Origin of the sequence: Burkholderia sp. AU39826 (genome assembly GCF_020419965.1) — a bacterium.
GTDB lineage: Bacteria > Pseudomonadota > Gammaproteobacteria > Burkholderiales > Burkholderiaceae > Burkholderia > Burkholderia semiarida.
The window spans coordinates 1-113,501 of sequence record NZ_JAIZQG010000018.1; the positions used below are offsets into that span (position 1 = coordinate 1).

The following is a 113,501-nucleotide window of genomic DNA, read 5'->3' on the forward strand; positions in this document are numbered from 1 at the left end:
GCGCGGGCGTCTTCGGCGGCTCGGCCGGCACCGGCTGCTGCACGTCGGCTTGCGGCGCGCGCGGCGCGGGCAGCGCGGCCGGCGCGACCGGGGCCTCCGATTTCGGCGCCGGAGCGGGTGCGGGCCCCTGGGCCGGTGTCTGCGGCGCGGCGGCGGCATCGTTCGCGGGCTGCATCGGCTGGGCGCCTGCCTTGCGCACGCCGCGGCGGCCTTCCATGTTGCCGGTCGCATACACGTCGATTTCGTTCGGCTTCGAGAAGCTGTCGGTCGGCAGCGCGACGTCCGCGGTCTGCAGCGGCTTCACCAGGTGCGGCGTGATCAGGAAAATCAGCTCGGTGCGGTCCTGCTGGAACGACGTGCTGCGAAACAGCGCGCCGAGCACCGGCACTTCGCCGACGCCGGGGATCGCCTTCAGCGCGCCGGTCGCGTTGTCCTTGATCAGCCCGCCGATCGCGAACGATTCGCCGTCGCTCATCTGCACCGTCGTCGATGCGCGCCGCGTCGTGATCAGCGGCAGGATCGACGTGCCGCCGATGTTGGTCGCGCTCAGCGTGACGCCCGTCTGCGACAGCTCCGACACTTCCGGCGCGACCTTCAGGCTGATCCGGCCGTTGGCCAGCACCGTCGGCGTGAACTTCAGCGCGACGCCGAATTCCTCTTCCTGCAGCGTGATCGACGACGTGCCGTTGCCGCTGCTCTGCGGAATCGGGATGAAGATCTTGCCGCCCGCGAGGAACGTCGCTTCCTGGCCGCTGATCGTCACGAGGTTCGGCTCCGCGAGGATCTTCACGAGGTTGTCGGTGTTCTGCGCGTCGGCTGCGATGCTGAACGGCTTGTTGTTCGCCTTGTTGAACACGGCGCCGCTCGCGACGCCCGCGAGCAGGTTGCTGACCAGCGCGCCGCTCCACGAACCGAACCCGCCCTGGATGTTGAACGCGCTGCCCATCTGGTTGATCAGCGTCTTCGACACCTCGGCCACCTTCACCTCGAGCATCACCTGCTGCGGCGACGTGACGTTCAGCATGTTCAGCACGCCGCCGCCCTGCTTGCCGCCGCCCGCTGCATCGCCCGCGCTGTCGCCGTATGCGTGGGCGATCTGCACCGCCTGCTGCGCGGCCTGCGAGCTCGACACGGTGCCGGCGAGCACGATCGTGCCGGCCGCCGTCGACACGTGAATGTCGCGCTCGTTCGGCATCAGTTGCAGTAGCGACGCCTGCAGGCCGCCTGCGTCCGCGCCGACCGCGACGTCGATCACGCGGCACGCACCGCTCCTGCCCTGCACGATCATGTTGGTCGTGCCGACCGCGAGCCCGAGGATGTACAGCGTCTGCGGCGACACCATCGTCGCCTGCGCGACGGCCGGATTGCCGATCGTCCGGTTGCGGACCGGCTCCGGCATCGGCACCAGCAGCGACTTGCCAAGCGGCACCGCGACGCTGGTCGATTCGCGCACGGCGCCAACGCAGTTCGGCCCGCGCAGCGGCCCCGCCGATGCGGCGGGCGCGGCGGCCGGCGCCGGCGACATGCTGATCGTCATCTGCATCGGCCCCTTGCCGACCGCGGCCGGCGCGCTGGCGCCGCCCTTGGTCAGCACCGCCGATTCGATGCCTTCCTGGGCGAGTGCGCCATATACGGTCAGCCATCCCGAACAGAGGATCGCGGCCATCATCGTGCCCCGTGCGACGCGTGTGCGCAGTGGGCCGGTACCTGTGCGTTGCGGTTTGATCTTCATTTCGTCTGATCCCCCGAGAGACCGGCGCCGTGCCGGTTATCGACTTCCAAGGCCGCCGCGCGTTGCCGGCGGCCGGTTTGTTTATCTGGCTGGTTCGATCTGCTTCAGAAACATTCGACGCTACCCTTCACGCCCGACAGCACACCGACGCAGTCGCGCCGGACTTCCGGCGCCGCATGCGACGCGACGTGCACGCGCACCGGCCGCGCATGGACGGGCGCCGGCGGCGCTTCCGGTGCGGGCGCCTTGCCGAGCAGCGTCATCTTCGTCGCGCCGCCGGTGGCCAGCGTCTTCTGGTCGACCTGGTTGCGCAGCACCAGCGACAGCGTGCCGACGCTGCGTGCGAGGTCGAGCCGTTCGGCCTGGTCGGGCGTGACTTCCAGCGTCACCGCGTTGACCACCTTCGGCGCCGTGTCGTCGCGGCTGACCTGCTGCGCGACGGCGAGCACGAGGATGTGCTCGAGCACGATCTTCGAGATGCTCTGCCCGTCGGTCTTGCCTTGCTGTTCCTGCGTGTTGACGATCACGTCGACGTAGTTGCCGGGCAGCGCGAAGCCCGCGACGCCGACCACGTCGTTCACGCGCACCGTGATCGCGCGGCTGCCGTCGGCGATCACCGCGGACAGCCCGCCCTTCGTGCCGACCGGCGCGAGCTTCGACTCGATCACCGGCTCGCCGCGCGCGAGGCTGGTGCGCACGACGCGCCCTTCGAGCGCCTTCGTATCGGTGAACGCGCCGGTGGGCACGCTGCCCGACGGCCAGCTCACCATGTGGATCTGGTTCGGCCCGAGCGGCTCGCCCAGGTTGAGGTCGGTGGTGGCCACCGCGACGGACGTGACCGAGCTCGTGGACGTCTGCATCAGCCAGTGGGAGGCGAATACGACCGCGGCAAGACCCGCGATCATCGCGACGACCAGCATCATGACCGCTCGACTGTTTTTCATGGCAATGCTCCTCGACGAATCGTGAAAGAAACCGCTCAACCGGTGACGAACGTACGGCCTCCGCGCTCGATGGGCGGCGGATGGCCTCCGTCCCGTTCGGGCGCCGCGCCGAAATAACTCGCCCACGCGTCGTACAGCGCGTCGTGCGTCACCTCGGGCGGATCGCCGCGGTAACGCGCGCCGGCGGCCACGAGGCGCAGCAGGTCCGCCGGGAAGCACGCAAGAAACGCCTTGCCGGTCGGCAGATGCAGCCGATGCAGCAGGAAATCGAAGGCATCGCTCGCCGAGACGAGCCCGAGCGTCGCGCAGGCCGCGTCGTATACCGCGCGGTAGTCGTCGATCGACATCGCGCCGACGTGGAGCTTCGAGCCGAGCCGGCGCATGAACGCGTCGTCGCAGAACTGCTCCGGCGCGAGGTTGCTCGAGAACACGGGCCACACGTCGAACGGCAGCACGAAGCGGTTGCCGGATTCGAGCGTCATGAAATCGACGCCGCGATCGAGCGGACGCAGCCAGCGGTTGAGCAGGTCGCGCGGCTCGACGCGCTGGCGGCCCAGATCGTCGACGACGTACATGCCCATGTTCGCCTTCATGTGCGGCGGCGCCTGGTAGAAGCCGGCCGCTTCGTCGCGACGCAGGTCGAGTTCGTCGAGCGTCAGCTCGCCGCCCGACATCACCACCGGCCGCCGGCACAGACGCCAGCGCCGATCGACCGACTGGCCGCCGCACGCGGCTTGCGCATCGACGTGCACGAGCGGGTCGTAGACCTGGATCACTTCGCCCGCCGCGCAGATCGCGTGCGGCACCGGCACGCGGCCGTGCATCAGCGAGCCGAGCCGCTCGGCGAGAAAGGTCTTGCCGCTGCCGGCCGGGCCGTAGATCAGCAGCGGCCGGCCCGCATTCAGCGCGGCGGCCGCCGCATCGAGCACCGCCGTGTCGATCACGACGCCCTCGAACGCGGCCCACACGTCGCTCTGGCCGATGTGCAGCTTGCGCACCGAATGCGCGGCCACACTCGCGAGATACGCGTCGAGCGTGACCGGCGCGGGACCGCTGTAGCCGCTGCGTTCCCGCTCCTCGAGCGCGAGCACGCGGCCCGCATCGGTCAGGCGGAACGTCACGTCGAGATCGGTCGCGCCGCGATGGGTCAGCTCGACGAGATGCTCGCGCACCAGGAATGCAAAGACGTCGTCGAGCACCGCGAGCGGCAGGCAGTGCCGCTCGACCAGGTCGCCGTACGACGGGCGGCCCAGCACCAGCGTCGACTTCAGCACGAGGCCGGCGACGAACGCCATGCTCAACCCGGTTTCCGCGAGCGAGCGCGGCGCCGGCGGCAGTTGCGCGCCCAGCTTCGTGTGGACCTCCCGCGACGGCAGCGGATCGGGCAGGCGTGCCACCTGCGCGTCGCGTCTCGGTTCGGTATGGTTCGTGTTCATGATCGTTGCGTCCTCGTTTCGGATCCGCCGCGCTATGCGCACGACGCGAACAGCATGCCCAGCGTGCCGGCCGCGATCGCGACGCCGTACGGCAGCGTGCCGACCGACGCGATCTCGACCGGGCCGTCGGCGGCCTCGGCGCGCGCCGCGTGCGAGCGCCGCACGATCAGCGTGCGCACGTTCGCCCACATCCGGCGCATCCGCCCGCGCAGCAGCGCGTAGGCGACGGCGCCGATCCCGCCGGCCAGGAACGTGGCCAGCACGATGTAAAACGTCATTTCCGCGCCGACCCATGCGCCGATCGCGAGCATCAGCTTCACGTCGCCCGCCGCCATGCCGCGCAGCAGGTAGAACGGCAGCAGCAGGCCGAAGCCGGTCGCGGCGCCGGCGAGCCAGCCGAGCACGCCCGCGGGCACGCCGTGCAACAGGCACTGAGCAACCAGCGCGCCGGCCAGGCCGAGCAGCACGAGACGGTTCGGAATGCGACGGGTCGCGATGTCGGTGCTGGCCGCGGCGATCGCGAGCAGCGTCACGCACAACGGAACCGGGTAAGGCGGCGCAACGGGAAACATGGCGAACCTCGCAGGTCGAATCGGTGGATCAGGAAGCCATCGCCAGCGCGGTGGTCACGGCGGTGCTCACGGCCGCGGCGATCATCTCGTACGCATCGCCGAGCGAACCCTTCAGCGTGACGACGCTGCCCAGTACCGCGATGGCGAACATCGACGCGAGCAACGCATACTCGATCGACGTCACACCTCGTTCGTCGGCGATCCAGCGACGGGCGACACGCACGATGGCTTTCATGATGGTCTCCGGTGTCCGGTTGACGGAATCGCCGGGGACGGCTCGAACGCTGCACCAGCCGAGCCGTCCACGGCACGCTCCATCAGATGCCTGCAACCGCCGAATCGAGGTCGGCCGCGATCGTGCTGAACACGGTCTTCAGATCCTTCCCGATGGTCGACAGCGCGAGGATGATGCCGACTGCGATCAGTGCGGCGATCAGGCCGTATTCGATGGCGGTCACGCCGTCTTCGTCGCGAATGAAACGGCCGGCTTGTTGAATGAACTTGGACATGATGTTCTCCTTGCGTGGTGACTTTCAAAACCCTCGCGCACCGGCTGGTCGGACGACCGTGCATCGATACGTCGAGGAATGTCGTTGATGCCGTGTGGCGCCGACGAACGATCCGGACGATTCGGGCGAACCGTTCGTCGTACCGTCCATCAGATGCCTGCTACCGCCGAGTCCAGATCCGCGGCGATCGTGCTGAACACGGTCTTCAGATCCGTACCGACCGTCGCCAGCGCGGCGACGATGCCGATCGCGATCAGCGCGGCGATCAGGCCGTATTCAATGGCCGTCACACCGTCCTGATCGTGGGCGAACCACGCGATCTTTTCGATGATTCTTGACATGAGCGTTCTCCTTTCGGACTACTATGAAATACCCTTCGTCGGTCATGACGTCGGGGGTGGGCACCACCGGCACTACTCTGGAAATCGGAAGCCGACGATCAGTCGCGGAAGCGGGGCGGACCACCGCGGTCCGTGCGAACGGGTATCGGCGAGACGGAGCATGAGAGACGCGCGTACGGTGCGACCGGCCGGATGAGCCGGGCAGGTCGATCGAACTGAACGGCACGACGGCCGTCCGACGCATGGAATCCGGTTGAACGGGAGATGAATTCCCGGCAAAGCCGCAATGTGTCTTTAACGCGGCTTGCGATCCGCGATGTGCTGTGGTCTTTCATTTTTATTCCCCATGTACTGCCATGCCGATTTCTTATTGCCCTGAAGCGACCGGGTCTCTCGGGTCGTTCGACGACCGTTCCCGCGGTGGATCGAACGGGAGCTGCGTGTTCCCCGACGCGCTCCGGCCCGACTTTTTCCGCAGGTGATTCGCGAGCCGGTTCCGCTGCCTGTTGCCCGAACCGCCCGGTCGTCACATCGTCGACTGCCGTGCCAACGCTTACGCAAAGAGCGGACCATCCCGGGCGAAATCGAGGCGCACCAAGGGTTTCGGCGATCCACCCGGCCTCCCCCCAACCGCGCGGCCGCCGAAATGTTTCAACTTTGATATATGCGGCGCCGGCGCATGTAGCCGGCATGAAACCCCGTCATCGCGCTGCACAAAGGTCCAAAAAAATTTTCTCGGGATTTTCCCGAACGCGGCGGCGCGCGCGGGCGCCGCGGGTTCCGCGGCATGCCCGGCCGGTAAAAATCGCGGAATGTTTCAGGCCAGAAACACGAATGCCGACGGTAGCGTTTTCTCATACCAGAAACGGCGGTTTTCACCCGAATCGCTGAACACATTCAATGTCGGCCGGCCGTGCGCGGTTTGCATCACGCGATTTTTTCTTCAACAATGAATTCACCGGACAACGCCATTTCAGCGCGATTCGATCCGCAGGCACGACAACATCGAACGGCTGCGACAGACCACGCGGCCAAACCACAGACGGGGCATCATGTACACAGCCAATCGTGAAACGCGCGATCGCGCCATACGCTGTGCTCAATGGCTGACGGCCGACCGGATCATTCCGTACAGCTGCATCATGCTGATGCTCTTCGTCGCGCTCCTGATCGTCTGGGGTGTCGTGACCGACGGCTTCACATCGAACGCCACCGCCCGACCGGGCACCGACTTCTCGGTCTTCTGGACCGCATCGCATCTCGTGTTGCAAGGCCATGCCGCAGCGGCCTACGACACGTCGTCATTCCTGCAGGCCGAGTTCGCGCACTTCGGTGCGTATCTGCAAAACCGGCCGCTTCCCTGGCTCTATCCGCCGACGATGCTGCTGTTCATCGCGCCGGTTGCCCTCGTGCCTTTCCTGCCCGCTTACTTCCTCTTTTTCGCGGGCAGTCTTTTATGCTATGCGTTCGCCGTCTCGCGCTTGTCGGGGCTGCGCGCGCATCTTCCCGTGCCGCGCGCCGCGGCGCTCGTCGTCGTCGCGTATTCGGCGGTGTGCATGTCCGCGCTGTTCGGCCAGAACAGCATCCTGACCGCCGGCCTCGCCGCGCTCGCGCTGCATCTGCTCGGCAAGCGGCCGGTGCTGGCCGGCGTGCTGATCGGGCTGCTTGCGATCAAGCCGCAACTCGCCGTCGTGTTCCCGTTCGTGCTGATCGCGACGCGTGCGTGGCGCACCTTCGCGGCGGCGGCGCTCAGCGCGACGCTGTTCGCGGCGGCCGGCGTCGCGCTGGCCGGCCCCGCCGCGCTGCACGGGCTGAGTCATGCGATGGCGACGGTACGCGCGCAGCATTTCATGCTCGCGTCGTACTGGCTCGCGTCGCCGACGCCGTTCGCCGCGCTGCGGCTCGCGGGCGCGCCGGTGGCGGCCGCGCTGGCCGCCCAGGCGGCGGTCGCGCTCGTCGCGCTCGCCGCGGCTGTCAACGTATGGCGCCGCACGCGCGACATGCGGTTGCGCGGCGCGGTGCTGGCCGTCGCCACGCTGCTGACGACGCCGTACCTGTGGAACTACGAGCTGACGTGGCTCGGCATCGCGCTCTTCTGCCTGATCGCGCACGGCCTCGACGAAGGCTGGCTGCCCGGCGACCAGGGCATTCTCGTGCTCGCGTGGCTGCTGCCGATCTTCGAAATGCTGAACCGGCTGATGAAGCTGCCGCAGATCGGGCCGGTCGTGCTGCTCGCGGTGCTGTTCGTCGTCGTGCGCCGTACGGCGCTCGCGTCGCGGAGCGCACGATGAAAACGCCGTCGTTCGCCCGTCACGCGCACCCGAATGCCCATCTGCACCCGGAACTCCCGATCGCCGGCCCGCGCCGCCATCCGCACTGGCTCAATCGCGATCGCGTGCGTCTCTATGCGGCCGCCGTGCTGCTGACGGAGCTGCTGTTCATCGTCATTTACCTGATCCGCGTGCACCTGTCTCACGGCGGCGCGCTGGAGCCGCTGTCGCAGGATTTCTCGCCGGTGTGGAGCGCCGCATGGCTCGCCGCGCACGGGCACGGCGCCGACGCGTGGCATTACTCGGCGCTGTTCGCGGTCCAGAAGCTCGCGGTCCCGACGATGACGCTCGCGGACGGCACGCTGCCGTGGCTCTATCCGCCGACGATGCTGCTGCTCGTGGCGCCGCTCGGCTGGCTGCCGTACACGCTGGCGCTCGTGCTGTGGCTCGGCATCGGCATCGCGCTGTTCGCCGCGGCGATGCGCGCGACCGTGCAGCGCGATGTCGCGTGGCTGTGCGCCCTTGCGTTCCCCGGCGCGTTCCTTACGGTGATCGTCGGGCAGACGAGCCTCTTCACCGCGACGCTTGCCGCCGTCGGCCTGCTCGCACTGAAACGCCGCCCCGTCTGCGCCGGGATCTGCTTCGGGTTGCTGACGATGAAGCCGCAGCTCGCGGTGCTGTTCCCGCTCGCGCTGCTGTGCGCGGGCCAATGGCGCGCGCTGGCCGCATGGGCCGCGACGATCGCCGTCAGCGCCCTGCTCGCGACGCTCGCGTTCGGCGTCGCCCCGTGGATCGCGTTCGCGCACCTGATCGCCCACGTCTACACGATCGTGGGCACCGGTCACGCGAAGCTCGCACGCATGCCGACCGCATTCGCGCTCGCGACGATGGCCGGCTGGCCCGCGCTCGTCGCGCGCGGCCTTCAACTGCTGTCGGCGGCGGTTGCCGCGGTCGCCGTCGTCTACGCGTGGCGCGGCGCGTGCTCGTATGCCCTGCGCGCCGCGACCCTCGCGTGCGCATGCCTGCTCGTCAGCCCCTATCTGTACGACTACGACCTGACGTGGTACGGCATCGTGATCGCGTGGTACGCACGCTATGCGTCGACGCGCGGCTGGCGGCGCTTCGACCGCGAATGGCTGATGCTGCTGTGGCCGATGCCGCTCGCGGGCCTCGCGATCGTGCCGCACCTGTCGTTCCAGTTCATGCCGCTCGCGACACTCGCGTCGCTCGCGCTGCTCGTCAGCCGGATCGCCCGGGAAAGACGCGACGTGCCGTCGATGCCCGACGCGCGCGACACCTCGACCGAGACCGGGTTCAGCCACCCGCTCCGGCCACACCACCGCCCGGCGCACGGCATGCGCCGCACCGGTCGCCCGACGCTCGGCGCCGGCAGGTAAAGCGACATCACAAGGGGAATCATCATGCGGGAATCCATCTACACGCCGCTCGTCTCGCTGGTCGTGCCGTTCTACAACGAAGGCGAAGCCGTCGAGCGCTTCTTCGACGTCGTGATTCCGTTGCTGAGCGCGATCGACGCGATCCGCTTCGAAATCGTCTGCGTGAACGACGGCAGCCGCGACGACACGCTGGAACGCCTGGTCCGGATCGGCGCGGCCGAGCGGCGCGTGCGCGTGATCGATCTGACCCGCAACTTCGGCAAGGAGGCCGCGCTGACGGCCGGCCTCGACGAAGCGGCCGGCGATGCGGTGATTCCGCTCGACGCCGACCTGCAGGACCCACCGAGCCTGATCCCCGTGATGATCGAACACTGGCGCGACGGCGCGGAGGTCGTCGCGGCGAAGCGCAGCAACCGCGCGTGCGATTCGTTCGCGAAGCGCACCGCCGCCGCGATCTACTATCGCGTGCACAACCTGCTGTCGGACGTGAAGCTGCCGGAGAACGTCGGCGATTTCCGGCTGATGGACCGCAAGGTCGTGAACGCGCTGCGCAACCTGCCCGAGCGGCACCGCTTCATGAAAGGGCTGTTCGCGTGGGTCGGCTACAAGACCGTGATCGTCGAATATCAGCGCGATCCGCGCAGCGCCGGGCACTCGAAATTCTCCGGCTGGAAGCTGTGGAATTTCGCGCTCGAAGGCATCACCAGCTTCAGCACCGTGCCGCTGCGCAGCTGGACCTACATCGGCATCGGCATCGCGGCGCTCGCGTTCGTGTACGGCGCGTTCATCATCCTGCGCACGCTGCTGTTCGGCAATCCGGTGCTCGGCTACGCGTCGCTGATCTCGGTCACGCTGTTCATCGGCGGCATCGAGCTGATCGGGATCGGCGTCGTCGGCGAATACGTCGGGCGCATCTACGACGAATCGAAGCAACGGCCCGTCTACCTGATCCGCCGCCGCTACCAGGCGCACGGCAAGGTGATCGAACTGCCGGTCGCGCGCGATGCACGCCGCCAGCCCGCACGCCGGCGCGTGCAGCCGGCCCGGCCGCGCATCGGCGCGCGCTGAACGCACCGGCGCCATGATTGGCCTGCTCCAGGCCGAGCGCACGCGGCTCGTGCGCTTCGGCGTGTCGGGGCTCTGCTCGACCGCGATTCACGCGCTGGTCGCGACAGCGCTGTTCGCGCTGCGCGATGCGACGCCGGTGACCGCGAATGCGGTCGCGTTCCTCTGCGCCACCGTGTTCTCGTATCTGGCGAATACGCTGTGGAGCTTCTCGTCGACGGTACGCACCCGCAATGCGACGCGCTTTCTCGCGGTCACGCTCGCCGGGTTCGTCGAAACGCTGCTGCTCGCGCGCGCCGCCGAGGCGCTGGATGCGTCGCGCACGACGAGCGTCGTCGCGATCGCGCTGCTGATCCCGCCGACGACGTTCGTGCTGCACCGGCTCTGGACGTATCGGTAAGCCTCCCTTCCCGGCCCTGCCAACGATCGGCCAATCAATTAACAGATTCAATGTCGCGATATTTGTGTCACGCATCGAATCGATTGATTCCGATTTTAAAATTAACCCGATAAATCATTTTATCGACCTGTTTACTTTTACAGCTTCCACAAGCAATCAAACGGGATAATCTGCATTCGCGGTCGCATCCGCACGTGTCGATATCGGTGAAAAGCCTTGTTGCACAAGGCGATGGTGGCCGCACGAAGCAATTCGCGCAACGATAAATCCCATTACTTCAAACGGGAGCTTCTATGTCACGCGTTACCGATGTGCTCGTTTCGTTCGATACCGAAACCATTCTCAAAAAATATCCGAATCCCAGCAAGAATCCGGCGGCGCCAACGCTGATCGACTGGCACTATGTCTATATGGTGACCAACCAGGACAACGTCATCTCCGGCCAGGCGGGCGGCGAGCTCGACCTGAAGGCGCAGGTCGGCGACCTGATCCGCTGGCGCGAAACGAGCCTGTCGCTGGGCTTCGAGAACCAGGTGGTGTTCTACAAGTTCATCGGCAACGTCGGCAACGACCTGATCTCGACGCCGACGCCGCGCGTCGCGGAGGCGTCGATTCCGGTGCCGAACACCAGCAAGCCCGAAGTGCCGACGTGCCAGAAGGTCGCGAACTACTACTGGTCGTCCGAATGCCTGAAGGTCGGCCGCGTGACCTACCATTTCCTGTTCCAGATCATCGATCGCAATTGCCAGAGCCAGGGCTGCTTCTCGTGGGATCCGTTCATCTCGATCCATAACTGATCGCGGCACGCGGGCGGCCGCACGACGGCCGCGCGTCCCGCCCCTTGTTGCGGAGGACGTGCTCATGTCTGGTGTACGTTGCGATGCGCTCGCGATCGTCGACGCCGTCACGCTGCTGGCGGCCTATCCCGATGCGAGCCGGGACGCCGACGCGCCCACCGTGATCGACGGCCGGCACATCTACGTGTTGAGCCCCGGCGACGCCGGGCAGGTCAGCCACCACGACAACCGGCTCTTTGCCGGCCTGTCGCCGGGCGACCGGCTTCATCTGCGCGAAACCGCGCTGGCGCTGCGCGCGGAGGTGACCGTGCTGTTCGTCCGGTTCGCGCTGAAGGACGCCGGCATCGTCGCGCCGATCGAAGCGGAGATCCGCGACGCCGCCACGGCGGTGCCGAACGGCGACGACCTGCTGCATCCGTCGTGCCAGCCGATGAAGGACCATTTCTGGCGCGGCGAGGTGCTGGCCCCGGGCGCCACCACGTGCACGGCCGATTTCGCGGTGCTCGATCGCGACGGCGCCGTATCGGGCTATTTCCGCTGGGAAACGACGATCGAGATCGCCGGCAGCGGGCCGGACACGAAACAGCCCGGCGCCACACCGTAGCCGGATCGCGACGGCCGTTTCACGTTGCCGGCGAATGCCGACTTCAACGCGATCGGGGCGGAGGACGGCTACGACGACGCTCACGTGCGCCCCGCCGCGTGCCGTACTCAGGTACGCGGCAACCCCGGCGGATTGGTCTGCGACCGGTCGATCGCCTCGGCATCCAGCCGCCAGTGGTCGAGCGCCTTCCGGTAGCTGCCGTTCGCGATCAGCGCATTGATCGCGAGCGTCAGCGGCTCGGCGAGGCCGCTGCCCTTGCGGGTCGTGATCGCGATATCCGCGGTGCGCGGCCAGCCGCCGCTGACGGTGCCGATCAGTTTTGCATCGCCGCGCAGCGACGCCTGGTACGCGAGCATCGAATTCACGCTGAAGATCGTGTCGACCCGGCCCGACTGCAGCGCGACCCAGCGCTCGGCCGCATCCGCGTAATACTGGATCTCGACCGGCGCGAGGCCGCGCGCGACGTTCTGCCGGTTCCATTCGAGCAGGATCTTTTCCTGGTTCGTGCCCGAATCGGTCACGACGCGCAGCCCCGCGACATCCTTCGGTTCGCGGATCGCGGCAAGCTTGCTGCCGGTCTTCACGTAAAAGCCGAGCTGATCCTTCCGGTAGGTCGAGAAGTCGAACTTCTCCTTGCGCTGCTCGGTCACCGTCACGTTCGAGATCACCGCATCGACCTTGCCGGACTGCAGCGCGAGCGGCCAGTCGGCCCACGCGAGCGGCACGATCTTCAGCTTGCGGCCGATGCTGTCCGCGATCAGTTGCGCGAGATCGGGATCGAAGCCGACCACCGTGCGCGCGTCGGTCGCATAGGTGCTGAGCGGCGGCAGGTTCGGCGCGATGCCGATCGTCAGCGTGTTCGCCTCGGCGAACCGGAAGCCGGCCGGCAGCGCCTGCTCGACCGCCGGATTCACCGCGCCGCGCTGCCGGCCCGGTTGCTCGGGGCTCAGGTCGAACGACGCGGCGTGCGACGCGACGGCGCTCGCGGCGATCAGCGCGGTGGCGAGCACGCGGGCGATGCGTGCAACGGGAAAGGCGTTTCTTCTCATATGTCATGGAATCCTGTTTTTATTCGGGGATGCGCGAAGCGGGCGCGGGCAGCGGGCCGGCAACGTCCGACGCCAGTCGCTGCCCCGCCGGCTCGGTCACGCAGGCGTCGCGTCCAGTTCGACCACGGCCGCACGCCGCGGCACCGGTTGCACGACGGGCGACGGAGGGCTCGCGTGCGCCGACTCGCCCGCATACAGCGCCTTCGGGTCGAATACGCGTGCCTGCAGCGGCGTGAACGCCCGGAAATTCCACAGGCTGCGCGCGACGAACACGCGCTGCACCCAGCGGAACGCGCGGTCGTTCTCGTCGTACTGCGGATCGAAGCGGTCGCGCGAATGCAGCGTGAAATGGTTGTTGATCAGCACCAGCTTGCCCGGTGACACCTGCACGCCGAACGACACCTCGCGCACCGCGCGATACAGGTTGGCCAGCGCTTCCTGCGCGCGCGGGTTGACGGCCAGCACCATGTCCGGATAGAACGCGACCGTCACGCGCGGCGCGTCGAGCGGCCCCGACAGCACCGCGCTCAGGTCGGTGTTGTCGCGCGGCGTGGGCGTCGCGCCGCGCCACCGGTACGGCACGCGGATGATGTAGTGCTCGCCGTAGAGTTGCGCGATATCGTCCGGCGACAGCAGTTGCAGCGCGCGGCGCGCATCGGAGAGCCGCGTGTACGGGCCGCCGCCGGCCTCGCTGCGCACACCGAGCAGCAGCAGCGCGAACGGCGACGTATCGCCTTCCGGCATGTGCGCCTGCGCGGCGTTTTCGATATGGAAGTCGAGCTCGACCTCGGAGCCGAGGCCCGTGTAATCGCGAGCGGTCGCCTTGTGCGGCGTCAGGTTGTTCACCAGCTCGCGGCCTTCGTGCGCGATCGAGTACGGCTCGCCGGCGAGCGTGCTCAACGCGACCAGCACGTTCTCGCTGAGCACGCCGGCCTTGAACGAGCGGCCGGTTTCCTCGAACCGCGGGCTGCCCGTCACGCCGTCGTCGATCGGCAGGTTGTCGATCTCGATCGAGCCGTGCGCGTCCGCCGTCGGCGCCTTCGCCCGGTCGAATGCGTCGACGATCCGGTCGGGAAACGCGTTGTAGGCCAGCTTTCGGACTGCGCTGATATAGCCTGCGCCGCCGGCCGGGTCATAATCCAGCGCGCCGAGCGTCGTGCGGATGTGAGCGGATTCCGCTGCCGTCAAAGCGATGCGTGCATCTGCGAGATAGGTCATAGGTCTCTCGTATAAAGATCTGGTTCGAAGAGCGGCATGGCATCGCCGCCGCGCGCCGCCGTCCTCGGGGCGAAGCGCTCGACAAGACTAGGAGACCGTCATTGCATTTCGAAATGATATTAATTCGATTACAAACAAAAATTATCGATATAAGTTCAGCAATGCGGACGGAACCGGTTCACCGCGTTTTGCGCCGACCCTTAACATGAATACTTGTTAAAAAATCGTTGCTTATTATTTGTATTCGCCAGTGGGTCGATGCTAGTTTTCTGTCGGATTCGACGCCGCGGCCGGCGCCCGACGGGCAGCCGGCTTCCTTGATCCGCCATACGGAAACCCGCCAGATGAATCGATACCGCCTGCCGTCCCGCACCATCCACACGTCCCGCACGCACCGGGAGCCGCGATGAGCGACCGTGCCCCGGCGCTCGACCGAGTCGACCGCGCGTTGCCCGCTACCGCCACCGCCACCACCGGTTCGCCGCGCACGTCGCTGCGCGCCATCCTCCCGACCGTCGCGGCCGCGAGCCTCGGCTTCGCGATCGTCCAGCTCGACGTGACCGTCGTCAACGTCGCGATTCCGAGCCTCGGCCACGCGTTCGGATCGAGCGTCCACGGGCTGCAGTGGATCGTCGATGCATACACGCTGTCGTTCGCCGCGCTGCTGCTGACGTCGGGCACGCTGGCCGACCGCTTCGGCAGCCGCCGGCTGTTCGCGTACGGCCTTGCGCTGTTCCTGCTCGCGTCGCTCGGCTGCGCGCTCGCGCCGTCGCTGGCGGCGCTGGTTGCCGCGCGGGTCGCGCAAGGCGTCGGCGCCGCGATGATCCTGCCCACGTCGCTCGCGCTCATCACGCATGCGTGCGCCAACGATGCCGCCGCGCGCGTGAAAGCCGTCGCGTGGTGGAGCGCGACGGGCGGCGCGATCAGCGCGGCCGGGCCGACGCTCGGCGGGCTGCTGATCGATTCGCTCGGCTGGCGCGCGATCTTCTTCATCAACCTGCCGATCTGCGCGTTCGGGCTGTGGCTCACGCTGCGCCACGTGCGGGATTCGGCCGCCGCGCGCACGCGGCTGTTCGATCCGGTCGGCCAGCTCGTCGCGGTGCTCCTGCTCGGGCTGCTGACGGGCGGCATCATCCGGGCCGGGGCGCACGGGATCGGCGACCCTTACGCGGCCGGCGCGTTGATCGCGTCGGTCGCGCTCGGCGCGTCGTTCATCGCGATCGAACGGCGCGTGGCCGCGCCGATGCTGCAACTCGCGTTCTTCCGGATCGCGCGCGTGCCGGGCGTGCTCGCGATCGGCGCGATCACGAATGCGGCGTTCTACGGGCTGATCTTCTCGCTCAGCCTCTATTTCCAGAACGCGCGCGGCTTCACGGCAACCGAATCGGGGCTCGCGCTCGCGCCGCTCACGATCATCATGCTCGCCAACATCGCGAGCGCGCGGCTCGCGGTCCGCCACGGATTCCGCGCGACCGTCATCGTCGGCCTCGCCGTGTCGCTCGCCGGCTACATGTGGCTGTGGCGGACGCTCGCCGCGCACACGCCGTACGCGCTGCTGGCGCCGGGGCTCGTGGCGATGGCGATCGGCGGCGGCATCGCGATTCCCGCGCTGACGTCGACGCTGCTCGGCAGCGTCGAGGCCGGCCGCTCGGCCACCGCGTCCGCGATCCTCAATACCGCGCGTCAGGTGGGCGCCGCGATCGGCGTCGCGGCGCTCGGCGCGCTGGTCGCCGGCCAGGGCGCGGCAATCGTGGCCGGCGCGGCGCGCGCGTTTGCCGTCGCGGCCGTGCTCGTCGCACTCTGCGTCGTGCTGGCCGTGCGCTGGCCTCGCGACGCCCGCGATACCGGCACGCGGGCCTGAGCACCTTGCCGCACGCACTCCTTCAACCGATTTTCCATCCGAGCGAGAGGAATCCATGCAGCATCGCTTCATCGATACCGTCCTGATCGTCGACGGCGCGTCGACCGCCGCCTACCTGGCCCCCGCGTTTCGCGCATACGGCATCCGTTGCGCGCACGTGATCAGCGACCCCGATCTGCCGGCCATCTACCGCGACCAGTTCGTGCCGTCCGACTACATCCGGCAGGTCCAGCATCGCGGCGACATCGACGCGACGCTCGCGCAACTGGGCGACCTGCGGATCGGCGCGGTGCTGCATGGCCTCGACGCGGCGCTCGAGCTCGCCGACACGCTGGCCGAGCGGCTCGACGTGCCGTATCGCAACCCGCTCGCCACCTCCGCCGCGCGACGCGACAAGTTCGCGATGAACGAACGCATTCGCCAGGCCGGGCTGCGCGCGCCGGCGCACTTCCACAGCACGTCGGTCGATGAAGCGCTCGATTGGGCGCGCGCGCAGCGCGCGCTGCCGCTCGTCGTGAAGCCGGCGCGCAGCGCGGGCGTGGCCGGCGTGAAGATCTGCCGGACGCTCGAGCAGGTCGAGGCCGCCGCGCGCGACGTGCTGAACACCCGTTCGCTGTACAACCAGCCGAACGACGACATCGTGATCCAAAGCTATTCCGAGGGGCAGGAATACATCGTCGATTCGGTGTCATTCGAAGGCCGCCATCGCGTGGTCAGCCTGTGGGAAGTGCATCGCGACCGCACGCACGCGCCGCGGCTCGACAAGATGCTGGTGCTGAACCATGCCGACCCGCGCTACGCACCGCTGCTCGACTACGCGGCCGACGTGCTCGATGCGCTGGACGTGCGCTTCGGGCCGACCCACCTCGAGCTGTTCGATACGGCCGACGGCCCGACCATCGTCGAGCTGAACGCGCGGCTGCACGGCAGTCTCGATCCGCGGCTGACGAGCGCGGTCAGCGGCGAGAATCACGTATCGGCCACCGTCGAAGCAGTGCTGCATCCGGAGCGGCTGTTCGGCGACGTCGCCGCGCCGACGGATTTTCGCGGGTACTGCGGTCACGTGCTGCTGCTGTCGTCGCGCAACGGCGTGCTGCGGCAGGATTTCACGTGGCAGGCGATCCAGGCGCTGCCGTCGTTCGTCGGGCTCAAGCAGTGGATCAAGGTCGGCGACACGCTGCGCGTGACCACCGACCTGCAAACGGCGCTCGGCACGGTCGGCCTGTATAGCCCGACCTTCGAACGGCTGCTCGAGGATTGCCGGCGGATTCGCGAAATCGAGGCCGATTTCTTCGCGGACGAAGGCGCGGTCGCGCCGGTCTAGGGTCGCGGCGTGCCAGTGTCAGCGCGCGAGCAGCGCACCGGCCTGCCGGCCGAGCACCGCACGCAACGCGTCGAGTTCCGGCAGCGCGGGCGTTTCGTCGGGCGTGACGAGGTAGGTTGTCACGCTGTCGAGATCGTCGAATGCATGCGCGCGCAGTTCCTTGCGCGCCACGTGCTCGGTCGTGATCCGCTTCGGCAGGATCGCGACGCCCATCCCGGCCGCCACGCAGCCGAGGATCGCGCCGAACGTGCCGAACGACGACACCGATTCGATCGCGACGCCGCGCGCCTTCAGCCAGTGCTCCGCGACCGCGCGGTACGGGCAGCCGTCGTGAAACGCGAGCAGGCGCACCGCGTTGTCGGCCAGCAGTTGCCGGCGCGTGACGGTCGCGGCGCTCACCAGCACCATGTCCTCCGCGAACGCGGGCTCGTAACGCAGCCCGGGCCGCACGACCGCGCGTGCGGTGAGCGCCGCGTCGATCCGGCCGCGCAGCAGCGCATCCGCCAGATCGGGCTCGCTGCCGATCTGCACCGCGAGGCCGAGCGCCGGGTCGCGCTCCTTCAGCGCGGCGGCCAGCGCAGGCAGCCGCGTGGCGGCCGTGCTTTCCATCGATCCGAGCCGGAAGCTACGGGCAACCGGCGTTTCGCGCACCACCTGCGTCGCTTCGTCGACGAGACGCAGGATGCGGTCGCAATACGGCATCAGCCGGCGCCCGGCATCGTTCAGCACCAGCCGCTTGCCATGGCGGTCGAACAGCGGTGCGTCGAGCGATTCCTCGAGCTGACGCAGCCGCGCCGTGACGTTCGACTGCGTGCAGCCGAGCCGTTCGGCCGCGCGCAACGCGCTGCCTTCCTGCACGACGGCCCGGAAAGTTTCGAGCAATGGGATGTTCATATCAGTTTCTCTTGTTACCGATTCAGTTTATATCATTTTACTTCGCCCACCATCCGGATTAGCCTAGCGCGTATTCCGTGCCGGCCCCTTCCGAGGAATCCGCATGCCATTCGCTGCCCGCTTCGGCTTCACTCCCGTTCGCCGCCGGCCCGAGGTTCGTCCATGCGCGCACTGATCGCCGCGCTGGTGCGGCGCGGCCCGACCGTGCTCGCGTGCGGTGTCGGCCTCGGGCTGCTGGTGCCGCCGCTCGCGGCGCTCGCGCGGCCGCTGATGCCCGTTACCGTGTTCCTGTTCGTGCTCGGCACGCTGCTGCGCGTCGAGCCGAGCGCCGTGCGCGCGGTCGCGCGGCGCCCCGCCGTGTCGCTACTGCTGCCCGCGCTGACGATGATCGCGTGCCCGATCGCGCTCGGCGTCGCCGCGCGGCTCGCGGGTTTACCGTACGACTGGGTCGTCGCGCTGGTGATCGCGTACTGCGCGCCGCCGTCGAGCGGCACGTCGACGATTGCGCGCATGCTGTCGCTCGACGCCAGTGTCGCGCTCGTCGCGACCCTCGCGTCGATGGTGTTCGTGCCGCTGACCGCGCCGCTGCTGACGGCCTGGTTCAGCCACGACGCCGCGGTGTCGATCTCGCCGTCGAGCCTCGCGCTGCGGCTCGCGCTGCTGATCGGCAGCGCCGAGGGCGTCGCGCTGCTCGTGCGGCGCCTTGCCGGCGCGCGGCTCGCGCGCCATGCGACGCCGATCGACGCGACCGTCGTCGTCGCGCTGCTGATCTTCGCGCTCGGCACGATGGCCGGCATGCAGCAGTCGATCATCGACGCACCGCACCGCGCACTGGCGGCGATCGCGCTTGCATTCGCCGTCAACGCCGGTTTCCAGATCGTCGCGTACGGGCTCACGCCCGGCGATGTCCGCACGCGCCTGAACGTCGCATTGATCGTCGCCAATCGCAACGTCGGGCTGATGTGGGCCGCGCTCGGACTGGCCGCCACGCCGACCATGGCGCTCGTGTTCGCGTGCGCGCAGTTGCCGATCTATACGTTGCCGCGCGTCGTTCAGCATCTGCTGCCCCGCCTCGAAGCGCAGCGCCTGCGCCGGCGCGCACGCTAGCTCTCCCGTCCTCGATCAAGGATTCACCATGAAGCGACTCATCGTGATCGGCGCACGCGCCACCGGCAGCAGCGTCGCGCTGGTGCGCGCCGCCCTCGCGCGCCAGGTGGCCGTGACCGTCGTCACCGCGCCCGGCCATCGTCTCGACGGCGTGTTTCCCGCGGGCGTCGAGACGGTCAACCTCGCGCCCGACGCCGACCAGCTCGCCGGTTGGCTGCGCGCACGCTTTCCGGACGAACTCGACACGCTGCGCGTGACGACCGCGCACGACACCTATGCGCGCACCGCCGCATGGGTCGCCGATGCGCTCGGGCTGCCCGGCCCCGATGCGCGGCACGTCGCGCACGCGGTGTCGAAGTCGAACCAGAAGGCGTTGCTCGCCGCGCACGGCATCCCGGCCGCGCAGTTCGTGTCGGGTACGCTGGCCGCGCCGGCGGCGCTCGCGGCGGCCGCCGCCCCGTTGCGCTTTCCGGTCGTCGTCAAACCGTCGGAAGGCTCCGCGAGCGACGGCGTGCGCCGCTGCGAGGACATCGCCGCCGTGCGCGCGCAGCTCGATGCGCTCGCCGCCGTGCAGGCCGATGCACGATCGCTTGCGACCGAACGCATCGTCATCGAGGAATTCCTGGAGGGCAGCGAATACTGCGTCGAGTATTTCGACGGCCGCTACGTCGGCGCACTGCGCAAGCTCAAGCGGCATGGCGCGGGTTTTCTCGAACGCGGGTATACGTCCGAACTCGATCTCGACGCCAACACGCTGCGCGCGCTGATCGACGTCGGCACGCGCGCGACCGCCGCCGCCGGGCTCACGTGGGGGCCCGCGCATCTCGACTGCATCGTGCACGACGGCGTGCCGCACGTGATCGAACTGAATCCGCGCATCGCGGGCAGCTTCATCTGCGACATCGTGCGCGACGGCTACGGTTTCAACGTGGTCGAAGCATTGCTCGACAGGCTCGACGGAAAAACGGTGACGATTCCCGAGTTGTTCGAGCCGCACGCGTATGCGCGCGCCGAATTCCTGCTCGACAGCGATCCCGGTGCGTGGCGCTTCGCGCAGGCCGGCGAGATCGATGACGGGGCGGTAAAGATCAGCTACGGGCCGCAAGTGCTGCCCGATCGCGAACGGCGCGCGTTTATTTATGTGCGGGTCGCGTTGCCGGCGGTACGCGGTGCTGAGGACGACGCTGGCTCGACGGCTGAGCACGGCGCCGTCGTGGAGCCGACGCTGGCGACAGCTCCCTCTCCTGATTTGAAGCCTTCAACTGGAGAAATGGCCTGACGCATGCGCCAGGCCCTCTCCAGAACGATTGTGGCCGTTCATCGCGTGCCCGGCACCAGATCGACGATTCCATCGATGCCGAGGCATCGCGGCTCGTGCGGCCGTGAATCATGCCCTCGTCCGAACCGGCCTCGACATAGAGCAAACAGCGATCGGTCCCCTCGTCGATACCCTTTCAGGATCGCGTCATGTCGAGCGGCACGACGTATCGGTCGAAATCCTCCGGTGCGACGAATCCCAGCGCATTCGCGACTTCCCTCAGCGATTTCCCTTCGCGGTGAGCCGTCTTCGCAACGATCGCTGCGTTGTCGTAGCCGATGTGACGATTGAGCGCGGTGACCAGCATCAGATTCTTTTCGAGGTTCTCGTCCATCTGCTGCAGATTGGGCTCGATGCCGACCGCGCAATGCACGTTGAACGCGCGACACGCGTCGGCGAGCAGCGTGATGCTCTCCAGCACGTTGTGGACCATAACCGGTTTGTACACGTTGAGCTGGAAATTTCCCTGGCTCCCGGCGAATGCGACGGTCGCATCGTTGCCGAATACCTGCGTGCAAACCATCGTGAGCGCTTCGCATTGCGTCGGATTGACCTTCCCCGGCATGATCGACGAGCCTGGCTCGTTCTCGGGAATATGAATCTCGCCGATCCCGCAGCGCGGCCCGCTTGCCAGCCAGCGAACATCGTTGGCGATCTTCAGCAGTGCCATCGCGAGCGTTCGGATCGCCGCGGACGTGCTGACGAGCGCGTCGTGCGCGGACAACGCAAAGAACTTGTTGGCCGACGACCGGAACGGATGCCCCGTGAGTTCACCGATGATGGCCGCGCACGTGTCACCAAACAGCGGATGCGCGTTCAGCCCCGTGCCCACGGCCGTGCCGCCGATCGCGAGATCGTACAGCCCAGTCAGGTTGGTCCGAATCGACGCGAGCGAATAGTCGATCTGCTTCACCCAGCCGCCGATCTCCTGCCCGAACGTGATCGGCGTCGCGTCCTGCAAGTGCGTGCGCCCGACCTTCACGACGTCGAAATACCGCTCGGATTTCTCCAGCAACGTATCGCGTAACGCCATCACGCTCGGAAACAACGTGTCGAACAGTTCCGTGACGACCGCGATATACATCGCAGTCGGAAACGTGTCGTTCGACGACTGGCCGCGATTGACGTGATCGTTCGGATGAATCGGCGTCTTGCTGCCGAGCACCCCGCCCTTCATTTCGATTGCGCGATTGGAGATGACCTCGTTGACATTCATGTTCGACTGCGTGCCCGAGCCCGTCTGAAACACCACCAGCGGAAAATGATCGTCGAGCGCCCCGGAGATCACTTCGTCCGCTGCCTCCGAGATCGGGATGGCGATCGCCTCCGGCAATTCGCCGAGCTTGAGATTCGCCAGCGCCGCGGCCTTCTTCAGGATGCCCATTGCATGGATGATCGATCTTCCCCACTTGAAGCGGGATTGGCCGATCGGGAAATTCATGATGGAACGCTCGGTTTGTGCACCCCAGTATTTTTCCGACGGGACCTGGATGGAACCCATCGAATCCGATTCGATACGCATGTTTGTTGACCTCGATTCAGTCGCTCGCCGCGGCGAGCGTTGGACTCATTCATTTGGCGAAGCAGGATTCGAATGCATTCGCCGGCAGGCACTGGCGGCTTCCCGCTCCGGCCTCGCCTATCGCGCCGGGATGCGGCCCGCCGGCTCGTTTCCCTGGCCCGTTACGCGCGGAGCACCGATGCCATCTTTCCAAGGTGCTCGCATGCCCGGATCACGTACTCGTCGGACAGCATGCCGATACGGCGATAGTTGATCTCCTGGTTCGACGCTTCCGCATAAAGCGTCAGCGCGTCGGCCGCGTGCCTGAAATGCCGCGCTTCGACGCTTCCGCAATGCACGCTCAGAAACGATGCGATCCGGTTGACCTCGGTCGCCGTGACCGAGAAGGACTCGCGTATCCATTTCTTCCACATCGGCGTCATCAGGTTGTATTCGCCCGTATTGAACAGCTCGGTCATCGCCATCATCTCGATGGCCTCGATCAGGTCCGGTGCGAGCGGGCGCTTCTGTCCGACCCATGCAGAGAATTCCTTCGTGACGGGATCGAGAAACCGGTCCTGCAGGCGCCAGTTGTCCGAACCGCAGATGGCGGTTGCCATCCGGTGATACAGCTTCGAATGGTGTGGATGTCCGTGCAGCTCGCCGAGGCCGATATCCTCGACGATGATCTCGCCGCAGTGTCGCGCGGCTGTCAGCATCTTCACCTTGTTCCGTTCGCCATCGAGCGACTCGGATTCCTGCAGGAGACGCACGATGATGCTCGATACGGCATGGGCGGCGCCATCCGGGCTGCGCCATCCGCAAAAAAAGGTACAAAGCGAGTCGGTGGTCCATTTTCCCGACGTGATGCCTTCATAGGTCTTCCGGTATTCGCGCAACCTGTCGCGATTATTTTCGAAGCCGGTCAGCAGCGCGTCGACGAGCCGCCTGTCCTCCACGTCGATCAGTGCGTCGTTGACGTAATCGATGAAAGCGTGCGTCGAATGCTCCATGTCTTCCTCCTCGATTGATGAATGTGTCGATCGTGATGAGGCTTGCACGATCGGCGCCCCCAATGTCGGCGCTACTCGACAAGCCGATCGGGCCGTGTGGCGGCGCCAACCGTCGGGTTCAATCGACGTCGATCTCCGCCACGAACCGGCCGAGGCGAAGCAGGCCCTCGATCAATTCTTCATGTTCGATTGCATAGGAGATCCGGATGCAGTTTGAATCGCCGCAGCCGGCACCCGGAACGACAGCGACGTGCGCTTCCGTCAATAGCAGTTCGGCGAGATGGTCGACGTCGCGGATCCGCTGCCCGCGGTAATGGCGACCCAACTTTTCCGAGACATCGACGAACAGGTAGAACGCGCCTTCCGGCGGGGCATAGGCGACGCCCGCGATCCGGTCCAGAAACGTGCGTGCCGTGGTCAGTTGCTGCTCGAGGAACCGGTTGATCTCCGCGATGAATGCGTCGGAACCGGACGTGATCGTGCTCAGCGCCGCGTACTGCGACAGGCTACTGGGATTCGACGTCGTATGCCCCTGCAGATTGTGCATCGCGGCTATCACGTGCGCCGGCGCACACGCGTAGCCGACGCGCCAGCCAGTCACGGCCTGGCTTTTCGAAAACGAGTCGACGAGGACCGTCTGTCGCCTGAGCGGCTCGAAAAGCGACAGGATGTTGTGATGCTCGTGCGGATGCCTGACGAGATGCCGATAGCACTCGTCGAACACCACCCAGATTTGGCGGTCGAACGCGAGCTTTGCGATTCCAAGCAACTGCTCGCGCTGATAGACCGTTCCCGTCGGGTTGTTGGGCGTGTTGATCACGATCATTCGGGTTCTGTCCGTCAGCGCGCCCTCGACCGAACGCCAGGTCAGTCGGTACTGATCGGCCTGCGTGTCGACGCAGACGGCCGTCGCACCGGCGAGCCGGATCTGGGTCGGAAAGGTCTCCCAATAGGGAGTCGGAACGATCACTTCGTCACCGGGGTTCAGCAGGACCATCGACGCATTGAAGAGCGCCTGCTTCGCGCCCGCCGTGACGGCGATCTCGTCTGCCGTGAACATCGCCCCGCATCGCCGGCTCACGCTTTCCGCGAGCTTTTCTCGGAGTTGGGGCAATCCGATCGGCGGCGTATAACGATTGCGCCTGCTTTCCACCGCATCGATCGCGCCCGCCTTCATGGGCGGGCATGCATCGAAAGAAAGTTCTCCGGCAGCGAAATTGATGACCTTGACGCCACGGTCCTTCAATGCGTTTGCTTTGCTGCGCATGCTCGACGTGCCCGGTGCGGTAACGCTGCGCGCACGGTCCGACAACGGCAACTCGATTTGCGGGATGTCGCGTGTATTCATGTCGTCGTAGGCGAAAACCAATGAAATGGAGCCACGGCAAGGCGAGCCGGTCGTGGGCTTCGCCTCAGTAATCAGTTGTGCGAACTGAACCCGGCAGGTCGGCACCTGGGCCGACCCCGCACTGCGTCAGACGAGCGCTTGCGCGCACTCGCGCATGACGGTCGCCTTGCGACGCAGGTAGTCCTGGAACAGCGTCGTCGCGGCCGATGCGTCGATCGTTACCTGCATTGCGTCGGCGAACGCGTTGACCGCCTGTACGGCGTGCCCGAAGTGATTGCTCTCGGTCCCGCCGGTATGCACGGTGACCCACGCGACGATGTGGCGCACGCGATCGGCCGGAATGCCGACGTGCGTGTGGAACCAGGATTTGTAAAGGTCGTGGATGAACTCGACTTCACCGTGCGTGTAAACCTCGTGAACCAGCGTGGTAAGCAGGCCGAGGAGGATATCCCGTTCCTTCAGCCGCTGACGATCCGTCCAGTCCTTGAATGCCTGCGCGGACGGAAGGCAAGCGGACTTCAGCAGCCACGTGTCGTCACCGCACGCAGCCGTCGCCATCGTATAGAAGAGATCGGCATGGAGCACGCCGCCCAGCGCGCCGAGATCCTCGTCGGTGATGCGCTGCAGGCTCGCGCATACGTCATGAAGCTGGTTCGACGCCGCCGAACCGGCGTCGGAGCGCGCCAGCAGCGTGATCCGGTTTGCAAGGCCGGAGACGCTCGCCGCGGAATTGTTGGTCTTCGACCAACTGGCGAAGAAGGTGCGAAGAGCCGGCGCCGAATAGCCACGCTCCGTCAACCGGCGGAATGCACCTTCGATGTCCCGAAGCGCCTCCTCCTCGGCCGAGAAGGCCGCAACGAGCGCATCCTTCAGGAGTCCGCCTTTCATCCCGTGAAGCACAGGCGTGACAATATCGAGCAACCCCGCTTGCGATTGAAACGTTTCCATCCTTTTCTCTCCGGTTCTAGATGTGATTTGAAGCGAACTACCGGGTCAGCCGCACTTCGGGTGAGCGCGGTCTGCCTGCGCTGGCGGGAGGCATCCCGCGCCAGAAGAAAAACACGAGCGCGCCTGCGAGCGCCTGTGCACCGACGACGAATGCGACGCAGCCCACCCAGCCCCAGCGATTCCACGCGGGAACGGGCAGGACCGAGCCGAGACTCCCGCCGAAGTAATAGAAGGAAAGGTAAATGCCGATCGCCGTCGATCTTGCACCCCGCGCCACCCGCGAGATGAACGCGTTGGCCGACGCCTGCTCGACGAACACCGCGGTGGAACTGAGCGCGAGGCCGGCCAGGATCGCGATGACGCTGCTCGACAGCGTCAGCAATGCACCGACGATCGCGAGCCCGGTCGCCGCAAGGGCGAGATCGCGCGGGCCGCGTTGCGCCGCGACGCGGCCCGCGAGCGGCGTGACGACGACCGCGACGAGGAACACCGCATAGATCGCGCCGATCTCGACCGTATCGAAGCCAAATGGCGCACGGGCCAGCCGCAGTCCGACGAAGGTGAACGTCGCGACCTGCGACGCGAGCACGCATGCGCCGACCAGGAACGACGCGAGCAGCGGGCCGCGCGTCAAGAGCGTCCAGCGAGATGCCGACGCACCTTCGTCGCCCGGACGCGCGGCGCCGGCCGCCGGCAGGCACGCATGGATCGCGAGGCCCGTTGCCAGACACAGGAACGCGATGACGTCGAGCGCGTGGCGCCAGCCGAACGCGGACGTCAGGCTATTCGTCACGAAACGCCCGGCGAATCCGCCGAGTGTCGTGCCGGCGACGAAGAGCGCACTGACCTCCGTCGCCGCGTCGTGGCTGAAGACCTCGCCGATGCACGCGATCGAGATCGCGAAGATGAACGGCATCAGCACGCCCGCGGCAAAGCGGGCGGCGAGGAACGATGAAAAGCTCGCCGCGTGCGCAGACCAGAGAACGGGAAGCGCACACGCGACGGCGGCGCACGAAATGACCGTTCGGCGATCGAAGCGGGCGGCCAGCGCGCCGACGAACGGAGCGATAATGGCGACCGCCAAGGTGGTGGCGCTGACGCCCTGGCCGGCTTGTTCCGGGCTCACGTCAAATGCCGCGGCAAGTTCGTGCAGGATGCCCTGAGTCGAATAAAGATTGAGAAAAGCCGCAAACCCGCACAGGAAAAATGCGGATCGAATGGTTCTGTTGCCCACTGGTGACGCCCTGTCTGGTTTGTGTGACAGTCTGACGAGTGGGCGACACGCGCGCCAATACTGTTTTCGTGGCCATTGATACCGAAACGACAAAAATGCTCGACCTACGCCGCCTCCGCTATTTCGTGACCGTCGCCGACGAATTGCACTTCGGACGCGCGGCGTTGCGTTTGCGTATTGCCCAGCCGCCTTTGACGCGCCATATCGCCGCGCTGGAAACCGACCTCGGTATCCGGCTGTTCGAACGATCGACGCGCGCGGTCCAGCTCACGCCGGCAGGCGCGCTGTTTCTCGAACACGCGAGGAGCGTCATTCATGCCGTCGACGAGGCGGAGGCAACGGCGCGCAAGATGGCGCAAGGCATGGTCGGTCGCGTCGTGATCGGCTATGCGAGCTCCATTCCGATGTCCGACGCGTTTTCGGACATCATCCGCCATGCGAGCCGCAGCATGCCGGAAGTCGAGTTGGCGTTTCGGGAAGTATCGACCGCGAGTCAACGCCAGCAGATCGCCGCCGGCACGCTGGACGTCGGATTCGGTTGGGCCGCGGCAAAGACGTCGGAAGCGCGCATCGGGTCCCTCGTCGTGTCGAGCGAGCCGCTCGTCGCCGCGGTTCCGGCCCAGAGTCGATACGCGGGCAAGGCGACGATCGAGTTCCGTGAACTCGTCAACGAGAACTTCGTCACGTTCCCCGCGGGCTACGGTTCCGCGCTGAATGCGGCGCTCGACGATCTGTGCGCCCGCGAGGGCGTTGCGCCGCGGATCGGGCCTACCGCGTCGCAGATCACGACGCTGGTGTCGCTGGTGGCAGCGGAACGCGGCGTCGCCATCGTGCCCAGCTTCACGTCGACGTTGCAACGCTCGGGTGTCGCTTACGTGCCGCTGGCGACGCCGCATGTTCTCGAATTGGTCGTCACGTGGTCCGAACCGTTTTCGTCAACCTGCGTCGAGCAGTTCATCGAGTTCGCGAGGTCGGTCGCAGCCGGCTAGGACAGGCGCTATGCTTCCAGGCCCTTCTGCACGTACCACGATAACGGCAGTGTCAGCAGCAGGACCGAGGCCAGCGCCAGCAGCGCGGTCGGGACGCCCGCGACGTCGCCCAGACGGCCGAACAGAACCGGCGACAGCGCGCCGCCGCCGATCGTGCCCGTATAGAACAACGCGAACGCCTGCTCGCGCTTGCCGACGCCGGCCAGCTCCGGCACGACACCGTAGAGCACGGACGATGTTCCGTTCAGCGCCAATCCAAGCAGCGGGAGCATCGCCATCATCGCGAAGAGCGGCGAGAACACGGCGAGCACGATCAACAGCGACGTGGCGGACTCCGTGAGCCACACCGTCTTCATCATCCCGATGCGCGCGCCCAGATAGCCGCAGAACAGCTTGCCGAACGCGCCGCCCACGAACAGCAACGTCAGCGCGAGACCGATACCGGCAGTGCCGGCCCCTTTGCTTTTGAGGAGGAACGGCAGGAACGTCAGAAAGCCCATCCGCACGGCACTGTCGAGGGTGCCGGTCGCGAGCAGCGCGTGCAAGCCGCCGGCCGAACCGCTGCCCGCGGGCGTTTTCGGCGTCTTGTCGCGCGCCGCCCGCGACGAGTCGCTCGACGGAATCAGCCACCACAGCAGGCCCGCTGAAACCACGCCCAGCACGCCGATCAGCGTGGCGCCGGTTCGCCACGTCACGACCGTCAACAGCAGGCCGATCAGGCCGGGTATCAGCGTCTTGCCGATGTCGCCGGAGAAGTTGTATTGAGCCAGCGCCTCCTTCACGCCTCCGCCCGCCTCGTAGGAATCGGTGACCATCGACGATGCGAGCGGATGCTGCGTGCTGGCGCCCAGTCCGCCCGCTACCAGCGCGATCAGCAGTACCGTCAGCCCGCCGGCCTGCCCCGCGATCAGGTAGGCCATGCCCGCGAGGGCCGTCCCGGCCACCAGCAAGCGCTCCCGGCCCCAGCGCCGCGCTGCCCGGCTGGCGAGCAACTGAAAACCCGCCATCACGCCGGAATAGAGCCCGCGCAACAAGCCGATCTGCGCGTAATTGATCGCGAACTGCGCCTGCCAGATCGGCAGCAGCACGTAAATGACGTCGGTCAACCCGTCGTGCACGGCGTGTGCGCCGCAAGCGGCGATCAGCGAGCGGCGACGGGAGGAATCGGGGCCATTCGGGGTCTCGAGAGAGACTGCGTGTTTCAAATCGCTCATTTCGGTGATGGTGTGCCGACTGTCGGTTGCGGTTCGCCGCCACTCCTGGTCAACGGCTTGAACAGCGACCTGATATCGAAGTACTCGCTGATCGCGCACTGTGACCGACCGCGCGTGGCAAATCGTGAATGATAGACCAGGACCACATTCTGGCATCCCCCCGAAATTTTCGCCGAACGCATGGTCGTGGTCATGGTCGAGCGATTTCTCGATGGGTAAATGCTGAATGGGCCGATGACCGATTTGGCGCACTGAAAACACGCGACATCCGGCGCGGGCGGTGCAACGCACGTTTGCGAGCGCAACGCATAAGCCTCACCGCGATGATGGGCGTGATGAAGGAAGAGGTATGAAAGGACGAATCGAAGCGGTTCCCGTTGCGGCGTTTCGTCCGGCGCGTCGCAACATGGCTTCTCGATGCCGTCTCCGCGGATATCGCTTGGCATTGCTTACCGCATCTGGCACCCACGGCGCCTTCAACGCAACGGCGACCACGCCTCCGGCAGGCCGATCGTCGACGTCGCCCTTTCGATCTGCTCCGGCCCCCCTGCCGGCGGCCACAGGCCCGCTGCATAGTGTTGCTTTCGCAACGCCATGCGTGCTTCCAGACTCGGGAATCCCCAGATGTGCGTGATGCGCGGCGGCCCATCGAGCGCATACATGTTGCAAACGAGATGCGACGTATAGGCTTTGGCCGGGCCCACCGCACGTTCCCACGCGGAAAGGGTCGGCGCAATTCCGCCGGCTTTCAGCCAGTAGCGGCGAATCTCGTAGAAGCCGCCCAATGCGCCCGGTTCGATGTCAGGTAGAAAAGGAAACAGCGCATAGCTTTCCATGTCCAATCGAACGGATGCGCTTTCAATCCCGAAAGGTCGCTCGGCATGCAATGCCCGATCGCGTTCATGCTGCAATTCATCCCTCGTCCCGAAGCCGCGCAGCACGACGATCCGCGATAGCTCGCCAATTTCCGTGCGCCATGCGCCGAGCAGCCTTCCTTGCGCGTCGGCATTCGATACCCACCGATGCGCACGGCGGGACACCGTATCCTGGTCCAGCAGCGGACACGACAACGTCGTGAGTTCGTACAGCATTTCTGCCCTCCTTTCGCTTGCATGTCGCAATGTATTTCCAAAGCGATGGCCGATAAACGCGCATCACCTTGAAACAGAATCCAGTACCATTGCGCAATGGATCTCCTCAAGGCGATGGCCGTATTCGTCCGCATCGTGGAAACGGGTAGCCTGACAGCGGCCGCGCAAGCGTCCGGTCTGTCGCCGACCATGGTCGGCAATTACCTACAGGCCTTGGAAACCCGGCTCGGCGCGGTCCTCGTTCACCGCACGACCCGCAAGCAGAAAGTCAGCGCGTTCGGCCACGCTTACTACGAGCGATGCGTCGAAATCCTCGGTCTGGTCGACGACACGGAACGGCTCGCGCTCGATCATCTCCAGCAGCCACGCGGGCGTTTGCGCGTGACCGCGCCCGTCGTGTTTGCGAACGAGTGCCTGATTCCCGCGCTCGCGGACTATTACCAGCGCTACCCGGAGATCAAGCTCGATATCGTCGCCACCGACTCGCTCGCCGATCTGTTCGACGAAGGTTTCGAGGCAGCCATTCGCATCGGCGCGATCGCCAACCCCGATGTCGTGGCGCGTCCGTTGGCGTCCTATCGGCTGGTGCTGTGCGCGTCGCCCGCTTACGTTCACGCACATGGCGCGCCCACCACGCCGAACGCGCTTGGCGAACATCACTGCCTGACGTACGCGTATCCGCCCCGATCGGCGTGGCACGCGGCACAAACTCAATGGATGCTGGAAGGTCCGGATGGGCCGATGAGCGTCGCCGTGGACGGCAGACTGAAAATCGACAATGCGGAAGCGTTGCGCCGGGCGGCATTGAGAGGGCTGGGTATCGCGATGCTTCCTTCCATGTTGATACGCGAGGACATTCGCGACGAGCGCCTCATCGAGATCATGCCGGACTTCGCCGCCCCCGAAAGGTCGATGAATCTGCTTTATCTGCAAGAGAGGCAGCAATCACCGAAGCTTCGTAGCTTTACTGAATTCGTGGTGGACCGGTTCGGCGCCGAAACGGTCCACGGAATCTGATCCGGCCGCGGCCAATCGCAAAAAGCGCCGTATTGCATCGGCACCTCGCGATTTCGATCCGAAGTGCGTTTCCGTTCTCGCCCACCGCGAGCGTTGATCCACACCGGCCCGCGAGGGAACAGCGCCGAGGCGATGGTGCTCGAATCAGATCGCGCCGCCGCTCGCGTCTGCCGGGCGTTGCCCTCAGCCGCGCGTATCGACCCAGTGGCGTGCCCACCGTGCCGAATGCGCGAGCGCCTGTGCCTCGCTCGCGAAGTAATCGAGCGAATAGAACTGGTAGCGGCCTTCGTCGTGCATGCTATCGACGCGTTCGAGCAGCAGGTTGGATGAAAAGCTCCCGTCGGGCAAGCGATGCGTCGAGGGTTGGACGGCATAGCCGTTGTATTGTTGAATTCGTTTGTCGTGCATTTTAATTTTAATGATGTTCGAGTGCGTGCGGGCCGTGCGACCGGCACACGGGTACGCCGATTCAAAAGCCATTGCGGACCGAATCTGACGCAGTCGGAAAGCGGAAATAAGGCGTTGCGGCCGGAGGGGAATGAAGTGCAACGAGACGTGTGGCGCTTGGCAAGCTGCTAACCCAATCGATGCAGCTGCAGGCAATCGCGCCAACTTGAGGAGACGAAGCTCCGTGGGGATGTCGCTGCGACCCGGCGTCCGTCGCGGAAGGCCGGGCCCTTCAAACTTTACAGCGGCTTGATGTTGGCCGCTTGCAGACCCTTCGGGCCCTGCTTCGTTTCGAAGCTCACTTTTTGGTTTTCAGCCAGCGTCTTGAAGCCGTCGGCGCGGATTTCGGAGAAGTGAGCGAACAGGTCGTCACCGCCGTTGTCCGGAGTAATGAAGCCAAAGCCTTTGCTGTCGTTGAACCACTTGACGATACCGGTATCCATGAAGATTCCTTGAGAAAAAAATACGAAAATTTGCTCTGTTGAAGAGCGCTTGAAGCGTCAAGGAGGGAGAGGACAACGAATACCGCCGGGGAGGAGCGAGCAATTGATGAACAGCAATCGGACTTCTTGGACTTCGGTGCATACACTAACGGCCAGCAACCGCCACGTCAATCGTTATCTTGTAACTGTGTACCGGATAGCCGCTTGGAGGACGAGACTGGGAGATGCACTACGTCGCCTCGCGCATGGGCCAGCGTCGAAAGAGAAGCGCTCCGACCCCGAGTCGCCACGACGAGATCCGAAGCAGTCCGTGAGATTGGACGAGGAACGTTCTCGGTCCAGAGCGTGTTTCGATCGTCGCGCGCATGCGGCTCGACTCATCGGAGCGCGACGCCCCAATCGAAGGCAGCCGGAAGCTGCCGTCAGCCCTGAACCAGCACCGCCCGCCTGCTTCACTCCTTCGCGAACGCGAGCAGGCGTTCGCCGAGTTTCTCCGGTTGCTCCTGCTGGATCCAGTGACCTGCGCCGTCGATCAGTTCGATGCCGCGCATGCTCGTCGCCGCCTTCGTTCGCATCAGATCGAGCGCGCCCGGCGCCGAATAGGTGCCCCAATCGCGCTTGCCGCCAATGAAGAGCGACGGAACGTCGATCGTTCTGCCCGAAAACAGGCGCAACTCCGCGTTCAGGTCGGGATCCGACAGCACACGATAAGCCTGAAGCGCACCCTGAAACCCGGTGCGGCCGTACTCCGCCGTGTACACGCCCAGCTCCGCGTCGGTCAGCCATTTGCAGGCAAGGGCTTCCGCGGCGGACGGCTGGAATGGCGCGACGGTTTCCGGCATCGTCTTGCCGAGATCCATCACGTAATACGTGGGCATTTGCGCAAGCTCCGCGGCGGTGAGCGCCTTGAGCGGATGCGGCTTGTTCCCCGGCCAGTCGGCGCTCTTCACATGGAAAAATGCACGAAGAAACGCGGACAAACCTTGGGGTGGATGCCACATGTCCCGGTTGGCGTTCCGTGTGCTCAGGTATTGCTGGTAATACGCTCTCGGCGGATCGAGCGCGGCAAGCGCCGCCGCCAGCTTCCCGCTTTCACTGTTCGGGCGAGCCGACGATGTCTCGTTTCGCGCCGTGTCGAACGGAAGCGCGGGCGGGCCGGGGAACGGTGCGCTCATCAGCACCACCGACGGAAAGACGTCAGGCCGCGCCAGCGCACAATACGCGGCCACGGGCGAGCCGAGGTCGTGTCCTGCCAGCATCGACGTATGCCGATACCCCAACGCCGAAACCAGTCCGAGGGCGTCGCGCGCCATGTTCAGGAAGCCGAAGGGCCCGAGCGGGGCGTCATAGTCGTTCGCCCAGCCGGTGGTGCGTCCATACCCCCGCTGGTCGGGTGCGACGACGTGGTATCCCGCGTCGGCCAGGATGGGCATCAGATGCCGCCAGCCGTAGGCCAGATCCGGAAAACCGTGCAGAAGCAGCGCGAGCGGCCGGCCGGCGCTTTCATGACCGGCTTCGAGAATATGGACATCGAGGCCGTTCACCCCGTGAATCATGCGCGAGCGCACCCCGTTGGGAAGCGTTCCTGCGACGTAGGTCGACATGGCCAAATCGCCTTCTCCTGTCGGGTTTGCGCGGGCAGGCCGAAGCCACGCGGCAACCAGGCCGGCCGCGCCCATCGCGAGGACGGCTCGTCGCGGCGCCGATGGCTTGCTGTTATCGACGGGCATCGTGGCGCTCCGGAATATGGTGATCACCATAGTATGGCGATCGCCATAGCCCGGTCAAGCGAAACGTGGTACGTTTGCCGCATGACACGCAAGACTGACGCTCGCGCTCGCGCGATTGCCACGGCGGAACGGCTGTTTCGCATCCAGGGCTACACCGCGACCGGACTGACCCAGATCCTCGAAGAAAGCGGCGCCCCCAAAGGATCGTTCTACTTCCACTTCCCACGCGGCAAGGCGCAGCTCGCGGAGGAAGCCATCGATCATTACGTCACGAATCGAATTGCCGTCTTGCGGAACATCTCGGCTGAGACGACCGGTCATGCGCTGAATTTTGTTCGCCGGATCCTCAGCACATTTGCCGCCGAAATGGTCGCCACCGATTTCCAGTACGGGTGCCTGATGCAAAACCTGGCGAACGAACTGCCCGCGCTCGACGCCGAACTCACCCAGCGGGTCGCGCGTGGGTTTGCCGATTCGACCGAGGTCATTGCGGCGCATTTCCGCGGGTGCGGTTTCGCTTCCGCACGCGCATCGTCAGCCGCCGCCGCGCTGGTCGCCGCGCTCGAAGGTGCCCGTACGATCGCCCGCCTGGAGCGCTCGCCGGCCGTATTCGACGCGCTGGCGGAGGTCAGCGGCCAAAGGTGGGGCGCTGCCGATGCGTGATCCGGCCCGATGTTCCCGTGACGAGTCGTCCGTGACTTCCGCCGATCACGGGGCATCGCCCGTTGCCGAGATGCCGCGAATGCTGTCGACTGCGTTCGCTCGAATGGCGCAGCGGTAACCGGGCAACTTGAACGGTGGGGAAACTGGCATGCAGACGCATTCGAAGAAAACCGAACAGGTCGGCCTCCCGGCGCACTCGAGGCTGAGCCGCTCATACGGCTCGGCGGATTTCGCCGACGCATTTTCGGTGGCCTTGCCGGCTACCGCCTGCAACGACGCGGCGTCTCTCGCCCGACACATCTTTACCGGGCAACCCAAGTGGATCGCGCTGCTGCTGCGCATCCGGGACCTGGTCGTGTGGCCGTTCGGCCTGAAAGGAACGGCCGATTTGAAAGCCGCGAACGACGACCGAATCAGCATTTTTCGCGTGTTCGAACGACACGACGACGAAATCATTCTGGGCGAGGACGACACGCATCTCGATTTCCGTGTGTCGGTGCTCGTGCAGCCCGCATCCGATGGCCTGCCCGGCGACTGACGCTCACCACCCTCGTTTTCTACAATCGTCCGTTGGGCCGGGTTTATCTCGGCGTCATCGCGCCTTTCCATCGCCTCGTCGTGCGATCCTCGCTCGACCAGGCGCAGGCGCTCGGATGGCCGCGCCGGTAGCCGCCGGAAAGCCCGGCGCCGCCGCAGGCGCCGTCACGGCGACATCGACGATCGCGACGGCGTTTTCATTTGCCGGTGGTCTGAACGACCGGCCTTCCTCGCGACGCCGAAGCCGCAGATCAATGCGAAGCACCGAACAGTCGAATCACGACGCCGCGCAGCCACCGGTTGCCGGCCTCGTGGTGATAGCGCGCATGCCAATGCTGCCGTACCGCGAAGCCTTCGACGGGAATCGGGCACGCATGAACCGCCAGATCGTTGGCCTGTGCCAGCGTCTCGCCGATATGACGCGGTAGCGTCGTGATCAGGTCGGTCGTCTGCACGATCGCCCCCAACCCCAGAAAGCCCGGCAATTCCAGCACCACGTCCCGCTCGATACGCGCCTGCCGCAGCGCCTGTTCGAGAAGTTGTGCCCCCGTTCCCGCCGTAATGGCGACATGCCCCTCCGAACGATATTGCTTTACCCCAAGCCGGCCGCGAATCCGCGGGTGATGCCGGTTCACCAGACAAATCCAGTCCTGGTCATACAGCTTCTGCTGATAAATACCGCCGCCAAGCCACGGCACGTAGCCGATCGCGAGATCGGCTTCGCCGGATTCGAGCGCCCGCTCCGTATTGCCGTCGATCCGTGCGGCTTCCAGCCGGACGCCCGGCGCCTGCGCGCGGACATGGGCCAGCAGCCGCGGCAGCAGCGTCACGTGGCTCGCGTCGGTCATGCAGATGCGAAAGCGTCGCTGCGCGGTCGCCGGATCGAATGCGATCTCCCACGCCGTGAAGCGCCGCAGCGATTCGAGGATTTCCCGGCATGGCCCGATCAGCGCGTCGGCTTGCGGTGTCGGCGCCATGCCGCCGGGCGTGCGGATGAAGAGCGGATCGTGCAGGTGTTCGCGCAAGTGCCCGAGCCAGATGCTGACGGTCGGCTGGCTCTGGCCGAGCTGCTCGGCGACGCGCGTGACGCTGCGCACGTCGTACAGGAGATCGAATAGCTGAAGCAGCTTCAGGTCCGGCAGATCGGCGGGCATCGTCGCATTATTGTCCGTGGCAATGACGCCATTGTATCCATTGCATTGCCGACATGAGCGGCGGCTCCTATCGTGAGGCCATACGTCAAGGAGACACCATTGAAAATTGCAATTCTGGGTGCTGGCGCGCTGGGCTGTGCGATCGGCGCCACCCTCACTGAGGGCGGTCACGAGACCTGGTTGATCGACCGCTCGCCCGCGCACGTCGACGCGATGCGTCGCGACGGCCTGCGGGTCGACGACGCCCGCGGCACGCGCCTGGTACGCGTCCATGCGACGACGCAGGCCGCCGAAGTCGGTGTGGCCGACCTGGTGGTGGTCCTGGTCAAGTCGTTTCACACCGATGCCGCCATCCGCGGCGCCCTGTCGCTGGTGGGGCCCGATACCGTCGTGCTGTCGCTGCAGAACGGCCTCGGGCACGAGGACATCCTGAGCGACGCCGTCGGCCGCGAACGCGTCCTCGCGGGCAAGACCTACGTCGGCGGCGTGCTGCGCGGGCCGGGCCATATCGAATCCGGCGTGATCGGCAAGCACACCTACATCGGTGAACTCGACGGACGCATCACGCCGCGCGTGCAGGCGATCGCGGACGCGTTCAATACGGCCGGCCTCGCGACGACGATCAGCGACAACATCGTCGGCACGATGTGGGACAAGCTGCTGGTGAATGTCGCGACCGGCGCGCTGACGGGGCTGACCGGCCTCACCTACGGGCAGCTCTACGACGAGCCGCTGCTGAAGGCGACGTCGCTCGCCGCGGTCGCCGAGGCGATCGCGGCGGCGCAAGCGGCTGGCGTCAAGCTGTCGATGACCGATCCCGAACAGGCGTGGACGCTCGCCGCCGAGGGGCTGCCGGCTGCCTTCAAGACCTCGATGCTGCAGAGCCTGGAGAAAGGCTCGATCACCGAGATCGACTTCATCAACGGTTCGGTCGTGCGTGCCGGGCAGCGCCACGGCGTGCCGACGCCGGTCAATGCCACGCTCGTCGCCTGCATCAAGGGGCTGGAGCGCGCGATGGCCGATCGCCAGCGCGAGGAGCCTGCCGCATGAGCGCCACGAAAGCCTATCTCGAACACGTCGCGATCTGGGTGAAGGACATCCGCTGGCACATCCGTTTCTTCGAGGAAGTCCTCGGCATGACGCTGCGCGAAGTGGACGGCACGCTCGACGCACCGCGGCAGTACTGGACGCTCGGCGGCCTGCAGTTCATCCACGCGCCGGAACATGACGGCCCGGAAGGCCGGCTCGCCCATCTCGGCGTGATGTGCGAGGACCTGGAGGCCGCGCTGGCCGCGGCGCGGCGGTTCGACGTGACCGAGATGCCGCAGGGGCGCAACTGGATTCGCCTGCCCGACGGGCTCGCCGTCGAGCTGATTCAGGCCCGGCCGGCTTCCTGCATCGCGCAGGCGCTGGCGATCAACCCGCGCGCGGAGGCATGACCATGACGATCGTCGAAAAATACTGGGACGACGCGCGCGAGGGCGACACGTGCACGAGCCCGACCTACCGGGTGACCAAGGAGCGCATTCTCGCGTATGCCGACCTCACCGGCGACCATACGCCCGTTCACGTGGACGAGGCATACGCGAACGCCAGCCATTTCGGCTGCCTCGTCGCGCACGGGCTGTTCGGGCTATCCATCGCCGACGGCCTGAAAACGCAGAGCGACTATCGCTTCCTGCCGGGCATGTCGCTCGGCTGGACCTGGGATTTCCTGCTGCCGATCAAGGTCGGCGACGTGCTGCACGTGACGTTCCGCGTCGGCTCGATGCGGGCCAGCAAGAGCCGCCCGGACTGGGGCATCGTCGTGCTGCCGTCGGAGCTGATCAACCAGGACGGGCAGGTCGTTCAACGCGGCGAACATCGTCTGATGGTGCCGCGCCGTCCGGAGGCACCGTGATGCAGGCCCGTCCCCTCGAAGGCATTCGCGTCGTCGACTACAGCCATTTCCTCGCCGGCCCGTATGTCGGGCGCTGTCTCGCGGCGCTCGGCGCCGAAGTCATCAAGGTCGAGCGTCCCGGCACCGGCGACGCCGGGCGTCAGCACGCAACCGTGCTCGACGACCAGCAAAGCGGCTACTTCCTGCAGCTCAACATGGGCAAGCGCGGCGTGAGCGTGAACATGAAGGACGCGCGCGGCAAGGCGTTCATGCAGCGGCTGTGCGACTCCGCGGACGTCTTCATCGAGAACTATCGGCCGGGTGCGCTGGACAAGCTCGGGCTCGGCTATGCCGAACTGTCGGCGCGCAATCCGGGCCTCGTCTACTGCTCGATTTCGGCGTACGGTCACACCGGCCCCGATGCGCATCGCGCGGGCTTCGGGCTGATCGCCGAAGCGAAGAGCGGGATCATGCAGATGGTCGGCACGCCGGGCGAGCGCCCGCCGCTGCTGCGCATTTCGCTCGGCGACATGTACACCGGCATTCATGCGGTCGCGGCGATCAACGCCGCGCTGCTGGGCCGCGTGAAGAGCGGCCGCGGGCAACACGTCGACATGGCGCTGTACGACACGCTGGTGTCGATGCACGAGTATGCGGTGCAGTGCTACACGCTCAAGGGCGCGCTGCCCGAGCAGACCGGACACGACATGCCCACCTCGACCCTCTATGGCGTGTTCCGTGCCGCGGACGGCGATCTCGTGATCGCCGCGCAGGTCGACGACGCATGGAAGCGCTTCGCCGAACTGATCGCGGCGCACGGCGGCCCGGCGGGCTTCGGCGCCGACACGCGGTTTCACGACAGCACCGGACGCAACGCGCACCGCGCGGAAATCCTGTCGGTGGTCGAGCCGTGGGTGGCCGCGCGTTCCGTCGCGTCGGTACTGGATCTGCTGGACGGCATCGACGTGCCCTGCGCGAAGGTGCAGCGCATCGACGAGGTGTTGAACGATCCGCAGATCCAGGCCCGAGGCATGGTCGTCGAGCAACAGCATCCGCGCTACGGGACGCTGCGCCTGCCCAACTTGCCGTTCCGGTTCTCCGATTGCGATACGACGATTCGCGACGTCGCGCCCGATCTCGGGCAGCACAACGCGGAAGTCGCGCGTTCCCTCGGGTTCGATGCGGCCGAAATCGACGCGATGCAGGCCGACGGCGTCCTCTATTCGAAAGCGAGCCAATCATGACCGACCAATACGCGGTGATCGGCAATCCGATCGGACACACGAAATCTCCGCTGATTCACGGCCTCTTCGCGCAAGCGACGCGGCAGGACCTCCGCTATACGGCGATCGAAGGGCCCGTCGAGCCGGCAGGCGCCTTTGCTGCCGCGGTTCGCGCGTTTTTCGACGGCGGCGGCAAAGGTATCAACGTCACCGCGCCGTTCAAGCTCGACGCGTTCGCGATGTCGGACGAACGCAGCGAGCGTGCGCGGCTCGCGGGCGCGGCCAATGCGCTCAAGTTCGACGGCGGCCGCATCCTGGCGGACAACTTCGACGGAATCGGGCTGGTTCGCGATATCGAAGCGAACCTCAATCTGCCGATGGCCGGCAAGCGCGTGCTGGTGCTCGGTGCGGGCGGCGCGGCGCGCGGCGCGCTGTTGCCGTTCCTCGAAGCCGGCCCGGCGGAACTCGTGATCGCGAATCGCGACGTCGACAAGGCGCGCGCACTGGCCGCGCAGGTCGCCGGGCGCGGCCCGCTGGTTGCAGGCAGCTACGCGGACCTCGCGCGGATGGGACGTTTCGACCTGGTCGTCAATGCGACGTCGGCCAGTTTGACCGGCGACCTGCCGCCCGTCCCGCCGAGCGTGTTCAGCCCGAAGGGAACCGCCTACGAGCTCGCCTATGGCAAGCGTCTCACGCCGTTTCTCCGGCTCGCGAAAAACGCCGGCGTGCACGGGATCGCGGACGGCGTCGGCATGCTGGTCGAGCAGGCGGCCGAAGCGTTCGCCTGGTGGCGCGGCGTGCGCCCCGAGACCAGCGCGGTGATCGATCGGCTGGCCGTGCCGTTTGATTGAACAGGCGACGGGATCGGCGTGCGGGCGATCCCCATCGCTCCGCGGCATCGATCTCGACAGGGTCGGCATGCGCGATCTCGCAGACCCGGCGCGTCGATACGAGCGAGCTGTGCCGAGCGACGTTGCCTTGCCGCTGCCCCCATCCCTCGCCCGATACCGTGCCGAACACCGTCATGCCGGACACCACGCGCCCCGCTCGCCTGAACTTCGCGCTCATGTTGCCGCTGCTGCTCGCGGCCCAGCCGGTGGCGACCGACAGTTACCTGCCGGCGCTACCGGAAATTGCTGCAACGCTGGGCTCGGCCAGCGTCAGTCTCACGGTTTTCGCGTTGATATTCGGTATCGGACAATTGCCGATGGGCAGTCTTTCCGACCGGTTCGGCCGCCGTCCCGTCTTGCTGACCGGCCTTGCGCTCTATGCGCTGACCGCATTGGCGGCGGCGCTCGCGTCAACCGCCGCGATGCTGGTGGCCGCGCGTGCAATGCAGGGCTTCGCGATGGCCGCGATCCTGGTATGTGCCCGTGCGGCGGTACGCGACCGGTACTCGGCGGGCGACGGCCCATACGTGATGGCGCGCGGTTTCATGGGCATGGGGATGATGGCGTTCCTTGCCCCGATTCTCGGTGCGTACGTCACGCAGCACGCCGGCTGGCGATGGGTACTCGCGGGGATGAGCCTGTATGCGTTCAGCTTGCTCGTCATGTGCTGGTACGGCTTCGAGGAGAGCGCCGCCAGTATCGCGCCGCGCCGGAATTCGACCGGGGACGTGCGCGAGATATTCAGCGATGCCCCGTTCAGGGTATGGACGCTGCTGGCCGCGTCGACGTACACCGGCATGTTCTGCTTTCTGCTACTTTCTCCGACGATCTATATCCGGAACCTCGGCATCTCGCCCCAGCGATACGGCTGGATACCGGCGAGCGGAACGCTCGTCTATGTCCTGAGCACCTACGGCTGCCGCCGGTTGCTCCGACGTCAAAGCATGCTGCGAACGGTGCGCCAGGGCGCGACGTTGAGTCTTTCCGGCGCGGTGATCCAGGCATTGGGGTGTGCGCTGCTTCCCGGCAGCATCTGGCCGTTGCTCGTCGGGCACGGCGTGTATTGTCTCGGCCACGGGATCCATCAGCCATGCGGGCAGGCAGGCGCGGTCAGCGGCCTGCCTCACCTTGCCGGCCGCGCGGTATCGTGGTCCGGCTTCATCATGATGTTCTTCGCCTTCAGCGTGGGACAGACGGCGGCGGTTTTCACCGATCCGCGCTATCAATCGGGGGCGTGGCCGATGGTGGTGCCGATGCTCGTCGTCGGCGTCACGCTGGTCACGATTGCGTTTGCGTGGTTGCCGAAAATCGGTGGCGCGAAGTTGGGCGCGGCAACGGCTCCGGCACGCGCGGTGGATGGTCGATGAGTTGCTTCGGGCAGTCGGCGGGCGAAGCGACGCGAACGCCTGCCCGACGTCGCGTCGATCAGCCGCGCTCAGATCTGTTGCTGCCCGCCATCGACGAACAATTCGATGCCGTTCACGAAGCTCGCATCGTCTGAAGCGAGGAACAGCGCCGCGCTCGCGATCTCGCCCGGCTCGCCGAGGCGTCCCATCGGAATCTGGGCCGCCAGATAATCGGCCAACCCCTGCCGCTGAGCCGCATCGTCACCGGCAAGATCAAGCAGGCCGGGCGTGCGGGTCGCGCCGGGGCTGATCGTGTTCACACGAATGCGGCGCTCCTTGAGGTCGAGAATCCAACTGCGCGCAAACGCGCGCACCGCCGCCTTCGAAGCCGAATACACGCTGAACGCAGCGGTACCCGCGCTGCCCGCCGTCGAGCCGGTCAGAATCACCGATGCACCCTCGGCAAGCAGCGGCAGCGCCTTCTGCACGGTGAACAGCACGCCCTTTACGTTGCGATCGAACGTTTCGTCGTAATGCGCCTCGGTGATGCTGCCGAGCGGCAGCATCGAACCGCCGCCGGCGTTCACGAACAGCACGTCCAGGCGCCCGTGCTCTTCCTTGATTTGCGCATACAGCGCGTCGAGTTCATCGAGCTTCGTGGAATCGGAACGCACGCCCGTCGCGTGGCCGCCGGCTGCGCGAATCCCTTCCACGGCGGCATCGAGCTCGGCCTGGCGGCGGCCCGTGAGATAGACGTGCGCGCCGTCAGCCGCGAAGCGCTGGGCGGTGGCGAGACCGATGCCGCTGGTGGCGCCGGTGACGAGTGCGATCTTGTTGTCGAGCTTGCGTGCCATGGTATTGCTCCTTTCGTTGATCAGTGGTGTTTGCGTCAGGTGTCGCGTAGTGCGATGTGAGGAGAATATCGACGGCCTGATCTTTTCGAAATAGAATTGATCGCAATAAAACGTTGCATAAATGCAAGGATGAGGCGCAATGGCGTACCTACCCGACTTCGAAGGGCTCGCGATGTTCGCGAAGGTGGCCGAGCACGGGTCGTTTGCGGCCGCGGCGCGCGCGACCGGGGTGTCGGTCGCCACCGTCTCGCGCGGCGTGGCCCGCCTGGAGGACCGGCTCGGCGCGCGGTTGTTCAATCGGACGTCGCGCCAGCTCTCGCTGACCGAGTTCGGCCGGACGATCAGCGAGAAAGCCGGCGAGATCTATCGCCAGGCCGAGGAGGCGGAAAGCTCGGCGCGCGAGATGTCGGTGCAGCCCCGCGGGCTGGTGCGCCTGACCGTGCCGATGTCGTTCGGGCTGCGCTGGGTCGCGCCATTGCTGCCGGGCTTCTTTCGCGCGTATCCGGAAGTGTCGATCGACCTGCATTTATCGGATGCGTCGGTCGATCTGATCGCCGATGGATTCGACGCCGCATTGCGTATCGCCGCGCTGCCGGATTCGTCACTGGTCGCGCGTCGGCTGTGCGCGGTCACGCAATTCGTGGTGGCGTCGCCGGAATATTTGCGTCGCGAAGGAAAACCCGCGCATCCGCGCGAACTCGCGGATCGCCCCTGCCTCTCGTACGCCTATCGTGCGCGTAGTGCCGTCTGGCGTTTCACGAACGACGCGGGCGACGAGGAGTCGGTCATGCCGACGGGCCCGCTACGCGTCACCAACGCCGATGCGCTGTTGCCGACGCTGCTCGATGGTCTCGCGATCGCCGAGCTGCCGGAGTTCATCGCCTACGACTATCTGGCCGATGGCCGTCTCGAAGCCATTCTCACCGACTGGTCGCTGACGAAGGGTGGGCTTTATTTCGTTACGCCGTCGGCACGGGCGCGCCCCGCGAAGGTGACGGCATTGTCCGACTACTTCGCCGAACATCTGGGCAATCCAGTCTGGCGATGGCCACCGTGACGCGCGCGGAAAGCGCTGGGGATACCTGATCTTCAAGGACTTGATCAGGTTCGACCGATCGACCGCTACGGCCCCCAGAGAAGGCCGTCGGCCGACCGTCTGCGCGAACGACTTCAGATACTTCACGCCCGTGTCGCACATGATCGCGACGACGTGGCGTCCGGGCCGAGGCGTTCGGCGAACCGCAACCCCGCCCGTCTCGCCGGCCATCCGATGCGTCAGACCGTACGCGACACCAGTTCGCCCAGCACCGTGTCCAGCGCGACGCGGCCACGCAGGATTTCGTCAGGATCACTTTCGAAATCGATCCAGCCTTCGTTGAAACCGTCCAGCATGCGCATGCGCGGGAGCGGGTGCTTCATACCCTGCGCGCGAAACAGCGCTTCCCACGTTCGCCTGTCGATGGCCTCCGCGCGCACGTCCCGACCCAAAACGCGAGCGAAGGCCAGCGCGAGATCGTCGGGGCTCACCCGGCGCGGCCCTTCGAGCTCGACGACACGCACCCCGCGCCACGTCTGCTGGAGCAGGTCAGCCGCCACGCGGCCGACGTCCGCGGTGGCGACCATCGGCACGGGCTTGTCGAGCGGCTGCAGGTAGCTGGCGACGACGCCATCGTCGCGCGCGGACACGACATCCCACGCGGCGTTCTCCATGAACCAGCCGGGCCGCAGGAACGTCACCGGCATCGGCAGCTCGCGCAGCGTCTGCTCCATCAGCGTGAGTTGTGTGAGCAGATTGGTCTCGTGTGCCTGCGCGCCGATCGTCGACAGGCACACGACCCTTTCGGGGCGCGCCTTCAGCAGCGCGGCAGACACGGCCTCGATCACCTTCCGCGCCTCGGGAAAGCCGGGCGCCGGATCGAACTGCGGCGGCAGCAGGATGAACACGCCCGTCGCGCCGGCGAACGCGGCGGCGAGCGACGAAGCGTCTTCCATGAAAGCGGTCGCCATCTCGCACCCGCGCGCCGCCCACGCCGCGGCCCGCGTCGCATCGCGCACGACCGAGCGCACGGGCCGACCCGAGGCCAGCAGCTCACGGGCCAGCGCGCCGCCGACCTTACCGGTGATTCCAGTGATTGCATACATTGCTCGTTCTCCATGTGTGAATGCGTGGGTCGCATTGTGGACAAACGCCGGCCGAAACAAAACGACATGGATGGCATCAGATTAGTGACAACACGTCATCAATTCGGCATGATCGATGCGCACGCCCGGCAATGGGCATCATGCGGCGTGGGCGTGCCGGCCTTCCGCGGGTCGCTCGCGATCCGCCAACCGTATTCATTCGAGCAACCATGAGATCCAGTAGCGAGAAACTGTCCGGCGGCATCAGCGTGTTCGCCGCCGTGGTCGATGCCGGGACGTTCGCGGCTGCCGCCGACGTGATCGGCATGACGCCGCCGGGCGTCAGTCGAGCGATTGCCCGGCTGGAAAGAAAGCTGAACATCCGGCTGTTCAACCGCACGACGCGGTCGGTGTCGCTGACCGAAGAGGGCCGCCGCTTTTACGAGCAGGTCATGCCCCATCTCGCCGGGCTGGAGGAAGCCGCCGCGGCGGCCGCGGGTGGCGCGTCCGCGGTGCGCGGCAAGCTGCGCATCAATCTGGATCCCGTCGTCTATCGCGCCATTCTCGGGCAACGGCTCGATGCGTTCATGGACGCCCATCCCGAACTCGAAATCGAACTCATCGCGCGAGACAGCCTGGGCGACCTCGTGACGGACGGCTTCGACCTCGCCGTACGATTCGGCGAACCGCGGGCCTCCAGCCTGATCGCGAGAAAGCTGCTCGACACCGGCGTCGTGACGGTCGCGGCGCCCTCGTACATCGCGCGCCGGGGGCGGCCGGAAAAACCCGAGGACCTCGAAAACCGCAACCACCGCTGCCTCGAATTTCGGAACCCGGAAACAGGCAAGCCGTTCGCGTGGGAATTCCATCGCAAGCGCAAACGCATCGTGGTCGACACCCGCGGACGCCTCACGGTCAACGATCCAGGCGCCCTGCTCAACGCATGCGTCGCCGGTTCCGGCATCGCGCAGATGCTGCTGCTCGGTGCCGAGCCGCTGATCGCCGACGGCCGGTTGATCAATCTCTTTCCCGAATGGGCCGACGAGCGGTATCCGTTATACGCGTACTACCCGTCCCGGCATCACGTGCCGGCCAAGACCCGCGCGTTCCTGGATTTCATGGTCGAACTGTCGGGCATGCACGCGGGCGTCGGCACGCGCTAGTGCTCCGGCGCCGCCTCGCGAGCGCGCGGCGGCCCGCCGACGAGCGCCAGCTACACTGTCTGCGCGAGGGCTGGATCGATCTCGCGCGCGGTCAGTCCGAATCTCGCCATGCGAGCGCGATGGTCCGGCGAGCCGAGATAGGCACGAAGTTGCCGATCAAACGTGTCGACAAGACGCCGGTTTTCCCGGTTGAATGAAAACGCGCCGAGCGGAGGCGCTCGCCGTGCGCCGTTGACGCCCGGCTCGTGCGCGACGGCCTCGATCATCGCGCTGCCTATCCGGCTCGCAACGATTCGATTCCCCAGCGCCGTGCTCGCATAGGCGTCGATCACGCCGGAGAGAACGGCCGCGATCGCGTCGGCTTGCTGTTCGAACACGACGATTTGCCGCCGACTCACGCCTGACGCCATCGCGGAATCCTGCTGGACCTGTCCGGCAATGATGCCGAGGCGCGCATCGGGACGTTCGGCGATCGACGCATAGCTCGTGAGCGCTTTCGGGTTGCCGGGACGCACCAGAAAGCCGTCCTCGATGCCCCACACCGGCACGCTGAACGCGACGGTATCGGCGCGCTGCGGCGTCACGAACAGCGGCACGTTCATGTCCCAGTGACCCGATGCGACGCCGGGTAGCAATTCGCTGAACGTCGTCGGGCAATACTCGATCCGGGTAACGCCGATCTGTCGCAGGATCGTCGCCGCGAGCTCCAGATCGGCACCCATGGCGGTGCCGTCCGCTTCGGTCCAGCCGAACGGCGGTTCCTCGATGTACGCAATGGTTACCTTCATCGCATTGTCCCGCAGGCCGAAGAATCGATCAGGAGTTCATCAGCTTACCGTGGGAAGTCGAGATCCACTAAGAGCGGACAAAATTAATTCGGGTGTAAGCAAATTGACGACATTATTTTGGCGAGACCGTCAGGCGTTCCAGAATGAACTGGCTCCACGCTATTCGACGTTGTCCGCCACGTCCGTCATCCGGATCATGTGCGGCTTGATGCCGTCGTCTTCGGCCGTCGCGGCCTCCTTCGGGTGAATCAGCGCTTCGAGCCGCGCCTTCGTCGCGATGAACTCGGGCGTATTGACCTGCGAGTAATCGCGCGGCCGCGGCACCGGCACCTCGATCAGTTCCTGCACGCCGCCGGGGTTCGCCTTCAGCACCAGGATCCGGTCGGCCAGAAAGATCGCCTCGTCGAGATCGTGCGTGATGAACAGGATCGTCACGTCGATGTTGCGCCAGATGTCGAGCAGGTGCGTCTGCATCCTCGCCCGCGTCTGGGCGTCCAGCGCGCCGAACGGTTCGTCCATCAGCAGGATGCGCGGACGGTTCGCGAGCGCACGGGCAATCGCCACGCGCTGCTTCATCCCGCCCGACAACTGGTGCGGATACACGTCCGCAAAACGCGTCAGCCCGACGAGATCGAGCCACTGCAGCGCCTCGCGCTCGGCCACGCCGCTGCTGCTGCCGTTCATTCGCAGGCCGAACATCACGTTCTTCTTCACCGTGAGCCACGGAAACAGCGTATAGCCCTGGAACACCATCCCGCGATCGGCGCCCGGCCCGTCCACCGGTTTGCCGTCCAGCAGCACGTCGCCGCTCGTCTGCGCGTCGAGCCCGGCGAGGATCCGGATCAACGTCGATTTGCCACAGCCGGACGGGCCGATCACGCACACGAACTCGCGCCGGTGCGTGCTGAAACTGATGTCGTCGAGCGCGACACACTCGCCCTGCGGTGTCGTGAAACGCTTGCCGATGTGCCGCACGTCGAGTATTACGTCGCGGGCCTTCAGTCGCGCGAAGCGCTCGCGCACCGCGTCGGATTGAATCAGGTAATCGGGGACGGCTTGCGGGTTCTGCATGATGCCCTCTGCTGAAATCGGTCGATGGATACGTGCGGGCGGCGCTCACGCTTTCAGCGTGCGGTCCCACGGAAAGAGCCGGCGGCCGAGCAGCGCGAGCACGATATCGGTGCCGAGGCCGATGATCCCGATCATCAGGATCGCCGCATACACGTTGTCGAAATGCTGGTAGCGCGCCTGCTGGCTGATGTACCACGTGATGCCCGAACTCGTGCCGACGAGCTCGGCGACGATCAGGTAAGTCCACGCCCAGCCGAGCAGGATCCGCTGATCGCGATACAGGTCGGGCAGCACGCCCGGAATCACGACGTGCGTCAGCAGCTTCAGTTTCTTCGTGCCGAGCGTCATCGCGGCCTCGAACAGCCCGTATTCGAGCTTGCGCGTGGTGTTCGCGACGATCAGCACCTGCTGGAACAGCGTGCCGATCACGATGATCGCGATCTTCGGCGCGTCGTAAATGCCCAGGATCGCGACCATCAGCGCGCCGAACGCGGGTGCCGGCAGATAGCGGAAGAACTCCAGGAACGGCTCCTGCAGCCGCGCGAGCGCACTGAAGGTGCCGCAGACGATGCCGAGCGGCACGCCGATCGCCGACGAAATCACGAAGCCCCAGAAGATGATGCGGATGCTGTGCCACAGGCTTTCGTGCAGCCACACGCCGTCGCGCGACGCGGGCGGTGTCGTGAACGCCGTGTAGAACGCGCGCAATACCTGGTGCGGCGCCGGCAGGTAGACCGGATTCGCGCGCTCGCCCTCGGGCACGGCTGCGTGCGCCGCACGCGCATGCGCGAACTCGTCGTCGAACACGTCGCGGTCGATCTGCATGCCGGCCTGGAAATAGTCGACGCTGCCCGGATTCGTGATGCGCATTTGCGGATGCCAGACGAACGGGACATAGCTGATCAGGCACCAGACGGCGAACGGCAGCAGGAAGGACGCCAGCCCGAGCGTCCATTTGCCGCGCGTCGTCAGCTCGCGCCGCACGGCGAGCCAGCCGGTCGTGTTGCGGGTCGTTGTCATCGGAATCTCCGTATCGTTTCGGGTACCGGTCGCGCGAATGCCGCGGCATCGCGCGACCGTGCGGTCATTGCCGTGCGTCGCTCGCGGCCTGCGCGCGGTACGCCCGCCAGCCGCCGAACCGCGTGATGTCCTGCGCATCGTCGAGCGCCACGTGCTCGCACAGGAAGCCCTGCACGGGCGAACCGTCGGCGAGCGTCAACGTGCCGATGCCGAGCGGCGCCGCAATACCGGCGACGAAGCTGCCGTACGCGTCGACCGGCATCTCCCAGATCTCGACCGCGATCGGCGCGCCGCCGTCCGGCACGCGCACGAGCCCCGGTTTGGCGACGCCGCCGCTTGCGTCGGCGGACAGCGCATAGAGACGATAGGCCGGCGCGGTCGTGGTCGCGGCGACGAAGCGCGCGCCGCGCTGCGTGAGCTGCCCGTTCAACGGTTCGCCGCGCAGATGCGCGCCGACGACGGCCACCCGCACGACACCCGCCGATGCGGCGCCCGGCGGCATCGCGGCCGCAGGCGGCCGTACGTCGCCGCCCGCCGTCACGCCGTCGCCCCATGCCTGCGCGAGATCGAGCAGCCGCGCATCGTCGTGCGCGCGACCGACGAACGTGATGCCGAACGGCAAGCCCGCATGCGGCCCGGTCGCGCACGTGCCTGCCGGCACCGCGATCGCCGACAGGTCGAGCAGGTTCACGAAGTTCGTGTAATAGCCGAAGCGTGAATTGATCGCGATCGGATCGGCTTCGAGCGCATCGACGGTCGCGGTCGTCGCCGAGGTCGGCATCACGATCGCGTCGAGGCCGTCCCACGCGCGGGCCGCATCGACGCGCAGCGCCGCAAGCCGGTCGAATGCGGCGAACGCATCGGCGGCGCTGAAGCGCGACGCGCCGCCGAGGATCTCGCGAATCACCGGATGCAGCGCATCGGGCTCGCGCGCGGCGAACGGGCCGATCGCGGCGAGCCGCTCGGCGACCCACGGGCCTTCGTACAGCAGCCGCGCGGCGGCCAGGAACGGGCCGAAGTCGATCTCGACGATCCGCGCGCCGGTCGCGCGCAGCCGTTCCAGCGCCGCACCCCATGCCGCGCGATACGATGCGTCGCCGAAGAATTCGAGCTGATCGGCACGTGGCGTACCGAAACGCAATTGCGCGAGTGGTCGCGCCGGCTGCGCGCGCAAGCCGTCCGCGCCCAGCAGCGGCTGCCAGGCGCGCCCGTAAGGATCGCCTTCCGTCACGCCGTGCGCGGCGGCGAACACGGTGCGCGCGTCGTCCGCCAAGCGGGCGAACACCGACACGCAATCGAGCGACCGGCAGGCCGGCACCACGCCGAGCGTGCTGAGCACGCCCCGGGTCGGCTTGAGCCCGACGAGCCCATGAAATGCGGCGGGTACGCGCCCGGAGCCCGCCGTGTCGGTGCCGAGCGAGAACGTCGCGACGCCGAGCGCGACGGCCACGGCCGAGCCGGAACTCGAGCCACCCGACGCGTAGCGCGGGTCGAGCGCATTGCGGCACGCGCCGTATGGCGAGCGCTGCCCCGAGAGCCCGGTCGCGAACTGGTCGAGATTCGTCTTGCCGACGGGAATCGCGCCGGCCGCGATCAGCCGCTCGACCACGGGCGCGCTGCGTTCGGGCGTATATGCGTAGGCGGGGCAGCCCGCCGTCGTCGGGATGCCGGCGACGTCGATGTTGTCCTTGACCGCGAACGGCACGCCGTAGAGCGGCAACGACGCGATGTCGCGCCCGGCCAGTGCGTCGGCATACGGCATCATCTCGTCGCGCGTCAGCGGCCGGATCCACGCATGGTGCGGGTCGCCCGCGTCGAAGTGCGCGGCGATCGCGTCGACGAGCGCATGCGGCGTCAGGCCGCCCGCCGCGTAGCGTGCGCGCAGCGCGGCAATCGAGTGCAGCCCGGGCAGGATCGAGCGTTCCCTCGTACTCATGCGACCTCCTCGGCGGCGCCCGCCTTCATCACCATCAGCCGCTGGCCGGCCACCACCGCCGCGCCAGGCGCGCAATCGATCGTTTCGATCGTGCCGTCTTCCGTTGCCGTCACCGCCACCTCCATCTTCATCGACTCGACGATCGCGACGACCTGCCCTTCGGTCACGCGCTCGCCGGCTTCCACCAGCACTTTCCACACGCTGCCCGACACGTCCGCGGCGATCGCCCGCTGCGTGTCGTCGAGCGCGGCCGCCGCCCGGTCCGCTTGCGCGTCGCCGTGCTCCGCGTCGCCGACGTATTCCGCATGGCCGGCCGCGCGCCACCGCTCGCGCTCCGCGTCGAACGCGGCCTGCTGCGTCGCCTTGAACGCGGCGATCGAATCCGCCTCGTCGTGCAGGAAGCGGTTGTAGGCGCGCAGATCGAACACCGATTCCTCGATCTTCAGCGTCGCGCGGCCCGCGATGAAATCCGCACGCAGCGCAGTCAGTTCGGCCTCGCTGACTTCGTAGAAGCGGATCTCGTCGAAGAAGCGCAGCAGCCACGGCTTGCCGGCTTCGAATTCCCGCGTGGTGCGGTGGCGGTTCCACATCTGCACGGTGCGGCCGACGAACTGATAGCCGCCCGGCCCTTCCATCCCGTACACGCACAGATACGCGCCGCCGATGCCGACCGCGTTCTCCGGCGTCCAGGTGCGCGCGGGGTTGTATTTCGTCGTCACGAGCCGGTGCCGCGGATCGATCGGCGTCGCGACGGGCGCACCGAGGTAGACGTCGCCGAGCCCCATCACCAGATAGCGCGCGTCGAACACGATGCGCTTCACGTCGTCGATGCTCGCGAGGCCGTTGATGCGCCGGATGAACTCGATATTGCTCGGGCACCACGGCGCATCGGGCCGCACCGACTGCATGTAGCGCTCGATCGCGACGCGCGTCGACGGGTCGTCCCACGACAGCGGCAGATGGACGATGCGGTTCGGCACGCGCATGTCGGCCACGTCGGCCAACTCGCGCTCGGCCGCCTGCAGATGCGCGAGCAGCGCATCGAGCGGCAGCGTCCGCGCGTCGAACTGCACCTGCAGCGAGCGGATGCCCGGCGTCAGGTCGAGCATGCCGGGCAACCGGTGCGCGTCGAGCCAGCCCATCAGCGCGTGCACGCGAAAGCGCAGGTTCAGGTCGAGCATGAGCGGCCCGTATTCGACGAGCACGTTGCGATCGCCCGAGCGCCGATAGACGACGCCGATGCCGCCGCCCGCGGACGGGTCGCGGTGCAGCACGCAATCGTCGGATGCGCCGGATGAAGCCGTTGCCACGTCACGCGTCGCATCCACGATCGCGGCAGCCGGCTTCCCGGCCGATATCCCGGCCGACACGCCCGCGCGCACGAACCGCACGGTGTCGCCCGGCCGCAACTGCCCGAGCTTCCACAGCTCGTCGCGCCCGACCGTCACCGGACACACGAAGCCGCCGAGGCTCGGGCCGTCCGGGCCGAGAATCACCGGCATGTCGCCGGTGAAATCGACGGCACCGATCGCATACGCGTTGTCGTGGATGTTCGACGGATGCAGCCCCGCCTCGCCGCCGTCCGCACGCGCCCATTGCGGCTTCGGGCCGATCAGCCGCACGCCGGTGCGGCTGGAGTTGTAATGGACGGTCCACTGCGTGCCGTAGAGCATCGCGATGTCATCCGGCGTGAAGAAATCCGGCGCGCCATGCGGACCGTCGAGCACCCCGAGCGTCCATGCGTGGGTCAGCTCGGGAATGTCGGCCGCGGCCAGCGTCGCGCCGGCGTCGCCGCGCCCGGCGTCCGCGTGCAGATGCAGCACGTCGCCCTTGCGCAGCGCGCGGCCGGCATGGCCGCCGAACTGGCCGAGCGTGAAGGTCGCCTTGCTGCCGAGATAGTCGGGTACCTGCAGCCCACCCTTGACGGCGAGACACGCGCGCACGCCCGCGCCCGTCACGCCGCCCAGCTTGAGCACCGCGCCCGCCCGTGCGCGCACGACCTGCCAGAACGACACCGCTTCGCCGTCGAGCGTGGCCGCGAGCGGCGCACCGCCGAGCACGAACAGCGTCGCGGTATTGAAGCGCAGCGTCGCGCCGACCATCGTGAATTCCAGCCCGGCCGCGTCGCGCGCGTTGCCGAGCAGCGCGTTCGCGAGATCGAACGCGCGATCGTCCATCGGCCCCGACGGCGGCACGCCGACGCTCCAGTAGCCGACCCGCCCGGGCGCCTGCTGCACGGTGGTCTGCACGCCGCCGTCGAGCACGTCGATCGTGTGCGGCGCAAACGCGAAGCGCGACAGGAAGGCAGTGGTCGGCGCACCGCGCGCGAACGTGTCGGAGCCGACGACGGCGCGCAGGTAGTCGAGATTGGTCTCGATCCCGTACAGCTCGGTCTGGTCGAGCGCGGCACGCAGCGCGGCGAGCGCGTCGCGCCGCGTGTCGCCACGCACGATCAGCTTCGCGAGCAACGGATCGTAATGCGCGCTGATCTCCGTGCCTGCCTCGATCCAGCCGTCGACCCGCACGTTCTCCGGAAACGCGACGTGCGTAAGCAGCCCGGCGCTGGGCTGGAACTGCTTGTTCGGATCCTCCGCATAGAGCCGCACCTGGATGCTCGCGCCGCACGGCGCGACGGCAAGCGTGTCGAGCGGCGGCAGGTCGCCTTCGGCCTGCAGAATCATCCATTCCACGAGATCGACGCCCGTCACTTCCTCGGTCACGCAATGTTCGACTTGCAGCCGCGTGTTCACCTCGAGGAAATAGAACCGCCGCGCGGACGCGTCGAACACGAATTCGACCGTGCCGGCCGACGCGTAGCCCACAGCGCGCGCGAGCCGTACCGCGCTCGCGTGCAGCGCGTCACGCTCGGCGTCGGTCAGGTCGGGCGCGGGCGTTTCCTCGATCACCTTCTGGTTGCGGCGCTGCACCGAGCAATCGCGTTCGCCGAGCGCGATCGCGCCGCCGCGGCCGTCGCCGAAGATCTGCACTTCGATGTGCCGCGCGTGTTCGACGAACTTCTCGAGATAGACGCCCGCATGTGCGAAATTCGCGGCGCCGAGCCGCACGACCGATTCGAAAGCCGCGCCGAGCTGCGCGGCATCGCGACACAGCGACATGCCGATGCCGCCGCCGCCCGCGGTGCTCTTGAGCATCACCGGATAGCCGATCGCGTCGGCTTTGGCGAGCGCCGTCGCCACGTCGTCGAGCAGCCCGGTGCCGGGCAGCAGTGCGACGCCGTGTGCGGCGGCGAGTTCGCGCGCGGTGTGCTTGAGGCCGAACGCGCGCATGTGATCGCCTCGCGGCCCGATAAAGCGCAGGCCCGCCGCTTCGCATGCGTCGGCAAAGCCCGCGTGCTCGGACAGGAAGCCGTAGCCGGGGTGCACGGCTTGCGCGCCGGTCTCGCGCGCGGCGGCGAGGATGGCCGCGACGTTCAGATAGCTGTCGGCCGCCGCCGCGGGCCCGACCCGCACGGCTTCGTCGGCGAGCGCCACGTGGCGCGCGTCGCGATCGGCATCCGAATAGATCGCGACCGATGCGATGCCGAGGCGCTTCAGCGTGCGGATCACGCGGCAGGCAATTTCGCCACGGTTCGCGACGAGGACTTTGGCGAATCTCATGTTGCCTCCCGCCGGGCCGCCCCAAGGGGTGTAGCGGGGAATTCGCGGAGCATCGCTCCGCGCCCGCGCAGCCGGCCGGCTTTGCAAAGCCGGCCGTGGACGGCAACCGCCCCCTTGGGGGGCAGCGAACATGTCGGCCCGGCGTAGCGCTTCAGCGCGTACGCCGGCCCCATGCAAAGCAAGTAAGCGTGGGGGTCGTTCATTCCGCCTCCCACACGATGAGGCGCACGGGCGTCGGGTTGTAGCCGTTGCACGGATTGTTCAGTTGCGGGCAGTTCGAGATCAGCACCGTGACGTCCATCTCCGCGCGCATCTCGACGTATTTGCCCGGCGCGGAGATGCCGTCCTCGAACGTGAGCCTGCCGAGCGGCGTGACGGGCACGTTCATGAAGAAGTTGACGTTGCCCACGAGATCGCGCTTGGTGAGCCTCGCACCGGCGCCGCACGTGCAGTGCGCGATCGCGTTGAGGAAGCTGTCGCGGCAGTTGTGCATGTAACGCTTGTCGAGCGCATAGCGCACCGTGTTGCTCTCGGCCGCGCACGCGCCGCCGAGCGTGTCGTGGCGGCCGCACGTGTCGGCGACGATCGTCGCCATCGGGTTGCCGCGGCTCGACACGAGCACGCTGCCCGCGCTCAGGTACAGGTTGCGCTGCGCGCGGATCGTGTCCTGCGCGCTGTAGCGTTCATCGGGATCGTCGGTGCTGTAAAACAGCGTGTCGACGGCCTGGTTGCCTTCCAGGTCGAGAATGCGGAAGATCTGCCCGCGCTTCAGGTCGTGCAGCCACGGGTCGCCCGCGTTCAGCGTGATGTCGTGGATCGCGTCGCGCGGGTCGAGTCGGCTTTCGATGATCGGCATGGTCTCGCTCCTCATGCGAACAGACGGTCGGTATTCGCGAAGCCGCGCGTGTTCTCCGCGCATGCGCGCCGGCACGGGTCGTCGTCGGGCGCCGCGCCGTCGGCCGGATACGCGCGGTACGCGATCAGCTTCACGGCTTTCGGCGCGTAGTCCGGACGCGGATCGAGCGGATGCGGCGCGGTCGAGAACGCCGCGAGCGTATTCATCTCGAAGCGCAGGTCGAACGCGCTGCCGGCCGGCGAATGGCCGGCGACGAAATCGAGCGCGCCGTCGTCGCGCGTGTCCAGCTTGCTGAAGAAGTTGACGTTCGCGGCGAGGTCGCGCGCCGACAGTCCGTATTTCGCGAGCTCGAGCACGAGGCTGTCGCGGCCGTTGCGGATCATCGCGTTGCGATCGGCCTGATACGACGACGTGCCGTACTTGTGCGCGAACAGCCGCGCATCGCCGACGCCGCCGAGCGGATCGTGCCAGCCGAGCGTGTCGGCCGTGATCGACGCGATCACGCGCCCCATGTCCGTGTACAGCGCATGGCCGCGCGTGAGATGCGCGGTGTGCTGCGCCTTCAGCGTGTCGGCCATGTTGTAGCGCTCGAGCAAATCTTCCTGACGATGAAAGACGGCGGACAGGTTCGCGCCGCCGTCGACATCGACGATGCGCAGCGCGAGACCGCGCCGCAGAATGCCGGACCAGTGTGTTCCGGCGGGAATCAGCGTTTCCCACGCGACGTGCGACGGTGGGGCGAGGACGGCTTGGGGGCTCGGCGACATGGCGGCTCCGTGGGTCGGTTGGACAAAAGGCGTGAGAGGGCGACCGAACGACATCGCGACCTCCCGGGCTTTTATCCCTCCGTGGAGCCTCGCCGTTTCCTCGAATCGAGGCGAAGGCAAGACCGGATTGCTCTCGGACCAGGCATCGCGCGGCGCACGCCGCACGACCGGAACCCTAGCGATCCTGAAGATGATGCAAATTGCTTCGCACCTCTCGGGCATCGAACAAGCGAGTTACGTGCCAGCCATCGCCCAATCGCCGCACGACACGGCCCGACGGCGCGATGCCGCACGGCATGCGGATGGCGGACGCGTCTGCTTGCCCTCGCGGCGGGCGCGCGGCGCACCATGCGCACGCAACCGCGCACCGGCGCAGTGCGCGTCGCGCGCTCGCGCACCGGCCGATCCGCGATGGCATGGGCATTGCTGAATCCATGCACCGCCACCTCATCCCCGATCCTTCATGAACAAGCTCGACCTGCTCCGGCGCGTACTGCACGCGCTGTTCGCCGCCCGCTTCATCGAACTTCAGCGCACCATGCGCCGCCGTTGAATCGCGTTGCCGCGCGCCGTTGGCACGCTTCTCGCTCGGCATGACGCCGAGAGGTGCGGCGGCGTCGCATCTTAGGGGTGCTAGGGTTCCGGTTCATCGAACGTCTGGTCCGAGAGCAGCCCGGCGCGGGTTCATCCGATCGCAAGAGCGGGTGCACGCGTGCTACACGGCGGGACAAAAGCCCGGGAGATTGGCGATGGCAACGGCCGTCGCGCCTCTCCGTGGCCGCCCCGTTCGTTCCGCATCCGCAGGAACCGGTCACGCAGCCGGACCGTGTGCTCGCGCACGGTCCGTATCGACGATCCCGATCCCGGTCTCCTGGAGAACAACGATGACCCGTCCCGCCCCGGCGTTCCGCCGCCTGCCGTCCTTCCGTTTCATTCGTCATGCACTGGGCGCCGCCGCCGCGGCTGCCGCGCTATGGGCGTCGCCCGCCGCACAGGCTGCCGCACCGTTGAAGATCGGCTACAGCGACTGGCCGGGCTGGGTCGCGTTCCAGGTCGCGCTCGACAAGGGCTGGTTCAAGGAGGCCGGCGTCGACGTCGATTTCGAATGGTTCGATTATTCGGCGTCGCTCGACGCGTTTTCCGCGGGCAAGCTGGACGCGGTCGCGGCGACCAACGGCGATGCGCTCGTGACGGGCGCATCCGGCGCGAAGAACGTGATGATCCTGCTGACCGACTATTCGGCCGGCAACGACATGATCGTCGCGAAGCCGCCGCTGCGCACCGTCGAGGCGCTGAAGGGGAAGAAGATCGGCGTCGAGCTCGGCCTGGTCGACCATCTTCTGCTCGAAACCGCGCTGCAGAAGCACGGGCTCAAGGACAGCGACGTCACGCTCGTGAATGCGAAAACCAACGAGCTGCCGCAGGTGCTCGGCTCGTCGGCCGACATCGCGGCGGTGGCTGCATGGCAACCGAATGCCGGCGAGGCGTTGAAGCGCGCGCCGGGCGCGCGGGCGATCTTCACGTCGGCGGATGCGCCGGGACTGATCTACGATGCGATCACCGTCGCGCCGGCGAGCCTCGCCGCGCGGCGGGCCGACTGGGCAAAGGTGGTCAAGGTCTGGTATCGCTGCGTCGCGTACATCAACGATCCGAAGACGCAAGCCGATGCGGTCAAGATCATGTCGGCGCGCGTCGGGCTCGCGCCGGCGCAATACCTTCCGCTGCTGAAGGGCACGCATCTGCTCGACGAGGCGGCCGCGAAGCGTGCGTTCCGCAAGGGCGACGGGCTCGATTCGATCTACGGCTCGACGCGCAACGCGAATGCGTTCAATGTGCGTAATGCGGTGTACAAGCAGTCGCAGGACGTCGACGCGTATATCGATTCGCGGTTCATCGACGCGCATTGATCGTGGGAGGCTGGCCGGCGCGCGCGGCGACGCGGTGCGACGCGCCGGTGGGCTATGCCGGGGCGGTCGCGGTGTGTGGGCTTCTATCCCGCCGACGGCGATACCGCCGTCTTCGTTTCTGGGCGGCCTGACGGCGTGTACCACGATGGGCAAGCAAGATCCCGGACCTTTCGCATCAACGAACAGACGCGTAGACCTTCATGTTTCGAAGGCGTCCGCTCGGCTCGATTTGCGCGTGCTGCTGCGTTCCTTCGAAACCCATGCCGACGCGCTCGCAGAGCCGCCAACTTTTCTCATTCAATTCGTCCACCAATGCTTGCACCCGCCGCGCCCCCAGATCTGAAAACGCGAATCGAAGCAACGCATTCACACCTTCGCTTATCAGGCCTTGACCGAGATAGGGCGTGCGGCCCCACCATCCGATATCGAACGCTGGAATTGACCAGACAGGTCTGTGTACGCCTCCGCAGCCGACCACTGTTTCGGTATCGCGGAGAAGCATGAGGAAAGAGAAGTCGCGTCGGGCAGAGAAGTCGGCGAATCGCGTGCGGCAGTAGGCTTCGGATGCGTCGATCGACGGTGGCTCGATCGCCCATGGAAGCGACGCGGGAAATTCCCGCAACGCATCCAGCGACTCAATCGTCGCGTCGAACAGCTTTTGCCCATCGCCAGCTCTGGGGCAGCGAATGGTTAGTCGTTCCGTGAAAAGGGTGTCGCTTACATCAAGCAGAACGGGTTGCATGTCCATGTGCGCTGCCTGGTTTTAGCGGCAACGGGCTGCAGTGGCCTGAACAAGACGCAGGCCCCATCCAGTTTGCAACGTACCGTCTTCGCTTTGCATGGGCGCGAACGCCGACAACAGTTCTCTTTTGAACTGCGCGCGCGCGGCTTCCGACATCCGGTCGGCATCGTAGGTGTCCAGCATGTCGAACCACAGCTGCTCGGGTGTAGGCGTCCAGTCGATTTCGATGTCCTCAAAAGCCACATCGACAAAATCGGGCTTGAGTAGCTCTTGCCAACCCGCTTCACTGCGTGTGCGCGCGTCACCGAGTCGCAACTCCGTGAGCTGAGCCTTCGCGATTGGCTTGAAGATGTCCAAAAAGACTTCGCCGACCTTGCCGGTCAAAAAGCTCCGCCCGACGATAGCGGAAAAGCTGCCGCCGTCGCGCAATACCCGACGAATCTCTCGAACAACTTGTTCGATATCGTCCATCAACATGAGCGCCATGTGCGACAGCACGTAGTCTACCGAGCCGCTATCGAGCGACAGTTCTTGTGCACGCTCGTTGAGCAACCGGATTTCGCGCGGCAATATTCCCCGAGCCACGCTTAACTCGCCATCGCTGATGTCTATGCCGATCAGCTTCGTTGCTGCATGGCCCCTGTCGTTCAGAATTTGCAGCAATGGCCCATCACCACATGCCAGATCGAGCACAGTCCGCGACATCGCTTCATTCGGTACACGATTCGCCAGTGCGTGATAGGAAGAGAGGTAGGTTGCCTGCGCAGATCGTGCAGGTCGATTGCCATAGGCCCGACGCGTTGCTCCTGCCCGGCGGCGGTGAAAATCTTTCAAGTATATTTCTGCACGCGAGGTCATTCTTGCGCCATTCGATCGTTCGCTAGTTGGGAGCGCTCGTGACTCCAGCGCGTGAACCCCAAGCGGATTGTCGACGAACCAGACCACGATGTCGAACGTCTCAAAATGGCCGGTGACGGCCTGTCGCCACCGCCGGCCGCAAGCTGGATGGCGAGCCGCCTGAAGCCGCGTCTCCCCAGCTCCCCCACTTCACCCGCCTCTCGGCAACCGCACCGCGAATACGGTTTCCGTCCGGTCGGACCGCGCATCGATCCAGCCGCGATGCGCCTTGGCGATTTCGTTGGCGATGAACAAACCGAGCCCCAGGCCGCCATCGTCACGCTTCCTATCCGGATGGTCCTCGCCACGCTGCAGCGGATCGAAGATACGGTCCAGCGTGACCGGATCGATCGCCGGCCCGCGATTGCCGACCTCGACCAACACTTCCGAATCGGTCGCCGCGGCCGTCACCCGCACCGGCGTCCCGGGCGTTCCGTACTTGACGGCATTGCCCACCAGATTGCTCAGCAACTGCTGCATTCGCTGATCGTCCCAATCGCCGCGGAGGTCGCCACGTATATCGACGTCGATATCGCGATCAGGGTGCCCCGCCCGCAGTTCGTCCACCACATTGGCGAGCACGTGAGCGAGATCGACATGGCGAGGAACGACGTTGATGCCGAGTCCGAGCTGCGTCCGGTTGAAATCGCAAAGATCGTCGAGAAGGCCCTGCATGCGACCGCCGCTCCTGATCAACCGGCCGGCGGCCTCGGACACTTCCTCGCCCGCATTGAGTGCGGAGAGATACGACGCCGTGACCTGAATCGTCTGCAACGGCGTGCGCATGTCGTGGCCCAGCATACCCAGCAGCAAGTTACGCGACTGCTCGACCTGTTCAGTAAAAAAGGCGACCGATTCCGCCACCGCCTGATCGATCGCCTCATTGAAGCGAATCATGTCGTCCAGATGAGGCGGGCTCGGCTGACATGCGTCGATCCACAAGCGCAGCACGCTGGCGCGCAGTGCGCGATACTCAGCCACCAACTGGTTGATGTTGAAGCCTCGCCGCGCACGCAGCACGGCATGCGTCTGCGCGGCCGTCTCCGCGGCGTTCGCCGGCTCGGCCGCGCGCCCCAAGGATTTTTCGTGTTGTGCCTCCCGCGTTTGCGGAACGGCGATGTCCTGGGCTACGGCGGTCAGGATCTCGCGCGCGTGATCGCGCAGCCCATGCGAGTTCATGTGCCGCGCAGCCGGTAACAGCGTGGCGGCAAACGCCTCCCACTGGACCAGTATCGGCTCCATGTTTCGTATGATGAAGTCAGCTAGGCGCATGTCGCCCCTCACAATGGAATGAACGGTGGATGCTGCTGTCGAACCGCACGATATCACGTGAAGCCCGGCGGGCGAGCCGATCGTCGCCTCCACGCGGAATCGCCAGCCGGGACGGGAAACAGGAAACCCACTGCAACGTGCGTACCAGTCGAGCCGCACCAGCGGCGTAGTTCGATCAACCCGGCATCGCCGATAACGGACACGCGTCAACCCCGTTTTGCAGGGCGGCGCAGCACGATCCTTGCTCCCCGCCCCATTCGACTTTCACTTGGCGGCGGATCCGGCCGCCGCTACGAGATTGCACATGCCCAGGAAAAAATCCAGCATCTGGTTGCGGCATCTTGAACTGTTTTCCGCTGCGGCCGGCGCGCGTCCGAAGAAACGGGCCGGCAAGCCGCGGCCGGCCGCAAAAAAGGCCGCCAGGAAGGTCGTTCAACGAACCGGCAAGCCGACCGTCGCCGCCCCTGCCGCCAAACGGACGGGCATGGTGCCCGCCGTCCGCGCTCCGTCGGCCCGGCCGGCCGGCACCTGGCTCCGCTCGTTTCATTCCGCCGGCCCGAGCGCCGGCCGGCTCGTGAACCATCTTGCGTATGCGCTGTACCTCCCCGCGGCACCTGCCAGCACAGCGGGCATGCCGGCCGTCGTCATGCTGCACGGCTGCAAGCAGACGGCCGAATCGTTCGCCGCGGGCACGCGCATCTGCCGTCTCGCCGAGCGGTCCGGTTTCGCCGTGCTGTTTCCCGAGCAGGCCAAGACGGCCCATGCTCATCGCTGCTGGCACTGGCACGGCGACGCGACGCAGTCCGAAGCCGCGGCCGTCGCATCGCTCGTCGACGCGATCGTGAAACGCCACGGCTTCGATCGCGACCGGATCTACGTGGCCGGCCTGTCCGCCGGCGCCGGGCTCGCCGCGGCGCTGGCGCTACGGTATCCCGACCGCTTCGCGGCCGTCGGCCTGCATTCCGGCCCGGCCATCGCGCCGCCGTCGTCGACGATGGCCGCGATGAGCCTGATGCGTCGCGGCATCCGCGACGATCCGATCCACGCGCTCGACGCGTGCGCCGACGTCGCGTCCTATCCCGGCATGCCGGCGCTCGTCGTGCACGGCGCGCTCGATACGGTCGTGACCGACCGGAACGCAACGCAGCTCGGCATCGCGTTCGCGCGGCTCAACCGGCTCGTCGACGAACATGGTGCGATCCGCGTCGGCGAGCAACGCAGCTACGCGCAGGGCGATGCGGACTTTATCGATTATCTGAAGGGTGGACGGTTGATCGTCCGGGTGTGCATCGTGCGCGGGCTGCCGCATGCCTGGAGCGGCGGAGATCCCGGCGAGCCGTTCCATTCCGCCAAGGGGCCGGACGCGACGGCGATGTTCTGGCAATTCTTCCGTCGTCAGCGCCGCAAGCGACTGGCGTGACGCACGACACCCGCACCGCCGGCCATCAGGTCGTCACGCCCGTTGCTCCAGCGTGGCCGCGGCCGCGCGGTCGCCGGCGCGCCGAACCGGCAACCGTATCCGGAAGGTCGTGCCGCGCCCCGGCTCGCTGGTCACGTCGATGGTGCCGCGGTGACGCTCGACGATGCCGTGCGAGACCGACAACCCGAGCCCCGTGCCCTGCCCGACCGGCTTCGTGGTGAAGAACGGATCGAAGATCCGCCGCACGACGTCGGGCGTCATGCCCGCACCGGTATCGCTGATCTCGATCGACACCTGATCGCCGTCGCTCGACGTGCGGATCGTGATCACGCCGCGCTCGGCAATCGCCTGCGCCGCGTTGACCAGCAGGTTCATGAAAACCTGGTTCAACTGCGACGGCAGGCATTCGACGTGCGGGAGATCGCCGTAATCGCGCACGATGTCGGCCTTGTACTTGAGCTCGTTGTGGACGACGTTGAGCGTGCTCTCGAGGCCCGCATGCAGATCGACCACGCTCCATTCGTCGCTGGCCGGGCGCGAGAAATCGCGCAAGTCCTGCACGATGCGACGCACGCGCAATGCGCCGTCGATCGACTCGTCGATCAGCGGCGCGATCTCGCCGCGGACGTAGTCGAGATCCGCGGCACGGTGCACGGCCGTCAGCGCGTCGCGGGTGGCCGGATCGAGTTGCGGCAGCGCGGCTTCATGCGCGGCGACCACGTCGAGCAGGCTGCGCACCCACGTCTTCAACGTGTTGAGGTTCGCGCTGACGAAGCCGATCGGATTGTTGATCTCGTGTGCGACGCCGGCCGCGAGCTGACCGATCGACGCGAGCTTCTCCGATTGCAGCAACTGTTCGTGCGTTTCCTCGAGCGCATGCAGCAGGCGCCGCTGTTCGTCCTTCTCCTGTTCGAGCAGCGCGTGCGCGGCCTTGCGTTCGTCGATCTCGGTCGCCATGTTCTCGCGCGTGCGTTGCAGCATCCGCGTCGTCTGCTCGTAGCTGTGCAGCGCGCGTTCGAGTTCGCCGGTTCGCAACCGCACGAGCCGTTCGAGCGTATCGGTCATCCCGCGCAGGAAAGTTGTGCGCGCATCGAAACGGCACACCAGCAGCGTGACGACCAGCGTCGCCATCGTAAACAACGCGACGGTCGTCGCGAGCCACGGCGCGTCGACGCCGTTCGCGGCGCCGCACCGCGCATCCGGCGCGAAGTGCGCGGCCGCCATCGCCGTGTAGTGCATGCCCGTAATCGCGACGCCCATGATGACGGCCGCGCCGATGCGTTGCGCGGTCGCGTGATGCGCCTGCCGCATGCGCAACGCCTGCGCGATCCACAGCGCGGCCGTCGACGCGATCACCGCGATCCCGATCGACGCGGCGAACAGCGCGGCGTCGTAGCGAATGCCGGGCTGCATGTGCATCGCGGCCATCCCCGTGTAGTGCATGCCGGCGATCCCGCCGCCCATCAGCACGCCGCCCGCGCACAGCCGCCGCCAGCCCAGCCGCGCGCGCGTGACGACGTTCAGCGCGAAGTACGACACGAGCACCGCGATCGCCAGCGAGGCACCGGTTTCCTGCCATGCGTAGCCGAGCGGCACCGGCAGCGAAAACGCGAGCATGCCGACGAAATGCATCGACCAGATTCCGGTGCCCATCGCCGCGGCCCCGCCGCCGAGCCATGCGCGCTTGAGCTTCGGATTGTCGAGCAGCGAAATGAACGCGGCGAGATCGAGCGTCGTATAGGAGGCCAGCGTCGCGATCGCGAGCGACAGCAGGACGAGCGGAAGATTGTAGATGCCATGCATGATCGGACGCCCGGAACGGGTTGAATGCATCGCCGCGGCGCGGGCGGTCGCGCGCCCCGCGGCCGTCAGGCCGACGTTCGATGTCAGGCCGGCGGCGCGCCTGCGTTGGGAGCGTGCGTCTGGCCGGCCGGACGCGCCAGCACGAGAATGTCGAACGGCGTGCCCTCCCGCGTCTCGAAGCGGCGCACGAGCTCGATCTGGTGCGCGGACATCACGCTTCCCTTCGTCATCAACAACACGCCGCGATGCGTGCGCAAATCGTCGGCGAGCTCCATCCCTTCGCGCAGTTGAGCCGACCGGATTTCCGCGACGGACGCCGCGATGCCGAGACTCGCCGGATCCCGCATCAACTCGATGAAGTCGGCAACCAGTTGCGGGTCGTACCGCACGCTCGCCTGCGAGCGCAACACGTCGATCGCCTGCTCGATCGAATGCGGTGCGCCGATTTCGCCGTGGCGCAGCCCTTCGAAATCGCGCGCGATCGCGACGATCCGCGACCCGATCGGGATCGCGTCGCCGACCAGCCCGTCCGGCGTGCCGCGGCCGTTGAAGCGCTCGTACTGGTGCAGCACGATCGACGCGACCTTGTGCAACTGGGCGACCGGCGTCAGCACCATCTGCGCCCGCAACGGATGCTCCTGGAACACGCGGTGCTCGTCCGTGGTCATCTTCGCGAGCGGCTTGTGCAGCAATTCGTCCGGCAGCGACAGCTTGCCGATGCCGTGCAACAGCCCCGCGAAATAGACGTCCTGCGCGTGCAGTTCGCTCATTCCGGCGGCCAGCGCGAGCCGCCGCGCGATCTCGCCGACGCGCATCGCATGCCCGCTCGCGGCCCCGCAGCGCAGCTCGATCATGCTCGCGCACACCTGAACCATCGCCGTGAAGCTGCTTTTCAGGTCGCCTTGCGCCGCTTCGAGGAACATCACCGTCTGGCCGAGCTCCTCGGTGCGCGCGCGAACCTGCGTTTCGAGGTCCGTATTGAAACGGCGCAGCGCTTCGTTCTGCGCCTCCGTCAGCGCCGCGAGCCGCGCCGCTTCGCGACGCAGACGGCGCTGCTCCAGCGCCTGCTCGATGGTCAGCAGCAGGTCGTGATCGTCCCACGGCTTGTTCAGGTAGCGATAGACGCCGCCTTCGTTGACGGCCTGCACGACCGACGCGATCTCCGCATAGCCGGTCAGCAAAATGCGCATCGTGTCCGGGTACAGCGCCCGCGCGCGCGCCAGGAATTCCGCGCCGCTCATGTGCGGCATCCGCATGTCGGACACGATCAGGTCGATGTCGGTCGACGCGAGGATGTCGAGCGCGGCCTCGCCGCTGTCGGCGGTCACGATGTCGTAGCCGGTGGGCCGGAATACGCGCCTGAGCGCGGACAACACGTTCGGTTCGTCGTCGACCAGCAGGATCGACGCCGCTTCGCCGGATGCCGCCGCGGTGTCGGACGTTTCGGGCGACACGGCATTCACGCCGTTTGTTGCAGATGTCGTCATAATCGGCCTCGGATCAATTATTTACGCCCTCTCTGCAACATCGGCCGGCTCCGCGTTTTCCACATCGGGGGAAACGCTAATACGTGCGCGTCGATTTCAACCGGCATGCATCGCGCGAACGCTACGTCGCCGCCGTGCCCGGTCCGCGCCGGTAGTAGATGTCCCATTGCGCTTCGGCGGTTCGCACGAAACCGTGCCGTTCGTAGAAGCGGTTCGAGTCGCTGCCGCGCAATGCGCCGACGCGAACGGGCATCCGGTGTTCGTCGGCTTCGGCGAGGATCCGGCGCAGCACGGCGGCGCCGATACCCTTGCGCTGATGCGCGGGCAGGATGTACAGGTGGTCGAGCAACCAGTGGTCCGCCATCGGGCGAAGCGTGTAGAAGCCCGCACGCAAATGGCCGGCTTCGATGAAACGGCATTGCGCGGGGTCGAACGACGCGAGAAACCGGTCGCGCGCACGCTGCGGATCGAAACGGCCGATGCGCTCGAGGCTGTCGCGCATCGCGGCGATGCGGATCGCGACGAGCGTGTCGGCGTCGGCGTGCGTGACGGGGACGAAGGTCAGGGACATTGTCATTGGCTGGCGGGATGCACGGAGAAGCAAGCGCCCGGTCTGGCGGCGCCGCGCCACCCGGGCATCGAGGACGCACGACGTCGCCCGGGCGCCTCGATGCGTCGCACCGCGTGGCCGGAAATCCTTCGCCGATTATCTCGCGCTTCACCGACGAACGAGGCCAACCGAGCCCGGGCGTCTTCGTTCGACGCGGGCTTCGGCGCGGCACGTCACCCTCTGGTCGGTGAGCGCGAAGCAAACGAACCGATGCAATCGGCTCAATGGAATAAAAAGCGCTGGCCGGTGAACCGGCCAGCAAAAAGGTCCTGGCGATCCGAGGTTGGTGTGTGCCAGAACCACATGCATTGAACGGCGCGCGCGGTGTGACGGGCGGGCAGGTCAAACGATCGATCAGGCCGATCGGAGCTTGCCCGCTCGAACCCGTGCAATAATCTGTGATCGCAGTTCAGGCCGGGCTAACCGATGCGTCCCGGTTTGCGCTCACGCCCGCGAACCTGAACGCATCGTCGGGCGTCGGTACTTCCCATGTCGCGATCATCTCGTCGGTCGGAAGATAGTCGGGATCGGCCGACGCGACCCCGACCCATACGCCTTGGGATACCTGCCTGCCATGGAGATAAAAGTGCAGCTCCCGGCCAGCGCGCTCGCACGTGCACCGAATCCTCTCCACCGATCGGCCCAGTTTTCTGATCCGTGCGACCTGGTTGCGATCCAGCTCGAACATGGCGCTCATCACCCCGTCGCAATCGCCGATGCCAAGCATGTTACTGTCATCGGTGAACATCCACGATGGATGCGGCGTACCCAGGCGCAGCATGAAAAAATCAGCGGACTCTGAACCAATCATCCTGTTTCTCCGGCAAAAAATACGTCGTTCCACCCACTGAAGCTTGATCGGAACGCACATCCATCCAACCTGTTCCCTTCGCCCTGCCTGAATGCTCGAACGGACGTGCGCCAGCGCCTGGTAATCGGCAGGCTCAACATCGCCACGCGCGGCGTCCGTCGCTTCCGAAGCACCTACACGCTTGCCTGACCCGTGACGGGTTCGGCGGCGATACTGTCGGAACCGGAAAGTCTCACCGCAACAGCGGCTGCCGTCGTGCTCCCGTAGACGTTGAGGGCGGTTCTCCCCATGTCGAAAAACGCGTCGACGCCCAGGAGCAGCAGCACCGCATCGGCGGGCAACCCGATCGACGTCAGAACGATGGTGATGGCGACGATCGCCCCGGACGGCACGTTGGCTGCGCCGTCGATGGTGATGATCGTCAAGATCAGAATCGTGATCGCGAGCGGCCAGGACCACGCAAGGTGATAGGCGTCGGCCAGATAGCCGACCGCAAGGGCCGTGTAGAGCACCGCGCCGTCGCGGTTGAAAATATAGGCGAGAGGCAAGATCGTCGACGCCACGCCGTACGGAACGCCCAGTTCAACGAGTTTCTTCAGATGCAGCGGGTAGGTAATTTCGGAGGAGCGCGTCGTGAAGCCGAGGATCAGCGGTTCCTTCACCTTCCTGAGCACGGCCAGAGGCGACTGACCGGCGACGCGAATGACGGCCGTGAGTACAACCGCGAGAATCGCCATGCCGAGATAGGCGACGCCCAGAAGCTCGATAAGCGAGTGCGCGCCCGCAAAGCCCTTGGCTGACAACAACTGCGCGATCGCGGCGAAGATCGCGAGCGGCGACCATGCGATCACCCACTGGACCATCTTGAACAGCCCCGACAGCAGCGCCTCGAACACGGCGATCGCAGGCTCGGCGCGCTCGGGGGCCGCCGCCAATGCCGCACCGAAAATGACGCCGAAGACGAGCACCGGCAGCGAATTTCCCGCCGCGAGCGCAGCGACGATGTTTGCGGGAATCAGATCAACGAGAAATTTCGTCCAGTCGATGCTCGACGCGAGCGCCGCGGGCATCGATCCGGATTGCGTCATGCTCGCACCGAGGCCCGGTCGAAATGCAAGGTTGAGCAGCAGGCCGAGCGACGCGGCCAGGCCCGTCATCAACACGAAGAAGCCGATACTGGACAGGGCGACCTTTCCTAGCCGCTCGCGAAGTCTGCCGGCCCGAAAGACCCCGACCGTGACCGACAGGAAGATCAGCGGCATGACGACCATCTTGATCGCGTGGCCGAACATCGCGCTCAGAAAGCCCAGCTTCGCGGCAAAGCCCGGCGCAAACACGCCGCACGCGGCGCCCAGGACGAGTCCGCCAAGCATCTGCATCGGGAGGGAAAGCCCTTTATTTTTCGTGTTCATGCCGTGCCTTTAACAGTTTGATCCGTGCCGGCGTACCGTCAACGATGTGATTCCACATATGCTGACGCGCAAGCTCGCCGTCGTTCGCTTCGATTGCGTGAAAGATGTGCAGGTGCTCGATCGTGCCGCGCCGAACGGTTTCGGCGTCGCCGCGCGGGAGTTCGTTCAGGGCCAGGGTCTGGGCCCGCAACAGACCATACGCCGACGAGATCCGGACGTTCCGTGCGGCAGCGAACAACTCTTGATGAAACACCCAGCCGATACGTTGCTCGAGCATGATGTCCGAGACGTCCCGCTCAACCAGTTCCTGCATTTTTACCGCGGCCTCGCGCAGCCCTGCCGTTGCGCCCGACCTCGCTGCAAGAAACGCCGCGGTACTCTCCAGCGCCAGCCGCATTTCAAAAATTTCGCGGAGATCGCTCGTGGTCGGCGAAGCGACATAGGTGCCGCTCTTTTCGATGACGACGACCAGCCCTTCGGACTCGAGCAAATGCAATGCGCTGCGCACCGGCATTTGGCCGAAACCCAGTTCATCTGACAGGCCTCGATGAGATACTTTCTGTCCAGGCGCAAGCCGGCCGTCAAAGATCCTCGATCGGATCTCGTCGTAGGCGAGCTCTGCATCTGTCGAGACTTTCGACGTCATCTGTGATCGCAGTTAGCGTATGATTGAAAAGAAGTCGCGGATAGGAAATTACCCTTACTCATAACGCACGGCAACTGATAATTTTGCGAGTGGGTATACCGAAAGAGAAACGGAAGAAAATCCGCGTCACGAAGAGAGCCGATAATTATATGATTTCACAAGATGTGCGCTTTACCATCTGTGCCGTCCGTGCGGAAGAAACCTATCCCCTCAGAGCCGCAATCCTGATGGCGGGAGACGAGGAGGGAAGCGCCCTGCATGGCGACCTCGCCCCCACCACCATGCACTTTGCCGTTCGCGACCACGACGCCATCGTCGCCGTCGCATCGGTTTGCAAGGAAGGACACGCCGGCGTTTCGGACGCCGACGCGTGGCGCCTGCGCGGCATGGCCGTCCATCCGTCGGTACGGGGCCTGGGATTCGGACGCCTGCTGGTCAATCTGTCCATTCGCCATGTGCGCGAACAACGCGGCATTCTGCTCTGGTGCACGGCGCGCGAATCGGCATATCGGTTCTATGAAATCCTCGGGTTCGATCGCGATCCGATTCCGATTTCAATGCGCGGGCGCGACGACATGAAATTCTATCTAATGCAGCGCCGGATCGAGCGCTGAGTTTCGTCCGCGGCTGACGTTCGATCTCGGTCGGCGTCAGTGTCCGGCGCCGGCCGGCCCGGACAGATATTCAACGATCGCCTTCTCCATTTCGATTATTGCAATCGCGGAGAAAATGGAACGGTTATCCAGAATGACCCTGGCGACCGGTACTTTCCTTCCTGATGGCTGATCGTCGGGGCGGCCCGCAACTGAATATCGCGTTCACCTCCCTTCTCCGCCTTCGCTTGCCGTTGTCGACATTCGGCGGCGCGACGGCGCGCACCTCGATACACCTCCGTGGACCCCGGTTCCTATCAGGGAAACTCCGTAAGGCGCGACGTTATCAAACGAGATTAACTTATATCAAACTAATTTTGACGGGAATTTATGTTCCTGATATGGTCTTTCCGCCTGCAAAGCGCGACGACACAGGATAGCTGGAGCGGCAACGAAAGCAAGGAAGTCGCTTTCGTTCAGGTTGGGGCGCCGCGATCGTTCTGATCGGGGGTGCAGGACAGGTCGAGCAGCGTCGCGTTCCCCGCATCAAATTGTAAGGATAACGAAATGGTCGAATGTGGCATGCCGATCGGACCGAGCGAATATACGACGCCGGCCGGCGCGACCGGAACGACGCACAGGCCGTGCGTCGTCATCTGCATTCGAATGCGACACAAGCCGTTTCAATCCGTCCCGAAACTTCTCCTCACAGTGAAATGCAGATGAAAAACAAGAAGATCAACATCAGCGTTATCGCCGTTGCCGCCTTCGCAGCATCGTCGGCAGCAATGGCACAGTCGTCGGTCACCCTGTATGGCATGCTCGATGCCGGTATCGGCTACACGTCGAACATCAATGGCCACAGCAGGTACGGCCTCGATGGCGGTGCCGCCGGTTCGAACAAGTGGGGCCTCAGGGGGCAGGAGGATCTCGGCGGCGGCCTCCAGGCGGTATTCAAGATCGAGAACGGTTTCAGTATTGGGACGGGCGGCATAGGCGGCCAGGGGCCCATCGGTAACACGCGTTCGCTGTTCAACCGCCAGGCTTACGTGGGCCTCGCGTCCAATCAGTACGGCGCCTTGCGCTTGGGGCGCCAGCTCGACGCCGTGACGGAAATGGTCCAGGTCCTGACGGGCGACGCCATTTCGGCGTCGACCTTCTCGACCCCGGGCGACGTCGACAACAACGACAACACGACGAACCAGAACAACGCGGTGAAGTACATTTCGCCGATCATCCACGGCTTCCAGGCCGAAGCCGCGTACTCGTTCGGCGGCGTGGCCGGCGCAACGGGCTCGGGTCAGTCGTGGTCGGCGGCCGCGACCTACGCGCAAGGCGGCCTGACGGTCGCCGGCGGCTACTTTCGTGCGGTCAACCAGGGCGAGAACGGCTGGCTGAACGCAACGGCACAACCGAGTTTCGGCGGCGCGCTGGGCTATCCGAGTTCGGGCTACAACGGTGGCAATGCGTTCAAGAGCGCGGGCATCGCGCAAGTGGCCGCGCAATACGAGGTGGGGCCGTACACGGCTGGCCTGCGCTACTCGAACGCCCAGTACAAGGGCAACGATGGCCAGCCGTCGATCCACTTCAACGTGCTCGGCGCGCTGCTGCAGTACCGGGTCACGCCGGCGCTGTCGCTCGCGACCGGCTACACGTATGTCTACGGTTCCGCGGCCACGCCCGCGCAAGCCGCCGAAGGTCGCACGATGGCCTCGATCAACCAGGTATCGCTGGGTGCAACGTACTCGCTGTCGAAGAGTACCGCGCTGTACGCGATGGGCGCCTACGTGCATGCGAAGGGCGCGCAGGCCTCGGCCGCCGACTTCGGCAACACCTCGTCGGGCGGCAACCAGGTTCAGGTCAACATCGGCATGTTCCACGGCTTCTGATCGCCGACCGGCAACACCGGCGCAGTGGCGGCACGACCCCGGCGTCGTGCCGCCCGGCCTGACCGGCGAACCTAGCCGCCCTCCTGACTCGCCATGCGTTCCATCCATTCCTCGAACGCGGACACGGCGGCATCGTCGGCGCGATCGGCGTTCGTCACTAGCATGTAGTCGTCGGCACGCCATACCGGTGCCGCGATGGGACACACGAGGCGCCCCTCGGCAAGATCGCGGCCGATCAGCGGCAGCGAGGCCAGCGCCACGCCGAGCCCCTCGATGGCCGCGCCCAACTGAAGATTCACGTGATCGAATTCGACATGGCGCGCGGCTCGCAGATCGGAAGCGCCCGCTTCCTTCAACCAGTGCGACCACGCGGAGCGTGTCGTGGCCGAATGCAGCAGGACGTGATGGCGCAGGTCGGCCACGCTCTGGATCGGATGCTGCCGCAGCAAGGCGGGATTGCAGGCCGGCACGCGCAAATCAGGCATCAACGAGCGCGACACGACACCCGCGCCCTGCTCGGGACCGGAGCGGACACCGATATCGAATGCGTCGGCGACATAGCGCAGCTTGCGCGACGTCGTCGACACCCTCACGTCGATGTCGGGGTACCGCGAATGAAAATCGGCGAGCCGCGGCAGCAGCCAGCAAAGCGCGAAGCTCATCGGCACATTCACCCGCACGACGCCTGATATCCGGTGCGTCAACGGGTTGTGGCGCAGCCGCCCCACCGCGGTACCGAGGCGCTCGAACGCGTGGCTGACGTCGTTCAGCAACGCGGCCCCTTCGTCGGTCAGCACGACGCCGCGCGGACGACGGTCGAACAGCGGCAGCCCGAACCAGTCCTCCAGCAACCTGATCTGCTTGCCCACGGCCCAGTGGGTCACATGCAGTTCCGCCGCGGCAGCCGCGAAGCTGCCGTGCCGCGCGACCGCATCGAAGGCGCGCAGCGCATTGAGCGGGGGCAACTCGCCCCGGGGCTTCGCGGCATCCCGGCTTTCGTTCATGACGTGACTTTTTCTCCCGATTGACGCGATTTTAGCTCAATTGAAATGGCTGTCGCGTCGGCCATAAAATCGACGCATCGAGCGTGAAAGCGATGCCACGGGCGGCTTCCATCCCCCGCTCGCACGGAGCGAATGACGATGCGCCTGCCGGTTTTTTCCCCTCCCGTGATGCAGGAGACTGCGCCACCCCGACGGCGCGTGCTGTGGCTATCGTGCGTTGCGCATGCCATGCACGACGGCTATACGGACATGATCTACGCGCTGCTTCCCGTGTGGCAGTCGGAATTCGGGCTCGACTTCGCGGCCCTCGCCATCCTGCGCGGCGTCTATGCCGGCACGATGGCGACGCTGCAATTGTCGGCCGGGCGTCTCGCGCAACGCCTGGGCAGCCGCTCGACCCTCGCAATCGGCACGCTGCTCGCCGCGCTCGGCTATGCGATCGCGGGCATGTCGGGCGGCCTGCTCGGCTTGGGCGTTGCGCTCGCGATTTCGGGCGGCGGCTCCAGCACGCAGCATCCGATCGCGTCGGGCGCCGTCTCCCGCGTCTATGGGCGCGACGCGAGAGGCCCGCTGAGCATCTACAACTTTTCCGGCGATCTGGGGAAATCCGCGCTGCCGGCCGCCATTTCGCTGCTCGTGACGATGATGCCGTGGCGTCATGCGCTATGGATCGTCGCCGGATTGGGCGGTGTCGTGGCCGCCGTCATCGCGCTCTGGTTTCCGGCCGTGCCACGCACCGCCGGGAACACGACGGTCAAAGGCCAGGCGTCCGCTCAACGCAGCGGCACCGGGCGAAGCGGATTCTCCGCGCTGTTTTCGATCGGCGTGCTCGATACGGCCGTACGCATGGGACTGCTTACCTTTCTGCCGTTCCTGCTCAAGGCCAAGGGCGTCTCGCCGCAACTGCTGGGCACGGCCCTTGCGCTCGTTTTCATCGGCGGCGCGGCCGGCAAATTCATGTGCGGCTGGCTCGGCGCGCGCATGGGCATGGTCAGGACGGTGCTGCTCACGGAGGGCGGGACAGCGGCGTGCATCATCGCGGTGATGTATCTCCCGTTGGCGCCGACCATGGTGCTGCTGCCCATTCTGGGTATGATGCTCAACGGCACTTCGTCGGTGCTGTACGGGACCGTGCCGGAGATGTCCGCGCCCGAACGCACCGAGCGCGCGTTCGCGATCTTCTATACCGGGACGATCGCGTCGGGCGCGCTGTCGCCCGTGCTCTACGGCCTCCTGGGCGACTGGATCGGCGTGCACGGCGCCACCTATGCGACCGCGTTGACGGCCCTCGCGATTTTTCCGCTCGCCCTCGCGCTGCGCCCGCATCTGGCGGACGACTCGACAGGATGAACACCATGACGAAACCTGACTACCCGACCGTCGCCCTCGTCGGTCCGGGCGCAATCGGAACGACCGTCGCCGCGGCCCTTCATGAAGCCGGCCGCACGCCGGTGATCTGCGGCCGCTCGGCGCACGCGCAATTGAAGTTGCGCTTCGACGGCGGCGAAATCGTCGTGCCCGGGCCCGTGCTGACCGATCCGCAAGCGATCGAGAGCCGGTTCGATCTCGTGTTCATTGCGGTCAAGTCGACGCAGATAGCGAGCGCGGCGCCCTGGGTCTCCGCGCTATGCGACGCGAATACCGTCGTCTGCGTGCTGCAAAACGGCGTCGAGCAACAGGCCGCGTTCGCACCGTATGCGGCCGGCGCCGCGGTCGTGCCGTCGGTCGTCTGGTTTCCCGCGCAACGCGAATCGGGCGAGTCGGTGTGGCTGCGCGGCAAGCCTCGGCTCACCCTGCCCGATACGCCGGCCGGCAACGTGGTGGCCTCGGCGTTGCGCGGCACGCGCTGCTCGCCCGAGGTGGCGGACGATTTCGTCTCGCTCGCGTGGCGAAAGCTTTTGCAGAACGCGGTGGCGGGGCTCATGGTGCTGACCGGTCGCCGCGCCGGCATGTTCTCGCGAAGCGACATCACCGAACTATCGCTCGCCTACCTGCGGGAATGTCTCGCGGTCGCGCGTGCGGAGGGCGCGAAGCTGGGCGATGAAGTGCCGCAGGAGATCATCGATGGATTCCACGGCTTTCCGCCCGATTTGGGAACGTCCATTCTGGCCGACCGGCAGGGCAACCGCCCGCTCGAATGGGACTGCCGCAATGGCGTCGTGCAGCGATACGGACGAACGCACGGCATTCCGACGCCGATCAGCGATCTGGTCGTGCCGCTGCTCGCGGCCGCGAGCGACGGGCCGGGCTGATGCCGGACCGCCACAAATACCCTGCGCCAAAGGCGGCGCTAACGTCTGACAAAAGATGCTTGCTGCCGCTCCGTACGAATCAATCGCCGTCGCCACCCGCCCGGCGCGCGCCGATACGAGGTCAATTCCGGTAAAAATTGACCGGCCGAACAAAAAGTTACCGTTCGTTTCAAAGATGCCCAGATAGTGAGTTGCCGTCCGGCTATTCTTCCGTCACCCACAATAACGATCCCATCTGGGGGTGACATATGAACACCATCATCAAGAGCGCCCTATGCGCCGCCTTCGTGCCGTTCGTACTCGCTGGTTGCGGCGGCGACGACGGCGGCGGCACGCAAACCGGTACGCTGCACGTCGCGATGACGGACGCGCCTTCCTGCGGCTTCGACCATGTGTACGTCACCGTCTCGCAGGTCCGGGTCAACGCGAACGCGAATGCCTCCGACAACGATGCCGGCTGGTCGACCGTTTCCCTCGCGACGCCGCAGAAGATCGACCTGCTGTCGCTGACCAACGGCGTGCTCGCCGATCTGGGCCAGACCGCGCTGCCCGCCGGCCAGTATCAGCAAGTCCGGCTGGTGCTCGCGCAGAATCAAGGCAACAACCTCGCGAACTCGGTCGTCCCGACCGGCGGCTCGGAACAGGCGCTCGCCACGCCGAGCGCAACGCAAAGCGGCTACAAGATCATCCAGCCGTTCACGGTCCAGCCCAACACGCTCGTCGATCTCGTGCTCGACTTCAATGCATGCAAGTCGATCGTCCAGCGCGGCAACGGCTCGTATGCGCTGAAGCCGGTCGTCACCGCGGTCCCGACCGTCGTGAGCGGCGCGATCGCCGGTTACGTCGCATCGGCCGAAGCCGGCTCGACCGTCTATGCCGAACAGGGCGGCAAGGTCGTTCGCGGCACCGTGGCCGACAGTTCCGGGAAGTTCGTGCTGTCGCCGCTGATCCAGAGCTCGACGCAGGGCAACTACGACGTCGTGATCGTGAAGAACAACTTCGCGTCGGGTATCGTCCGCTCGGTGCCGGTGGTGGTGAACACGACCACGGCGGTGTCGGCGTCGACCGCACCGATCACGCTGCCTGCGTCGACGATGAGCACCGTCAGCGGTACGGTCACGGCCAGCGCGAACGCCTTCGTGCGCGCGCTGCAGACGATCGATGCGAACGCGTACGAGATCACGTCGATCAACGCGAACATGGACACCGGCGCCTATTCGCTGTCCGTGCCCACGGCCGCGCCGATCGTCGGCACCTACTCGGGTTCGCTGCCGGTCGCGCTGGCCGCGGCGCCGGCCGCCGCAGGCCAATACACGATCGAGGCCGACGCGGCATCGGGGGCGACCCAATCGGCAAACGTCAACGCAACGACCAGTCAGTCCAACGTCAACTTCAGTTTCTGACGCGCTGACGGCATCATCGAAAGGGCCGAACGGCCCTTTCCTTCCAACGGGAGAACGAAGTGAAAAAAGGGATGATCGCGTTGCTCGCGGCGGCGAGCATGGTGGGCGCGCTCGGCGGGTGCGTCGCCTACGTTCCTGGCGCACCGGTCGTGGTCGCGCCGCAAGGCGGGCCGGGGAATGGATTCTGTCCGCCGGGACAGGCCAAGAAAGGCAACTGTTGATGTAAAGCCCGCGGCAGCCGCGGGCTTTTTTTCATCCATCGCGCGAGCGAGCCGGCGCCCATGCCCGACGGCTCGGCGAATCCCCGTTCCCCGCCGCGTCACTCCGCCAGCTTCGGCGGCCACGCATGGCCTTCGGCCTGACAATGCCTGCACCACGCATACAGCGCGTCGTACATGACGAGACCGTGTTCCAGCATCGCGTGATCGTCAGGAAACATGTCCGACAGTCCGAGCGAAATCGCATGAAGCCCGCTCGACTGCGGCGTCAGGTCGAGCCGCGACGTATCCGCGCCGCGGATGATGCGGGCCATGTGCCGCAACGCCTGATCGTCGGTCAGGCCGTACTTGCCGAGAAACGCGTCGAAGCTGCATTGCTCGCCGACGTGCGTCAATTCCACGCCGGGAATGTCGTACGGGATCGCGCCGGTCTCGCCGGCGATGCGCAGCACGTCGCCCGGCGCAACATAGAGAAATTCGGGCGTCGCGTCGATAAAACGGGCAATGAGCCAGGGACACGCTACCCGGTCGATTTTCGGACGTTGGCGAGTAATCCATTGCATGGCGGCCTCCACGATCAGTGATGCAACAGCGGATACACGATCAGGCCCATCACGGCGGCTCCACCGACGACCACCGGCTCCGACAGCTTCTTGAACCTGACCAGCAGCACGATCGTCGCGAGCGCCACCAATGCGGTCGGCACGTCGACGATCGAGCGTCGGGCCAGCACGATCACCGACCCCGTGATCGCGCCGACGGCCGCGGCCGTCACGCCGTCGACGAACGCCAGGATCGCCGGCAGCCTGCCGTATTTCTTGAAGTACGGGGCCGGCAATACCGTGAACAGATAGCACGGCAGGAACGTACCGACCGCCGCCATGCACGCGCCGGGCAACCCCGCCACCAGATAGCCGATGAAGCCGACCGTGATGACGACCGGGCCCGGCGTGATCATCGCGACCGCCACGGCGTCGACGAACTGCTTCTCGCTGAGCCAATGGTGCTCGGTGACCACGCCCCCATAAAGGAACGGCACGATCGCGAGCCCCGAGCCGAACACGAACGCGCCGGCCTTCGCGAAGAAGACGGCCAGTTGCACGAGCTGCGGCCAGTCGACGATACCGAGCCAGGCGCCCGTGGCGGAAACGGGCCACGCCACGACCGCATCGACGCGCCGCTGGCGTAACCACCGGGGCGGCGCGCGCGTGAACCAGACGAGCACGCCCGCCGCGAGAAACAGCCACGCCACTTCCGATTCGGTGATCACCGTCACGGCCACCAGCGCGAGATAGATCGCCCACAGCAGCGTGTCGCGGCCGATGCTTTTCGCGGTCAGCTTGCGCGCGCTGATCGCGATGATGCCGATCACCGCCGCGCCGACGCCGTAGAACACCGACTGCATCCACGTCAGGCCGCCGAATCGCGTGTACGCGTAGCCGAGCAGCACCACCATCAGAAACGACGGCAGCACGAACGCGATCCCGACCATCGTGGCGCCGACGATGCGGTAATGCACGTAGCCGAGATAGATCGCCAGTTGCGCGGCGAGCGGGCCGGGGGCGAGTTGCGCGAGCGCCAGGCCTTCCTTGTAGTCCGCGTCCGCGATCCATCGGCGCGTATCCACGAGATCCCGATGCATGTAGCCGGCGAGCGCGACCGGCCCGCCGAACCCCGTCGCGCCGAGCCGCGCGAAGTACCCGATCAGTTGCCACAGCGTATAGGCCGGGCGGTCGCGATGTGTATTCATGTTGGCGCGAGCAGCATGGTCAGGGTTGGCGGTTGCCGCGGAAATGCACGTACAACGAATCGAGTACGGCGCCGATCTCCGTCAGCAATGCGTCATCGTCGGCGACGCGCTTCCGGGCGCCGGCGAGAATGGCCTCGAATCCGCCGGCTTCCGGCACGGTGGCGCCGCCCACATCCAGCGCATGCACCATGGCGCCCAGCCGGGCGAGTCCGTCGTGGTCGCCCAGCCCGAAGCTGACGAGCAGCACCTCGAACGACACGCGATCGCCCACATGCGTGAACGCGGCGCCGTCGAAGTCGAAGCCGAGCGCGCCGGCCGGGCAATCGGCGAGATTGTCCAGCCACACGAAGCGTGCATGCGGATCGATGAAACGCTGAATCAGCCACGCGCTGGCGACGCGATCGACCCACAGGTGACGGCGCGTCGCCCACAGCCTGCCCTGATACTGCGCACGGTCGCGACGCGGAATGCCGCGCTGGGCGGCATGCGGCTCGCCGGGCGAGCGCAACGCTTCGACCGCGGCGGTGAAATCCCGCCATTGCGCCTGCGCGCGCAGCGAAGTTTCGCCGGGAAAGAAATCGATGCTTCGAATCGCCTCGTACGTGCGAGCATGGCGGCGTTGCAGGCGGTTGAGCTCGGCGACCGCCAGATCGGGCAGCGTGCTGCGGGCCGCCGAAAGCTCGGCGAGCCAGCCTGCGTAATCGCCCGCGCGATCGAACAGCGACTGGTACGCGTCTTCGTCGGCAGGATCGTCCGCCCGGACATCCAGCAACCACGCCTGCCCCTCGCCGTTGCGCGCCTCGTCGGCGAGCTCACGCAACTGCGCCGCCTGCTCGGCATGCGCAGGCAGCAGATAGGCGCCGTCCCGCGGTGCACCACAGCCGAGCGCCTTGACGGTACGCCAGATGCGCATGCGGGCAGTCGCGCCGGAGGTCGGCAGACTGACGATCAACAGGAGCCAGGAAGTCGGGACGGCATTCATGACGGCAGCATAGGTGGCTGTCACGAACACTGCAATTCGGTAGATATCGCTACACCATTTCGACGGCAGGCAGCCATGCTCGACGCGTGGAACAGGAAGGCGAAAACAACGACCGTCAAACACGCACGGGCCGCCTCATCGCCGGCCGCGCAACCCGATGCAGGCCCGATATGCGATCGACGCCGCGGGACATCGTGACGATATCCTGCGAATCGGGCGGTTCTGCGCATAAACTGAAAGCACGCCACGGCAGGCTGCCGTCGAGCGATCGAACGCTTTTCCCCGACGCCGCGCAGACTGCAACTGAACGGCAAACGCAGGCCCGCACATGAATCCGCCCCATGAAAATTGATCCCAGCGTCATTCCTCACTATCTTGTCCTGCGTGCGGGCTGCCCCCCTTATGTGCTGAATGCGGATCGTCAGGTGCTTCGCCGCCAGGCGAGTCGGCTCTTGCTGGCATTCGCGCGAACGCGCGGAGCGATCGCCCATGTCGACGGCATCGCCTGGAACGTCTTCTCCGACAGCGAGGGGCTCACGATAGTCGAGCGTCGCGAGACCGGATTCTTTTCGTTGGTCGCGGGAAACGAGACCGAACGTCAGTTGCATTTGCTGACGACCCTCTGACGTCGTCGCCGGGACGGCGTATCGCACGGGCGACGGGCATGCCGGCAAGGGACCGATCGCGACCCAGGCGTCACGCGTTCCGCCCCTGCCGATAGCGCTTGACACGCTTCGTGCCGACGCGTACTGTCGGCCGCGGAAGTATTCAAGAAGCGCGATTGCTGCTCATCATCGACCGCAGCCTGCGGTATTCGTTGTCCTCTCCCTCCTTGATTCCTTTTCCTCGTCCTTACGAGGCATATGCGCTCGTTCATTTTCAGGAGATCCAACATGGATACCGGTACCGTCAAGTGGTTCAACGACAGCAAGGGCTTCGGCTTCATCACCCCCGACAACGGCAGCGACGATCTGTTCGCCCACTTCTCGGAGATCCGCGGCGATGGCTTCAAGACCCTCGCGGAAGGCCAGAAGGTCAGCTTCGAAACGAAAACGGGCCCCAAAGGCCTGCAGGCGGCGAACATCACCCCGCTGTAATCGCTGAACCGTCAGCCCCTGTTCGTGAAGCGGCACATCGCTGCCGCTTCACGTGCCGCGCCCTCCGTCGCAGGTAACGCGACTCGACGCGGGCACGGCCACCCGCTTCGCATCCGGCCGTCGGCCGGTGCGTATGCCGACACCCGACCCTCACTCGCCGCGCCGCACGGCCGACCGCACGCGCGCAAGCGGCGCACGTCATGCTCACCGAACCGCGCAAGCGGTGCAGCAGGAGAACCCGCATGACCCGAAACCAGCCTCGCCGCAACAAGGCGCCTGCGCGTGCCAGCCAGGCCATCACTTTGCCGAAGCTGGGCACCGCATTGAACTGGGTGCCGCCCAAACCGCCCGCGGTCACGAAATCGCGCGCGAAGAAACGCCCGCCTGCTCCGCAATAACCCGCCTGAAACCGGGCGACGTCCTCGACGAAATGCGTGCGCCAACCCGGAATAAGTTGGACGTTCGACGAAGGATGCGCGTATGATGGGCTCATCCGAACGATCGGCCGCCCTCCGACGTTCGCCCCTCCACCCGCCCGCTTGCTGCATCGCCCCTCCTTCGCGCTGCAACGTTGTCCCCTTCACCCACCGGCCCGCCCTGCAATGGGAATACTGGCCGAACGTGTTCGCCCATGCGACTCGCCGTGGCCGAACGCCAGGAGTTCGTCATGAGCATGCACGTCTATCGTGGATTCGAGATTTATCCGCTGATTTGCCCTCACGTGGCCGCGCCGCATGGCTGCCCGCACAACTACGACGCCGGGTTCGACGCGGCCGTCAAGATTTGCCTGCGCGGCACCACCGATACGCTGACGCAGAGCCAGACCTTCCGATTGCACGACATCTCCCCATTCGACAATGCCGGCGACGCACGTCGTGCGTCGGTGCGCTTTGCCGAGAACATCATCGACGACAATCGGGACAAACAGGGCTTCTTTTCCAGCGCGCGCTGACGCGCGCTCGTCGGCACAACACAATTTTTCGGTATTTTGGAGGACGAAATGATCATCGACGAACTGCTCGGCTTGATCGAACGGCATGAAGTCACCCGGATCGACACCGTCGTTCCCGCCAGAATCGCCGATTCAGCGATGTGCCACCAACCCGAGCTGCACATGTTCATGGCGGTACGTGCGCTCTCGATCGGAGCAGGATATTCGGAATTCGAATCCGACGAGATAGCCAGCGCCGTCATGACGCGGCTCGGCTAGCTTTCCGTTCCAGCCTTTTCCGACAGGATCTACATGACGACAATTACGCTGAAGCTCAACGAACCGATCGATGTCGCGCTGCGGCGATTCCGGCGCGACATCGAGAAAACCGGGCTGATTCGCGAATTGCGCGCCCGCACCGGCTACGAGAAGCCCACGACGGAGCGCAAGCGGAAGAAGGCCAGCGCCGTTGCCAGGCAGCGCCTGCGGGCCAAGCGCATGTTGCCGCCCCGAAAAATGTACTAGGAGGACATCGTGTACAACATGCCGGCCGAGGCGCCTCCGTTCTTCCCGCTGACGAAATGCGAAGTCGACTTCGATCAGCAGAACGACATGGTGACACTGCTGCCGAGCTTCTATGCATTCGGGTGCGAGTACACCAGCCGCGGGCTTCTGATCGGGCGTAGCGATGCGTTCAAGCTGATTGCCGCGATCGAGAAGGCGCTCGCCGTTCGGCAGTGATCCGACACCGGCGCACTCGCCAGCACCGACAACCACAAAAAGGACCATGCGCGGCCGGACCCAGTACGTCGATCTGCTCTACTTCCTCGTTGTCATGCAACTCGTCACCCGCAGGCAGACGCGCGCGTGGCTTTCGCCGTTCCAGCTCGCCGAATCGCTGCAGGCGTGGCTGGTCATCCATCGTGCGAAATGCGAGTGGCGCGATCGAGTGTGGATAGGCCACGCTTCGCTTCAGATCGCGAAATCGGCCGGCCCGGCCGACAGCGCCGCACTCGCGCAACCGCTCGCGCATGCCGAACCGGCGCCGGCGCCCGCTTCTCCGGACGCCTCGACGGATCGGGCGGGCCTGCGAATGGCGTGCATCCGTTACCTTCGCGAGCATGTCTGACCTTGATCCCCGTTGACGGGGCGACATGCAATCCGGCAACGGCGACCGACAGGCAGGGGTCGATGCGTCAGTGACATGCGAACGCGGTTCGCGTTCGTGCCGACATATCGGGGCGCGACCGATTAAAAAAGTCGCGTGCCGGCTTGGCGTTTCGACGCGGCCACGCCCGCGGCATGCTACATCGGGCGTCCCGATGATAAGCTCGGCATCGACGCGCTGTCGCGCACCCGTCACCCGACCGACCCCAAGCCTCCCGCGAGTCCGCTCATGCCCATCGCTCCTGCTGTCGTCTCCGCCTTCACCCCCACCGGCAAGCTCCGCGCATCGATCAACCTCGGCAACCCGATCCTCGCGAACCGCGATCCGGCAACGGGCGAACCGTTCGGCGTCTCGGTCGACCTCGCCCGTGCATTCGCCGAGCGCCTGTCGGCCGATCTGGAACTCGTGGTGTTCGACGCCGCCGGCAAATCGGTGCAGGCGCTGACCGACGAGCGCGCCGATTTCGGCTTCTTCGCGATCGATCCGCTGCGCGGCGAAACCGTCGCGTTCACCGCGCCGTACGTGCTGATCGAAGGTTTCTATCTCGTGCCCGACGCGTCGCCGATCCGCACCCATGCGGACGTCGACCAGCCGCACAACCGAGTGGCCGTCGGCAACGGGAGCGCGTACGACCTGTTCCTCACCCGCGAACTGAAAGCCGCGCGGATCGTGCGCGCGCCGACGTCGCAAGCGGTCGTGTCGACGTTCGTCGAGCAAAAGCTGGAAGTGGCGGCCGGCGTGAAGCAGCAGCTCGAAGCCGACGCCGCGAAAACGCCGGGCCTGCGCCTGCTCGACGAGCGCTTCATGGTGATCCGGCAGGCGATGGGCGTGCCGAAGAGCCGCGGCGACGCGGCGGCCGCGGTGCTGAACGCGTTCGTCGAGGAGATGAAGGCGTCGGGCTTCGTCGCCGATTCGCTGCGCCGGCACGGCATCACGGGCGCATCGGTCGCGCCGGCTGGCTGATCGACAGCCGCGCGGCGACGCGCCGAACGCGCCCATCCGTTGATCGACGGCATCTTCCGGCTCGCGGCTCGGGCATGCGATTTCAGCACGCGCCGGCTCGGTCCTCGCGCGCATGACGCGTGCGGAATCGCGGCAACGCAGCATCGCCGGGCACAGGACACTCGCAAATGGCGGAACGGCGCCGGACGTCGCGACCCCGCGACCGCCGAATGGGGCAATGTGCTGCTCCGCACAAACCCGTTGCGGACAGCGCCGGCTTCGGCCACGAAGCACCACCGGCGCAATTGTCGAGCCCGATCGGCCTCGTCCCCGCGCTAGCGCAAACCCGGACCCGGTTGCACTGTTCATCGTCATTCTGGTCCTGTATCGTCCTTCCATCCCCGATTGCGAAACCGGTGCATGGGAGGCTCTCGATGCGAAAAAAGAATGCTGCAGCCGTCTGGATCCTGATCGCGATGCTGGCAGGCATCGCAATCGGCTACATGGTCTTCGCGAGCTTTCCCGACAAAAGGGCCGCGACCGAAATCGCCGGCTACATCTCGCTCGTGTCCGACGTGTTCCTGCGGCTGATCAAGATGGTGATCGGGCCGCTCGTGTTCTCGACGCTGGTCGTCGGCATCGCGCACATGGGCGACGCGGCGTCGGTCGGGCGCGTGTTCGCGAAAGCGTTCGGCTGGTTCATCACCGCGTCGCTGGTCTCGCTGCTGCTCGGGCTGCTGATGGCGAACCTGCTGCGGCCCGGCGACAACCTCGGCCTGCCGCTGCCGGACATCGGCGCATCGGCGAACCTCGCGACCTCCAAGTTCACGTTGAAGGATTTCGTCGGCCACATGGTGCCGAAGTCGATCGCCGAGGCGATGGCGAACAACGAAATCCTGCAGATCGTCGTGTTCTCGATGTTCTTCGGCGTGGCGCTCGCCGCGCTCGGCGAACGCGGCAAGATCCTCGTGGCCGCGATCGATCAACTGTCGCACGTGATGCTGAAGATCACCGGCTACGTGATGAAGCTCGCGCCGCTCGCCGTATTGGCCGCGATGGCCGCGACCGTCGCGGTGAACGGGCTGTCGGTGCTGCTGAAGTTCGCGGTGTTCATGGGCGATTTCTATCTGAGCCTGTTCCTGCTCTGGGCGTTGCTCGTCTGCGCCGGGTTGCTGTTTCTCGGGCCGCGCGTGTTCAAGCTGCTGGTGCTGATCAAGGAAGCGTTCATGCTGTCGTTCGCGACGGCGAGCTCCGAAGCCGCATACCCGAAAATCCTCGACGCGCTCGATCGTTTCGGTGTGCGCCGCAAGATCTCGAGCTTCGTGATGCCGATGGGCTATTCGTTCAACCTCGACGGCTCGATGATGTACTGCACGTTCGCGTCGCTGTTCATCGCGCAGGCGTACAACGTCCATCTGTCGCTCGGCACGCAGATCACGATGCTGCTCGTGCTGATGCTCACGTCGAAGGGAATGGCCGGCGTGCCGCGCGCGTCGCTCGTCGTGATCGCCGCGACGCTGCACCAGTTCGGACTGCCGGAAGCCGGGCTGCTGCTGATCCTCGGCGTCGACACGTTCCTCGACATGGGCCGCTCGGCCACGAACGCGGTCGGCAACTCGATCGCGAGCGCGGTGGTCGCGAAATGGGAAGGACAACTGATGTCGGAGGCGGAAGCCGAGGCCAACGCGGCGCGCATCGAAGCGGAACAGGAAGCGACGATCGCACATCCGACGGAAGTCTGACGGAGGCCCGCCGATGAAGATGCAGCGATTCCGGCTTGCGCTCGCGCTCGCGAGCCTGCTCGCCGCCAGCGCGTCCGCGCGCGCGGACGATCTGCCCTCCCCGCCGCCGCGCGTCGAGCCGTTCGCGCCGGCGCAACTGACCGGCACGCTCGCGAAGGTGCGCGGCACCGGCACGATCGCGCTCGGCTATCGCGACGCGTCGATACCGTTCTCGTACCTGAATGCGCGCCGCCAGCCGATCGGCTATTCGATCGAGCTGTGCAAGGCGCTCGTGTCGTCGATCGAGGATGCGGTCAACAAGAGCCTGACGATCCGCTGGGTGCCCGTCACGTCGGACAACCGCATCGACGCGGTGGTCAACGGCCAGGTCGATCTCGAATGCGGCTCCACGACGAGCAACCTCGAGCGCCAGAAGCGCGTGGCGTTCTCGCCGATCATCTTCGTGGCCGGCACGAAGGTGATGGTGAAGCGCGGCGCGCCGATCCGCTCGTTCCGCGATCTCGCGGGCAAGAAAGTCGCGGTGACGGCCGGCACGACCAACGAGAAAGCGTTGCGCGACCTGGACCAGCGGTTCAGGCTCGGGATCCAGCTGCAGGTGGTACCGGACCATGCGCAAGGCTTCGCGCTCGTCGCGAACGGCGGCGCCGACGCGTTCGCGACGGACGACGTGCTGCTGTACGGCCTGATTGCCGAGAATGCGGGCAAGGGCGGCCAGTACGACGTGGTGGGCGATTACCTGTCGTACGACCCGTACGGCATCATGTTCCGCAAGGACGATCCGCAGCTCGCGCAGGTCGTGAAGAACACCTTCGTGGAACTGGCCGCCGACGGCGAGATCGCACGCCAGTACAAGCGCTGGTTCCTGCGCCCGCTTCCGTCGGGCCTGAGTCTCAACCTGCCGATGAGCCCGCAACTGGAAACCATCATCGAGACGATCGGCATCAAGGGCGAATGAGCGCGGCGGCAGGCCGATCGCATGGGCGCATGGGCAAGCGGCCCCGGTATCTCGCCTGACACCGGGGCCGCTTGCGACAAGCACCGCGTCTAACCGACGCGCGCTTCGCCCTGCCGCTCGGTTTCGCCGTCGGGCGATGCCGTTCGCGCCAGTACGGGCTTCAATGCCTGCCCCGTATGGCTCGCACTCACCTTCGCGAGCGCTTCCGGCGCCGCCGCCGCGACGATCGTGCCGCCGCCGACGCCGCCTTCCGGCCCGAGATCGATGATCCAGTCGGCTTCCGCGATCACGTCGAGATCGTGCTCGATCACGACGACGCTATGCCCCGCATCGACGAGCCGGTGCAGCACGCGAATCAGCTTCGCGACGTCGGCCATGTGCAGGCCGACCGTCGGCTCGTCGAGCACGTACAGCGTGTGCGGCGCCTTCTGGCCGCGCCGCGTGATGTCGTCGCGCACCTTCGTCAGCTCGGTGACGAGCTTGATGCGCTGCGCCTCGCCGCCGGACAGCGTCGGCGACGGCTGGCCGAGCGTCAGGTAGCCGAGCCCGACGTCCTTCATCAACTGCAGCGGATGCGCGATGTTCGAGATCGGCGCGAAGAATTCGACCGCCTCGTCGATCTCCATCGTCAACACGTCGCCGATGTTCCGGCCGCGCCACGTGACGGCGAGCGTTTCCGGATTGAAGCGCTGCCCGTGGCACACGTCGCACGGCACCTTCACGTCGGGCAGGAAGCTCATGCCGATCGTGCGCACGCCTTGCCCTTCGCAGGCCGGGCAGCGCCCGTCGCCGGTGTTGAACGAGAAACGCGACGCCGTATAGCCGCGTGCGCGCGCTTCGAGCGTATCGGCGAACAGCTTGCGGATCGTGTCCCACACGCCGATATAAGTGGCCGGGCACGAGCGCGGCGTCTTGCCGATCGGCGTCTGGTCGACCTCGAGCACGCGATCGATCTGCTCCCAGCCGCTCAGCGACTCGCAGCCCTGCCATGCATGCGTGACGTTCAGCGACGGCCGCGGTGCGCTGCGCGCGAGCACGCTCGAACGGAGGTTCGTGGCCGGTGCGTCCTGCTGCGCCGCCTTGCGCGCACGCCGCGTGGCCGGCGACGACAGCACCGAGCGGCCGACCGCGTCCAGCAGGTTCGTCATCAGCACGTCGCGCGCGAGCGTCGACTTGCCCGAGCCGCTCACGCCCGTCACCGCGACGAGCCGCGCGAGCGGAATGCCGACCGTGACGTCGCGCAGGTTGTGCAGCGTCGCGCCATGCACGGTCAGCCAGGCTTCCGGCACGGCCTCGCCGCCCTTCTTGCCCGGCAGGCTCACGCCGCGGCGCGGCTGCAGCGGGTGCGTCATCGGCTGCGCGAGCAATCGGCCCGTGACCGAGTCCGGCTGCGCGGCCAGATCGGCGACCGCGCCCTCGGCGACCAGCGTGCCGCCGCGCTTGCCCGCGCCCGGGCCGACGTCGATGATGTGATCCGCGCGGCGGATCGTGTCTTCATCATGCTCGACGACGACCAGCGTATTGCCCTTGTCGCCGAGCTTGCGCAATGCGTCGAGCAGGATCTGGTTGTCGCGCGGATGCAGGCCGATCGTCGGCTCGTCGAGCACGTAGCAGACGCCCTGCAGGTTGCTGCCGAGCTGCGCGGCGAGCCGGATGCGCTGCGCTTCGCCGCCCGACAGGCTCGGCGCCGCACGATCGAGGCTCAAGTAGCCGAGCCCGACTTCCTCGAGAAACGCGAGGCGGCTGCCGATCTCGCTGACGATGTCGCGCGCGATCTGCGCATCGCGCCCGGTGAGTTCCAGCGCGTCGATCCAGCGGCGCGTGTCCGATACCGTCCATTGCGCGACCTCGACGATCGGATGCGCGTCGAACGTGACCGCGCGCGCGGACGGGTTCAGCCGCGTGCCGTGGCAATCGGGGCACGGCTCGTTGCCGACACCTTCCGGTTCCTGCTCGTCCGACGGCAAGGTTTGCTCGCGGCCGCGATCGTCGCCGGCGAACACCGTGTCGTCGTATGCGGCGCGCTGTTCGCGCGTGAGCGTGACGCCGGTGCCGACGCAGGTCGTGCACCAGCCGTGCTTGCTGTTGTACGAGAACATCCGCGGGTCGAGCTCCGGATAGCTCGTGCCGCACACCGGGCACGCGCGCTTGACCGACAGCACCTTGACCGCGCCGACCCGGGCGGTCGAACGATCGTTGCGCATCGCATCGTGCAGCCCGTCGAGCGGCGCGAGCAGGTGCATCACGCCCTTGCCGAGCTCGAGCGTCTCGTCGAGCCTGCGCCGCAACTCCGCTTCGTTGTCCGGCGACACGACGATATCGGCCACCGGCAATTCGATCGTGTGCTCGCGGAAGCGGTCGAGCTTCGGCCACGGGTCGACCGTGACGAACTCGCCGTCGACGCGCAGATGCGTGCTGCCGCGCGCCTTCGCCCACTTCGCGAGATCCGTATACACGCCCTTCCGATTGACGACGAGCGGCGCGAGCAACCCGACGTGTTCGCCGCGATGGTCGCGCAGCAGTTGCGCGGCGATCGATTCGACGGATTGCGACGTGACCGGCGTGCCGTCATGGATGCAGTGTTGCAGCCCGAGCTTCACGTACAGCAGCCGCAGGAAATGCCACACCTCGGACGTGGTCGCGACCGTGCTCTTGCGCCCGCCGCGCGACAGCCGCTGCTCGATCGCGACGGTCGGCGGAATGCCGTACACGGCATCGACCTCGGGGCGGCCGGCCGGCTGCACGATCGAGCGCGCATACGCGTTCAGCGATTCGAGGTAGCGACGCTGGCCCTCGTGGAACAGGATGTCGAACGCGAGCGTCGACTTGCCGGAACCCGACACGCCGGTGATCACGTTGAACTTGCCGTGCGGGATGTCGACGTCGAGCGCCTTCAGGTTGTGCTCGCGCGCATTGACGATGCGCACGACGTCCTCGCCTTCGATCGCCCGGCGCGCGCGCGCCGCGTTCAGCACGGCCTGCAACGGCTTGCCTTCGTCGGCATGCACCGCGCCGGTATGCACCGCGCCGGTATGCACCGCGCCGGCATCCATCGCACGGTCGTACTGCAGCAGCGCCACGCCGGTATGCGATTCGGCGCAGGCCTTCACGTCGTCCGGCGTGCCCGCGCAGAGCACGAGGCCGCCGCCGTCGCCGCCTTCCGGGCCGAGATCGATCAGCCAGTCGGCCGCGCGGATCACGTCGAGGTTGTGCTCGATCACGATCAGCGAATGGCCGGCCGCGAGCAGCTTGCCGAATGCCTGCATCAGTTTCGCGATGTCGTCGAAGTGCAGCCCGGTGGTCGGCTCGTCGAACATGAACAGTTTCGCGCGTGCGATGCGCGCCTCTTCCGTCGCGACCCGGCGCCCGCCCGCCGCCGCCGCCGACTCGGCGAGGAAGCCGGCGAGCTTCAGGCGCTGCGCCTCGCCGCCCGACAGCGTCGGCACCGGCTGGCCGAGCTTCACGTATTCGAGGCCGACGTCGACGATCGGCTGCAGCACGCGCAGCACCTCGGCATCGGTCGCGAAGAACGCGGCCGCTTCGCTGACGGTCAGGTCGAGCACGTCGGCGATGTTCAGCGCGCGGCCGTCGCGCTCGATCCGCACTTCGAGGATTTCGGCACGGTAGCGGCTGCCGTCGCAATCCGGGCAGCGCAGGTAGACGTCGCTCAGGAACTGCATCTCGATGTGCTCGAAACCCGAGCCGCCGCAGGTCGGGCAACGGCCGTCGCCCGAGTTGAAGCTGAACGTGCCCGCGCCGTAGCCGCGCTGCAGCGCGAGCGGCGCCTTCGCGAACAGCTTGCGGATTTCGTCGAACGCGCCGACGTAGCTCGCCGGGTTCGAGCGCGTGGTCTTGCCGATCGGCGACTGGTCGACGAATACGACGTCGCCGACCTGGTCGGCGCCCGTCAGGCTGCGGTACGCACCCGGCGATTCGGTCGCCTTGCCGTGATGCCGCGCCATCGCCGGATACAGCACGTCCTGCAGCAGCGTGGATTTGCCGGAGCCGGACACGCCCGTCACGCACACGAGCCGCTGCAGCGGAATCTCGACCGTGACGTCGCGCAGGTTGTGCTCGGTCGCGCCTTCGAGCACGATGCGCGGCGTGTTCGCGTCGACCGCGCGGCGCGCCCAGTTCGACGCATGCGCGACCTGCTTGCGGCCGCCGAGATACTCGCCCGTCAGCGTGTGCGCGGAACGGATGTCCGACGGCGTGCCGTCGTACACGATCGTGCCGCCGCGCTCGCCCGGGCCCGGCCCCATGTCGATCAATCGATCGGCCGCGAGCATCACCGACGGATCGTGCTCGACGACGACCAGCGTGTTGCCCGCGTCGCGTAACCGCTGCATCGCCTCGACGATCCGCGTGAGATCGCGCGGATGCAGCCCGATGCTCGGCTCGTCGAGCACGAACAGGGTTTTCGTGAGCGACGTGCCGAGCGCGGTGGTCAGATTGATCCGCTGCACCTCGCCGCCCGACAGCGTGCGGCTCTGCCGGTCGAGCGTCAGGTAGCCGAGCCCGACGTCGCACAGGTATTTCAGGCGCGTGCGCACTTCGGCGAGCAGCAGCTTCAATGCGTCGTCGAGCAGCGCGCTCGGCAGCACGATTTCGTCGAAGAAGCGCCGGATGCGCTCGATCGGCAGCAGCATCAGATCGTGCACCGTCAGGCCGGGCAGCGCTTCGAGCTGCGCGCGGCTCCATTCGACGCCGCGCGGCATGAAGCGGTCGGCCGGCGCGAGCACGCCGTCGGCATTCTCCTTCGAGCCGAGCCGCCATTGCAGCGATTCCGTCTTCAGGCGCGCGCCGCCGCACACGTCGCACGGCGTATAGCTGCGGTATTTCGACAGCAGTACGCGGATGTGCATCTTGTACGCTTTCGATTCGAGGTAGCCGAAGAAGCGCTTCACGCCGTACCACTGGCTCTGCCACTTGCCGTTCCAGTCCGGCGAGCCGTTGACGACCCAGTCGCGCTCGGCGTCCGTCAGCTCGGACCACGGCACGTCGCGCCGGATGCCGGCTTTCGCCGCATAGCGCATCAGGTCGTCCTGGCACTCTTTCCACGCGGGCGTCTGCATCGGCTTGATCGCGCCGCCGCGCAACGTCTTGCGCGCATCGGGAATCACGAGCCCGAGATCGACGCCGATCACGCGACCGAAGCCGCGGCAGGTTTCGCACGCGCCGTATGCCGAGTTGAACGAGAACAGCGCCGCTTGCGGCTCCGCGTAACGCAGGTCGCTATCGGGATCGTGGAGCCCGGTGGAGAAGCGCCACACTTGCGGCTCGGCCAGCGCATTTTCCGCGTCCGCCGCCAGCACGTACACGTTCACGCGGCCGCCGCCGCGCTTCAGCGACGCCTCGATCGCCTCGACCACCCGCACCTTGTCGGCCTGCTGCACGCGGAAGCGGTCGGCCACCACGTCGAGCATCTTGCGCGGCCCGGTGGGCGACGCGACTTCGCGCTGCGCCTGCACGCGCGTGTAGCCGCTCGCCGACAGCCACTGCGCGATTTCCTCGTCGGACACCGCTTCCGGCAATTCGACCGGGAACGTGACGACCACGCGCGGATCGTCGGCCTGCGTGCGCGCGACGAGCTCCGCGTAGATCGTCTCCGGCGTGTCGTGCCGTACCTGCCGCGCGGTCTTGCGGTCGAACAGCTCGGCCGCGCGCGCATACAGCAGCTTCAGGTGGTCGTTCAGCTCGGTCATCGTGCCGACGGTCGAGCGCGAACTGCGGACCGGGTTGGTCTGGTCGATCGCGATCGCGGGCGGCACGCCGTCGACGCGCTCGACCTGCGGGCGATCCATCCGGTCGAGGAACTGCCGCGCGTAGGCACTGAAGGTTTCGACGTAGCGCCGCTGGCCTTCCGCGTACAGCGTGTCGAACACGAGACTCGACTTGCCGGAGCCGGACGGGCCGGTGACGACCGTCATTTCGCCGGTGCGCAGGTCGAGATCGAGATTCTTGAGGTTGTGCTGACGTGCTCCGCGAATGCGGATCAGATTGCTGGATGACAATTTGCCTGCCCGTCTGAATGAGTTAGCCGGAATTCACTGTGCCGCCGCGCCGCGGCGGATGTCGCACGCACGATGCCCGCGCCGGTCGAGTTCGACGGATACTATACTGTACATTCATACAGTTTTCCATTGACGGCTGCTGCCATCCGCACGACCGCCGCCTGGCCACGGCATCGCGCGCGCCTATGGCCCGAAATCGCGATTCCATTTATCGGCGCGCTCGCCGGGCAAGTAAAATTCCGTCGAAAAAGATGGGTTCCGTCTCTTTTTACTGGCTGCGTCATTCATACGACGAATTCACAAAATGTCACAATCTTGCTCATTACCGATGATTTATATTCCTTAACCGTTTGTTTCAATTGCATCAAAAAGCAAACGTTTGCCTGCTCGCACAGCCATGTTTGCCGTTTCAGTCGAGCAGGCCGATCACGATACCCCGGGGGCACGAATGCGCATATTGGTTGTGGAGGACGATCCCGTTCAGGCGGAGGAAGTGCAAAGCGCACTTTCCCCTTATTGCCACACGATCAAGGTCGTCGTCGATGGAGAGCAGGCGCTGCGCTACCTGCGGTCCGAATCCGTCGACGCCGTCGTGCTCGATTGGCACTTGCCCAGCCTGACCGGCATCGAAGTCCTGAACTGGATCCGGACGCGTGCGGATGTCGAATACGGCGTGCTGTTCCTCACCAGCCGCGTCGAGGAACTCGATGTCGTCAGGGCGCTGGAGGCCGGCGCCGACGACTATCTGAGCAAGCCGTTCCGCGCCGAGGAGCTCGCCGCGCGGGTCAACGCGCTGTTGCGCCGCGTTGCGCGCAACGTGAAGCGCGACGAGCCGATCCGGGCGGGCGCGTACGTGCTGGACCCGGTGGAGCGCGCGGTCCGGCTTCGCGATACCAAGATCGAATTGACGACGAAGGAATTTCAACTCGTCGCGTGCCTGTTTCACAATCTCGGCAAGATCATGTCGCGCGAGTTGCTGGCGACCACGGCGTGGGGGCGGGAACTGGGAACGGAGTCGCGTTCGCTCGATACGCATATCTACCGGATTCGGCAGAAGCTGAAACTCGGGATCGAGAACGGCTTGCGCCTTTCCGCCATCTATACGCTCGGTTATCGACTCGATCAGATCAAACCCGCCGCCGAAGCGTCGGCCGACGTTCGTCGCGACGTAGGCATGCTGATGGAAAGCCGCGCGTGAGTTTCGTTGCAGGTGGGTAGCCGTGTCTCGGGCAGGAGGCGCGGCTCCCGGCATGCGCCGACGACATGCGCCGGCGCTTCGTCACGCAACGAGGCGGGCTTCCGCGGCACTGGCCATCTCGAATCTCGCGCGGGCGCCGCAACGGCATTGCCGATGCTGATCGTCGCATTCTGCACCGCGACGAACCGCATCCGCACGGCGCCTGATATGCGCCGGCCGACGCGCCGGATTTCCTTGCACCGCACGCCGACGTAATGACCGCTCCGCGTTCGCTTTGAACTCCTATTCATTTCGGAACACGTGACCATCGGATCTCCGATGCCTCCCGGCGTTTTGACACCGACGCGTGCTGCAAGTCAGCCCGAACCGTCTACGTGCGCCCCATCCGATCCATCGCAATGATGGCAACGTCGTCACACGTTAACAATCATTCAATGCGTGACAAATGTTTGCTTTTTGATTCGAATGTTCCCCCCTAATATCTAGCATCACAAGGATCATGCAATTAAAGACGTTTATATCATTTTGGAAATGATCGATTCTCCGCACGGAAATCGGCACTCACCAATCTATAAAAGTCATCGCAAAGTACCCGACCAGAAATATTCTCGAAGACGAATTTATTCGTCCAAAAATCAAGATCGCATATTGAATTGGCAGTTGTTCCGACTATCCCATTTACAGTAACGGCGGCCTGCCGTCGAGCACGATTTTTTCATGCCGAGATACAGAAATGGAAAACCTCATGAAGCGATCGGTGATAAGCGCGACCGCGCGGCGTTGTCACGCGATCGACTTACCCGGCCCGCCCCAATCCCATTCGAGACCCGACACACTGTCGTGGTCGCACCCGATCATTCCATTCCGATATTTCGACGGCCGTGCGCCGTCGAAGTCGCCGAGCGACGCTCCCGCTCGAGACCCGCTTGCAGCGCCATGGACGACACCTCGCATCGCCCTCCATGGACAGCGCAAGATCTCGATCAACCGCCCATGACGCAAATTTTATTGTCACAAGACATTTAGCACGACTACTCAATCGTATCCGATAAAGATTTATTCCTTCATAGGGGTGATCAAGATGAATAGAGTGTACAAGGTCATATGGAGCAAGTCGCGCGGCACGTTCGTCGCAGCATCGGAGCTGGGCAAGGCGCGCGGCAAGGGCGACTCCGGCTCGGACGCCTCATGCGACCACCGGCTGGCGGGATCACACTCGGCGATCGGACAGCAACGGACCATTCGAATCCTTCTCGGCTTTGCGATCCCGGTTTTCCTCGGCGCGTCTTACCAGATCGCACACGCACAGTATTCCGCCGGTAACGGCAGCGCCACGGGCACCGGCGATGTCGCGATCTCCGGTGCCGGCGGCGCTGCCGCATCCGCCAGCGGCGGCCTGGGTGTCGCCATCGGTGGTGGAGCGTCGACGGCTGGACTGAATGCAATCGCGCTTGGCACGAACGCCCATTCGTCCGCAGCGGGCGCAATCTCGATGGGCGCAAACACGGTCGCAAACGGCGGGAATGCATTGGCGATCGGCGTGAACACCACGGCGTCCGGGCAGACGAGCACCGCGATCGGTCCCGCTTCCGTTGCGTCGGCCATCATGTCGACAGCAATCGGCCCCAACTCAAATGCGACCGGAGCAAACTCGGTTGCCCTGGGTCACTTGGCCGCTGCTACCGATACCGCCACGACAGCGATCGGAAACAGCGCAGTCGCAGGCAGCTCCGGAGCCAGCGCCTTCGGGCAGGCGGCCACGGCGTCCAACAGCAGCTCGACGGCCATCGGCGGCAACACCACGGCCAGCGGAATTGGTGCGAGCGCGATCGGGCATCAGGCGCTGGCGACCGGCACCAACGCTTCGTCGCTCGGTGCCTCCGCCGCCGCGACCGCCGAGAACGCCAGTGCGCTCGGCGATTTCTCGACGGCATCCGGAATCGGCAGCACGGCGTTGGGTGCGGGTGCCCGTGCGAGCGCCGACAACGCGCTGTCCGGTGGATTGAATGCGGCCGCGTCCGGCACGTCTTCGATTTCCCTCGGCAATTCGTCGATCGCCTCCAGCAATTCCGCGACGGCGCTCGGCGCCGGCAGTACGGCATCGGGCGATCATTCGACCGCGTTGGCGACGATGTCCACCGCGGCGGGCACCTATTCGATCGCCGCGGGTTTCGATGCGATCACCACCAACACCGCCGACGCCGGCATCGCGCTGGGTTCCGGCGCGTCGGTCAGCGGCGCGTCCGGCGTCGCGATCGGCGTCAACAGCGGCGCATCGGGCGTCAACGCGGTCGCGCTCGGGCCGGGCGGCACGGCCGGCGTGCCCGGTTCCGGCACGCAGGCGACCGGCGCCCAGGCGGTATCAATCGGCTACAACGCGCTCGCGAGCAATACCTACGCGCAGGCATTCGGCAGCCAGGCGACGGCGAGCGGCACGAGCTCGATCGCGATCGGCAACACCGCCACGGCCTCCACCCTGTTCGGCATTGCCCTCGGCAACCTGGCGACCGCATCCGGCATTTCCGGTGTCGCGCTCGGCGCCGGCGCGACCGCAGGCGCCGACAACTCGGTGGCCCTTGGCGTGAATGCCGGGGTCTCGGCATACGGCGGCGTCGCGATCGGCACCGGCTCGCAAGCGCTGGCCGGCTCGACGGTCGCATTCGGCGACACCAGCACGGTGGCCGCAGCCGCGGGCGCGGGTTCCATCGCCGGCGGTCACAACTCGCAGGTGACCGGCGGCACCGGTGCGATCGCACTCGGCGAAGGGCAGACCGCGAACGGCAACGGCGCGGTCGCGATCGGCGATCCGAACACGGCTACCGGCAACGGCGCGATGGCCATGGGCGCCAACAACACTGCGAACGGCAATGGCGCGGTCGCGCTGGGCAATACGAACGTCGCGACCGGACAGGGTTCCGTCGCGCTCGGCAACGCGTCGCAGGCCAATGTCGCGGGCGCGATCGCGATCGGCGATGCGGCCAACGTCCAGGCCGCGGCCACGGGCGGCGTCGCGCTCGGCTCGGGTGCGACTGCGAGCGTGGCCAACAGCGTCGCGCTCGGTGCGAATTCGGCGACGGTCGCGGCCACGCCGACTTCGAGCGCGGTCATTGGCGGCGTGACCTACAACTTCGCGGGCGCGGCACCGGCCGGCGTCGTGAGCGTCGGTGCGCCGGGCGCGGAGCGCCAGATCCAGAACGTCGCGGCCGGCCAGTTGAGCGGCGCCAGCACCGACGCGGTCAACGGGTCGCAGTTGTTCGCGACCAACCAGCAAGTAACGGCAAACACGACCGCGATATCGAACATCAACAACGGCGCGGGCATCAAGTACTTCCACGCGAATTCGACTGCGCCCGATTCGTCGGCGACCGGCGCCGATGCCGTCGCGATCGGCGGCAACGCGCAAGCGACGGTCGCGAATTCTGTCGCGCTCGGCGCGAACGCGACCACCACCGCCGCCACCCCGACCTCGAGCGCGGTCATCGGCGGCGTGACCTACAACTTCGCGGGCGCAGCCCCCACCGGCGTCGTGAGCGTCGGTGCGCCGGGCGCGGAGCGCCAGATCCAGAACGTCGCGGCCGGCCAGTTGAGCGGCGCCAGCACCGACGCGGTCAACGGTTCGCAATTGTTCGCGACCAACGAGCAGGTGACGGCCAACACGACGGCCATCTCGAACATCAACAATGGCGCCGGTATCAAATACTTCCACGCGAACTCGACGCTGGCCGACAGCCAGGCGACCGGGACGGACAGTATTGCCGTCGGTCCTCAGGCAGTCGCGAGCGCGGCCGACAGCCTGGCCGCCGGCACCGGCGCGCAATCGAGCGCGGCGAGCGGCGTGGCGCTCGGTGCGCAGACGGCCGTTTCGATAGCCGGCGGGGCCGCGATCGGCTCGGGCGCCGTATCGGATCGCGCCATCGCGGCCGGCAGCGGAACGATTCCGGCCGGCAGCCACACCGTACCGTTCAATACGTCCGACGCGACCCTGCTGGGCGCCGTGTCGTTCGGCAGTGCATCGGGCAACACGTACCGGCAACTGATCAACGTCGCCGACGGGACCGACGCGCACGATGCGGTCACGGTCCGGCAGTTGACCGGCGCCCTGCAATCGTTCGCCGTCACGCCGACGATGTACTTCCATGCCAACTCGTCCGCCGCCGATTCGCTCGCGGTAGGCGCGGAATCGATCGCGGTGGGCCCGACCACCGTCGTCAATGGAGACAACGGCGTCGGGATCGGCAACGGTGCGATCGTGCAGCAGACGGCGCCCGGCGGCGTGGCCATCGGCCAGGCCGCGAACTCGGGGCAGGCCGATGCCATCGCGCTGGGCAGCGGCGCGAATGCGACGGGGCCGCAATCGATCGCACAAGGCGCGAACGCCGTTGCCGGCACGTCGGGCGGCATCGCGATCGGCTCCGGCGCGAACAGCAGCGCAGCCGACGCCATCGCGTTGGGCTCGGGCGCCAGCGCGAGCTTCGCGAACAGCATCGCGCTCGGCGCCGGCTCGGTCACGACGGTCGGCGCGCAGTCGAACTACATTGCGTACGGCTTGAGCAGCCCGCAGTCGTCTGCCGGCGAAATCAACGTCGGCAACCGCAAGATCACCGGTCTCGCCGCCGGCTCGGCCGGCACCGACGCGGTCAACGTCAGCCAGCTCGAGGCCGTCAACCAGAACCTGACGACGCTGATCCAGAACATCAGCAGTACCAACGGTAACGGCGGCTTCCCGTCGACCCCGGGCTCGTCGACGCCGCCCGCATCGACGGGCTCGAACTCGTCAGCAGGCGGCAACGGCGCGGTGGCGTCCGGCTCGAACAGCACGGCGGTCGGCAACGGCTCGACCGCATCGGGCACCGGCTCGACGACGATCGGCTCGGGCGCGACGTCGTCCGGCAACGGCTCCGTGGCGATCGGCTCGGGCAGCAACGACGGCGGGCGCAACAACGTCGTGTCGATCGGCACGGCGACTTCGACGCGGCAACTCACGAACGTCGCCGCCGGCACCGCGCCCACCGATGGCGTCAATGTCCAGCAACTGAATGCCGCGGTGGGCAACGCGAACGCGTACACCGACGCGAAGATCCAGTCGCTGCGACGCGACGCGGACGGCGGCACCGCCAGCGCGATGGCCGTCGCGGGCCTGCCGCAACCGTCCGGCCCGGGCAAGAGCATGGTGGCGATCGCCGGCAGCGTCTATCGCAGCCAGTCGGGGCAGGCGATCGGCATCTCGACGATCTCCGAGAACAATCACTGGATCTATAAGGCCGCCATCACGACCAACACGCGCAACGACTACGGCGCCGTGATCGGCGCGGGTTACCAGTGGTGACGGCGGAAAAACGGCGGTCCTGCAGCGACACGCGGCGGCCGCGCGCAACGATCGATCGTTGCCGCGGCGCCGGATACGCGGCTCCTTATACGATGAGAGACTGATCATGAAAATCCAATGGGCACTTGTGCTGTCCGTCAGTGTGCTTTCCGTTGCATCCCTGGCAGGCTGTGCGGCCGACGGGCCGCCCCGCTTCCCGGATCCGCAATCCGCCAGCCCGAAGGGCGGCACGTTCGTGAACGTGGCCAACCTGCGTAACGTCGGGCCCGGCCTGAACAAGGACCAGATGTTCGACCTGCTCGGTCCTCCTCACTTCAACGAGTGGTTCGTCGGCAGCCACGTGTGGAACTACCTGTTCGACTTCCGCCGCGGCAACGAAGTCGTTTCGTGCCAGTACCAGGTGCGCTACGACGAGCACATGAAGGTGAGCAATACGTACTGGCGCGACCCCGCATGCGCGGACTTCGTGCGCACGCAATCCGCCGCGCCGGCGGCCGCGGCAGAGTCGCCGGCCGCGCCGATCGAGCAATTCACGCTGCAAAGCGACGCGCTGTTCGCGTTCGGCCAATCGAGCCTCGAATCGATGCAGCCGGGCGGCAAGGCGCAGCTCGACGATGCGGTCGAGCGAATCAAGCGCCACAAGACGATCACGCGGATCGTCGTCGTCGGGCACACCGACCGGATCGGCCCCCCCGCGGTGAACGACCCGCTGTCGCGCGCGCGGGCGCAAACGGTCCGCCGCTATCTGATCGCGCATGGCCTGGACGGAAACGTCATCGAGGCGGACGGCGTGGGATCGCGCGAGCCCGTCGCGCATTGCCCGCCCGGCCAGAGCCGCGCCGTGATCGCGTGCCTGCAGCCCGATCGCCGGGTCTCGATCGCGCTCAGCGGCCGCGACTGACCGGCCGCGACGCCGGTGGCGTCATTCACGCTTCGCCTGCGTGGCGGGCGCCACCATCGAACGACCGGCAAACCGGCATCGCGCCCCTGTGGGCGGTAACGCGCGCCTCGGGCTTGCCGGCATCGCCGGCGGCATCGCGTTTTCCGCCGTATCGGTGCCGGGCCGGAACGACCGCGCGCCCGCGCTGCGCCCTACCCGTGCGGAAAGCGCGCGACGCGGCACGACGGCGCTTGATTCGAACGCCTGAGCGACCAGCTACCAGCAATCCGGATGACGACGATGAGAAGGGTCGGGGTGTATGTGGATGGCAGCAGCATCGACGCGAATGGCGGCCATCTGATGCGATACGACGTGCTGCGCGCGCTCGCCGGTCGGGCCGGCGCCACGATTCAGCGGCTGCACGCGTATCTGAGTTTCGACGCACGCCGCGCGGCACGCTCCGCCGATTACGACGCGCGGATCAAGGGCTATCAGGCGGCACTGCGCGACAAGGGATTCCGCGTCACGGTCAAGCCGCTCAGACACATCGCCGACGAGGATGGCACCGAAACCGTCAAATCGAATTCGGATCTGGGCATGGCCATCGACGCGCTGTCCGAATCGGACCGGCTCGACACCGTGCTCGTCGCCACCAGCGACGGCGATTTCGTCGAAGTCGTACGAGCGTTGCAGAAGAAGGGATGCCGGGTCGAAGTCCTCGGGTTCGACAACGTGCCGCTCGAATTACGCGATGCGGCCGACCAGTTCATCAGCGGCTATCTGGTGCCGGGCCTGCTGCCGGTTCGCGATGCGGCCTCCGGCTCGCCTGCCTGGGGCCAGGTCGGCTCACGCGTGCGCGGCGTGTGCAACCGGTTCGAGCCGGACGACGGATATGGCTTCATCGCGTTCTGGGCCGCGTTGCCCGATACGCCGCTGCTCGCGGCGGCCGAGACGAGCCCCGCCTACTTTCGCGGCAGCAGTTTGCAGGATCCGTCGATCGTCGCGCGGTTGCCGTCTCGAAGCACGATTCTCGAATTCGACCTCGCGATGCCCGCGAAACACACGGGCGCCCCTGAGGCGCGCCGGATTCAGGTCGTTTCCAGCGCCTAGCCATCAAGGCATCGCGGCAGCCCGATCAGCGCCCGAGCGCCGCGTCGTGATCGTGCTTCGACAGGAACATGAGGAAGGTCGTCCCTTCCCCCAGCTTCGAGCGGACCTGCAGCTTTCCGCCGAGCGAATCGACGACCGTCTTGACGAATGCCAGGCCCAAACCATGCCCGGACATCGACGCGCCGCCGTCCAGTTGCGTGAATTCGCGAAACAGCTTTTCCTGGTCGCGCTCGGATATGCCGGTTCCGTAATCGGTCACGGCGATCTTCACGTGCCGATCCGTGGCCGACAACTCCACGTCGACCGTGGAGGCTTCGCGACCGAACTTGATCGCGTTGCCGATCAGATTGACGAATGCCCGCCGCAGCAATTGCACATCGGCGATCGTACTGAGCCCGGGCTCCGCCGTCAGGTTGACGATCGTCGATTTCGCACTCGCCTGCGGCAGCAGATCGTCGACGGCATCGCCGAGCACCAGTGCGGGATCGACCGCGGCCAGCTTCGGCGGCAGATTCTCGGCCCTGGCAAGAAAGAGGAAATCGTCGGAGAGGGTCAGCGCGCGCGTCGCATACTGTGATACCAGTTCGGCGAAGCGCTGCGGCGTGTACCGCGACGGATCCCGCCGGATCTGCGAAACGAGCGCGAGAATCGACGCCTGCGGCGACCGCATGTCGTGCGACAGGAATCGCAGCGCCATGTCCCGCTGCCGCTCGGCCATCCGGACGGACGAGACGTCCGCGACATGAAAGACCAGCGCGCGCTCGCCATAGACGGACGGGCGGATCGGTGCGCACTTGATCAGCAGCGAACGACCGCACCGTGCATTGGCGATCTCGATTCCCTGGTCGAGCTGCGATTTCGTCTGTGCCGACAGCGCGTCGCCGTCAGGCCAGTGATCGAGCGACGTCAACGCCTGCGCGACGAATTCATTCGCCCGATGCGATGCGGTGATCTGAAACAGCACGTCCGAAACCGGCCGGCCCACCGGCGCCCGCCCGGCATCCGGATGCTCGTCGGGCTCCGCGCACCACGCGGCGATCCGCCGGTTCGCCAGCAGCACGACACCGTCGGCCGACGCAATCAGCGTCGCTTCCGGCAGACTGTCGACCCATGCGTCGATGAGGGCACGATAGCGACGTACTCGCGCATCCAGATTCGCAGTCCTGTCCAGTTGCCGCCGAACCGGGTCGACGTATCGCACGACGCTCGCCGACTCCGCATGCAGCGACGGGTCGGTCGCCATGCGGTCGCCGAGGAGACCGATGAAGCGCAGCAACACTTCGGTACGCCGCCAGAACACCAGCACGCAGGCGAGCACGCACATCAGCATGCCGGTGGCGGGCGGCAGCGCCTCGCCGCCGACCATGAACACGGCATACGCGATCGCAGCAACCGCTCCTGCGACGGCGAACGATGCAACGAGGCCGGCACCAGGACCGAACCGGTAGAGCAACGCACAGATCACGCCCACGACGGCCTCGTTGAACAGCAGCGCCCACGCAAGACCGGCCTGTTGAAGCGGTGCCGCCATGGCCGGCGCAGCCGATGCAACGATTGCCGCGGCATCGTCTCCGATCGGCCGCACGCCGGCCGACGACACGCCGGGCCGGCCATGCCCGAGGTCGGCCGCCGCACGAATCAGGACCGCGCGGCCGCTCAGCCGGTTCGACGGCACCGCGCCGTCCAGCACGTTGACGTACGAGTAGCGCTCGCAAGGTCCGTTCCAGTGAAACGCAGCGCCGCGCGCGCAGGCTTGATCGGCGTTGCCGGAATTGCCGAGGTTGCCGCTCCCGGCCTCCGTTCGTGCGCCGCCGCGACTTGCCGCCTCGCCACCGCGGTGCCCGGCACGTGCGCGCGCGACGTCCCGCAAGCCGGTCAGGTCGATACTGACGACTGCGACGCCGCTTCCGGCAAGCCGCTCCATCATCCGCTCACGGGTTTCGATGCTGAACGGCCAGTTGCCCAGACGCGCGGTCGTACGTTCGTCGACCACGATCATCGCCAGCGGCTTGACGGGCCCGCCGTGGGCCGACCGTGACACGAACCCGAACCACGCGCGGTCGACGCGTTGCAGCGCATGTGTCGCCGTGAGCACCGCACAGACCAGCACCAGCGCAAACGTCACGCGTATCCACTCCGTGGCGCAATACGAGGACACGCTCCCGGCCATCTGCCTGCCTTCATCACATGAACGGCGCCGCCCCAGCCCCAAAAATCTTCCGAACATGTCGATCAGATGATGCTCCATCGATATCGCATTGATCGGCATCTGACATGCCTGCGTCAAACACCGCACCCCACTTCAAGCAGCATTGACCGGAGACGCAGCAGCCGGTCACCCCCCTTCACGTGCCGATCGCCCGCCCTGTACATACGCGCGCGGACGTGCCCGGCCAAACGACCTCCAAGCAGCGATCCGTAATTTAATATGCGTTAATTATACTTCAATTTTCACCGGAATTAACCATCAAATTTAATTACAATTAAATTAACATTTAATTCAAGCTCTATCCTGATACTTTCCATAATAAGCCATCACTTCCAGGCGACATCATCCCTCATCCAAAGCACGCGCATCGCTCGCTCCACCCAAAAAAATCTGTGAATTAAAAGCCGAATCATCACACAAAACGAAAATCAATTCAGCTTTCAATATGCAGTCCCGATATCACAATACGATTCCCATGAATCTCATTCTCAAAAATCGAGCCCCAATATACAAAACAATAAACAAATTTACATTTGTTTATTTTCCGTGAGTTGAAATTTTGCATTCCACTCAATAGAATCGATCGATCAGCAACATGCAGCCGACATTTAATCGGCGTACCCGGACATTCATGAATTTCCCCTTTGCATCAAACGATCCGCTCGACGATGCCGAACGCGGACTTCGTCAGGGCGAGTTCTTTTTCCTCCTGCAACCCAAGTTCGCGCTCCAGGGAATCCGTCTGGCCGGTTTCGAATGTCTGATGCGCTGGCGCCATCCGGCGCGCGGCATCCTGGAGCCCGCGTCGTTCATCAGCCTGATCGAGGATTCATCTCTGGCCACGCGCTTCACCGAACTGCTCACCCGAAGAGCGGCGCACATGCTGGCGCAGTGGAAGGCGGCCGGTTACGGCAAGCTGTCGCTCGCGATCAATCTGTCTCCGTCGGAGCTGGGGCACGCGGATTTTCCGGCGCAGCTTTCCGCACTGCTGACGTCGCTCGGGCTCGAGCCGGCTCGCGTCGAAATCGAGCTGACCGACGTCGTTCCGCCTGCCCGGCTCGACTGGCTGGTGGAGGCCATCCATGCGGCGCAGGCAATCGGCGTGCGCGTCGCATTGGACGACTTCGGCGCAGGCTTCAATTCGCTGACGCTGTTGCAACAGTTGCCGGTGGATATCGTCAAGTTCGATCGCTCGCTGATCCGCGATGTCCTGCAAAACATCGAATCCATGCGGGTCGTTGAGACCCTGGTGCACATCGCGCAAAGCCATGGCAAGCACATCGTGATGACGGGCATCGAAACCGCCGCGCAGTTCGAATGGGCCAGCACACTGCCGGACGTCGACGGCCAGGGTTTCTATCTCGGCGAGCCGCTGCGCGAAGCGGCGGTCCAGACGTTCATCGCCGATTGCCATGCGCGGATCCTGTCGTAGCCCCGCGCGCGCCGTAGGCGAGTAGGCGCCATCCGTGCTTCAGGCGCGAGGCCGCGTGCTTCATGCGTCGGGTCGGCATGCCGGACGCCGCCGCATCCCAGGATTCATCCGGAATATCGGGTGCCATCTACGCTCCGATCGGGCTGTTGGTTCGCGCCGCCGTGTGCGACGTGCAGCCAGCATAGAACGGCGGCCCGAGCGCTCAAAGTGAACTTTTGTCACTTTCACGAGCATTTCCACAGGGCTCCCACATTCCGGGAAAATGCCGATCCGGCGGGCACCGACGTGCGCCGGTGCCTCGCCCGTGAATTACCAGCGAATCAACGCCGAGCCCCACGTGAAGCCCGAGCCCATCGCAGGCGTCAGGACGAGATCGTTCTCCTTGATGCGTCCGTCGGATACGGCTTCGCCGAGCGCGAGCGGAATCGACGCCGCCGACGTGTTGCCGTGTTTGCCGACGGTGAGCACGACCTTCTCCATCGGCAGATTCAACTTCGTGCCGACGGTTTGCACGATGCGCTGGTTCGCCTGATGCGGAACGATCCAGTCGACGTCGTCCCGGGTCAGCCCGTGCGCATCGAGCGCTTCCTGCGACGCGTCGGCGAGATTGACGACCGCATGCAGAAATACGTCGCGGCCCTCCAGATGCATCTTGCCGGCGCTTTGCGTCGACGATACCCCGCCGTCCGTGTGAATCTTGTCCCAGTACCGCCCATCCGAATGCAGATGCGTGGACAGCACACCGCGCGGCCTGTCGCCTTCGCGCCGTTCGCCGCGCAGCACCAGCGCGCCCGCGCCGTCGCCGAACAGCACGCAGCTATTGCGGTCCTGCCAGTCCACGATACGCGACATCGTTTCCGCGCCGATCACCAGCGCGGTGCGCGCCTGCCCGAGCCGGATCATGTTGTCGGCGACCGAGAGCGCGAACACGAAGCCCGAACAGACGGCCTGCACGTCGAACGCGGCGCCGCGCGGCATGCCGATCGCTTCCTGAACGCGGACGGCCGTCGCGGGCATCGTGCGATCGGGCGTGCAGGTCGCGAGCACGATGAGATCGACGTCGGCCGCGGCGATCCCTGCGTGACTCAGCGCGGCCCGGGCCGCGCCGATCGCGAGATCGGACGTGTTCTCGCCGGGCGCCGCGATCCTGCGCTCCTTGATGCCGGTGCGCTGCGTGATCCACTCGTCCGTGGTGTCGACCTTCAGCGCGATGTCATGATTCGTCATGCGGTGCTCGGGCAACGCGGAACCGCAGCCGACGACGCGCGACATCCAGTGGTCCACGCGATTGATTTCCACCATCTTCGGTACTCCGATCAAAGTCGATGACGCGCCGGCCGCCCGATGTCTCGAACCGGCGCCCTGGCGTTACCAGCTTCCGACGCCCGCGTCCTGGCCCGGCTCCGCGGCGGCGCTCGTGCCCTGCGGTTGCAGCGAGACGAGATGCTCGGCCAGCGCATTGAAGGTCGGATAGTCGTAAAGGACCGTATCGTCGATCTTGATGTTGAGCCGCTCTTCGAGGAAGAACGCGAGTTCGACGGAATGCATCGAGTCGAAGCCGGCGTCGGCGAAGGTCTGTTCGAGATCGGTCGGCACCTTCAGGTTGTTCGCTTCGGTCCACTCCTGGATCCACGCAAGAATGGTTTCCGCGGTGACCGTCGGCCCGTTGACGGCTGCAGCTTGAAGTTGATCGTTCATGGCATCGATTCCTTGAAGTCGGATTGAGGACGGTGAAGGCGCGGCGGCGACGCCGCGCCCGGGAAACGGAAAGGCAGCGCCTATGCGGGTGTCGCGCGCATCAGCGGTTCCGGATCGGCGTGCGGTGCATCGGCAGCGCGTCCGCCGAGAAAGTGCGCGAGACGCCGCACGGAAGGTGCACGCACGATGGAGTTGTGGTCGTCGTCGAACACGTCGACCGTGATGCCGCCGCGCCCGAAACGGCGCAATTGCTGCTCCGCCAGCACGCTCGACATCCCGCGCTTGTCGCGCGCGGCGAGCGCGTATCCGATGTGCGTTTGCACCTGCCGCGGCTGGTGACAGGCGAGTGCCACCGCGCTCGCGGCATGCAGCCGCGCGATGTGGTCGAACATCTCAGGCTGGGCGCGGCGGCGCACGTCGGCGAGATAGAAGTCCTGATCGAGCATCGCATCGAAACGCGGGTCGGCCAGCCATCGCTCGACTGCCTGCATACCGTCATCCGGCGCGAGATCAGCGGCCAGTGCGCGCAACCGCGTGGCGAATTCGCCGTCGTGGAGCGGGCTGTCGACGATCATCAACGGCGGCGCGCTCCCGCCCTCCGACTCCCACTGCGCGGCCATTTCGTGCGCGACGATCCCGCCGAACGACCAGCCGCCGAGCAGGTCGGGCTGCCTGCCGTGCGTCGCGAGCAGCGCCGCGCAGTAGCGCGACGCCAGTTGCGCGATCGAAAGATACGCGGGCGCGTGGCCCTGATCCGCGTACGGATGACGGATCGCGACGACCGTCGGGTCGCCCGGCCATGCCGCGGCCAGTTCCTGATAACACAGCACGTTTCCGCCGACCGGATGCACGAGCGCAACGAGCGGCCCGGCCCCGTCGCGCAGCGTCACGACCAGGCCGACGTCGCCGCCCGTTTCGGCCGGTTGCCGGGGATCGGCCGCCACGACTTCGCGAACGGACGCGTCACCGTTCGTCGTGCCGAACCACGCGGCCAGCGTCTGGAGCGACGCGCCGCGCGCCAGCATGGCGATCGGCGGCATCTTGCCGAGCCGCTGATGCAAACGCACCCGCAGCTCCGTCAACGCCAGCGAGTCGAGCCCCTGGCCGACGAGCGACAGCCCATCGTCGAGCACGACGGTATCCGGCGCGACCGCTGCCGCGATCGTGCGCAACGTCGCGAGCATCTGCGCCGCGCCCGCCGGTGCCACGTCGGCGCGATCCACCTCGATCGAGCGCGGCGGCCGGGCTTCCGCATTCGATGCGCCATCGCTTCGTTGGCGCACCGCACCATGCGCCGCTTCGGCGAGATCGGGAAACGGCAGCTCGAAACGCTCGGTGTCGAACGCGTAGCCCGGCGCTTCGGCAGGCCGCGGCGCATTGCCGTACAGCTTGTGCCACGCGATCTTCTGCCCTTCGCCGTAAAGGCGTGCGCAGCCGTGGGCGAAGCCTGTCGATTCGGTTTCCTCATCGCCTTCCGGGCCGTCGGCGAGCGACGCGATCGCGCACGTCCAGTCGCCGCCGGCGGCGGCGCGCGCGAGCTTGGCGAGCGCCGCGCCGGGCCCCACTTCGACGAAGAGCGTCTTGCCGTCCGACGCCGCCAGCAACGCGTCATGAAAACGCACCGGCTGCTCGACGAGATCGAGCCAGTGCTCGACGCCGGCGATCGCATCGGTCGCGACGGCGCCCGTGAGGGTGGAGACGATCGGAATCGACGGCGGCGCGAACGTCAGCGGTTCGAGCGCGCGCCGGAACGCGTCGCGCATCGAACGCAACATCGGCGAATGGCCCGGCGTGCCGTAGGTCTTGAGCAGCGACACACGCTTGCCCGCCGCGACCATCGCGTCGTGCACGCGCGCCACCGCTTCCGGCGTGCCGCTGACGACGGTCTGCCCCGGCCCGTTGATGCCGGCGACGAACAGATCCTCGCCGAACGCGAACCGCGCGGCGAGTTCGTCGGCCGCGGCGGCCACCGCGAGCATCGCGCCGGCCGGCGTCGCGGTATCGAACAGTCGGCCGCGCGCCTCCACTGCCTTGAGACCGTCACCGAGCGACATCACGCCGCCGATCACGGCGGCCACGTGCTCGCCGAGCGAATGCCCGATCAGCAGATCCGGCTGCACGCCGAGCTCCATCCAGGTACGTGAAAGTGCGTAGCACACGACGAAGTGAGCCAGTTGCCCCGGATGATGGCGCACGGCTTGCGCGCCACGGCCGACGATCGCATCGAGCACGTCGCGCGCCGTTTCGCTACCCAGCAGGCGCAGACACGCGTCCGCGTGTTTGCGGAACAGCCCGTTGCCGTGGTAGAGGTTTCCGCCGACGCCCGGCTGCCACGCCCCTTGCCCTGGCACGAGAAACGCGACGCGGGGCTTGCGCGGCGGCTCGCCCGCATGCCAGTTGCCGGACGGATTGTCCGCGAGAAACGCGTCGAGCGCGTCGATGAAATCCGCTTTCGTCGTGCCGACCAGCGCGACGCGATGATCGAAATGATCGCGTCGCACGTTCGACGTATGACACGCATCGCGCAGCGGCACGGACGTGCCCGCGAGCCAGGCCCGCCATGCCGACGCGACACGCCGCCGTGCGTCCGGCGAGCGCCCGGAAAGCGTCAATACGCGTTCGCGGTCGATCGGCGCACCGGTGTCCGGCACGGGCGCCGGCGCGGACAGAATCAGGTGGACGTTGGTCCCGGTGATGCCGAAACCGCTCACGCCGACCAGCGTCTCGCCTTCGTCGAGCGGCGTACCCTCGCGTGGAACGGCGAGTTGCGCGCCTTCCCAGTGAAAGCGCGGGTTCGGCGTCTCGAAGTTCACCTGCGCGGGTACGTGGCGGTGCCGCAGGATCAGCATCGCCTTGATGAAGCCGGCCATGCCCGCGGCGCCCTCCAGATGCCCGAGCTGGGACTTCACGGAGCCCACGAGGATCGGCTTGTCGCGTGCGACGGCGCGTGTATAGACGTTACGCAACGCGGAAAGCTCGATCGGATCGCCGAGCGCCGTGCCCGTGCCATGCGCTTCCACGTAGGCGACTGCGTCCGGCCGAACGCCGGCGCGCATCATTGCCCGGCGAATGACGGCTTCCTGCGCCGCGCCGTTGGGCGCGGTGAGACCGTTGCTCGCGCCGTCGCTGTTGACGGCCGACCCGATCAGCACCGCATCGATGCGATCGCCGTGCGCGAGCGCGTCGTCGTGCCGCTTCATCACGATCACGCCGCCGCCTTCGCCGCGAATATAGCCGTCGGCGCTCGCGTCGAAAGGACGGCATTGCCCGGAGGCGGACATCGCCTGGAGCCGCGCGATGCCGATCGTTTCCTGCGGCCCGAGGATCAGGTTCACGCCGCCGGCGATCGCGACGTCGCACTCGCCGGCCTGCAGGCTCTGCGCGGCAAGATGGATCGCGACCAGCGACGACGAACAGGTCGTATCGACGAAGATCGCGGGCCCGCTCAAACCGAGTATGTGCGCGACGCGCCCGGGGGCCATCGCGCGCAGGTTGCCGAGCTTCGAATAGGTGGTGATGCGCGACGGATCGCCGGACCAGACGGTGCGCCGGCCATAGTCCGCCTCGCCGATCGTCATGAAGACCCCGACGTTCCTGCCGCGCAGCCGGCCCGGCGCGATGCCCGCGTTCTCGAGCGCCGCCCATGCGAGTTCGAGCATCCAGCGCTGCTGCGGATCCATCTCCATCGCCTCGGCCGCCGAGGTCCGGAACAGCTTGCGGTCGAAGCGGAACGGATCTTCGACATAGCCGGCCACGCGCGAATACGTGGTGCCGGGCTCGTCGGTATCCGGCGAGTAGAACGCGTCGATATCGAAGCGTTCGCGCGGCGTTTCGCGGATCGCCGTGCGCCCGGAATTCAGCAGCGTCCAATAGCTCGACGCACAGGACGCGCCGCCGGGGAACCGGCACGACATGCCGATGATGGCGACGCGCTGCGCTTGCGTGTTTGACTGGTTCATACCGTCCTCGCGGCGGAAAGCGTTCATCCGGCCTAGTGGCGGCTCGCCGCGGCGAGATCGTCGCTGCTGCTCGCCTGGACGAGCACGGCCATGTTGCCGGGCAGGTGCCGGTTCTCGCGGATCTTCGCGTGCGCGTCCGGCAGGCGGCTCCACGGAAACACTTCCGACAGGCACGGGTCGATCTTGCCGCTCATCACGAGCCGGTTCGCCTGCGACGCTTCCTTGAGGTTGGCGAAGTGGCTGCCCTGAATGCGTTTCTGGCGCATCCACACGTAGCGCGCATCGCAGGTCAGGTCGTAGCCGCTCGTCGCCGCACAGAACACGACCATGCCGCCGCGCTTCACGACGTAGCAGGACGGGGCGAACGTATTGCGGCCCGGGTGCTCGAACACCATGTCGACGTCGCGCTTTTCGCCGAGCGCACCCCAGATCGCCTTTCCGAACCGCTTGACTTCATCGACGTAGGCCGCGTACTCGGCCTTCGCATCGACGGGCGGCGGCGCGCCCCAGCACGAGAATTCCGAACGGTTGATCACGCCCACCGCGCCGAGCCGTTTGACGAATTCGGCCTTCGACGCGTCGGAGACCACGGCGACGGGGCGCGCGCCCGCGAGCGCCGCGAGCTGGATCGCCATCGTTCCGAGCCCGCCCGCCGCGCCCCACACGAGCACCGATTGCCCGGCGGAAAGCACGTGCGGCTTGTGGCCGAACAGCATCCGGTATGCGGTCGCGAGCGTGAGCGTATAGCAGGCGCTGGCGGCCCACGTGAGGTGCTTCGGGCGCGGCATCAACTGCGTCGACTGCACGCGCGCGAACTGCGCGAACGAGCCATGCGACGTTTCATAACCCCAGATCCGCTGCGACGGGGACAGCATCGGATCGCCGCCGTTGCATTCCTCGTCGTCGCCATCGACCTGGGAGCAGTGTGCGACCACCTCGTCGCCGACCTTCCATTTCTTCACGTTCGAGCCGACGGCCCATACGATGCCGGCCGCATCCGAGCCCGTGATGTGATACGGATCGTCATGCAGGTCCAGCACCGAGAACGGCTGGCCGAGCGCCGCCCACACGCCGTTGTAGTTGACGCCGGCCGCCATCACGAGAATCAGCACGTCGTCCGGGCCGAGCGACGGCACGTCGACGATTTCGTTCGTGAACGCGTGCTGCGGCTCCCCGTGGTTCTCGCGACGAATCGTCCACGCGTGCATTTTCCTCGGCACGACGCCCAGCGGAATCGCGCTGCCGATGTCGAACAGTTCCGGCGGGTTCCTTCTCGTTTCGACAGCGAAATCGATCGTTTTGGTATCCATAACAATACTCGTGAAAGAGTTGATCCGGGATAAGTTGCACTCGTGCTAGGCCGCGGCCATCCCGCCGTCCACCGACAGTGCGGTACCGGTCATGAACGAAGACGCGTCGCTCGCGAGGAACGTGACCGCCTCGGCGATTTCCTGTTCGGTGCCCAGCCGGCCGACCGGATGAAACGCCTTGATCTGGTCGGTCATGCCGGTTTCATCGAGAAACTTCTCCACCATCGCCGTCGCCACGAACGCCGGGCAGATCGCATTGACACGGATATTCTGCTTCGCGTATTCGAGCGCGGCCGCTTTCGTCAGCCCGAGAATCCCGGCCTTCGACGCGTGATAACTGCAGCCGCCGAATGCAGACGCCACGAGGCCATAAGTGGACGACATATTGACGATCGCACCGCTGCCCGCTTTCAGCATTTCGGGAATTTCGTATTTCATCGAAAGGAACATCCCTTTCAGATTGATACCCATCACGTAATCCCAGCTCGCCTCGTCGGTATCGGCCACGGCTTTGCCGAATGCCTCCACGCCGGCGTTGTTGAACGCAATATCGAGCCTGCCGAATTCGTGCACGGTCTGCGCGACCATCCGCGCGCAATCCTCCGCGCTCGATACATCGGTCTTCACGAACAGCGCTTCGCCGCCCGCGCGGCGGATCTCCTCGACAACGGCCAGACCTTCGTCGATGCGGCGCGACGCGATCGCGACCCGTGCGCCTTCCCGGGCAAACAACAACGCCGTGGTGCGGCCGATACCCGAACTTCCCCCGGTCACGAGGGCGACTTTTTCATGAAGCTTCAGCATCGTATTCTCCAGTCGCATTGATATGCAGGCCCCGTCATCACCATCCCGATTTTTCAGATCGAAAATGAATCGTCGGTTCTTGACCGGATGGATTCTAGACGGCGAAAAGCGTGCGCCGATGAAAAGTGAAAAAAGTTCAAATTTGATTGTCGAACGGACGAATATCATCGCTGACGTCACGACACTCCGCTTTCAACAATCGGCCTTCCATGCGTACGAATACGATCACCCGGCATGAACTCGGCATGTCTGTCATACACGCGATCGGCGACGAAGGCTTCGTCGGGCTGAGCGCGGCACTCGACCGTCTCGACCCCGATTTCAAGCGATTGCTCGTCGAGGGCGCATATGCCGACATCATCGCCCGCCCCAACCTCTCGCTGAAGCACCGGGAACTCGTGACGGTCGCGGTACTCGCGACGATGGGCAATGCGGATGGCGCACTGAAATACCATGCGGGCGGCATGTTGAATACCGGCTGGACGCCGCACGCGGTGCTCGACACGGCGTTCGAGACGCTCCATTACGCAGGCGTGCCGGTGGCCGCGGCCGCGATACGCCACATCGCCGGGTTGTTGCGCGAACGTGCCATCGATATCGACGTCGACGTCGATTTTTTCGAGGATCCCGAAGCGACGATCGCCACGTTGCTTGAGCGCCGGCAACGGCCGTTCGATGCGCTGACGCCGAAAGAGCGCCGGCTCGCCGCGCTTGCCATCGTCATCGCGCGCGAAAACCGGCACGATGCGGTTCGCGTACACGTGAACGACTGCCTGCACGCTGGCTGGACGCGCGGCGAACTGACGGAGGTATTGATTCAACTGACCGGCTACATCGGCTGGCCGCTCGTCCTGCCCGTGTCGCGCATCGTGCTCGACGCGTTCGATGCGTTCAGTGCGCTCAACGGGGCGCCGGACGACTCGGCGGGAATCCAGGCCGATGCACCGGCCGAGCGGCATGCGCTGCAACGCGACCTGTATCCGTCGGACGCGGTAGGCGGCTTTGTGGACATGTCGTCCGCGATCGAGCGTGGCATCGATCGGCTGGCCAGCGCGGCATCGGGCGATGAGCCGGTCGAGCACGCGAAGGCACGCCACCTGACGGCAATCGCGTGCCTGACCTGCCTCGCGCGCAATGCCGATGCCGACGCGCTCGCCGCGCACATCCGCGACGCACGGCGGTCGGGCGCATCGCGACCCGAGATCGTCGAGGCCATCGTCGGCGCGCTGCCTCACGCCGGCGTGCTGGCCGTGCAATGGGCGCTCGCCGTGGCGAGCCGTTCGTTCGCCTCGGCGGCTCCGCATGCGGCGCGCGAGCACGACGACGTGCAGGCATGAAGACGACCGCGTTCCACCTCTCTCCCACACCATGCGGCACGAACGACACAGGAAACGACGATGAACGACGAAGGCGGATACGATCTCGAGGATCTCATGCCCGGCATGAACGCGTGCTTTTCGAAAACCCTTTCCGAGCACGACGTGCTGCTGTTCGCGAACGCGACCGGCGACCGGAACCCCGTGCATCTCGACGAGGCCTATGCGCAGCGAACTTTTTTCGGCGGCCGCATCGCGCACGGCATGTTGTCCGCCTCCGTGATATCGGCGGCGATCGCGACGCATCTGCCAGGGCCCGGCTCGATCTATCTGTCGCAGGATCTGCAATTCCGCCGCCCGGTCAAGCTGGGCGAAACGGTCTGCGCGACGGTGACGGTCAAGGAGATTCTCGCGAGCCGGCGTCGGGTCGTGCTGGAAACGCGCTGCGAAGTCGACGGCCTCGTCGTCGTGGAGGGCACGGCGGTGGTGATGCCCACGAATGCGGCGGCGCGCCGGAAAGAAGCGGCGACCGTGCAGGATCAGGCGGTTTGACGGCCGCCCGAAGCGCGACTGCCGGCGTTGTCGGGCGTGCGACCCGCGGTCGCGCTACGCGG

General features: G+C 66.2%; 101 protein-coding genes, 1 pseudogene and 2 riboswitches (1 of these 104 running past the window's edge). Of the genes and pseudogenes, 49 read left to right on the forward strand and 53 right to left on the reverse strand.

Features of this window, described 5'->3' with window-relative positions; all coding sequences use genetic code 11:
• The 7 genes from LGM42_RS24840 to LGM42_RS24870 all read right to left on the reverse strand — a co-directional run.
• Positions 1-1,732, reverse strand: a 1,732-nt coding sequence (locus tag LGM42_RS24840; RefSeq protein ID WP_226233504.1) for a type II and III secretion system protein family protein, incomplete at its 3' end; no start/stop codon positions are given.
• 104 nt (positions 1,733-1,836) lie between these two features.
• Complete coding sequence (gene cpaB / locus LGM42_RS24845; protein ID WP_059577632.1) at positions 1,837-2,676, reverse strand: Flp pilus assembly protein CpaB; 840 nt, start codon at positions 2,674-2,676, stop codon at positions 1,837-1,839.
• Between the two features lie 35 nt (positions 2,677-2,711).
• Positions 2,712-4,112: a hypothetical protein gene (locus tag LGM42_RS24850; protein ID WP_059577629.1), complete on the reverse strand. Its 1,401-nt coding sequence runs from the start codon at positions 4,110-4,112 to the stop codon at positions 2,712-2,714.
• Positions 4,113-4,144: 32 nt separating this feature from the next.
• Positions 4,145-4,684, reverse strand: coding sequence for a prepilin peptidase (locus tag LGM42_RS24855; RefSeq protein ID WP_226233505.1), 540 nt, complete (start codon positions 4,682-4,684; stop codon positions 4,145-4,147).
• A 28-nt stretch (positions 4,685-4,712) separates the two neighbouring features.
• Positions 4,713-4,919, reverse strand: a complete 207-nt coding sequence (locus tag LGM42_RS24860) for a Flp family type IVb pilin (protein WP_060313811.1) — start codon at positions 4,917-4,919, stop codon at positions 4,713-4,715.
• A gap of 82 nt (positions 4,920-5,001) precedes the next feature.
• Positions 5,002-5,193: a Flp family type IVb pilin gene (locus LGM42_RS24865; protein WP_059577621.1), complete on the reverse strand. Its 192-nt coding sequence runs from the start codon at positions 5,191-5,193 to the stop codon at positions 5,002-5,004.
• 149 nt (positions 5,194-5,342) lie between these two features.
• Entirely contained in the window at positions 5,343-5,534 is a 192-nt protein-coding gene (locus tag LGM42_RS24870) for a Flp family type IVb pilin (protein ID WP_060313814.1), read from the reverse strand.
• A gap of 1,052 nt (positions 5,535-6,586) precedes the next feature.
• Between LGM42_RS24870 and LGM42_RS24875 the strand changes: the two genes are divergently transcribed.
• From LGM42_RS24875 to LGM42_RS24900, 6 genes are all read left to right on the forward strand, one after another.
• Positions 6,587-7,825, forward strand: coding sequence for a glycosyltransferase family 87 protein (locus tag LGM42_RS24875; protein ID WP_226233507.1), 1,239 nt, complete (start codon positions 6,587-6,589; stop codon positions 7,823-7,825).
• On the forward strand, positions 7,822-9,201 hold the full coding sequence (locus LGM42_RS24880) for a glycosyltransferase family 87 protein (protein WP_226233509.1): 1,380 nt from the start codon (positions 7,822-7,824) through the stop codon (positions 9,199-9,201). Before LGM42_RS24875 ends, LGM42_RS24880 begins: the two co-directional genes overlap by 4 nt.
• Before the next feature lie 24 nt (positions 9,202-9,225).
• Entirely contained in the window at positions 9,226-10,269 is a 1,044-nt protein-coding gene (locus LGM42_RS24885; protein WP_059577610.1) for a glycosyltransferase family 2 protein, read from the forward strand.
• 13 nt (positions 10,270-10,282) lie between these two features.
• Complete coding sequence (locus LGM42_RS24890) at positions 10,283-10,666, forward strand: GtrA family protein (RefSeq protein ID WP_059578014.1); 384 nt, start codon at positions 10,283-10,285, stop codon at positions 10,664-10,666.
• Positions 10,667-10,959: 293 nt separating this feature from the next.
• Positions 10,960-11,463 carry an inclusion body family protein gene (locus LGM42_RS24895; protein ID WP_059577607.1) on the forward strand — a complete coding sequence of 168 codons (504 nt, stop codon included), beginning with the start codon at positions 10,960-10,962 and terminating at the stop codon, positions 11,461-11,463.
• Between the two features lie 64 nt (positions 11,464-11,527).
• Positions 11,528-12,067 carry an AidA/PixA family protein gene (locus LGM42_RS24900; RefSeq protein ID WP_060010551.1) on the forward strand — a complete coding sequence of 180 codons (540 nt, stop codon included), beginning with the start codon at positions 11,528-11,530 and terminating at the stop codon, positions 12,065-12,067.
• Between the two features lie 107 nt (positions 12,068-12,174).
• On the opposite strand, the gene LGM42_RS24905 is transcribed toward LGM42_RS24900, so the two are convergent.
• Positions 12,175-13,116 (reverse strand): ABC transporter substrate-binding protein, encoded by a 942-nt coding sequence (locus LGM42_RS24905; RefSeq protein WP_226233511.1) that lies wholly within the window; start codon positions 13,114-13,116, stop codon positions 12,175-12,177.
• A gap of 96 nt (positions 13,117-13,212) precedes the next feature.
• The gene (locus LGM42_RS24910; protein ID WP_226233513.1) at positions 13,213-14,334 is read right to left on the reverse strand and encodes a TauD/TfdA family dioxygenase; all 1,122 of its coding nucleotides are present in this window, start codon (positions 14,332-14,334) and stop codon (positions 13,213-13,215) included.
• Between the two features lie 406 nt (positions 14,335-14,740).
• On the opposite strand from LGM42_RS24910, the gene LGM42_RS24915 reads away from it, so the two are divergent.
• Both LGM42_RS24915 and LGM42_RS24920 read left to right on the forward strand, forming a co-directional pair.
• Entirely contained in the window at positions 14,741-16,195 is a 1,455-nt protein-coding gene (locus LGM42_RS24915) for an MFS transporter (protein ID WP_226233515.1), read from the forward strand.
• 55 nt (positions 16,196-16,250) lie between these two features.
• Complete coding sequence (locus tag LGM42_RS24920) at positions 16,251-17,519, forward strand: ATP-grasp domain-containing protein (RefSeq protein WP_226233517.1); 1,269 nt, start codon at positions 16,251-16,253, stop codon at positions 17,517-17,519.
• Positions 17,520-17,537: 18 nt separating this feature from the next.
• On the opposite strand, the gene LGM42_RS24925 is transcribed toward LGM42_RS24920, so the two are convergent.
• Complete coding sequence (locus LGM42_RS24925; RefSeq protein ID WP_059577589.1) at positions 17,538-18,413, reverse strand: LysR family transcriptional regulator; 876 nt, start codon at positions 18,411-18,413, stop codon at positions 17,538-17,540.
• Between the two features lie 162 nt (positions 18,414-18,575).
• On the opposite strand from LGM42_RS24925, the gene LGM42_RS24930 reads away from it, so the two are divergent.
• Both LGM42_RS24930 and LGM42_RS24935 read left to right on the forward strand, forming a co-directional pair.
• Entirely contained in the window at positions 18,576-19,520 is a 945-nt protein-coding gene (locus LGM42_RS24930) for a hypothetical protein (RefSeq protein ID WP_059637741.1), read from the forward strand.
• Between the two features lie 28 nt (positions 19,521-19,548).
• Complete coding sequence (locus LGM42_RS24935; protein WP_226233519.1) at positions 19,549-20,799, forward strand: ATP-grasp domain-containing protein; 1,251 nt, start codon at positions 19,549-19,551, stop codon at positions 20,797-20,799.
• Positions 20,800-20,974: 175 nt separating this feature from the next.
• Here the strand turns inward: LGM42_RS24935 and fumC are convergent, their stop codons facing one another.
• The 5 genes from fumC to LGM42_RS24960 form a co-directional block, all read right to left on the reverse strand.
• Positions 20,975-22,360, reverse strand: a complete 1,386-nt coding sequence (fumC, locus tag LGM42_RS24940) for a class II fumarate hydratase (RefSeq protein ID WP_059577580.1) — start codon at positions 22,358-22,360, stop codon at positions 20,975-20,977.
• Positions 22,361-22,521: 161 nt separating this feature from the next.
• The gene (locus tag LGM42_RS24945; RefSeq protein ID WP_059577576.1) at positions 22,522-23,352 is read right to left on the reverse strand and encodes a hypothetical protein; all 831 of its coding nucleotides are present in this window, start codon (positions 23,350-23,352) and stop codon (positions 22,522-22,524) included.
• Between the two features lie 118 nt (positions 23,353-23,470).
• On the reverse strand, positions 23,471-24,700 hold the full coding sequence (locus LGM42_RS24950; protein ID WP_059577574.1) for a pyridoxal phosphate-dependent aminotransferase: 1,230 nt from the start codon (positions 24,698-24,700) through the stop codon (positions 23,471-23,473).
• A gap of 126 nt (positions 24,701-24,826) precedes the next feature.
• The gene (locus LGM42_RS24955) at positions 24,827-25,648 is read right to left on the reverse strand and encodes a hypothetical protein (protein ID WP_226233521.1); all 822 of its coding nucleotides are present in this window, start codon (positions 25,646-25,648) and stop codon (positions 24,827-24,829) included.
• 37 nt (positions 25,649-25,685) lie between these two features.
• Positions 25,686-26,882: an MFS transporter gene (locus LGM42_RS24960; RefSeq protein WP_319001463.1), complete on the reverse strand. Its 1,197-nt coding sequence runs from the start codon at positions 26,880-26,882 to the stop codon at positions 25,686-25,688.
• Between the two features lie 95 nt (positions 26,883-26,977).
• Between LGM42_RS24960 and LGM42_RS24965 the strand changes: the two genes are divergently transcribed.
• Positions 26,978-27,871: a LysR substrate-binding domain-containing protein gene (locus tag LGM42_RS24965; protein ID WP_060010575.1), complete on the forward strand. Its 894-nt coding sequence runs from the start codon at positions 26,978-26,980 to the stop codon at positions 27,869-27,871.
• Positions 27,872-27,879: 8 nt separating this feature from the next.
• Here LGM42_RS24965 and LGM42_RS24970 read toward each other — a convergent pair whose 3' ends face one another.
• Entirely contained in the window at positions 27,880-29,346 is a 1,467-nt protein-coding gene (locus tag LGM42_RS24970; RefSeq protein WP_226233525.1) for an MFS transporter, read from the reverse strand.
• 215 nt (positions 29,347-29,561) lie between these two features.
• Entirely contained in the window at positions 29,562-30,176 is a 615-nt protein-coding gene (locus LGM42_RS24975; protein WP_060313842.1) for an NIPSNAP family protein, read from the reverse strand.
• A 96-nt stretch (positions 30,177-30,272) separates the two neighbouring features.
• Between LGM42_RS24975 and LGM42_RS24980 the strand changes: the two genes are divergently transcribed.
• Positions 30,273-31,193, forward strand: a complete 921-nt coding sequence (locus tag LGM42_RS24980) for a LysR family transcriptional regulator (protein ID WP_226233527.1) — start codon at positions 30,273-30,275, stop codon at positions 31,191-31,193.
• A gap of 183 nt (positions 31,194-31,376) precedes the next feature.
• Here the strand turns inward: LGM42_RS24980 and LGM42_RS24985 are convergent, their stop codons facing one another.
• The 3 genes from LGM42_RS24985 to LGM42_RS24995 all read right to left on the reverse strand — a co-directional run bounded on the left by LGM42_RS24985 (position 31,377) and on the right by LGM42_RS24995 (position 33,639).
• Positions 31,377-31,601, reverse strand: coding sequence for a hypothetical protein (locus LGM42_RS24985; RefSeq protein WP_059577552.1), 225 nt, complete (start codon positions 31,599-31,601; stop codon positions 31,377-31,379).
• A 278-nt stretch (positions 31,602-31,879) separates the two neighbouring features.
• Positions 31,880-32,083, reverse strand: a complete 204-nt coding sequence (locus LGM42_RS24990; RefSeq protein WP_006485974.1) for a cold-shock protein — start codon at positions 32,081-32,083, stop codon at positions 31,880-31,882.
• A gap of 452 nt (positions 32,084-32,535) precedes the next feature.
• A complete protein-coding gene (locus LGM42_RS24995; RefSeq protein WP_059578012.1) occupies positions 32,536-33,639 on the reverse strand; it encodes an alpha/beta fold hydrolase in 1,104 nt (367 codons plus the stop codon).
• A gap of 207 nt (positions 33,640-33,846) precedes the next feature.
• Here LGM42_RS24995 and LGM42_RS25000 point away from each other — a divergent pair, with 207 nt between their 5' ends.
• The 3 genes from LGM42_RS25000 (at position 33,847) to LGM42_RS33390 (ending at position 35,145) form a co-directional block, all read left to right on the forward strand.
• Positions 33,847-34,476 (forward strand): TetR/AcrR family transcriptional regulator, encoded by a 630-nt coding sequence (locus tag LGM42_RS25000; RefSeq protein ID WP_060313847.1) that lies wholly within the window; start codon positions 33,847-33,849, stop codon positions 34,474-34,476.
• Between the two features lie 148 nt (positions 34,477-34,624).
• A complete protein-coding gene (locus LGM42_RS25005) occupies positions 34,625-35,014 on the forward strand; it encodes a DUF2867 domain-containing protein (protein WP_413227428.1) in 390 nt (129 codons plus the stop codon).
• A 32-nt stretch (positions 35,015-35,046) separates the two neighbouring features.
• On the forward strand, positions 35,047-35,145 hold the full coding sequence (locus tag LGM42_RS33390; protein ID WP_413227429.1) for a hypothetical protein: 99 nt from the start codon (positions 35,047-35,049) through the stop codon (positions 35,143-35,145).
• A gap of 119 nt (positions 35,146-35,264) precedes the next feature.
• On the opposite strand, the gene LGM42_RS25010 is transcribed toward LGM42_RS33390, so the two are convergent.
• A complete protein-coding gene (locus LGM42_RS25010) occupies positions 35,265-36,167 on the reverse strand; it encodes a LysR family transcriptional regulator (protein ID WP_059637757.1) in 903 nt (300 codons plus the stop codon).
• Between the two features lie 99 nt (positions 36,168-36,266).
• Between LGM42_RS25010 and LGM42_RS25015 the strand changes: the two genes are divergently transcribed.
• The 6 genes from LGM42_RS25015 to LGM42_RS25040 all read left to right on the forward strand — a co-directional run bounded on the left by LGM42_RS25015 (position 36,267) and on the right by LGM42_RS25040 (position 41,526).
• The gene (locus LGM42_RS25015) at positions 36,267-37,217 is read left to right on the forward strand and encodes a ketopantoate reductase family protein (protein WP_060313853.1); all 951 of its coding nucleotides are present in this window, start codon (positions 36,267-36,269) and stop codon (positions 37,215-37,217) included.
• Entirely contained in the window at positions 37,214-37,606 is a 393-nt protein-coding gene (locus LGM42_RS25020; RefSeq protein ID WP_226233529.1) for a VOC family protein, read from the forward strand. The genes LGM42_RS25015 and LGM42_RS25020 overlap by 4 nt, the downstream gene beginning before the upstream one ends.
• Before the next feature lie 2 nt (positions 37,607-37,608).
• Complete coding sequence (locus LGM42_RS25025) at positions 37,609-38,067, forward strand: MaoC family dehydratase (RefSeq protein ID WP_059577540.1); 459 nt, start codon at positions 37,609-37,611, stop codon at positions 38,065-38,067.
• Positions 38,067-39,290 (forward strand): CaiB/BaiF CoA transferase family protein, encoded by a 1,224-nt coding sequence (locus tag LGM42_RS25030; RefSeq protein WP_226233530.1) that lies wholly within the window; start codon positions 38,067-38,069, stop codon positions 39,288-39,290. The genes LGM42_RS25025 and LGM42_RS25030 overlap by 1 nt, the downstream gene beginning before the upstream one ends.
• The gene (gene aroE / locus LGM42_RS25035; RefSeq protein ID WP_104012674.1) at positions 39,287-40,120 is read left to right on the forward strand and encodes a shikimate dehydrogenase; all 834 of its coding nucleotides are present in this window, start codon (positions 39,287-39,289) and stop codon (positions 40,118-40,120) included. Before LGM42_RS25030 ends, aroE begins: the two co-directional genes overlap by 4 nt.
• Before the next feature lie 173 nt (positions 40,121-40,293).
• The gene (locus tag LGM42_RS25040; RefSeq protein WP_226233531.1) at positions 40,294-41,526 is read left to right on the forward strand and encodes an MFS transporter; all 1,233 of its coding nucleotides are present in this window, start codon (positions 40,294-40,296) and stop codon (positions 41,524-41,526) included.
• A gap of 68 nt (positions 41,527-41,594) precedes the next feature.
• On the opposite strand, the gene LGM42_RS25045 is transcribed toward LGM42_RS25040, so the two are convergent.
• Positions 41,595-42,359 (reverse strand): SDR family NAD(P)-dependent oxidoreductase, encoded by a 765-nt coding sequence (locus LGM42_RS25045; protein WP_060313868.1) that lies wholly within the window; start codon positions 42,357-42,359, stop codon positions 41,595-41,597.
• A 139-nt stretch (positions 42,360-42,498) separates the two neighbouring features.
• Between LGM42_RS25045 and LGM42_RS25050 the strand changes: the two genes are divergently transcribed.
• Positions 42,499-43,416, forward strand: coding sequence for a LysR family transcriptional regulator (locus tag LGM42_RS25050; RefSeq protein WP_060313871.1), 918 nt, complete (start codon positions 42,499-42,501; stop codon positions 43,414-43,416).
• Positions 43,417-43,634: 218 nt separating this feature from the next.
• Here the strand turns inward: LGM42_RS25050 and LGM42_RS25055 are convergent, their stop codons facing one another.
• Positions 43,635-44,501, reverse strand: coding sequence for an NmrA family NAD(P)-binding protein (locus tag LGM42_RS25055; protein WP_226233533.1), 867 nt, complete (start codon positions 44,499-44,501; stop codon positions 43,635-43,637).
• A gap of 209 nt (positions 44,502-44,710) precedes the next feature.
• On the opposite strand from LGM42_RS25055, the gene LGM42_RS25060 reads away from it, so the two are divergent.
• Complete coding sequence (locus tag LGM42_RS25060) at positions 44,711-45,643, forward strand: LysR family transcriptional regulator (RefSeq protein WP_226233599.1); 933 nt, start codon at positions 44,711-44,713, stop codon at positions 45,641-45,643.
• 50 nt (positions 45,644-45,693) lie between these two features.
• Here LGM42_RS25060 and LGM42_RS25065 read toward each other — a convergent pair whose 3' ends face one another.
• The 7 genes from LGM42_RS25065 to LGM42_RS25095 all read right to left on the reverse strand — a co-directional run bounded on the left by LGM42_RS25065 (position 45,694) and on the right by LGM42_RS25095 (position 55,698).
• Positions 45,694-46,431, reverse strand: coding sequence for a transporter substrate-binding domain-containing protein (locus tag LGM42_RS25065; protein ID WP_226233535.1), 738 nt, complete (start codon positions 46,429-46,431; stop codon positions 45,694-45,696).
• Positions 46,432-46,590: 159 nt separating this feature from the next.
• Positions 46,591-47,502 carry an ABC transporter ATP-binding protein gene (locus LGM42_RS25070; protein ID WP_226233536.1) on the reverse strand — a complete coding sequence of 304 codons (912 nt, stop codon included), beginning with the start codon at positions 47,500-47,502 and terminating at the stop codon, positions 46,591-46,593.
• Positions 47,503-47,547: 45 nt separating this feature from the next.
• Positions 47,548-48,522 carry an ABC transporter permease gene (locus tag LGM42_RS25075; protein WP_226233538.1) on the reverse strand — a complete coding sequence of 325 codons (975 nt, stop codon included), beginning with the start codon at positions 48,520-48,522 and terminating at the stop codon, positions 47,548-47,550.
• Between the two features lie 64 nt (positions 48,523-48,586).
• Positions 48,587-50,458: an allophanate hydrolase gene (atzF, locus tag LGM42_RS25080; protein WP_226233539.1), complete on the reverse strand. Its 1,872-nt coding sequence runs from the start codon at positions 50,456-50,458 to the stop codon at positions 48,587-48,589.
• The gene (gene uca, locus LGM42_RS25085; RefSeq protein ID WP_226233540.1) at positions 50,455-54,075 is read right to left on the reverse strand and encodes an urea carboxylase; all 3,621 of its coding nucleotides are present in this window, start codon (positions 54,073-54,075) and stop codon (positions 50,455-50,457) included. Before uca ends, atzF begins: the two co-directional genes overlap by 4 nt.
• 199 nt (positions 54,076-54,274) lie before the next feature.
• Positions 54,275-54,931 (reverse strand): urea amidolyase associated protein UAAP2, encoded by a 657-nt coding sequence (locus tag LGM42_RS25090; RefSeq protein ID WP_226233542.1) that lies wholly within the window; start codon positions 54,929-54,931, stop codon positions 54,275-54,277.
• A gap of 11 nt (positions 54,932-54,942) precedes the next feature.
• The gene (locus LGM42_RS25095; protein ID WP_226233544.1) at positions 54,943-55,698 is read right to left on the reverse strand and encodes an urea amidolyase associated protein UAAP1; all 756 of its coding nucleotides are present in this window, start codon (positions 55,696-55,698) and stop codon (positions 54,943-54,945) included.
• A 58-nt stretch (positions 55,699-55,756) separates the two neighbouring features.
• Positions 55,757-55,888, reverse strand: a riboswitch (guanidine-I (ykkC/yxkD leader).
• Between the two features lie 432 nt (positions 55,889-56,320).
• A riboswitch (guanidine-I (ykkC/yxkD leader) is annotated at positions 56,321-56,442 on the forward strand.
• Positions 56,443-56,582: 140 nt separating this feature from the next.
• Between LGM42_RS25095 and LGM42_RS25100 the strand changes: the two genes are divergently transcribed.
• Positions 56,583-57,605 carry an ABC transporter substrate-binding protein gene (locus LGM42_RS25100; RefSeq protein ID WP_226233546.1) on the forward strand — a complete coding sequence of 341 codons (1,023 nt, stop codon included), beginning with the start codon at positions 56,583-56,585 and terminating at the stop codon, positions 57,603-57,605.
• 175 nt (positions 57,606-57,780) lie between these two features.
• Here LGM42_RS25100 and LGM42_RS25105 read toward each other — a convergent pair whose 3' ends face one another.
• From LGM42_RS25105 to LGM42_RS25115, 3 genes are all read right to left on the reverse strand, one after another.
• A complete protein-coding gene (locus LGM42_RS25105) occupies positions 57,781-58,353 on the reverse strand; it encodes a GNAT family N-acetyltransferase (protein WP_226233548.1) in 573 nt (190 codons plus the stop codon).
• Between the two features lie 15 nt (positions 58,354-58,368).
• Positions 58,369-59,205 (reverse strand): class I SAM-dependent methyltransferase, encoded by an 837-nt coding sequence (locus LGM42_RS25110; protein ID WP_226233550.1) that lies wholly within the window; start codon positions 59,203-59,205, stop codon positions 58,369-58,371.
• A gap of 189 nt (positions 59,206-59,394) precedes the next feature.
• Positions 59,395-60,516 carry a sensor histidine kinase gene (locus tag LGM42_RS25115; protein WP_060313912.1) on the reverse strand — a complete coding sequence of 374 codons (1,122 nt, stop codon included), beginning with the start codon at positions 60,514-60,516 and terminating at the stop codon, positions 59,395-59,397.
• Positions 60,517-60,820: 304 nt separating this feature from the next.
• Here LGM42_RS25115 and LGM42_RS25120 point away from each other — a divergent pair, with 304 nt between their 5' ends.
• Positions 60,821-61,936: a PHB depolymerase family esterase gene (locus tag LGM42_RS25120; protein WP_226233552.1), complete on the forward strand. Its 1,116-nt coding sequence runs from the start codon at positions 60,821-60,823 to the stop codon at positions 61,934-61,936.
• Positions 61,937-61,969: 33 nt separating this feature from the next.
• On the opposite strand, the gene LGM42_RS25125 is transcribed toward LGM42_RS25120, so the two are convergent.
• The 6 genes from LGM42_RS25125 to LGM42_RS25150 form a co-directional block, all read right to left on the reverse strand.
• Positions 61,970-63,739: a histidine kinase gene (locus LGM42_RS25125; RefSeq protein ID WP_226233554.1), complete on the reverse strand. Its 1,770-nt coding sequence runs from the start codon at positions 63,737-63,739 to the stop codon at positions 61,970-61,972.
• A gap of 83 nt (positions 63,740-63,822) precedes the next feature.
• The gene (locus LGM42_RS25130) at positions 63,823-65,226 is read right to left on the reverse strand and encodes an HD domain-containing phosphohydrolase (RefSeq protein WP_226233556.1); all 1,404 of its coding nucleotides are present in this window, start codon (positions 65,224-65,226) and stop codon (positions 63,823-63,825) included.
• Positions 65,227-65,347: 121 nt separating this feature from the next.
• Complete coding sequence (locus LGM42_RS25135) at positions 65,348-65,797, reverse strand: GNAT family N-acetyltransferase (RefSeq protein ID WP_089466218.1); 450 nt, start codon at positions 65,795-65,797, stop codon at positions 65,348-65,350.
• A 448-nt stretch (positions 65,798-66,245) separates the two neighbouring features.
• Positions 66,246-66,647, reverse strand: coding sequence for a hypothetical protein (locus LGM42_RS25140; RefSeq protein WP_060010662.1), 402 nt, complete (start codon positions 66,645-66,647; stop codon positions 66,246-66,248).
• Positions 66,648-66,820: 173 nt separating this feature from the next.
• Entirely contained in the window at positions 66,821-68,059 is a 1,239-nt protein-coding gene (locus tag LGM42_RS25145; RefSeq protein WP_226233558.1) for a dicarboxylate/amino acid:cation symporter, read from the reverse strand.
• Positions 68,043-68,705 carry a GntR family transcriptional regulator gene (locus LGM42_RS25150; RefSeq protein WP_059577463.1) on the reverse strand — a complete coding sequence of 221 codons (663 nt, stop codon included), beginning with the start codon at positions 68,703-68,705 and terminating at the stop codon, positions 68,043-68,045. The genes LGM42_RS25145 and LGM42_RS25150 overlap by 17 nt, the downstream gene beginning before the upstream one ends.
• 149 nt (positions 68,706-68,854) lie before the next feature.
• On the opposite strand from LGM42_RS25150, the gene LGM42_RS25155 reads away from it, so the two are divergent.
• Entirely contained in the window at positions 68,855-69,319 is a 465-nt protein-coding gene (locus LGM42_RS25155) for a GNAT family N-acetyltransferase (protein ID WP_059577460.1), read from the forward strand.
• Positions 69,320-69,774: 455 nt separating this feature from the next.
• Here the strand turns inward: LGM42_RS25155 and LGM42_RS25160 are convergent, their stop codons facing one another.
• Positions 69,775-69,954: a hypothetical protein gene (locus tag LGM42_RS25160; RefSeq protein ID WP_155634551.1), complete on the reverse strand. Its 180-nt coding sequence runs from the start codon at positions 69,952-69,954 to the stop codon at positions 69,775-69,777.
• A 66-nt stretch (positions 69,955-70,020) separates the two neighbouring features.
• Between LGM42_RS25160 and LGM42_RS25165 the strand changes: the two genes are divergently transcribed.
• Positions 70,021-71,187: a porin gene (locus tag LGM42_RS25165; protein ID WP_059578008.1), complete on the forward strand. Its 1,167-nt coding sequence runs from the start codon at positions 70,021-70,023 to the stop codon at positions 71,185-71,187.
• A gap of 71 nt (positions 71,188-71,258) precedes the next feature.
• On the opposite strand, the gene gcvA is transcribed toward LGM42_RS25165, so the two are convergent.
• Entirely contained in the window at positions 71,259-72,191 is a 933-nt protein-coding gene (gcvA, locus tag LGM42_RS25170) for a transcriptional regulator GcvA (RefSeq protein WP_060313929.1), read from the reverse strand.
• A gap of 138 nt (positions 72,192-72,329) precedes the next feature.
• Between gcvA and LGM42_RS25175 the strand changes: the two genes are divergently transcribed.
• The 3 genes from LGM42_RS25175 (at position 72,330) to LGM42_RS25185 (ending at position 75,846) form a co-directional block, all read left to right on the forward strand.
• Entirely contained in the window at positions 72,330-73,541 is a 1,212-nt protein-coding gene (locus LGM42_RS25175; RefSeq protein ID WP_226233601.1) for an MFS transporter, read from the forward strand.
• Between the two features lie 5 nt (positions 73,542-73,546).
• Positions 73,547-74,443 carry an oxidoreductase gene (locus LGM42_RS25180; protein WP_226233560.1) on the forward strand — a complete coding sequence of 299 codons (897 nt, stop codon included), beginning with the start codon at positions 73,547-73,549 and terminating at the stop codon, positions 74,441-74,443.
• A 248-nt stretch (positions 74,444-74,691) separates the two neighbouring features.
• Entirely contained in the window at positions 74,692-75,846 is a 1,155-nt protein-coding gene (locus LGM42_RS25185; protein ID WP_226233562.1) for a DUF4382 domain-containing protein, read from the forward strand.
• 319 nt (positions 75,847-76,165) lie between these two features.
• Here the strand turns inward: LGM42_RS25185 and LGM42_RS25190 are convergent, their stop codons facing one another.
• The 3 genes from LGM42_RS25190 to LGM42_RS25200 are packed head-to-tail and all read right to left on the reverse strand — an operon-like array spanning position 76,166 to position 78,796.
• Positions 76,166-76,627: a chromate resistance protein ChrB domain-containing protein gene (locus tag LGM42_RS25190; protein WP_226233564.1), complete on the reverse strand. Its 462-nt coding sequence runs from the start codon at positions 76,625-76,627 to the stop codon at positions 76,166-76,168.
• 14 nt (positions 76,628-76,641) lie between these two features.
• Positions 76,642-77,814, reverse strand: coding sequence for a chromate transporter (locus LGM42_RS25195; protein WP_226233566.1), 1,173 nt, complete (start codon positions 77,812-77,814; stop codon positions 76,642-76,644).
• A gap of 19 nt (positions 77,815-77,833) precedes the next feature.
• A complete protein-coding gene (locus LGM42_RS25200; protein ID WP_226233603.1) occupies positions 77,834-78,796 on the reverse strand; it encodes a chromate resistance protein ChrB domain-containing protein in 963 nt (320 codons plus the stop codon).
• Positions 78,797-79,137: 341 nt separating this feature from the next.
• On the opposite strand from LGM42_RS25200, the gene LGM42_RS25205 reads away from it, so the two are divergent.
• The 11 genes from LGM42_RS25205 to LGM42_RS25255 all read left to right on the forward strand — a co-directional run bounded on the left by LGM42_RS25205 (position 79,138) and on the right by LGM42_RS25255 (position 85,631).
• The gene (locus tag LGM42_RS25205; RefSeq protein ID WP_059577438.1) at positions 79,138-79,422 is read left to right on the forward strand and encodes a hypothetical protein; all 285 of its coding nucleotides are present in this window, start codon (positions 79,138-79,140) and stop codon (positions 79,420-79,422) included.
• A gap of 267 nt (positions 79,423-79,689) precedes the next feature.
• Positions 79,690-79,893, forward strand: coding sequence for a cold-shock protein (locus tag LGM42_RS25210; protein ID WP_059577435.1), 204 nt, complete (start codon positions 79,690-79,692; stop codon positions 79,891-79,893).
• Positions 79,894-80,135: 242 nt separating this feature from the next.
• Positions 80,136-80,291, forward strand: coding sequence for a hypothetical protein (locus tag LGM42_RS25215; RefSeq protein ID WP_196485776.1), 156 nt, complete (start codon positions 80,136-80,138; stop codon positions 80,289-80,291).
• 269 nt (positions 80,292-80,560) lie between these two features.
• On the forward strand, positions 80,561-80,845 hold the full coding sequence (locus LGM42_RS25220) for a hypothetical protein (RefSeq protein ID WP_226233568.1): 285 nt from the start codon (positions 80,561-80,563) through the stop codon (positions 80,843-80,845).
• A gap of 48 nt (positions 80,846-80,893) precedes the next feature.
• Complete coding sequence (locus tag LGM42_RS25225; RefSeq protein WP_059577999.1) at positions 80,894-81,103, forward strand: hypothetical protein; 210 nt, start codon at positions 80,894-80,896, stop codon at positions 81,101-81,103.
• 33 nt (positions 81,104-81,136) lie between these two features.
• Positions 81,137-81,349, forward strand: coding sequence for a 30S ribosomal protein S21 (gene rpsU, locus LGM42_RS25230; RefSeq protein ID WP_060313938.1), 213 nt, complete (start codon positions 81,137-81,139; stop codon positions 81,347-81,349).
• A 9-nt stretch (positions 81,350-81,358) separates the two neighbouring features.
• The gene (locus LGM42_RS25235; protein ID WP_059577428.1) at positions 81,359-81,565 is read left to right on the forward strand and encodes a hypothetical protein; all 207 of its coding nucleotides are present in this window, start codon (positions 81,359-81,361) and stop codon (positions 81,563-81,565) included.
• A gap of 46 nt (positions 81,566-81,611) precedes the next feature.
• A complete protein-coding gene (locus LGM42_RS25240; RefSeq protein ID WP_059577425.1) occupies positions 81,612-81,953 on the forward strand; it encodes a hypothetical protein in 342 nt (113 codons plus the stop codon).
• Positions 81,954-82,220: 267 nt separating this feature from the next.
• The gene (locus LGM42_RS25245) at positions 82,221-82,955 is read left to right on the forward strand and encodes an ABC transporter substrate-binding protein (RefSeq protein WP_226233570.1); all 735 of its coding nucleotides are present in this window, start codon (positions 82,221-82,223) and stop codon (positions 82,953-82,955) included.
• Positions 82,956-83,368: 413 nt separating this feature from the next.
• Positions 83,369-84,676 carry a dicarboxylate/amino acid:cation symporter gene (locus LGM42_RS25250; protein WP_226233572.1) on the forward strand — a complete coding sequence of 436 codons (1,308 nt, stop codon included), beginning with the start codon at positions 83,369-83,371 and terminating at the stop codon, positions 84,674-84,676.
• Between the two features lie 13 nt (positions 84,677-84,689).
• Positions 84,690-85,631 carry an amino acid ABC transporter substrate-binding protein gene (locus tag LGM42_RS25255; protein WP_059577419.1) on the forward strand — a complete coding sequence of 314 codons (942 nt, stop codon included), beginning with the start codon at positions 84,690-84,692 and terminating at the stop codon, positions 85,629-85,631.
• A gap of 89 nt (positions 85,632-85,720) precedes the next feature.
• Here LGM42_RS25255 and uvrA read toward each other — a convergent pair whose 3' ends face one another.
• The gene (uvrA, locus tag LGM42_RS25260; RefSeq protein ID WP_226233573.1) at positions 85,721-91,645 is read right to left on the reverse strand and encodes an excinuclease ABC subunit UvrA; all 5,925 of its coding nucleotides are present in this window, start codon (positions 91,643-91,645) and stop codon (positions 85,721-85,723) included.
• Positions 91,646-92,093: 448 nt separating this feature from the next.
• Between uvrA and LGM42_RS25265 the strand changes: the two genes are divergently transcribed.
• Positions 92,094-92,843, forward strand: a complete 750-nt coding sequence (locus LGM42_RS25265; protein ID WP_059583773.1) for a response regulator transcription factor — start codon at positions 92,094-92,096, stop codon at positions 92,841-92,843.
• A gap of 1,081 nt (positions 92,844-93,924) precedes the next feature.
• Positions 93,925-94,017 (forward strand): annotated as a pseudogene (locus LGM42_RS33395) (ESPR domain-containing protein); the annotation flags it as partial.
• A gap of 113 nt (positions 94,018-94,130) precedes the next feature.
• Here LGM42_RS33395 and LGM42_RS33400 read toward each other — a convergent pair.
• Positions 94,131-94,451, reverse strand: coding sequence for a DNA-directed RNA polymerase II (locus LGM42_RS33400; RefSeq protein ID WP_413227431.1), 321 nt, complete (start codon positions 94,449-94,451; stop codon positions 94,131-94,133).
• Here LGM42_RS33400 and LGM42_RS25270 point away from each other — a divergent pair.
• The 3 genes from LGM42_RS25270 (at position 94,336) to LGM42_RS25280 (ending at position 100,159) form a co-directional block, all read left to right on the forward strand.
• On the forward strand, positions 94,336-98,169 hold the full coding sequence (locus LGM42_RS25270; protein WP_413227430.1) for a YadA family autotransporter adhesin: 3,834 nt from the start codon (positions 94,336-94,338) through the stop codon (positions 98,167-98,169). The genes LGM42_RS33400 and LGM42_RS25270 overlap by 116 nt on opposite strands.
• Positions 98,170-98,275: 106 nt before the next feature.
• Complete coding sequence (locus tag LGM42_RS25275; protein ID WP_226233576.1) at positions 98,276-99,070, forward strand: OmpA family protein; 795 nt, start codon at positions 98,276-98,278, stop codon at positions 99,068-99,070.
• A gap of 279 nt (positions 99,071-99,349) precedes the next feature.
• Positions 99,350-100,159 carry an NYN domain-containing protein gene (locus LGM42_RS25280; protein WP_179231830.1) on the forward strand — a complete coding sequence of 270 codons (810 nt, stop codon included), beginning with the start codon at positions 99,350-99,352 and terminating at the stop codon, positions 100,157-100,159.
• Between the two features lie 25 nt (positions 100,160-100,184).
• Here LGM42_RS25280 and LGM42_RS25285 read toward each other — a convergent pair whose 3' ends face one another.
• Positions 100,185-102,284, reverse strand: coding sequence for an ATP-binding protein (locus LGM42_RS25285; RefSeq protein WP_226233578.1), 2,100 nt, complete (start codon positions 102,282-102,284; stop codon positions 100,185-100,187).
• 715 nt (positions 102,285-102,999) lie between these two features.
• Here LGM42_RS25285 and LGM42_RS25290 point away from each other — a divergent pair.
• Positions 103,000-103,800 (forward strand): EAL domain-containing protein, encoded by an 801-nt coding sequence (locus tag LGM42_RS25290; protein ID WP_059583779.1) that lies wholly within the window; start codon positions 103,000-103,002, stop codon positions 103,798-103,800.
• Positions 103,801-104,109: 309 nt separating this feature from the next.
• Here LGM42_RS25290 and LGM42_RS25295 read toward each other — a convergent pair whose 3' ends face one another.
• From LGM42_RS25295 to LGM42_RS25315, 5 genes are all read right to left on the reverse strand, one after another.
• The gene (locus LGM42_RS25295; protein WP_089466225.1) at positions 104,110-105,102 is read right to left on the reverse strand and encodes a beta-ketoacyl-ACP synthase III; all 993 of its coding nucleotides are present in this window, start codon (positions 105,100-105,102) and stop codon (positions 104,110-104,112) included.
• A gap of 66 nt (positions 105,103-105,168) precedes the next feature.
• The gene (locus LGM42_RS25300; RefSeq protein ID WP_060010709.1) at positions 105,169-105,498 is read right to left on the reverse strand and encodes an acyl carrier protein; all 330 of its coding nucleotides are present in this window, start codon (positions 105,496-105,498) and stop codon (positions 105,169-105,171) included.
• A gap of 80 nt (positions 105,499-105,578) precedes the next feature.
• Positions 105,579-109,457: a type I polyketide synthase gene (locus LGM42_RS25305; protein ID WP_226233580.1), complete on the reverse strand. Its 3,879-nt coding sequence runs from the start codon at positions 109,455-109,457 to the stop codon at positions 105,579-105,581.
• 32 nt (positions 109,458-109,489) lie between these two features.
• Entirely contained in the window at positions 109,490-110,767 is a 1,278-nt protein-coding gene (gene ccrA, locus LGM42_RS25310) for a crotonyl-CoA carboxylase/reductase (protein ID WP_226233582.1), read from the reverse strand.
• Between the two features lie 45 nt (positions 110,768-110,812).
• Positions 110,813-111,571 (reverse strand): SDR family NAD(P)-dependent oxidoreductase, encoded by a 759-nt coding sequence (locus LGM42_RS25315; RefSeq protein WP_226233604.1) that lies wholly within the window; start codon positions 111,569-111,571, stop codon positions 110,813-110,815.
• Positions 111,572-111,816: 245 nt separating this feature from the next.
• On the opposite strand from LGM42_RS25315, the gene LGM42_RS25320 reads away from it, so the two are divergent.
• Together LGM42_RS25320 and LGM42_RS25325 are read left to right on the forward strand one after the other, a co-directional pair.
• Positions 111,817-112,908, forward strand: a complete 1,092-nt coding sequence (locus LGM42_RS25320; RefSeq protein ID WP_226233584.1) for a carboxymuconolactone decarboxylase family protein — start codon at positions 111,817-111,819, stop codon at positions 112,906-112,908.
• Between the two features lie 60 nt (positions 112,909-112,968).
• Positions 112,969-113,439, forward strand: coding sequence for a MaoC family dehydratase (locus LGM42_RS25325; protein WP_059583787.1), 471 nt, complete (start codon positions 112,969-112,971; stop codon positions 113,437-113,439).
• A 54-nt stretch (positions 113,440-113,493) separates the two neighbouring features.
• Here LGM42_RS25325 and LGM42_RS25330 read toward each other — a convergent pair whose 3' ends face one another.
• Positions 113,494-113,501, reverse strand: the final stretch of a protein-coding gene (locus LGM42_RS25330) for a DUF3820 family protein (RefSeq protein ID WP_059583788.1). Its footprint extends 208 nt past the window's final position; the window shows 8 of its 216 coding nt (coding positions 209-216); its start codon lies beyond the right edge, outside the window; its stop codon occupies positions 113,494-113,496.

What these genes read in the sequence shown, in the direction of transcription:
- cpaB (WP_059577632.1), bottom strand. Translation starts at nt 2,676, where the DNA reads ATGAAAAACAGTCGAGCGGTCATGATGCTGGTCGTCGCGATGATCGCG.
- LGM42_RS24850 (WP_059577629.1), bottom strand. Translation starts at nt 4,112, where the DNA reads ATGAACACGAACCATACCGAACCGAGACGCGACGCGCAGGTGGCACGC.
- LGM42_RS24855 (WP_226233505.1), bottom strand. Translation starts at nt 4,684, where the DNA reads ATGTTTCCCGTTGCGCCGCCTTACCCGGTTCCGTTGTGCGTGACGCTG.
- LGM42_RS24860 (WP_060313811.1), bottom strand. Translation starts at nt 4,919, where the DNA reads ATGAAAGCCATCGTGCGTGTCGCCCGTCGCTGGATCGCCGACGAACGA.
- LGM42_RS24865 (WP_059577621.1), bottom strand. Translation starts at nt 5,193, where the DNA reads ATGTCCAAGTTCATTCAACAAGCCGGCCGTTTCATTCGCGACGAAGAC.
- LGM42_RS24870 (WP_060313814.1), bottom strand. Translation starts at nt 5,534, where the DNA reads ATGTCAAGAATCATCGAAAAGATCGCGTGGTTCGCCCACGATCAGGAC.
- LGM42_RS24875 (WP_226233507.1), top strand. Translation starts at nt 6,587, where the DNA reads ATGTACACAGCCAATCGTGAAACGCGCGATCGCGCCATACGCTGTGCT.
- LGM42_RS24880 (WP_226233509.1), top strand. Translation starts at nt 7,822, where the DNA reads ATGAAAACGCCGTCGTTCGCCCGTCACGCGCACCCGAATGCCCATCTG.
- LGM42_RS24885 (WP_059577610.1), top strand. Translation starts at nt 9,226, where the DNA reads ATGCGGGAATCCATCTACACGCCGCTCGTCTCGCTGGTCGTGCCGTTC.
- LGM42_RS24890 (WP_059578014.1), top strand. Translation starts at nt 10,283, where the DNA reads ATGATTGGCCTGCTCCAGGCCGAGCGCACGCGGCTCGTGCGCTTCGGC.
- LGM42_RS24895 (WP_059577607.1), top strand. Translation starts at nt 10,960, where the DNA reads ATGTCACGCGTTACCGATGTGCTCGTTTCGTTCGATACCGAAACCATT.
- LGM42_RS24900 (WP_060010551.1), top strand. Translation starts at nt 11,528, where the DNA reads ATGTCTGGTGTACGTTGCGATGCGCTCGCGATCGTCGACGCCGTCACG.
- LGM42_RS24905 (WP_226233511.1), bottom strand. Translation starts at nt 13,116, where the DNA reads ATGAGAAGAAACGCCTTTCCCGTTGCACGCATCGCCCGCGTGCTCGCC.
- LGM42_RS24910 (WP_226233513.1), bottom strand. Translation starts at nt 14,334, where the DNA reads ATGACCTATCTCGCAGATGCACGCATCGCTTTGACGGCAGCGGAATCC.
- LGM42_RS24915 (WP_226233515.1), top strand. Translation starts at nt 14,741, where the DNA reads ATGAGCGACCGTGCCCCGGCGCTCGACCGAGTCGACCGCGCGTTGCCC.
- LGM42_RS24920 (WP_226233517.1), top strand. Translation starts at nt 16,251, where the DNA reads ATGCAGCATCGCTTCATCGATACCGTCCTGATCGTCGACGGCGCGTCG.
- LGM42_RS24925 (WP_059577589.1), bottom strand. Translation starts at nt 18,413, where the DNA reads ATGAACATCCCATTGCTCGAAACTTTCCGGGCCGTCGTGCAGGAAGGC.
- LGM42_RS24930 (WP_059637741.1), top strand. Translation starts at nt 18,576, where the DNA reads ATGCGCGCACTGATCGCCGCGCTGGTGCGGCGCGGCCCGACCGTGCTC.
- LGM42_RS24935 (WP_226233519.1), top strand. Translation starts at nt 19,549, where the DNA reads ATGAAGCGACTCATCGTGATCGGCGCACGCGCCACCGGCAGCAGCGTC.
- fumC (WP_059577580.1), bottom strand. Translation starts at nt 22,360, where the DNA reads ATGCGTATCGAATCGGATTCGATGGGTTCCATCCAGGTCCCGTCGGAA.
- LGM42_RS24945 (WP_059577576.1), bottom strand. Translation starts at nt 23,352, where the DNA reads ATGGAGCATTCGACGCACGCTTTCATCGATTACGTCAACGACGCACTG.
- LGM42_RS24950 (WP_059577574.1), bottom strand. Translation starts at nt 24,700, where the DNA reads ATGAATACACGCGACATCCCGCAAATCGAGTTGCCGTTGTCGGACCGT.
- LGM42_RS24955 (WP_226233521.1), bottom strand. Translation starts at nt 25,648, where the DNA reads ATGGAAACGTTTCAATCGCAAGCGGGGTTGCTCGATATTGTCACGCCT.
- LGM42_RS24965 (WP_060010575.1), top strand. Translation starts at nt 26,978, where the DNA reads ATGCTCGACCTACGCCGCCTCCGCTATTTCGTGACCGTCGCCGACGAA.
- LGM42_RS24975 (WP_060313842.1), bottom strand. Translation starts at nt 30,176, where the DNA reads ATGCTGTACGAACTCACGACGTTGTCGTGTCCGCTGCTGGACCAGGAT.
- LGM42_RS24980 (WP_226233527.1), top strand. Translation starts at nt 30,273, where the DNA reads ATGGATCTCCTCAAGGCGATGGCCGTATTCGTCCGCATCGTGGAAACG.
- LGM42_RS24985 (WP_059577552.1), bottom strand. Translation starts at nt 31,601, where the DNA reads ATGCACGACAAACGAATTCAACAATACAACGGCTATGCCGTCCAACCC.
- LGM42_RS24990 (WP_006485974.1), bottom strand. Translation starts at nt 32,083, where the DNA reads ATGGATACCGGTATCGTCAAGTGGTTCAACGACAGCAAAGGCTTTGGC.
- LGM42_RS24995 (WP_059578012.1), bottom strand. Translation starts at nt 33,639, where the DNA reads ATGATTCACGGGGTGAACGGCCTCGATGTCCATATTCTCGAAGCCGGT.
- LGM42_RS25000 (WP_060313847.1), top strand. Translation starts at nt 33,847, where the DNA reads ATGGCGATCGCCATAGCCCGGTCAAGCGAAACGTGGTACGTTTGCCGC.
- LGM42_RS25005 (WP_413227428.1), top strand. Translation starts at nt 34,625, where the DNA reads ATGCAGACGCATTCGAAGAAAACCGAACAGGTCGGCCTCCCGGCGCAC.
- LGM42_RS25010 (WP_059637757.1), bottom strand. Translation starts at nt 36,167, where the DNA reads ATGCCCGCCGATCTGCCGGACCTGAAGCTGCTTCAGCTATTCGATCTC.
- LGM42_RS25020 (WP_226233529.1), top strand. Translation starts at nt 37,214, where the DNA reads ATGAGCGCCACGAAAGCCTATCTCGAACACGTCGCGATCTGGGTGAAG.
- LGM42_RS25025 (WP_059577540.1), top strand. Translation starts at nt 37,609, where the DNA reads ATGACGATCGTCGAAAAATACTGGGACGACGCGCGCGAGGGCGACACG.
- LGM42_RS25030 (WP_226233530.1), top strand. Translation starts at nt 38,067, where the DNA reads ATGCAGGCCCGTCCCCTCGAAGGCATTCGCGTCGTCGACTACAGCCAT.
- aroE (WP_104012674.1), top strand. Translation starts at nt 39,287, where the DNA reads ATGACCGACCAATACGCGGTGATCGGCAATCCGATCGGACACACGAAA.
- LGM42_RS25040 (WP_226233531.1), top strand. Translation starts at nt 40,294, where the DNA reads ATGCCGGACACCACGCGCCCCGCTCGCCTGAACTTCGCGCTCATGTTG.
- LGM42_RS25045 (WP_060313868.1), bottom strand. Translation starts at nt 42,359, where the DNA reads ATGGCACGCAAGCTCGACAACAAGATCGCACTCGTCACCGGCGCCACC.
- LGM42_RS25050 (WP_060313871.1), top strand. Translation starts at nt 42,499, where the DNA reads ATGGCGTACCTACCCGACTTCGAAGGGCTCGCGATGTTCGCGAAGGTG.
- LGM42_RS25055 (WP_226233533.1), bottom strand. Translation starts at nt 44,501, where the DNA reads ATGTATGCAATCACTGGAATCACCGGTAAGGTCGGCGGCGCGCTGGCC.
- LGM42_RS25060 (WP_226233599.1), top strand. Translation starts at nt 44,711, where the DNA reads ATGAGATCCAGTAGCGAGAAACTGTCCGGCGGCATCAGCGTGTTCGCC.
- LGM42_RS25065 (WP_226233535.1), bottom strand. Translation starts at nt 46,431, where the DNA reads ATGAAGGTAACCATTGCGTACATCGAGGAACCGCCGTTCGGCTGGACC.
- LGM42_RS25070 (WP_226233536.1), bottom strand. Translation starts at nt 47,502, where the DNA reads ATGCAGAACCCGCAAGCCGTCCCCGATTACCTGATTCAATCCGACGCG.
- LGM42_RS25075 (WP_226233538.1), bottom strand. Translation starts at nt 48,522, where the DNA reads ATGACAACGACCCGCAACACGACCGGCTGGCTCGCCGTGCGGCGCGAG.
- atzF (WP_226233539.1), bottom strand. Translation starts at nt 50,458, where the DNA reads ATGAGTACGAGGGAACGCTCGATCCTGCCCGGGCTGCACTCGATTGCC.
- uca (WP_226233540.1), bottom strand. Translation starts at nt 54,075, where the DNA reads ATGAGATTCGCCAAAGTCCTCGTCGCGAACCGTGGCGAAATTGCCTGC.
- LGM42_RS25090 (WP_226233542.1), bottom strand. Translation starts at nt 54,931, where the DNA reads ATGCCGATCATCGAAAGCCGACTCGACCCGCGCGACGCGATCCACGAC.
- LGM42_RS25095 (WP_226233544.1), bottom strand. Translation starts at nt 55,698, where the DNA reads ATGTCGCCGAGCCCCCAAGCCGTCCTCGCCCCACCGTCGCACGTCGCG.
- LGM42_RS25100 (WP_226233546.1), top strand. Translation starts at nt 56,583, where the DNA reads ATGACCCGTCCCGCCCCGGCGTTCCGCCGCCTGCCGTCCTTCCGTTTC.
- LGM42_RS25105 (WP_226233548.1), bottom strand. Translation starts at nt 58,353, where the DNA reads ATGGACATGCAACCCGTTCTGCTTGATGTAAGCGACACCCTTTTCACG.
- LGM42_RS25110 (WP_226233550.1), bottom strand. Translation starts at nt 59,205, where the DNA reads ATGACCTCGCGTGCAGAAATATACTTGAAAGATTTTCACCGCCGCCGG.
- LGM42_RS25115 (WP_060313912.1), bottom strand. Translation starts at nt 60,516, where the DNA reads ATGCGCCTAGCTGACTTCATCATACGAAACATGGAGCCGATACTGGTC.
- LGM42_RS25120 (WP_226233552.1), top strand. Translation starts at nt 60,821, where the DNA reads ATGCCCAGGAAAAAATCCAGCATCTGGTTGCGGCATCTTGAACTGTTT.
- LGM42_RS25125 (WP_226233554.1), bottom strand. Translation starts at nt 63,739, where the DNA reads ATGCATGGCATCTACAATCTTCCGCTCGTCCTGCTGTCGCTCGCGATC.
- LGM42_RS25130 (WP_226233556.1), bottom strand. Translation starts at nt 65,226, where the DNA reads ATGACGACATCTGCAACAAACGGCGTGAATGCCGTGTCGCCCGAAACG.
- LGM42_RS25135 (WP_089466218.1), bottom strand. Translation starts at nt 65,797, where the DNA reads ATGTCCCTGACCTTCGTCCCCGTCACGCACGCCGACGCCGACACGCTC.
- LGM42_RS25140 (WP_060010662.1), bottom strand. Translation starts at nt 66,647, where the DNA reads ATGATTGGTTCAGAGTCCGCTGATTTTTTCATGCTGCGCCTGGGTACG.
- LGM42_RS25145 (WP_226233558.1), bottom strand. Translation starts at nt 68,059, where the DNA reads ATGAACACGAAAAATAAAGGGCTTTCCCTCCCGATGCAGATGCTTGGC.
- LGM42_RS25150 (WP_059577463.1), bottom strand. Translation starts at nt 68,705, where the DNA reads ATGACGTCGAAAGTCTCGACAGATGCAGAGCTCGCCTACGACGAGATC.
- LGM42_RS25155 (WP_059577460.1), top strand. Translation starts at nt 68,855, where the DNA reads ATGATTTCACAAGATGTGCGCTTTACCATCTGTGCCGTCCGTGCGGAA.
- LGM42_RS25160 (WP_155634551.1), bottom strand. Translation starts at nt 69,954, where the DNA reads ATGACGACGCACGGCCTGTGCGTCGTTCCGGTCGCGCCGGCCGGCGTC.
- LGM42_RS25165 (WP_059578008.1), top strand. Translation starts at nt 70,021, where the DNA reads ATGAAAAACAAGAAGATCAACATCAGCGTTATCGCCGTTGCCGCCTTC.
- gcvA (WP_060313929.1), bottom strand. Translation starts at nt 72,191, where the DNA reads ATGAACGAAAGCCGGGATGCCGCGAAGCCCCGGGGCGAGTTGCCCCCG.
- LGM42_RS25175 (WP_226233601.1), top strand. Translation starts at nt 72,330, where the DNA reads ATGCGCCTGCCGGTTTTTTCCCCTCCCGTGATGCAGGAGACTGCGCCA.
- LGM42_RS25180 (WP_226233560.1), top strand. Translation starts at nt 73,547, where the DNA reads ATGACGAAACCTGACTACCCGACCGTCGCCCTCGTCGGTCCGGGCGCA.
- LGM42_RS25185 (WP_226233562.1), top strand. Translation starts at nt 74,692, where the DNA reads ATGAACACCATCATCAAGAGCGCCCTATGCGCCGCCTTCGTGCCGTTC.
- LGM42_RS25190 (WP_226233564.1), bottom strand. Translation starts at nt 76,627, where the DNA reads ATGCAATGGATTACTCGCCAACGTCCGAAAATCGACCGGGTAGCGTGT.
- LGM42_RS25195 (WP_226233566.1), bottom strand. Translation starts at nt 77,814, where the DNA reads ATGAATACACATCGCGACCGCCCGGCCTATACGCTGTGGCAACTGATC.
- LGM42_RS25200 (WP_226233603.1), bottom strand. Translation starts at nt 78,796, where the DNA reads ATGAATGCCGTCCCGACTTCCTGGCTCCTGTTGATCGTCAGTCTGCCG.
- LGM42_RS25205 (WP_059577438.1), top strand. Translation starts at nt 79,138, where the DNA reads ATGAAAATTGATCCCAGCGTCATTCCTCACTATCTTGTCCTGCGTGCG.
- LGM42_RS25210 (WP_059577435.1), top strand. Translation starts at nt 79,690, where the DNA reads ATGGATACCGGTACCGTCAAGTGGTTCAACGACAGCAAGGGCTTCGGC.
- LGM42_RS25215 (WP_196485776.1), top strand. Translation starts at nt 80,136, where the DNA reads ATGACCCGAAACCAGCCTCGCCGCAACAAGGCGCCTGCGCGTGCCAGC.
- LGM42_RS25220 (WP_226233568.1), top strand. Translation starts at nt 80,561, where the DNA reads ATGAGCATGCACGTCTATCGTGGATTCGAGATTTATCCGCTGATTTGC.
- LGM42_RS25225 (WP_059577999.1), top strand. Translation starts at nt 80,894, where the DNA reads ATGATCATCGACGAACTGCTCGGCTTGATCGAACGGCATGAAGTCACC.
- rpsU (WP_060313938.1), top strand. Translation starts at nt 81,137, where the DNA reads ATGACGACAATTACGCTGAAGCTCAACGAACCGATCGATGTCGCGCTG.
- LGM42_RS25240 (WP_059577425.1), top strand. Translation starts at nt 81,612, where the DNA reads ATGCGCGGCCGGACCCAGTACGTCGATCTGCTCTACTTCCTCGTTGTC.
- LGM42_RS25245 (WP_226233570.1), top strand. Translation starts at nt 82,221, where the DNA reads ATGCCCATCGCTCCTGCTGTCGTCTCCGCCTTCACCCCCACCGGCAAG.
- LGM42_RS25250 (WP_226233572.1), top strand. Translation starts at nt 83,369, where the DNA reads ATGCGAAAAAAGAATGCTGCAGCCGTCTGGATCCTGATCGCGATGCTG.
- LGM42_RS25255 (WP_059577419.1), top strand. Translation starts at nt 84,690, where the DNA reads ATGAAGATGCAGCGATTCCGGCTTGCGCTCGCGCTCGCGAGCCTGCTC.
- LGM42_RS25265 (WP_059583773.1), top strand. Translation starts at nt 92,094, where the DNA reads ATGCGCATATTGGTTGTGGAGGACGATCCCGTTCAGGCGGAGGAAGTG.
- LGM42_RS25270 (WP_413227430.1), top strand. Translation starts at nt 94,336, where the DNA reads ATGGGCGCAAACACGGTCGCAAACGGCGGGAATGCATTGGCGATCGGC.
- LGM42_RS33400 (WP_413227431.1), bottom strand. Translation starts at nt 94,451, where the DNA reads ATGATGGCCGACGCAACGGAAGCGGGACCGATCGCGGTGCTCGTCTGC.
- LGM42_RS25275 (WP_226233576.1), top strand. Translation starts at nt 98,276, where the DNA reads ATGAAAATCCAATGGGCACTTGTGCTGTCCGTCAGTGTGCTTTCCGTT.
- LGM42_RS25280 (WP_179231830.1), top strand. Translation starts at nt 99,350, where the DNA reads ATGAGAAGGGTCGGGGTGTATGTGGATGGCAGCAGCATCGACGCGAAT.
- LGM42_RS25290 (WP_059583779.1), top strand. Translation starts at nt 103,000, where the DNA reads ATGAATTTCCCCTTTGCATCAAACGATCCGCTCGACGATGCCGAACGC.
- LGM42_RS25295 (WP_089466225.1), bottom strand. Translation starts at nt 105,102, where the DNA reads ATGGTGGAAATCAATCGCGTGGACCACTGGATGTCGCGCGTCGTCGGC.
- LGM42_RS25300 (WP_060010709.1), bottom strand. Translation starts at nt 105,498, where the DNA reads ATGAACGATCAACTTCAAGCTGCAGCCGTCAACGGGCCGACGGTCACC.
- LGM42_RS25305 (WP_226233580.1), bottom strand. Translation starts at nt 109,457, where the DNA reads ATGAACCAGTCAAACACGCAAGCGCAGCGCGTCGCCATCATCGGCATG.
- ccrA (WP_226233582.1), bottom strand. Translation starts at nt 110,767, where the DNA reads ATGGATACCAAAACGATCGATTTCGCTGTCGAAACGAGAAGGAACCCG.
- LGM42_RS25315 (WP_226233604.1), bottom strand. Translation starts at nt 111,571, where the DNA reads ATGCTGAAGCTTCATGAAAAAGTCGCCCTCGTGACCGGGGGAAGTTCG.
- LGM42_RS25320 (WP_226233584.1), top strand. Translation starts at nt 111,817, where the DNA reads ATGTCTGTCATACACGCGATCGGCGACGAAGGCTTCGTCGGGCTGAGC.
- LGM42_RS25325 (WP_059583787.1), top strand. Translation starts at nt 112,969, where the DNA reads ATGAACGACGAAGGCGGATACGATCTCGAGGATCTCATGCCCGGCATG.